General features: G+C 47.5%; 113 protein-coding genes, 7 tRNA genes, 1 rRNA gene and 1 other RNA gene (1 of these 122 running past the window's edge). 40 read left to right on the top strand and 82 right to left on the bottom strand.

The features are described 5' to 3' along the window. The 6 genes in view from FB479_RS10375 to FB479_RS10350 are tightly spaced (at most 49 nt apart) and all read right to left on the bottom strand, a layout consistent with a single transcriptional unit that may run on beyond the window. Positions 1-785, bottom strand: partial view of a thiolase family protein gene (locus FB479_RS10375; protein ID WP_142064852.1) — the 5' portion only. 397 nt of this gene lie to the left of the window's left edge; 785 of the gene's 1,182 nt are visible here — the first part of the coding sequence; the start codon lies at positions 783-785; the stop codon falls past the left edge of the window. Positions 786-813: 28 nt separating this feature from the next. Further along, positions 814-1,554 (bottom strand): amino acid ABC transporter ATP-binding protein, encoded by a 741-nt coding sequence (locus tag FB479_RS10370; protein WP_142064849.1) that lies wholly within the window; start codon positions 1,552-1,554, stop codon positions 814-816. Positions 1,555-1,571: 17 nt separating this feature from the next. Continuing rightward, positions 1,572-2,237 (bottom strand): amino acid ABC transporter permease, encoded by a 666-nt coding sequence (locus FB479_RS10365; RefSeq protein ID WP_106652805.1) that lies wholly within the window; start codon positions 2,235-2,237, stop codon positions 1,572-1,574. Positions 2,238-2,286: 49 nt separating this feature from the next. Beyond that, positions 2,287-3,105 (bottom strand): ABC transporter substrate-binding protein, encoded by an 819-nt coding sequence (locus FB479_RS10360; protein ID WP_106652804.1) that lies wholly within the window; start codon positions 3,103-3,105, stop codon positions 2,287-2,289. A gap of 44 nt (positions 3,106-3,149) precedes the next feature. Beyond that, positions 3,150-3,812 carry a 3-oxoacid CoA-transferase subunit B gene (locus FB479_RS10355; protein WP_142064844.1) on the bottom strand — a complete coding sequence of 221 codons (663 nt, stop codon included), beginning with the start codon at positions 3,810-3,812 and terminating at the stop codon, positions 3,150-3,152. Continuing rightward, positions 3,812-4,477: a CoA transferase subunit A gene (locus tag FB479_RS10350; RefSeq protein WP_142064841.1), complete on the bottom strand. Its 666-nt coding sequence runs from the start codon at positions 4,475-4,477 to the stop codon at positions 3,812-3,814. Before FB479_RS10350 ends, FB479_RS10355 begins: the two co-directional genes overlap by 1 nt. Positions 4,478-4,761: 284 nt before the next feature. On the opposite strand from FB479_RS10350, the gene FB479_RS10345 reads away from it, so the two are divergent. Continuing rightward, positions 4,762-6,183 carry a sigma-54 interaction domain-containing protein gene (locus FB479_RS10345; RefSeq protein ID WP_142064838.1) on the top strand — a complete coding sequence of 474 codons (1,422 nt, stop codon included), beginning with the start codon at positions 4,762-4,764 and terminating at the stop codon, positions 6,181-6,183. 336 nt (positions 6,184-6,519) lie between these two features. Here the strand turns inward: FB479_RS10345 and FB479_RS10335 are convergent, their stop codons facing one another. Together FB479_RS10335 and FB479_RS10330 are read right to left on the bottom strand one after the other, a co-directional pair. Beyond that, positions 6,520-6,921 (bottom strand): hypothetical protein, encoded by a 402-nt coding sequence (locus FB479_RS10335; protein WP_017247868.1) that lies wholly within the window; start codon positions 6,919-6,921, stop codon positions 6,520-6,522. Between the two features lie 51 nt (positions 6,922-6,972). Next, the gene (locus FB479_RS10330) at positions 6,973-7,815 is read right to left on the bottom strand and encodes a deoxyribonuclease IV (RefSeq protein ID WP_142064830.1); all 843 of its coding nucleotides are present in this window, start codon (positions 7,813-7,815) and stop codon (positions 6,973-6,975) included. Between the two features lie 138 nt (positions 7,816-7,953). On the opposite strand from FB479_RS10330, the gene FB479_RS10325 reads away from it, so the two are divergent. Then, entirely contained in the window at positions 7,954-8,547 is a 594-nt protein-coding gene (locus tag FB479_RS10325; protein ID WP_142064827.1) for a TetR/AcrR family transcriptional regulator, read from the top strand. 63 nt (positions 8,548-8,610) lie between these two features. Then, positions 8,611-9,858, top strand: a complete 1,248-nt coding sequence (locus tag FB479_RS10320; RefSeq protein WP_106652798.1) for an MFS transporter — start codon at positions 8,611-8,613, stop codon at positions 9,856-9,858. A gap of 57 nt (positions 9,859-9,915) precedes the next feature. Here the strand turns inward: FB479_RS10320 and FB479_RS10315 are convergent, their stop codons facing one another. From FB479_RS10315 to FB479_RS10275, 9 genes are all read right to left on the bottom strand, one after another. Continuing rightward, the gene (locus FB479_RS10315; protein ID WP_106653143.1) at positions 9,916-10,782 is read right to left on the bottom strand and encodes a universal stress protein; all 867 of its coding nucleotides are present in this window, start codon (positions 10,780-10,782) and stop codon (positions 9,916-9,918) included. Positions 10,783-10,945: 163 nt separating this feature from the next. Continuing rightward, entirely contained in the window at positions 10,946-12,007 is a 1,062-nt protein-coding gene (locus FB479_RS10310; protein WP_142064824.1) for an HD-GYP domain-containing protein, read from the bottom strand. A 120-nt stretch (positions 12,008-12,127) separates the two neighbouring features. Continuing rightward, positions 12,128-12,580, bottom strand: coding sequence for a DUF6363 domain-containing protein (locus tag FB479_RS10305; RefSeq protein ID WP_255438351.1), 453 nt, complete (start codon positions 12,578-12,580; stop codon positions 12,128-12,130). A gap of 223 nt (positions 12,581-12,803) precedes the next feature. Continuing rightward, positions 12,804-13,115, bottom strand: coding sequence for a hypothetical protein (locus tag FB479_RS10300; protein ID WP_142064821.1), 312 nt, complete (start codon positions 13,113-13,115; stop codon positions 12,804-12,806). Between the two features lie 47 nt (positions 13,116-13,162). Further along, positions 13,163-14,725, bottom strand: a complete 1,563-nt coding sequence (locus FB479_RS10295) for a solute symporter family protein (protein ID WP_370511682.1) — start codon at positions 14,723-14,725, stop codon at positions 13,163-13,165. An 89-nt stretch (positions 14,726-14,814) separates the two neighbouring features. Beyond that, a complete protein-coding gene (locus tag FB479_RS10290; protein WP_142064815.1) occupies positions 14,815-16,341 on the bottom strand; it encodes a solute symporter family protein in 1,527 nt (508 codons plus the stop codon). After that, positions 16,341-16,688 (bottom strand): DUF485 domain-containing protein, encoded by a 348-nt coding sequence (locus FB479_RS10285; RefSeq protein WP_017247858.1) that lies wholly within the window; start codon positions 16,686-16,688, stop codon positions 16,341-16,343. Before FB479_RS10285 ends, FB479_RS10290 begins: the two co-directional genes overlap by 1 nt. Before the next feature lie 150 nt (positions 16,689-16,838). Beyond that, on the bottom strand, positions 16,839-17,567 hold the full coding sequence (locus tag FB479_RS10280) for a LytR/AlgR family response regulator transcription factor (protein ID WP_106652792.1): 729 nt from the start codon (positions 17,565-17,567) through the stop codon (positions 16,839-16,841). After that, positions 17,567-19,318 carry a LytS/YhcK type 5TM receptor domain-containing protein gene (locus tag FB479_RS10275; protein WP_142064813.1) on the bottom strand — a complete coding sequence of 584 codons (1,752 nt, stop codon included), beginning with the start codon at positions 19,316-19,318 and terminating at the stop codon, positions 17,567-17,569. The genes FB479_RS10280 and FB479_RS10275 overlap by 1 nt, the downstream gene beginning before the upstream one ends. A gap of 131 nt (positions 19,319-19,449) precedes the next feature. Between FB479_RS10275 and asnB the strand changes: the two genes are divergently transcribed. Further along, the gene (gene asnB, locus FB479_RS10270; RefSeq protein WP_142064810.1) at positions 19,450-21,297 is read left to right on the top strand and encodes an asparagine synthase (glutamine-hydrolyzing); all 1,848 of its coding nucleotides are present in this window, start codon (positions 19,450-19,452) and stop codon (positions 21,295-21,297) included. A gap of 56 nt (positions 21,298-21,353) precedes the next feature. On the opposite strand, the gene FB479_RS10265 is transcribed toward asnB, so the two are convergent. After that, the gene (locus tag FB479_RS10265; RefSeq protein ID WP_142064807.1) at positions 21,354-21,890 is read right to left on the bottom strand and encodes a DL-endopeptidase inhibitor IseA family protein; all 537 of its coding nucleotides are present in this window, start codon (positions 21,888-21,890) and stop codon (positions 21,354-21,356) included. A 207-nt stretch (positions 21,891-22,097) separates the two neighbouring features. Between FB479_RS10265 and FB479_RS10260 the strand changes: the two genes are divergently transcribed. Then, positions 22,098-23,279: a NupC/NupG family nucleoside CNT transporter gene (locus tag FB479_RS10260; RefSeq protein ID WP_106652788.1), complete on the top strand. Its 1,182-nt coding sequence runs from the start codon at positions 22,098-22,100 to the stop codon at positions 23,277-23,279. Positions 23,280-23,439: 160 nt separating this feature from the next. Beyond that, on the top strand, positions 23,440-24,198 hold the full coding sequence (locus FB479_RS10255; protein ID WP_106652787.1) for an alpha/beta fold hydrolase: 759 nt from the start codon (positions 23,440-23,442) through the stop codon (positions 24,196-24,198). A gap of 124 nt (positions 24,199-24,322) precedes the next feature. On the opposite strand, the gene FB479_RS10250 is transcribed toward FB479_RS10255, so the two are convergent. From FB479_RS10250 to rnpB, 7 genes are all read right to left on the bottom strand, one after another. Next, positions 24,323-26,365: a molybdopterin-containing oxidoreductase family protein gene (locus FB479_RS10250; protein ID WP_142064804.1), complete on the bottom strand. Its 2,043-nt coding sequence runs from the start codon at positions 26,363-26,365 to the stop codon at positions 24,323-24,325. A 93-nt stretch (positions 26,366-26,458) separates the two neighbouring features. Then, the gene (locus FB479_RS10245) at positions 26,459-27,634 is read right to left on the bottom strand and encodes a DUF418 domain-containing protein (RefSeq protein WP_142064801.1); all 1,176 of its coding nucleotides are present in this window, start codon (positions 27,632-27,634) and stop codon (positions 26,459-26,461) included. A 43-nt stretch (positions 27,635-27,677) separates the two neighbouring features. After that, positions 27,678-28,271, bottom strand: a complete 594-nt coding sequence (locus tag FB479_RS10240; protein WP_142064798.1) for a TetR/AcrR family transcriptional regulator — start codon at positions 28,269-28,271, stop codon at positions 27,678-27,680. A gap of 151 nt (positions 28,272-28,422) precedes the next feature. Continuing rightward, positions 28,423-28,908 (bottom strand): MarR family transcriptional regulator, encoded by a 486-nt coding sequence (locus FB479_RS10235; RefSeq protein ID WP_106652784.1) that lies wholly within the window; start codon positions 28,906-28,908, stop codon positions 28,423-28,425. Positions 28,909-29,004: 96 nt separating this feature from the next. Continuing rightward, the gene (locus tag FB479_RS10230; protein ID WP_142064795.1) at positions 29,005-30,516 is read right to left on the bottom strand and encodes a monooxygenase; all 1,512 of its coding nucleotides are present in this window, start codon (positions 30,514-30,516) and stop codon (positions 29,005-29,007) included. Positions 30,517-30,679: 163 nt separating this feature from the next. After that, a complete protein-coding gene (locus FB479_RS10225) occupies positions 30,680-33,016 on the bottom strand; it encodes an S-layer homology domain-containing protein (protein WP_106652782.1) in 2,337 nt (778 codons plus the stop codon). Between the two features lie 278 nt (positions 33,017-33,294). Beyond that, an RNA gene (gene rnpB, locus FB479_RS10220) (RNase P RNA component class B) lies at positions 33,295-33,684 on the bottom strand. Between the two features lie 147 nt (positions 33,685-33,831). On the opposite strand from rnpB, the gene FB479_RS10215 reads away from it, so the two are divergent. From FB479_RS10215 to FB479_RS10200, 4 genes are all read left to right on the top strand, one after another. Further along, positions 33,832-34,134, top strand: a complete 303-nt coding sequence (locus FB479_RS10215; RefSeq protein WP_047069466.1) for an ArsR/SmtB family transcription factor — start codon at positions 33,832-33,834, stop codon at positions 34,132-34,134. A 152-nt stretch (positions 34,135-34,286) separates the two neighbouring features. Next, on the top strand, positions 34,287-35,486 hold the full coding sequence (locus tag FB479_RS10210; protein WP_185746352.1) for an MFS transporter: 1,200 nt from the start codon (positions 34,287-34,289) through the stop codon (positions 35,484-35,486). A gap of 206 nt (positions 35,487-35,692) precedes the next feature. Further along, a complete protein-coding gene (locus FB479_RS10205) occupies positions 35,693-36,001 on the top strand; it encodes an iron-sulfur cluster biosynthesis family protein (protein ID WP_106652781.1) in 309 nt (102 codons plus the stop codon). A gap of 13 nt (positions 36,002-36,014) precedes the next feature. After that, positions 36,015-36,548 carry a gamma carbonic anhydrase gene (locus FB479_RS10200; protein WP_007724325.1) on the top strand — a complete coding sequence of 178 codons (534 nt, stop codon included), beginning with the start codon at positions 36,015-36,017 and terminating at the stop codon, positions 36,546-36,548. 81 nt (positions 36,549-36,629) lie between these two features. On the opposite strand, the gene FB479_RS10195 is transcribed toward FB479_RS10200, so the two are convergent. Beyond that, entirely contained in the window at positions 36,630-37,313 is a 684-nt protein-coding gene (locus FB479_RS10195; RefSeq protein WP_142064792.1) for a DUF1385 domain-containing protein, read from the bottom strand. A gap of 78 nt (positions 37,314-37,391) precedes the next feature. Here FB479_RS10195 and yfkAB point away from each other — a divergent pair, with 78 nt between their 5' ends. Both yfkAB and FB479_RS10185 read left to right on the top strand, forming a co-directional pair. Further along, the gene (gene yfkAB / locus FB479_RS10190; RefSeq protein ID WP_106652779.1) at positions 37,392-38,507 is read left to right on the top strand and encodes a radical SAM/CxCxxxxC motif protein YfkAB; all 1,116 of its coding nucleotides are present in this window, start codon (positions 37,392-37,394) and stop codon (positions 38,505-38,507) included. A 31-nt stretch (positions 38,508-38,538) separates the two neighbouring features. Further along, positions 38,539-38,793, top strand: a complete 255-nt coding sequence (locus FB479_RS10185) for an alpha/beta-type small acid-soluble spore protein (RefSeq protein ID WP_106652778.1) — start codon at positions 38,539-38,541, stop codon at positions 38,791-38,793. Between the two features lie 2 nt (positions 38,794-38,795). Here the strand turns inward: FB479_RS10185 and FB479_RS10180 are convergent, their stop codons facing one another. The 5 genes from FB479_RS10180 to FB479_RS10160 form a co-directional block, all read right to left on the bottom strand. Then, complete coding sequence (locus FB479_RS10180) at positions 38,796-40,205, bottom strand: MDR family MFS transporter (protein WP_142064789.1); 1,410 nt, start codon at positions 40,203-40,205, stop codon at positions 38,796-38,798. 192 nt (positions 40,206-40,397) lie between these two features. Continuing rightward, positions 40,398-40,586, bottom strand: coding sequence for a hypothetical protein (locus FB479_RS10175; protein ID WP_047068706.1), 189 nt, complete (start codon positions 40,584-40,586; stop codon positions 40,398-40,400). Positions 40,587-40,686: 100 nt separating this feature from the next. Next, on the bottom strand, positions 40,687-41,028 hold the full coding sequence (locus FB479_RS10170; protein WP_106652776.1) for a LysM peptidoglycan-binding domain-containing protein: 342 nt from the start codon (positions 41,026-41,028) through the stop codon (positions 40,687-40,689). A gap of 150 nt (positions 41,029-41,178) precedes the next feature. Then, positions 41,179-42,399 (bottom strand): metal-dependent hydrolase family protein, encoded by a 1,221-nt coding sequence (locus tag FB479_RS10165; RefSeq protein ID WP_142064786.1) that lies wholly within the window; start codon positions 42,397-42,399, stop codon positions 41,179-41,181. 165 nt (positions 42,400-42,564) lie between these two features. After that, entirely contained in the window at positions 42,565-44,100 is a 1,536-nt protein-coding gene (locus FB479_RS10160) for a fumarate hydratase (protein ID WP_142064783.1), read from the bottom strand. 182 nt (positions 44,101-44,282) lie between these two features. Between FB479_RS10160 and FB479_RS10155 the strand changes: the two genes are divergently transcribed. From FB479_RS10155 to FB479_RS10145, 3 genes are all read left to right on the top strand, one after another. Beyond that, a complete protein-coding gene (locus FB479_RS10155; RefSeq protein ID WP_142064780.1) occupies positions 44,283-46,241 on the top strand; it encodes a beta-propeller domain-containing protein in 1,959 nt (652 codons plus the stop codon). Positions 46,242-46,321: 80 nt separating this feature from the next. Next, on the top strand, positions 46,322-47,008 hold the full coding sequence (locus FB479_RS10150; RefSeq protein ID WP_142064777.1) for a tetratricopeptide repeat protein: 687 nt from the start codon (positions 46,322-46,324) through the stop codon (positions 47,006-47,008). Positions 47,009-47,115: 107 nt separating this feature from the next. After that, complete coding sequence (locus tag FB479_RS10145) at positions 47,116-47,769, top strand: SurA N-terminal domain-containing protein (protein ID WP_106652772.1); 654 nt, start codon at positions 47,116-47,118, stop codon at positions 47,767-47,769. A 59-nt stretch (positions 47,770-47,828) separates the two neighbouring features. Here FB479_RS10145 and FB479_RS10140 read toward each other — a convergent pair whose 3' ends face one another. From FB479_RS10140 to FB479_RS10110, 8 genes are all read right to left on the bottom strand, one after another. Further along, positions 47,829-48,518: an MBL fold metallo-hydrolase gene (locus FB479_RS10140; protein WP_106652771.1), complete on the bottom strand. Its 690-nt coding sequence runs from the start codon at positions 48,516-48,518 to the stop codon at positions 47,829-47,831. A 99-nt stretch (positions 48,519-48,617) separates the two neighbouring features. Next, positions 48,618-49,406 carry an ABC transporter ATP-binding protein gene (locus FB479_RS10135; RefSeq protein ID WP_106652770.1) on the bottom strand — a complete coding sequence of 263 codons (789 nt, stop codon included), beginning with the start codon at positions 49,404-49,406 and terminating at the stop codon, positions 48,618-48,620. Between the two features lie 93 nt (positions 49,407-49,499). Continuing rightward, the gene (locus FB479_RS10130; protein ID WP_106652769.1) at positions 49,500-49,937 is read right to left on the bottom strand and encodes a hypothetical protein; all 438 of its coding nucleotides are present in this window, start codon (positions 49,935-49,937) and stop codon (positions 49,500-49,502) included. Continuing rightward, positions 49,934-50,764 (bottom strand): DUF3100 domain-containing protein, encoded by an 831-nt coding sequence (locus FB479_RS10125; protein WP_142064774.1) that lies wholly within the window; start codon positions 50,762-50,764, stop codon positions 49,934-49,936. Before FB479_RS10125 ends, FB479_RS10130 begins: the two co-directional genes overlap by 4 nt. A gap of 27 nt (positions 50,765-50,791) precedes the next feature. Continuing rightward, positions 50,792-51,967 (bottom strand): amidohydrolase, encoded by a 1,176-nt coding sequence (locus tag FB479_RS10120; RefSeq protein ID WP_106652767.1) that lies wholly within the window; start codon positions 51,965-51,967, stop codon positions 50,792-50,794. A 332-nt stretch (positions 51,968-52,299) separates the two neighbouring features. Continuing rightward, positions 52,300-53,832 carry an amino acid permease gene (locus tag FB479_RS10115; protein ID WP_142064771.1) on the bottom strand — a complete coding sequence of 511 codons (1,533 nt, stop codon included), beginning with the start codon at positions 53,830-53,832 and terminating at the stop codon, positions 52,300-52,302. 4 nt (positions 53,833-53,836) lie between these two features. Next, positions 53,837-53,986, bottom strand: coding sequence for a hypothetical protein (locus FB479_RS30465; RefSeq protein WP_185746351.1), 150 nt, complete (start codon positions 53,984-53,986; stop codon positions 53,837-53,839). 145 nt (positions 53,987-54,131) lie between these two features. Then, on the bottom strand, positions 54,132-56,549 hold the full coding sequence (locus tag FB479_RS10110) for an EAL domain-containing protein (RefSeq protein ID WP_142064768.1): 2,418 nt from the start codon (positions 56,547-56,549) through the stop codon (positions 54,132-54,134). 189 nt (positions 56,550-56,738) lie between these two features. Between FB479_RS10110 and uvsE the strand changes: the two genes are divergently transcribed. The 6 genes from uvsE to FB479_RS10080 all read left to right on the top strand — a co-directional run bounded on the left by uvsE (position 56,739) and on the right by FB479_RS10080 (position 61,065). Continuing rightward, entirely contained in the window at positions 56,739-57,665 is a 927-nt protein-coding gene (uvsE, locus tag FB479_RS10105) for a UV DNA damage repair endonuclease UvsE (RefSeq protein WP_142064765.1), read from the top strand. A gap of 222 nt (positions 57,666-57,887) precedes the next feature. Further along, positions 57,888-58,091 carry a hypothetical protein gene (locus FB479_RS30460; RefSeq protein ID WP_185746373.1) on the top strand — a complete coding sequence of 68 codons (204 nt, stop codon included), beginning with the start codon at positions 57,888-57,890 and terminating at the stop codon, positions 58,089-58,091. A 10-nt stretch (positions 58,092-58,101) separates the two neighbouring features. Further along, the gene (locus FB479_RS10095; protein WP_232029935.1) at positions 58,102-58,506 is read left to right on the top strand and encodes a hypothetical protein; all 405 of its coding nucleotides are present in this window, start codon (positions 58,102-58,104) and stop codon (positions 58,504-58,506) included. A 6-nt stretch (positions 58,507-58,512) separates the two neighbouring features. Further along, positions 58,513-58,719 carry a hypothetical protein gene (locus FB479_RS10090; RefSeq protein WP_244944342.1) on the top strand — a complete coding sequence of 69 codons (207 nt, stop codon included), beginning with the start codon at positions 58,513-58,515 and terminating at the stop codon, positions 58,717-58,719. 311 nt (positions 58,720-59,030) lie between these two features. Continuing rightward, entirely contained in the window at positions 59,031-60,545 is a 1,515-nt protein-coding gene (gene hutH, locus FB479_RS10085; protein ID WP_106652762.1) for a histidine ammonia-lyase, read from the top strand. A gap of 79 nt (positions 60,546-60,624) precedes the next feature. Next, positions 60,625-61,065 (top strand): thiol-disulfide oxidoreductase DCC family protein, encoded by a 441-nt coding sequence (locus FB479_RS10080; RefSeq protein WP_106652761.1) that lies wholly within the window; start codon positions 60,625-60,627, stop codon positions 61,063-61,065. 60 nt (positions 61,066-61,125) lie between these two features. Here FB479_RS10080 and FB479_RS10075 read toward each other — a convergent pair whose 3' ends face one another. From FB479_RS10075 to FB479_RS10045, 7 genes are all read right to left on the bottom strand, one after another. Further along, positions 61,126-61,422: an RNA polymerase alpha subunit C-terminal domain-containing protein gene (locus tag FB479_RS10075; RefSeq protein ID WP_142064762.1), complete on the bottom strand. Its 297-nt coding sequence runs from the start codon at positions 61,420-61,422 to the stop codon at positions 61,126-61,128. 14 nt (positions 61,423-61,436) lie between these two features. Further along, complete coding sequence (locus FB479_RS10070) at positions 61,437-62,357, bottom strand: aldo/keto reductase (protein WP_142064758.1); 921 nt, start codon at positions 62,355-62,357, stop codon at positions 61,437-61,439. 76 nt (positions 62,358-62,433) lie between these two features. After that, a complete protein-coding gene (locus tag FB479_RS10065; RefSeq protein ID WP_142064754.1) occupies positions 62,434-62,943 on the bottom strand; it encodes an acyl-CoA thioesterase in 510 nt (169 codons plus the stop codon). A 56-nt stretch (positions 62,944-62,999) separates the two neighbouring features. Continuing rightward, positions 63,000-63,764: a DUF3109 family protein gene (locus FB479_RS10060; RefSeq protein WP_106652757.1), complete on the bottom strand. Its 765-nt coding sequence runs from the start codon at positions 63,762-63,764 to the stop codon at positions 63,000-63,002. Beyond that, positions 63,761-64,081 carry a hypothetical protein gene (locus FB479_RS10055; RefSeq protein ID WP_106652756.1) on the bottom strand — a complete coding sequence of 107 codons (321 nt, stop codon included), beginning with the start codon at positions 64,079-64,081 and terminating at the stop codon, positions 63,761-63,763. Before FB479_RS10055 ends, FB479_RS10060 begins: the two co-directional genes overlap by 4 nt. A gap of 111 nt (positions 64,082-64,192) precedes the next feature. Continuing rightward, positions 64,193-64,477: a 4a-hydroxytetrahydrobiopterin dehydratase gene (locus FB479_RS10050; RefSeq protein ID WP_007724250.1), complete on the bottom strand. Its 285-nt coding sequence runs from the start codon at positions 64,475-64,477 to the stop codon at positions 64,193-64,195. Positions 64,478-64,553: 76 nt separating this feature from the next. Beyond that, positions 64,554-65,291: a class I SAM-dependent methyltransferase gene (locus tag FB479_RS10045; protein WP_106652755.1), complete on the bottom strand. Its 738-nt coding sequence runs from the start codon at positions 65,289-65,291 to the stop codon at positions 64,554-64,556. Positions 65,292-65,469: 178 nt separating this feature from the next. Here FB479_RS10045 and FB479_RS10040 point away from each other — a divergent pair, with 178 nt between their 5' ends. Together FB479_RS10040 and FB479_RS10035 are read left to right on the top strand one after the other, a co-directional pair. Beyond that, entirely contained in the window at positions 65,470-65,910 is a 441-nt protein-coding gene (locus FB479_RS10040) for a VOC family protein (RefSeq protein WP_142064752.1), read from the top strand. An 18-nt stretch (positions 65,911-65,928) separates the two neighbouring features. Continuing rightward, positions 65,929-66,519 carry a TetR/AcrR family transcriptional regulator gene (locus tag FB479_RS10035; RefSeq protein ID WP_142064749.1) on the top strand — a complete coding sequence of 197 codons (591 nt, stop codon included), beginning with the start codon at positions 65,929-65,931 and terminating at the stop codon, positions 66,517-66,519. Between the two features lie 72 nt (positions 66,520-66,591). On the opposite strand, the gene FB479_RS10030 is transcribed toward FB479_RS10035, so the two are convergent. The 4 genes from FB479_RS10030 to FB479_RS10015 form a co-directional block, all read right to left on the bottom strand. Beyond that, a complete protein-coding gene (locus tag FB479_RS10030) occupies positions 66,592-67,284 on the bottom strand; it encodes a deoxynucleoside kinase (RefSeq protein ID WP_142064746.1) in 693 nt (230 codons plus the stop codon). Between the two features lie 42 nt (positions 67,285-67,326). Then, a complete protein-coding gene (locus FB479_RS10025) occupies positions 67,327-67,968 on the bottom strand; it encodes a deoxynucleoside kinase (protein ID WP_142064742.1) in 642 nt (213 codons plus the stop codon). Between the two features lie 154 nt (positions 67,969-68,122). Continuing rightward, positions 68,123-69,196 carry a spore photoproduct lyase gene (gene splB, locus FB479_RS10020; protein WP_142065679.1) on the bottom strand — a complete coding sequence of 358 codons (1,074 nt, stop codon included), beginning with the start codon at positions 69,194-69,196 and terminating at the stop codon, positions 68,123-68,125. Positions 69,197-69,269: 73 nt separating this feature from the next. Beyond that, complete coding sequence (locus FB479_RS10015) at positions 69,270-69,497, bottom strand: hypothetical protein (RefSeq protein ID WP_142064739.1); 228 nt, start codon at positions 69,495-69,497, stop codon at positions 69,270-69,272. Between the two features lie 108 nt (positions 69,498-69,605). Here FB479_RS10015 and FB479_RS10010 point away from each other — a divergent pair, with 108 nt between their 5' ends. Both FB479_RS10010 and FB479_RS10005 read left to right on the top strand, forming a co-directional pair. Then, positions 69,606-70,151: a sigma-70 family RNA polymerase sigma factor gene (locus FB479_RS10010; RefSeq protein ID WP_142064736.1), complete on the top strand. Its 546-nt coding sequence runs from the start codon at positions 69,606-69,608 to the stop codon at positions 70,149-70,151. A gap of 5 nt (positions 70,152-70,156) precedes the next feature. Then, positions 70,157-71,488, top strand: a complete 1,332-nt coding sequence (locus FB479_RS10005) for a DUF4179 domain-containing protein (protein WP_142064733.1) — start codon at positions 70,157-70,159, stop codon at positions 71,486-71,488. Between the two features lie 65 nt (positions 71,489-71,553). Here FB479_RS10005 and thiD read toward each other — a convergent pair whose 3' ends face one another. After that, positions 71,554-72,348, bottom strand: coding sequence for a bifunctional hydroxymethylpyrimidine kinase/phosphomethylpyrimidine kinase (gene thiD / locus FB479_RS10000; protein ID WP_142064730.1), 795 nt, complete (start codon positions 72,346-72,348; stop codon positions 71,554-71,556). Between the two features lie 108 nt (positions 72,349-72,456). On the opposite strand from thiD, the gene FB479_RS09995 reads away from it, so the two are divergent. The 3 genes from FB479_RS09995 to FB479_RS09985 all read left to right on the top strand — a co-directional run bounded on the left by FB479_RS09995 (position 72,457) and on the right by FB479_RS09985 (position 74,398). Beyond that, on the top strand, positions 72,457-73,263 hold the full coding sequence (locus FB479_RS09995; protein ID WP_142064727.1) for a sensor histidine kinase: 807 nt from the start codon (positions 72,457-72,459) through the stop codon (positions 73,261-73,263). Continuing rightward, on the top strand, positions 73,260-73,907 hold the full coding sequence (locus FB479_RS09990; protein WP_106652746.1) for a response regulator: 648 nt from the start codon (positions 73,260-73,262) through the stop codon (positions 73,905-73,907). Before FB479_RS09995 ends, FB479_RS09990 begins: the two co-directional genes overlap by 4 nt. An 86-nt stretch (positions 73,908-73,993) precedes the next feature. Next, a complete protein-coding gene (locus FB479_RS09985; protein WP_142064725.1) occupies positions 73,994-74,398 on the top strand; it encodes an SET domain-containing protein in 405 nt (134 codons plus the stop codon). Positions 74,399-74,611: 213 nt separating this feature from the next. Here the strand turns inward: FB479_RS09985 and FB479_RS09980 are convergent, their stop codons facing one another. The 6 genes from FB479_RS09980 to FB479_RS09955 form a co-directional block, all read right to left on the bottom strand. Next, entirely contained in the window at positions 74,612-74,791 is a 180-nt protein-coding gene (locus FB479_RS09980) for a hypothetical protein (RefSeq protein ID WP_106652745.1), read from the bottom strand. A gap of 299 nt (positions 74,792-75,090) precedes the next feature. Continuing rightward, the gene (locus FB479_RS09975; RefSeq protein WP_142064722.1) at positions 75,091-75,960 is read right to left on the bottom strand and encodes an alpha/beta hydrolase; all 870 of its coding nucleotides are present in this window, start codon (positions 75,958-75,960) and stop codon (positions 75,091-75,093) included. Positions 75,961-76,041: 81 nt separating this feature from the next. Next, entirely contained in the window at positions 76,042-76,482 is a 441-nt protein-coding gene (locus tag FB479_RS09970) for an Rrf2 family transcriptional regulator (RefSeq protein WP_142064719.1), read from the bottom strand. Between the two features lie 80 nt (positions 76,483-76,562). After that, entirely contained in the window at positions 76,563-77,012 is a 450-nt protein-coding gene (locus FB479_RS09965; RefSeq protein ID WP_106652742.1) for a GNAT family N-acetyltransferase, read from the bottom strand. Between the two features lie 18 nt (positions 77,013-77,030). Beyond that, positions 77,031-78,029, bottom strand: coding sequence for a TIGR03943 family putative permease subunit (locus tag FB479_RS09960; protein WP_142064716.1), 999 nt, complete (start codon positions 78,027-78,029; stop codon positions 77,031-77,033). Positions 78,030-78,039: 10 nt separating this feature from the next. Next, on the bottom strand, positions 78,040-78,966 hold the full coding sequence (locus FB479_RS09955; protein WP_185746366.1) for a permease: 927 nt from the start codon (positions 78,964-78,966) through the stop codon (positions 78,040-78,042). A 253-nt stretch (positions 78,967-79,219) separates the two neighbouring features. On the opposite strand from FB479_RS09955, the gene FB479_RS09950 reads away from it, so the two are divergent. From FB479_RS09950 to FB479_RS09940, 3 genes are all read left to right on the top strand, one after another. Next, the gene (locus FB479_RS09950) at positions 79,220-79,609 is read left to right on the top strand and encodes an ArsR/SmtB family transcription factor (protein WP_255438344.1); all 390 of its coding nucleotides are present in this window, start codon (positions 79,220-79,222) and stop codon (positions 79,607-79,609) included. 143 nt (positions 79,610-79,752) lie between these two features. Continuing rightward, positions 79,753-80,793, top strand: a complete 1,041-nt coding sequence (locus FB479_RS09945; protein ID WP_142064707.1) for a flavin-containing monooxygenase — start codon at positions 79,753-79,755, stop codon at positions 80,791-80,793. A 30-nt stretch (positions 80,794-80,823) separates the two neighbouring features. Then, positions 80,824-81,831: a cation diffusion facilitator family transporter gene (locus FB479_RS09940; RefSeq protein ID WP_142064704.1), complete on the top strand. Its 1,008-nt coding sequence runs from the start codon at positions 80,824-80,826 to the stop codon at positions 81,829-81,831. A gap of 50 nt (positions 81,832-81,881) precedes the next feature. Here the strand turns inward: FB479_RS09940 and acsA are convergent, their stop codons facing one another. Further along, positions 81,882-83,597, bottom strand: a complete 1,716-nt coding sequence (gene acsA / locus FB479_RS09935) for an acetate--CoA ligase (RefSeq protein WP_142064701.1) — start codon at positions 83,595-83,597, stop codon at positions 81,882-81,884. 161 nt (positions 83,598-83,758) lie between these two features. Here acsA and FB479_RS09930 point away from each other — a divergent pair, with 161 nt between their 5' ends. The 5 genes from FB479_RS09930 (at position 83,759) to FB479_RS09910 (ending at position 89,305) form a co-directional block, all read left to right on the top strand. Continuing rightward, positions 83,759-84,658, top strand: a complete 900-nt coding sequence (locus tag FB479_RS09930) for a metallophosphoesterase (protein ID WP_106653138.1) — start codon at positions 83,759-83,761, stop codon at positions 84,656-84,658. A 42-nt stretch (positions 84,659-84,700) separates the two neighbouring features. Continuing rightward, positions 84,701-85,708 carry a PucR family transcriptional regulator gene (locus FB479_RS09925; protein ID WP_142064698.1) on the top strand — a complete coding sequence of 336 codons (1,008 nt, stop codon included), beginning with the start codon at positions 84,701-84,703 and terminating at the stop codon, positions 85,706-85,708. 112 nt (positions 85,709-85,820) lie between these two features. Further along, positions 85,821-86,936 carry an ABC transporter ATP-binding protein gene (locus FB479_RS09920; protein ID WP_142064695.1) on the top strand — a complete coding sequence of 372 codons (1,116 nt, stop codon included), beginning with the start codon at positions 85,821-85,823 and terminating at the stop codon, positions 86,934-86,936. Between the two features lie 112 nt (positions 86,937-87,048). Beyond that, positions 87,049-87,819: a Cof-type HAD-IIB family hydrolase gene (locus FB479_RS09915; protein ID WP_142064692.1), complete on the top strand. Its 771-nt coding sequence runs from the start codon at positions 87,049-87,051 to the stop codon at positions 87,817-87,819. Positions 87,820-87,904: 85 nt separating this feature from the next. After that, positions 87,905-89,305, top strand: coding sequence for a S8 family peptidase (locus FB479_RS09910; RefSeq protein WP_106652733.1), 1,401 nt, complete (start codon positions 87,905-87,907; stop codon positions 89,303-89,305). 124 nt (positions 89,306-89,429) lie between these two features. On the opposite strand, the gene FB479_RS09905 is transcribed toward FB479_RS09910, so the two are convergent. The 7 genes from FB479_RS09905 to FB479_RS09875 all read right to left on the bottom strand — a co-directional run bounded on the left by FB479_RS09905 (position 89,430) and on the right by FB479_RS09875 (position 98,076). Then, positions 89,430-89,942 (bottom strand): DUF3907 family protein, encoded by a 513-nt coding sequence (locus FB479_RS09905; RefSeq protein WP_142064689.1) that lies wholly within the window; start codon positions 89,940-89,942, stop codon positions 89,430-89,432. Between the two features lie 185 nt (positions 89,943-90,127). Further along, positions 90,128-91,306: an ABC transporter permease gene (locus FB479_RS09900; RefSeq protein ID WP_106652731.1), complete on the bottom strand. Its 1,179-nt coding sequence runs from the start codon at positions 91,304-91,306 to the stop codon at positions 90,128-90,130. Beyond that, a complete protein-coding gene (locus tag FB479_RS09895) occupies positions 91,296-92,486 on the bottom strand; it encodes an HlyD family secretion protein (protein WP_106652730.1) in 1,191 nt (396 codons plus the stop codon). Before FB479_RS09895 ends, FB479_RS09900 begins: the two co-directional genes overlap by 11 nt. A gap of 35 nt (positions 92,487-92,521) precedes the next feature. Further along, positions 92,522-93,100, bottom strand: a complete 579-nt coding sequence (locus FB479_RS09890) for a TetR/AcrR family transcriptional regulator (protein ID WP_142064686.1) — start codon at positions 93,098-93,100, stop codon at positions 92,522-92,524. A 129-nt stretch (positions 93,101-93,229) separates the two neighbouring features. Further along, positions 93,230-96,436 carry an AfsR/SARP family transcriptional regulator gene (locus tag FB479_RS09885; RefSeq protein ID WP_142064683.1) on the bottom strand — a complete coding sequence of 1,069 codons (3,207 nt, stop codon included), beginning with the start codon at positions 96,434-96,436 and terminating at the stop codon, positions 93,230-93,232. 122 nt (positions 96,437-96,558) lie between these two features. Continuing rightward, positions 96,559-97,173 carry a YhcN/YlaJ family sporulation lipoprotein gene (locus FB479_RS09880; RefSeq protein ID WP_255438388.1) on the bottom strand — a complete coding sequence of 205 codons (615 nt, stop codon included), beginning with the start codon at positions 97,171-97,173 and terminating at the stop codon, positions 96,559-96,561. A gap of 75 nt (positions 97,174-97,248) precedes the next feature. Then, positions 97,249-98,076 (bottom strand): copper amine oxidase N-terminal domain-containing protein, encoded by an 828-nt coding sequence (locus FB479_RS09875; protein WP_142064678.1) that lies wholly within the window; start codon positions 98,074-98,076, stop codon positions 97,249-97,251. A 223-nt stretch (positions 98,077-98,299) separates the two neighbouring features. On the opposite strand from FB479_RS09875, the gene FB479_RS09870 reads away from it, so the two are divergent. Next, complete coding sequence (locus tag FB479_RS09870) at positions 98,300-100,339, top strand: exo-beta-N-acetylmuramidase NamZ domain-containing protein (RefSeq protein WP_142065678.1); 2,040 nt, start codon at positions 98,300-98,302, stop codon at positions 100,337-100,339. A gap of 66 nt (positions 100,340-100,405) precedes the next feature. On the opposite strand, the gene FB479_RS09865 is transcribed toward FB479_RS09870, so the two are convergent. The 7 genes from FB479_RS09865 to FB479_RS09835 form a co-directional block, all read right to left on the bottom strand. After that, positions 100,406-101,971: an acyl-CoA synthetase gene (locus FB479_RS09865; protein ID WP_106652726.1), complete on the bottom strand. Its 1,566-nt coding sequence runs from the start codon at positions 101,969-101,971 to the stop codon at positions 100,406-100,408. A gap of 157 nt (positions 101,972-102,128) precedes the next feature. Next, positions 102,129-102,217: transfer RNA gene (locus FB479_RS09860), tRNA-Ser, on the bottom strand. A gap of 66 nt (positions 102,218-102,283) precedes the next feature. Beyond that, positions 102,284-103,702: an aldehyde dehydrogenase family protein gene (locus FB479_RS09855; protein WP_185746350.1), complete on the bottom strand. Its 1,419-nt coding sequence runs from the start codon at positions 103,700-103,702 to the stop codon at positions 102,284-102,286. Positions 103,703-103,801: 99 nt separating this feature from the next. Then, positions 103,802-105,082: a peptidase gene (locus FB479_RS09850; RefSeq protein ID WP_142064673.1), complete on the bottom strand. Its 1,281-nt coding sequence runs from the start codon at positions 105,080-105,082 to the stop codon at positions 103,802-103,804. Between the two features lie 32 nt (positions 105,083-105,114). After that, positions 105,115-105,792: a 3-oxoacid CoA-transferase subunit B gene (locus FB479_RS09845; RefSeq protein ID WP_142064670.1), complete on the bottom strand. Its 678-nt coding sequence runs from the start codon at positions 105,790-105,792 to the stop codon at positions 105,115-105,117. Beyond that, entirely contained in the window at positions 105,774-106,466 is a 693-nt protein-coding gene (locus tag FB479_RS09840; RefSeq protein ID WP_048032315.1) for a 3-oxoacid CoA-transferase subunit A, read from the bottom strand. The genes FB479_RS09845 and FB479_RS09840 overlap by 19 nt, the downstream gene beginning before the upstream one ends. 16 nt (positions 106,467-106,482) lie before the next feature. Beyond that, on the bottom strand, positions 106,483-107,835 hold the full coding sequence (locus FB479_RS09835; RefSeq protein WP_142064667.1) for an aspartate aminotransferase family protein: 1,353 nt from the start codon (positions 107,833-107,835) through the stop codon (positions 106,483-106,485). Positions 107,836-107,991: 156 nt separating this feature from the next. Here FB479_RS09835 and FB479_RS09830 point away from each other — a divergent pair, with 156 nt between their 5' ends. Beyond that, positions 107,992-109,536 (top strand): PucR family transcriptional regulator, encoded by a 1,545-nt coding sequence (locus FB479_RS09830; RefSeq protein WP_142064664.1) that lies wholly within the window; start codon positions 107,992-107,994, stop codon positions 109,534-109,536. 4 nt (positions 109,537-109,540) lie between these two features. On the opposite strand, the gene ablB is transcribed toward FB479_RS09830, so the two are convergent. Continuing rightward, the gene (ablB, locus tag FB479_RS09825) at positions 109,541-110,395 is read right to left on the bottom strand and encodes a putative beta-lysine N-acetyltransferase (protein WP_142064661.1); all 855 of its coding nucleotides are present in this window, start codon (positions 110,393-110,395) and stop codon (positions 109,541-109,543) included. Here ablB and yjcZ point away from each other — a divergent pair. Both yjcZ and FB479_RS09815 read left to right on the top strand, forming a co-directional pair. After that, the gene (yjcZ, locus tag FB479_RS31260) at positions 110,343-110,657 is read left to right on the top strand and encodes a sporulation protein YjcZ (protein ID WP_115984427.1); all 315 of its coding nucleotides are present in this window, start codon (positions 110,343-110,345) and stop codon (positions 110,655-110,657) included. The genes ablB and yjcZ overlap by 53 nt on opposite strands. Positions 110,658-110,753: 96 nt before the next feature. Further along, positions 110,754-111,482: a glycerophosphodiester phosphodiesterase gene (locus tag FB479_RS09815; RefSeq protein WP_142064658.1), complete on the top strand. Its 729-nt coding sequence runs from the start codon at positions 110,754-110,756 to the stop codon at positions 111,480-111,482. A gap of 46 nt (positions 111,483-111,528) precedes the next feature. Here the strand turns inward: FB479_RS09815 and mnmL are convergent, their stop codons facing one another. The 9 genes from mnmL to FB479_RS09770 all read right to left on the bottom strand — a co-directional run. Further along, positions 111,529-112,497, bottom strand: a complete 969-nt coding sequence (gene mnmL, locus FB479_RS09810; RefSeq protein WP_047068639.1) for a tRNA modification radical SAM protein MnmL/YtqA — start codon at positions 112,495-112,497, stop codon at positions 111,529-111,531. Between the two features lie 175 nt (positions 112,498-112,672). Further along, a complete protein-coding gene (locus tag FB479_RS09805; RefSeq protein ID WP_142064655.1) occupies positions 112,673-113,911 on the bottom strand; it encodes a glycosyltransferase family 2 protein in 1,239 nt (412 codons plus the stop codon). 298 nt (positions 113,912-114,209) lie between these two features. Next, positions 114,210-114,294 (bottom strand) — tRNA-Leu (locus FB479_RS09800). Positions 114,295-114,767: 473 nt separating this feature from the next. Further along, positions 114,768-114,844, bottom strand: a tRNA-Arg gene (locus tag FB479_RS09795). Positions 114,845-114,849: 5 nt separating this feature from the next. Next, positions 114,850-114,923, bottom strand: a tRNA-Cys gene (locus FB479_RS09790). 9 nt (positions 114,924-114,932) lie between these two features. Then, positions 114,933-115,008: transfer RNA gene (locus FB479_RS09785), tRNA-His, on the bottom strand. Positions 115,009-115,026: 18 nt separating this feature from the next. Then, positions 115,027-115,103: transfer RNA gene (locus FB479_RS09780), tRNA-Met, on the bottom strand. Positions 115,104-115,113: 10 nt separating this feature from the next. After that, positions 115,114-115,204, bottom strand: a tRNA-Ser gene (locus tag FB479_RS09775). A gap of 49 nt (positions 115,205-115,253) precedes the next feature. Beyond that, positions 115,254-115,343, bottom strand: a 23S ribosomal RNA gene (locus FB479_RS09770); the annotation flags it as partial.

Raw genomic sequence — 115,343 nt, 5'->3', positions numbered from 1 at the left:
TTTTCACGAGACATCATCAATACAGCGGCTGCGCCGTCATTCATCGGACACGCATTTCCGGCAGTGATGGTCCCTTCTTTTTGAAAAACACTTTTCAGCTTGGCGAGTTCCTCCAGCTTGATATCGTGGCGCACGGATTCATCCTGCGCAAAAACGCGGGTACCTTTACGATCCTTGATTTCAATCGGTACGATCTCACTCTCGAATGTGCCCGCTTCCATTGCTGCTGCTGCTCTTACGTGGCTCTCGTAGGCAAAATGATCCTGCTCCTCACGGGAAATACCGTACTGTACAGCCAGCCGTTCTGCGGTCATCCCCATATGCTCACCCGTCAGCGAGCAGATCAAGCCATCGGACAAGAGCGCGTCCTCCATGGACAAATTGCCGAATTTGCTGCCCCAGCGGTTCTTCACGAGGTAGGGAACACTGCTCATGGACTCCACTCCCCCCGCAATCACCACGTCTTCTTGACCTGCTGCTATGGCTAGCGCACCGTTGCCAATCGCCTTCAATCCTGAACCACACGCTTTGATGACGATGTGACCATAGACATTGCGTGGAAATCCCGCCAGCTGCGAGCTGATTCGAGCAGCATTGAGTCCTCCCCCATGTACGTACCCATTGCCAAAAATCACTTCATTGACTTGCTCCTTCGGCAAATCAACCTTATTCATCAAGCCTTCCAATACTTGCCGTCCCAGCTCTGTTGCCGGTACGTCACGCAGGCTTTTTCCAAATGCACCCACTGCACTGCGCACACCCGCGACAATGACCACGTCTCTCATGCCCCAGCTCCCTTTCGTTTTTACGCCATTACAGTACACGGTTCAAAAATTCTCTCGTGCGCTCTTCTTTCGGGTTGTTGAAAATTTCTTGGGGTCTAGCCATCTCGATAATCTTGCCTTGATTCATAAACGCCACCCAATCCGCCACTTCCTTGGCAAACCCCATTTCGTGCGTCACGATAATCATCGTCATTCCTTCTTGCGCAAGCTGCTTCATTGTCTCCAGCACTTCCCCTACCAGCTCTGGGTCAAGCGCTGAGGTTGGCTCGTCGAAGAGCATGATCTCCGGTTTCATCGCCAATGAACGAGCAATTGCCACACGTTGCTTTTGTCCACCGGAGAGGCTGGACGGATAGGCGTCCGCTTTTTCAGAAAGACCTACCTTTTGCAGCAGCCGGAGCGCTTCCTGCTTCGTTTCTTCCTTGTCCGCTTTCTTCGCAATCAGCGGTGCCTCCATGATGTTTTCCAGTACCGTTTTATGCGGAAACAGATTGAAGTGCTGGAACACCATGCCTACCTTTTGCCGTACTTTGGTCAAGTCATCCTTTTTCGGGTCGATGCTTTTCCCTTCGATATAGATCTCTCCGCCGTCCTTGATCTCCAGAAAATTAATGCATCGGATCAGTGTGCTTTTCCCCGATCCACTGGCACCGATCAAGACGACAACCTCGCCCTTTCCGACTTGCAGGGTAACATCCTTGAGAACTTCCACTTTTCCGAAGCTTTTCTTCAAATTTTGCACGCGTATCATTTCTCTTTGCTTATCCATCGTCTTTCCCCTCCGCTTTACGCCTCTCCTTTGGCCAGACGCTTCTCCATGATGTGGACCACATACGTAAACGCCATGACAATCACCAAGTAATAGAGCGCCACAATCAAAAAGTACGTCATTTCATCAAAGGTTTCCGCAGACAAGCGGCGGGCCAGTGAGAACAACTCATCCATGGCAATGAAAGCGGCCAAAGACGATTCCTTCAAGGACAAAATAAACTGGTTGCCAAGCGGCGGGATCGATCGTTTCATCGCTTGCGGCAAAATGATCCGACGCATGGTCTGACGGGCGGACATGCCCAAAGACAGCCCTGCCTCCATTTGTCCTTTATCAATCGACTGAATAGCGCCCCGGAAAATCTCTGCGATATAGGCTCCGCTGTGAATTGCCAGAGCGAGCGCTGCCGACCAAAATTGACCGAGGTCAATGATTTTGTAAAAGCCGAAATACAAGACGAAAATCTGCACGATCAACGGCGTACCGCGAATGATCATGATGTAGGCATTGGCTACGAAACGTGCAATGGGAAGCTTGGATACCTTTAACAAGGCAACAAACAATCCGATAATTGATCCTACGATAACGGAAGCAACCGTCAGCTGAAACGTCAGCAGCAACGGCTTCCAAAAAAACGGCAATGTCCGGAAAAACTCTTCTGTCAGATGGGCAAAACTGGGCACTTGATGCCACCCCTCACTCGTAATGGAATTTATCTGTCAAACCAACTCACTATTCAGCTTTGCTAATGTCGCGATTAAAGTACTTTTCGCTCAATTTCACGTAGGTTCCATCTTCCATCATTTGCTTGAGGACTTCGTTGATCTTGTTCAGCAATTCCGTATTTCCTTTGCGCACTGCGATTCCATGCTTGACTTCCGAGAGTGGCGACCCGCTTTTCTTGAGCTTCAAGCCTTGCGCAATGGCAATCTCCCCTACGACGCTGTCTGTAATCACGACATCGTGTTTTCCCTGCTCCAAGGCACGCAGAGCCGTTACATCGCTGTCATACGTTTTGATGTTATCCGTATACTCCCGTGCCATCTTTTCGTGTGTAGTGCCGAGTGCGACTGCCACTTCCTTGCCTTTTAATCCTTCCAGCGTGCTAATAGTCCCATCCGGGCGAACGAAGAGCTGACCACCGGACAAGTAGTACGGGTCGGCGAAGTCAACCTGCTGCTTCCGCTCTTCTGTAATCGCATGGCTGGCAATCGCCGCATCGTAGCGTCCTTCCTTTACCCCTGCGATAATGCCGGAAAAAGGCGACGTGACTGGCTTTGGCTCAAGCCCCAAGCGCTTGGCGATCTCATTGCCGATCTCGACATCAAATCCGGTCAATTGACCATCCTTGAAGTAGCTGAATGGCTGATATTCACCGGAAGCCGCGTATACAAATACGCCTGCCTCTTTTGTCATGGACGATGCATTTCCAGCAGTAGCCCCACCCGCTTGACCTCCCGCACTGTTATTAGAAGCGCCTTGGCTACATCCGCTTACTAGTAGTGACAACGAAAATACGACTCCTGCGATTGTTTGGATTGTTTTTTTCATGTGTTCCATCCCCCAATTCTCTATGTTCGCGCTTACATTTTTCATTACTCTACGATTTGTAAATTTTCTGAAATCATCAGAGGTGCCCCGGTATTCGTAATGACATTTTCCAAGGTGTATGGGTACATTACCTCTGTCAAAAGCAAGCCTCTTTGTGTGACCTCGATAACGGCCCTCTCGGTGATAATGAGATCGACGCAGCCCTTCGCCGTCAGCGGCAATGTACACTCCCTGCGAATTTTTGGCTCGCCTGCCTGATTGACATGACTCATGAGCACGATTACTTTCTTGGCGTAATAAGCCAGCTCCGCTCCTCCGCCAATTCCATGAACACGTGAGCCAGGAACAATCCAGTTTGCCAGATCTCCTCGGCGATTCACCTGCAAAGCCCCGATAAACGCTGCATCCAGCTTTCTTCTTCGGATCATGCCATACGCTATGCTGCTGTCGAAGTACGATGCCCCCGGTACAACGGTAACAGGTGCTCCACCTGCATTGGAAATATGCTGGTCCTCTTCTCCCTTTAACGGCGTAGGTCCGACTCCCAGGATTCCATTCACCGAGTGAAACATGACTTGCCATTCATGCGGGATAAAATCAGCGACGAGCTCAGGTATCCCGATGCCCAAGTTCACCGCCATTCCGGGAGCGACCTCTTTGGCTGCACGCCACGCAACCATATTTCGCTGATCCATTTCCAACCCCATTAGCTGTTTCCTCCGCCACGAACCACGATATAATCCACAAAAATGCCAGGCGTCACGATTTTATCCGGGTCCAGCTCTCCTGCGGGAACGATCTCCTCCACCTCAGCGATCGTGATATCTGCGGCCATCGCTACGAGCGGATTCAGATTTCTTGCCGCCTTGTCATAAATGAGATTCCCGTAGGTGTCCGCCTGTTTCGCATAGACGATCCCTACCTCCGCTGTAAGGGCGGCTTCAATCTGACAAGTTCTTCCGGCAAAGGCAAACGGCTCTGCTCCTTCCATTCGCTCTCCTCCCACATGCGCGTCCACAACGATTCCTGGAATACCAACACCTCCTGCCCGAATCTTTTCTGCGAAAATTCCTTGTGGACAGAATGTCACTTCCAGCTTTCCGTCCATCATCTGTTGACCGGCATCGGGATTGGAGCCAATATGTGTAGTAATCAGCTGCCTCACCCGTCCATGACTGATCAGCTTTCCGATTCCGATTTCCGGATACCCCGCATCAATTCCGATGAGTGTCAAGCTTTGCACGCCTTTGTGCAAGATCGCATCAATCAAGTGTGCCGGGGAGCCAATCGTGCCGAATCCGCCATACATCAGCCGGGTGCCATCCAGAACATGCTCCACTGCTTGTTCGTGCGTCACCAGTTTTGATAACATCGCATGCATTTCCTTATCTCTTATTCTTGGGTAAATCGCTTACGTCCAACTATGTAGTAATAGCAACTCTTGTGCCAAGCCTCAAAACGGCAAGAATACGCAATCAAGCGAAAAGCAATTCCTTATTGCTGAGTCGAAGTAGACTCACATTTGAATCGAAAAGTAGGAAAAGTCTAACTTTTCGCTTGAATCTATTTCGACTCAACTATTTTTAATTTCGATTCACTATACAACGATCAATTTGATCTTGTACAATCAGTTGAAAAACCGGGGAGCTACTCAACATGGAAAAAGCTGCGGAGATACTAGCACTGTCTTCTGTTGATCGTTTTATTGACATCCTGAACACACTTGCAGATGGCATATTCATTGCTGATGCGCAGGGAACTACTTTATGGTTAAACAATGCCAGTGAAAACCTGTGTGGTCTACCAAAAGCCGAACTCATCGGTCAAAACGTATCCGACCTCGAAGAAATGGGGATTTTCAGTCCTTCTGTCACCCGCTTGGTTTTGGAAACGGGAAAACCGACCACAACCATTCAGCTCGTCAATAATAAGGGGAAATTTCTGGTGACCGGACATATCATCCCGGATGAGGATGGGAGACCAGAGCTGATCGTTTCCCACTCACGGGATATTACGGAGGCAGCCCGTGCCAGTTCGCAACTGGAAGAGACGGTCGCTTTGCTAAAGCGGTACAGCGAAGAAATCCAGCTCATGAAGTGGGAAGCGAGCCAGAGCTCCTCCCAAACCTTGATTGGCAACAGCCGTTCCTATCTCGCCCTGTTGGAGTTAATGAAAAAAGCAGCACCTGTCGACACGACCGTGTTTATTACAGGTGAAACAGGCGTAGGAAAAAGCTATCTTGCGGAGCAAATCCACCAATTGAGCGAACGAAGCAGCGGGCCGTTCGTCCACGTCAACTGTAGCGCCATTCCCGAAACCTTGATCGAGTCAGAGCTGTTCGGCTACCACAAAGGGGCCTTTACGGGGGCGAGTCACTCGGGGAAAATCGGATTAGTGAAAATGGCGGACAAAGGGACGCTTTTCTTGGATGAAATCAGCGAGCTTCCCTATCACTTGCAATCGAAATTATTGCTGCTCCTGCAAAACAAAACGTTTATGCCGATCGGCGGCACGAAAACATACACAGCTGACATTCGCATCATTACGGCAACCAATGCCAACCTCCAGGAGCTCGTACGGTTGGGCAAATTCAGACACGACCTGTACTATCGCCTTAATATTTTACCAATCAATGTTCCGCCATTGCGGGAGAGAAAGGACGATATTTTCCCGTTACTGCACCACAATCTACAACGATTCAATAGCAAGCATAACCAGAAACGACGTTTTTCCCCGGAAGCGCTGGATGTTTTGCATCAATACGAATGGCCTGGAAATGTGCGGGAGTTGGAAAATTTGGTAGAGAGGATTGTCATCACGTCGAAGCTGGATGAAATCCAAGTCAGTGATTTGCCAGAAGAGCTGCGGAGTATTCGTGAGCTGGAGGACGGTATTCTCTCGCTTGGTTCTCTTTCTCTTACAGAGCGGATGGAGAAAATCGAGATGGAATTTATTTTGCAAGCATTGCGCACGCATAAAACGACTCGCAAAACAGCAGCGGCCCTCGGCATAACCCAGTCCCTGCTTATGCGGCGGATTAAAAAGTATGGGATTCAGCTGGATTCTGAGGACGAGTGAGTCGGCATAGTGGAGGAGAAGAAAAAGCGCAGTTCTCTTCGACTCTGACACGCCCGCAAGAGGTATTGGCTGTCCGTCTCCACTTCAAAAAGGGGACCGTCGAGCCAAAGCCACCCTACGGGCGGATGCTTCTCAGGGAAGAAGTGTTCGACAAGCGTGGTCCCCTTTTTGAAGTTCCGACTGGGTAGGCGTTGTCAAGGTCTACGAGTCCTGCGCTTTTTCTTCTCACCAGCTTTTTTTGTTCATCGGTACCTTTTAAAAAGATCATCCTAATCTATTCAGATTGGTATATCAAAAAAGGAGCGCTACCTCGCAGCGCTCCTTTTCTTTCTTGAATTATTCCTCAATTTTTTTCGCTTTTTTGCCAAACCACGTATTTGCAACCAGCTCGACTACTTGCTTCGGCAATGATTGCGGTGCTTGTATTTCCGTTCCAGCCTTGTCCACTGTGCGATACAGCAAAGCCTTGTCATCTGCTGGGTCAGACATGGTTTGCAGTGTCCATTCGCCGATTTGTCCGGCGTTTGTCCACTCCTCGATCATCAGCTGATATTCCCCCGGAGCCAGCTCGATGTAATCCTCGTCTGTCACATCCACAATCGCATATCCATCATGCTCGATTTCAGCATCGTATGTATTTCCGTTCGCCGCTTCGTACAGAGCGAGCTCCTCCGGGTTATTCAAGTTTTCTGTAAGATGAGTAAAATCCGCAATTGTCACCTTAATACGCTTTTTCATAGGTACCCCTCCCGTGTTGAACACATCATTTCACACTCTACCACAACATGGTCAGCCCTGCCAATTGTCTCGAAGCAGACGAACATGTTTGATCTCTTCGCTATGTCCCCCTTCTGAGCCTCTCGCCGTTTCCAGAACGATGGGAAGTCCTTGCAATTCAGGTGTTTGCAAAAAAGCGGCAATGGCTGCATCACCGATCATCCCTTTTCCGATGGAGGCATGCCGGTCTCGAAAGGAACCACTCGGATAAACGGAATCGTTCAGATGAACGGCACGCAAGCTCGTAAAATAATCGAGCTCTCGCATCCGATCGGCTACTTCTCCCCAATCATTCCCTTTCCACAATCCGCTGGCAAATGCATGACACGTATCCAGGCAAAAGCCTACCTTCTGTGGCTCAGCAAATAATTGTCGAACCTGCGTAAGCTCTTCGAGTGTCGTGCCCATGCGGTTGCCTTGTCCGGCATTGTTTTCGATTAACAGCTGGGCTTTTCCATTCCAGCCATCCAATATTTGATTGACCATCTGGATCATGATTTTGTAACCGGTAAGGACATCAGCACCTTTATACTGGCCAAAATGAACGACCACGCCCAACGCTCCACAAGCTTCGGCAATTTCGAGGTCATTTCGTACGGAGCCCACTGTGACGGCGAATAGCTCCTGCTCCTCGACGCAAAGATTCACCGGGTATGGCGTATGAGCGATCGACAGCATGCCGTTTTGCTGACAAAAAGCGCGACACCGTTCTGCATCCCGGGCATCGAATTGCTTAACACCTAAGCTTCGCGGGTTTTTCGGGAAAAATTGAAAGGATAACGCTCCTTCTTTGTATGCAGTTCTCGCCGCCTCCTCGTATCCATGACGAATACTGACATGACAGCCGATATGCAAAGTAATCCCTCCCTTCCTCGCTTCCTATTACTTTTCCCTCTGTCCCTTCTTCTCAATCGAACACTTGCGCTTCTCTGTCAGATCGAATAAACTAAAACCAAACCGAACGTTCAGTCTAGAAGAAGGAGCATTTATCAAATGTCAAAGCGTCGTCTCGATGGGGAGAAAACCAAACAACATATCGTAGAGAAAGCCACCGAGTTATTTTCTCAGAAAGGCTATTCAGCCACTTCCATTGAGGACATTTGCCAAGCAACTGGAGCGAGTAAGGGCAGCCTCTATTACCACTTCAAAAACAAGGAGCAGTTGTTCCTGTATTTGCTTGAAAAGCAGTACAACGAATGGGTAGATCTGTGGCAGGAAAAAGAAAAAGAATACGAGACATCCATCGATAAACTGTACGGCTTAGCTGCTTTTTTCTTGGAGGATTTTTTGTCCCACCCTCTAAAAAAAGCAGGCGAAGAGTTCTCCGGCAGCCAGCTCGCCGATCCAGTCATTTTGGAACAAGTGCTGGAAATGCTCGGCTCCACCTATACCCTCTATACTTCGCTCTTCCAAGAAGGAATCGACCGAGGCGAATTCGCCCCATGCGATCCCGAAGAAATGGCGATGATACTGGAAGGTCTTATGAACGGAATCATTAACGTAGGTTATCAGATGGAAGACGAGCGTCTTCATGCTCTGTTGAAAAGGAGCATTGACGTTTTGCTGCATGGCATTATTGCCAAGTAGCATTTTTTTCACCTTTAATTAGACCGGACGTTCGGTACAAATTTTTCGGGAGTGAAATGACCTATGAAAGGTCTTTGGGGAAACAAAGTTTTTCTCACCGTTTTTATTACGGATACATTAGAAAATATCGGTATATGGATTCGTAACATGGCCTTGCTCTACTATGTGATGGAGACGAGCGGCAACAATCCGACCGCCGTATCGCTCTTGACTGCTATCGAACTTGCGCCGATCTTGGTTTTTTCAATCATTGGCGGGGCGCTGGCTGATCGCTGGAATCCGAAGCGAACGATGATAGCCGGGAACCTGTTAAGCGCTCTCTCTGTTCTGGTTATCGTGTATTTGCTCTGGCAAGGGATGTGGGTCGCTGTATTCTTTGCGACATTTATCTCAGCTGTCGTGTCGCAGTTCTCCCAGCCTTCGTCTGCCAAGATGATGAAGCGTCATGTTCCTGATGAGCATGTTGCAGCAGCTGTGTCTATTTCACAAAGTACGGGTTCTATTTTTCTACTGGTTGGCCCGATTGTCGGTACTTTCTTCTTTGAACATTGGGGCATCTACCCTTCCCTGTTAACGATGGCCGGCCTGTTCTTCGTCTCGGCACTGATTCTCTTGACACTTCCCCCTTCAACTGCCAGTACAACAGAAGAAGGCGGAACTCTCCTTTCTGAGATTAAAGCAGGCTTCTCCTATGTAAAAAAGCGACCTGCCTTGAGCGGAGTAGCGATTACCTTTGCATGTTTGGGGTTATCCTCGGGGTTTATTAATTCGCTAGAGGTATTCGTCGTCACGGATCGTCTTTTACTCTCCAAAGAAGCCATTCAATGGTTTACTGCTTTAGACGGATTGGGGATGCTGTTAGGCGGCATTTTGGCTTCCATTTACCTCGATCGCCTGAATGGTCGCTGGGTTATTACAGGTGGATTAATCTTCTTCGCTCTCTCCGTCGCCGTAGAAGTTCTCTCTGTATGGGTATACGTAACCGCAGCGATGCGCTTTTTCACCGGAATTGGAATGGCATTTTTACAGATCGTGATCAGTACGTTCATGATCAAGCTCGTTGATGAAGCGTTCATCGGACGGGTGAATGGAACGATTTCACCGCTCATGATCGGACTCATGATGGTCGGTTCTTTTTTGGCAGGTCCACTCATGCAGATAACTTCGTTGATCACGGTTTTTCTGATAGCATCCGTAATCATTTTGCTCGCTGCATGGGGATGTGCACGAATCAAGTGGGATTCGCCAGAGGTTGCACAAGTTGGGGCTAACCATCTGCTCGAACACAAACAAGCGCAACCTTTATCTTGAGGGAGCTCAATCAAGAAAAAGCTGTCCACCAAGCGGACAGCTTTTTCTGGCAAAATGCTATGTTTTCACAATCAGGAGTGGTGTTTTCGTACGATGAATCGTTTTAAATGTAACACTGCCAAGCAGCGTGCCTGCAACTGCACCTTGGCCATGATGACCGAGCACAACCAGTCCAGCATCGATTTCTTCAGCCGTCTGGCGGATCACAGTAGCTGGATCTCCAACCACGACCTTGCTCTCAAAAGGAAGCGATGCAGCTTCAAGCATCTCCTCGCAAGGTTTTAACGTTTCACGTCCCCAACCTTCGAGTGTATTCATGTTATCCCAGCCTACGCCATATACACCTGCGTATGTGACTGGTGGGATGACAACGGACAGCAGCGTATACGATACATCCGGGAGGTGTTGACCCATCTCGATGGCTTTTTTCGCAGCTTCCATCGAATGGTCGGAGCCATCTACTGCAATGAGTACTTTATTCCAAGGGAAGCGGCTCTCATCTGTCTCCTCCGCAATGAGGAATACTGGGACTTTGACATCGTGGAGTGTCGGATAGCTGACGCTCTGCAACAGGAAGCCTGTGATGCGACCGTAGCCATGTGTTCCCATTACGATGGCGGCATAGTCATTCGCCGCGTGCTTCGCAATGACTTCATGCGGCTCTCCGAACTCAATCTCCAGTTCATACGTGATACCGGCTTCTTCAACGATCGACAGGAATTTTTTCAGGTCTTCTCTTGCTTCATCCAATTGATAATCTTCTACGACATCTCGTCCCAACCTTCTGACAACATTGCGTGAAGGGAACGGCGAAATGGCATGAAGCAATGTGATATCATGCTTATTTTTGGCGTAGGCCAGCGCGAAGCGGACCGCCTGAATGGACTGCGCGGAGAAATCAACAGGGACTAGAATACGGGACATAATGACACGTCCTTCCTCTTTTTCATCTGGCAAATGTGGTAAAGCTCTATGTATCCATCTGCCTTGAGTCCATTGTAGCCCTGTGAGCCCTACGTGTATGTAGGGGTTTTCCCTGATCTTGGTAGGGATATTCCCTGATAGGGAGTCTTATTCTTTCAATGCCCTAGTCCATGACAGCTGTGATAAAAATAGTAGGCTTTTCACTCAAATCAATGTCCGTGATCTCATGATCATCCACCATCCGCCGATTCGCCTGCTGGTCTCTTCGAATGACCCGAACGACTGGACGCGAAGGCAAGCCTCTGTTTTGATCAATGATCACACCGATTTCTCCTGTCGAGAGTTTCAGCGAGGTTCCTGTCGGGTACATGGCAATCGAGCGCAAAAAATGAATGACCATTTTATGATCAAAGCGTTTCTCCGCGAGTCCCATAACTTTTTCGCAAGCCTCATACGCAGGCAACGTCTCTTCTTCCTCTGAAAAAGGCGAGATGAGATTATCATAGTAGTTACAAATCGCAACAATCTTGGCGAAATCATGAATCTCATCGCCAGTCAGTCCTCGTGGCTGCCCACTGCCATCCACCCATTCATGATGCTGCAAAGGAACGTGTGCGGAGACAATGCTCATCTCATGTTTTTTTCGCAACAGATCAAAGCCCAGCCACGTATGATGATTGGTTTTGCTGTTCTTTTTGTAGGCTGGTGCTTCCTTGTCGACTGACAGCTTTCCAATGTCATGCAAAAGGGCTCCGATGGCGAGCTCTTTTAATTGAGCCGTATTATAGCCTAATCCTACGCCCATTACTGTCGCCATCATGCACACATTCAAAGAATGAATGTACATCGCGTTGTCGCTCGTGCGAATTTCTCCCAGATTCAAGAGCACGCGACGATTTTTCAAGGTTTCGTCGATGATACTTCCCACTGATTTTTGAATGCCGCGGACATCAAAATTTTTTCCAGACTGCACACACGAAATCGCTTGTGACAGATTGCGGATTGCGTCCTTCCGTGTGGTATCCGTGACGACCTCCTGCTCTTTCACTTCATCGAGCAGCGGGTCTTTGATGCTTAACATCGTGACGCCAAACCGACGCAATTTATTAATCATTCCGACAGTCAGCTGGACACCTGCATGCAAGAGCGTCAAGCCCTCACTTGTATAAATGCTTCGAGCCAAAACGTCTCCTGGCTCTACTAGGTCTACATTCACATATTTCATGGGGTCTTTCCTCCTGATTCCATCCTCCCCTGATGCTTCTTCCCTATCTTCGCTTTGGAAAAACCTGTTTCACATGTTTTTGCCGAAAAAACATCCGCGGGACAGATGTCTCCTCAATTTTCAGCTGTTGCTGCCAAGACCAAGCCATGTACAAAGCCCAGAAAATTGGGTACGAGCATCCTGGTAGCCTTGTCTGTAATAATGCTCGAGCTTCTCTTCCTGTCGTTCAAAACCTCGTAGAAAGGTATCTACTGGAGGTGCGATGACAAACGCTCTGCCTTCCTTCTGCATCTCTTTGACCTGCTCGATAGCCTCGTAATAGATGCGAAAATGACGAATGAATGCTTGGCACAGGCGCGTACTTCTGCAAAAAAGACGCTCGACACGCGAAAGCTTGCGCATCCACTCACCAGGAGGACAAGAAGAAGTAAGCACAATAATATGCTTTTGATTGTCATCAAGCATGGACTTCATGAAAGGTACCGGGTGTGCGATTCCTCCATCCCATAGCTTACGTCCGTTGATCGTAACCTTCGGTGATAGAAACGGCAGACTGCACGAAGCCCGAATCACTTGAAAAATATCCTCACAGTCGTCTTTCTCAAAGTAAACGGCTTCCCCTGTCGCGCAATCCGTCGTGACGACGAGCTACCTCCTCCCTGCAAAACGAGCCCGACCTTTTCCATACCAAATCACCCATTTTGATGTCGTTTATCCGTAGTATGAATGGTATCCCAATGAATCATGCAAGGCAGGATCGCGTCAATCAAAAAACGACCCTCAACGGGGTCGCCACTCAATCGTCTTTTTTCATCATGCTGTACTGATCACGGACCATCGTTACGTTTTCCTCTTGCTGTGTCAACTCCAGCTTATAGAGGATATCGGCTAGGACCGCTGCATAAATCAAGGTTAATTCCCCGGTATTGACCGGCTCACGAAAGTAGCTTCCGATCATCTCATAGCCTTTTCGCTTATAGGATTCGGTATCTTCCTCTTCCAGTGCTTCACATAGCTCTCCAATCAGATCATCCAGTGCCAGCCTTGCGCGCTCATAAACATCCGGCTGGTCATGTGATAATACGTCTGACTCTTTGGTCGTACCCAATTGCCCTCTCCTCCTTCTACTCCTAGAGTGGGGCACGCAGCGAGGCTTTATGCAGATTCTTGTTCCGTTTTCTTCGCAGGCGGAACTCGGATTCCCGTCAACGCCTGAAACAGTACGCGTTGGTATTTCATCTCGGCATCCGGATCAGGCCGATCCAATAGTGTTCCGAGAACTGCCCCTAAAAAGCCGAGTGGTATAGAGACCAACCCAGGATTCGTCAGTGGAAAGAGTGGCTCCGCACGAATAAGACCGGTTAGGGGATGCATAACAGTCGGTCCTAAAATGACAAGGACTACAGATGCCGTTAACCCTGTCAGGACGCCGCAAATCGCTCCTCGGACGGTAAACCGCTTCCAATACAACGTAAACAACAGTAGTGGCAAATTGGATGATGCTGCTACCGCAAACGTCAGCGCAACGAGAATCGCCACGTTCATTTTTTCTGCACCGATCGCCAGCCAAATGGAGATCACGCCCACCGCAACTGACGAAAGCTTTGCCATGGTGACCTGTTCTTTTTCCGAAGCCACCCCTCGTCTGATCAGATGACTGTAGACATCATGCGCGAACGCAGAAGAGGCGGAGAGCACGAGACCTGTCACGACAGCCAATATCGTCGCGAAGGCGACAGCAGCAATATACGCCATCAAAAACTCTCCACCGAGAGCATCTGCCAAGAGCGTGACGGTCAGATTCCCCCCGAAGCCCACATTTTTCAATGCCTCGTAGCCTACAAACGTACTCGCCCCGAATCCGAGAAAAATCGTCATCAGATAAAAGGCACCGATGACCCACGTAGCGGTGTAAATCGAATTACGAGTCGTCTTTGCGTCCTTGACTGTGAATAACCGGGAGATAATATGGGGGAGTCCGGCTGTACCAAGAATCAAAGCCAAATGCAGGGAAATCGTTTCCAGCGGATCATGAAGTTGATTTCCCGGCTGCAAGAACTGTTCCTGAAGAGGTGTAATCGTACTCACATGGGAAAACATTTCGGAGAAGCTCCAATCAAAACGAGCAAACACGATCAGGCTTAAGATCAATGTCCCTGTCAGGAGCAAAATCGCTTTAATAATCTGAACCCAGGAGGTCGCCACCATCCCGCCGAACACGACGTAAAATGTCATCAGGCTCCCGACAATCAAGACCGCCGTATCGTAACGCACTCCCAATAAATAATGAATGAGGGCACCTGCCCCAACTAATTGCGCCAGCATGTAAAAAATCGTAATTAATAGCGTCGTACAGGCAACAACGCCACGCAGCCAAAGGCTGTCAAATCGGACGGCAATCGCGTCTGCCAACGTATAGCGCCCCAAATTATGCAACGGCTCCGCAACTAAAAACAAAATAATCAGATAAGAGACAAAAAAGCCAATCGCATACACGAACCCGTCAAAGCCGTACATCGCAATCGTTCCCGCAATCCCTAAAAACGAGGCAGCACTCATGTAATCGCCTGCAATGGCAATGCCATTTTGTAACCCATTCAAGCGATTGCCTGCTGCATAAAAGTCTTTCGTCGTACCCGTCTGTTTGGCAGCCGAATAAGTGATGGCCATCGTTCCGATAATGACGGCAAGGAAAAAGATGATCGTCGTCACGGACAATACCTCTCCCTTCTTGCAAAAATGAAAAAAAGACCAGGGGTTAACCCTAGCCTTCTCTTCGTGGCATGAGCTTCCTACATTTACTGTTTCTACGCTGAATCTTTCATTCCTGTATTCGCTTTCACCAAAATTTCCTCATACTTCTTATCATCACGGGAGCTGGACAACAAGGTTCCGATCCATGCTGCCAAAAACCCTAACGGGATCGAGACAATGCCCGGATTCGGCAACGGGAACAACGCTTCGCCGACCAAAATGGCTTTTCCAGCTACCGGATTCCAAACGTTCGGACTCATCGCAACCAGAATGAGAGAGCTGAACAGACCGACGAGCATCCCGGTGATTGCTCCTGCTGTATTGAACCTTTTCCAGAAGATCGTGAACAAAATCACTGGTAGATTTGCACTCGCCGCTACTGCGAAAGCCAGCGCAACAAGGAAAGCCACGTTCAGATTTTGCGCAAACAAGGCGAGCAAGATAGAGACAATCGAGACACCGACAGACGCCCATTTGGCCATCTTCATTTGCTCATTTTCAGTTGCTTTTCCTTGTCGCAATACGTGTCCGTAAAAGTCGTGCGCAAAGGCAGAAGCCGCTGTCAACACCAGCCCAGCCACTACCGCGAGAATGGTAGCGAAGGCAACCGCAGATACAAAAGCGAACAAGAAGTTACCGCCTAGTGCTTGGGCAAGCAGTGGAGCTCCCATGTTGCCTGCTGGGTCCATATTCCCCGCTCCTACAAACGCTGCCGCCCCGAAGCCGAGGAAGATCGTCATGACATAGAAGGCCCCAATGATCCATGTCGCATACACAACCGATTTGCGAGCAGTCGTGGCATCTTTTACGGTGAAGAAACGAATCAAAATATGCGGCAATCCCGCTGTTCCGAGCACAAGCGCGAGATTCAGCGAAATGGTATCAAGCCCTACTTTAAACTTGTTGCCAGGATTGAGGAATTGCTCTCCCAATGGTGTCGCTGTCTTCATTTGCTCGAACATTTTCAAGAGATTAAAATCGAATTTGGCAAAAACCATCATGGAGATGATGAATGTACCGACCATCAACAAAACCGCTTTGACGATCTGCACCCACGAGGTTGCCGTCATCCCGCCAAAGACGACGTAAATTGTCATCAATGCCCCTACGATCAATACGGAGGTCGTGTAGTCCAGCCCCAAGAGCAGCTTGATCAAGGCCCCTGCTCCGACCAATTGCGCGATCATGTAAAAAATCGAGATGGCAATCGAATTGAGAGCGGCGACACCACGCACCTTTTTATTGTCAAAACGCGCGGCTATCATATCTGCCATCGTGTATTTTCCTAAATTACGCAAAGGTTCTGCCACCAAGTAGAGTACAACGAGATACGCGACAAGAAAGCCGATACTGTAGAAGAAGCCATCAAACCCGCTCAGCGCAATCATCCCGGCAATCCCCAGGAAGGAAGCTGCCGACATGTAATCTCCCGCAATCGCGAGGCCGTTTTGCCAACCCGTCAGGCCTCCTCCAGCGGTATAAAACTCACTGGTCGTGTTCGTCTTTTTCGAGGCGTAAAAGGTAATGACAAGTGTCAACAATACAATGACGAGAAAGAGTAAAAATGCAGTAACGTTCATTAGCCCCTTCCACCTGCCTCTTGTTTGATTTTCTCAACGAGTTGATCAAACTGCTCTGCCCGCCTGGTGTACAGGATACAGAGACCCCATGTCATGACGAACTGAGCAAAGGCAAATACCCACGCCCACGAAATGGCTCCAAACGCCGGTTGATTCAGTACGGTGAAGTAGGAGGTTAAAATCGGAAGGGTAAAGTAAAACACGAAGAAAAAAATAGAAGATGGCAAAATAAACGCTTTTTTTCTTCTCAAAAGCTCTTTGAAAGTGGCTGACTGAATCACTTTTGCATAATCAACAGCATCCTTTTTCTGATCCTCGGCTTTTTTTGCCGAAGCGGATTTGCCCATGGGAACCTCCCCCTCATCTCCAGAAATGTAAGCGCTTCCTATATTGTAGAGAATGCTTTTTTATCCGTGTATTTTTCTGCGTAAGATGTCGGGGAGAGCGTGTCAGTGGCAGATTTTTAACCACGATCTGCAAACGATGGATCACCAGGCTTACTCCTCGAGACGTTTGAGCAAATCCTTGGCAGAGGTCCGAGATACGGGAATACGCGGTCTTCCTTCTCCCTTCAGAATCAGATTGTAGGCACCGTTGAACCATGGTTCGAGCTCGCTCACGAATTGAAGATTGACCAAATAGCTTTTGTGCGTACGGAAAAAATCATATGCGAAAAGCTTATCCGCCAGTTGTGTCAGGGTCATCCGCGTCGAATAGGTAGCCGTTTGGGTGACGATTTGCACATATCGCTCCTCCCGCACCGCATAGACAATCGTCGTTGGATCGATGACCACTAATCTGCTGTTGTCTTCTACCAACAGCTTGGTTCGTTTTGTCTGGACAGGCTCTGCTTTCGGCTTGACCAGACGCTCACGTATCCGTTGCATCGTTTCTACCAGCCGCTTTGGCTCCACAGGCTTCAACAAATAATCGACGGCGTACAGCTTAAACGCATCGATGGCAAATTCCTCATACGCGGTACAAAACACGATGAGGGGGTGCTGTTTGCGTGATGCGAGCATTCTCGCTGCCTGCGCTCCTTCCAGTTCAGGCATTTTCATATCCAGGAAGACGACATCCGGTTCGTGCACATCGACCATTTCCAACAGCTCTCGTCCATTGGTGGCATAGGGCAGCAGTTCTACGTCTCCTTCTTGTAGCAGTAAATAGCTCAGTTCTTCGCGTGCTAGTCGCTCGTCTTCTGCAATCATGACGCGTATCGGCATCAGGCACTCACCTCTTTTATAATGGGAATGGTAAAGGTAATCGAACTGCCGCCTTCTTCTTTATTGGCAAAATGAAGTTGGGCATCTTGTCCGCACAAGCTGATCAGACGTTGGTTGACATTATGAATGCCAATTCCGTTGCCCTCCTTACTCTCCATAGGCACCTTTCCCAGAACTGGCAGCAAGTTGTCGGGAAAGCCCTGGCCATTATCTTCGATTTGAAAAACAACGTGCAGATTCTCTCGTTTCACATGGAGGACGATCTCACCGCCGTTCGTGATGTCCCGAACACCATGCTGAATGCAATTCTCAAATAACGGCTGCAACGTGCCAGGAGGAATAAGAGCTTCCTCAACACCCGTATCAATGCTCGTGCGAACGACGAATTGCTCGGAAAATCTGATTTTGATAATTTCCAAATAAGCATGCAGATGATCTAACTCCTGTCTCACGGTGACAAGCGGACTCGCTGTGAGCTTCAGGTTGAATCGCATGAACACGCCAAGCTGAATGGTCATATGCCGGGCCAACTGCGGATCAATTCGTATCAAGGTCACAATGGAATTCAACGTGTTGAACAAAAAGTGAGGATGAATCTGTGCCTGCAGCATTCGCAACTCTGCATCCTTCATTAACCCTTTCATTTGCTCCGTGAGCGATAGGGTCAATTGATTGGAGATCAGGTTGCCAAGTCCTTTGGCTAGTGCTTCCTGTACTTTTCCTATTTGTTGCGGCCTCCGATAATAGAGTTTGATCAGACCGACGACGCTGTCCCCTTCTTTAATCGGCACGAGAATCGCTGCATGCAGGCTACAACTTTTGCGCTTGCACCCGATGCTCTCTCGCGTCAATCCCTTGTCGATTCCACCGCTATACAAAGCCCGCTTATCGAGCTCACTATGGAGCGCTTCTCCCGGATGATGATGATCTGCCCCCACTCCCACGTGCGCAAGAAGCCGTTCTCGATCGGTTACCGCGACAGCTGCTGCTTTCGTTTCTTTTTGCAAGACGAGGGCTGCTGACTGAGCCGTTTGCGGTGTAAGCCCCCTTTTCAGGTGTGGCAAAATTCTTTCCGCTATCGTAAAGGATCGCTCCGCCTCAATGGCTGCCGAACGTTCTGCCTCTTGCAAGGCAACCCGTATCATCGTCGTAAAAATGGCAATCGAAACACTGTTCGTCAGCACCATGGGAATCCCAATCACGTTGACCATGGTTCGCGCCAGCTCGGGCGGAGCTGCCATGATCAATAAAAGCGACATCTGAATAATGGGCGCGAACATGCCGATGAACATGGCTTTGGACGGAGAAATAACCCGCTCCTGTGAGAAAAAACGCGCTACGTATCCTGCCAGCAACCCCGTGATCGGGATTGACAAGCCCATCGATGCTGCGGCGAATCCTCCCAATTGGAAGACATGAAGCCCAGCAATGACACCTGCCCCCAGGCCAACGAGAGGCCCTCCGAGCAAACCTCCAATAACGACCCCTACCAACGTAGAATTGGCGATAATTTCGTCATTCGACAAACGAAAAATCCAAAACGCAGGAAGATAGCTCTCCCCTTGCACGACCACGCCTGCATATGTACCTGCAATCCCAAACAACCCGAACATCACGGAAAATGCGATTGACGTCCCTACGTGCAATTCGCGGTCTAAAAGCTGGCGAAACAACGGTGTTCTTGTCAAAATAAATGCCAGCGTCAAAAGAATGCCCATTCTTTCAATGAGCAATAACGTGAGATTGTCCACCGCAGCCTCCCTTAGTTTAAATCTTCTATAAATTCCGCATATTGCCCTCAATTCCCTGCTGGACAGACAACCTCGCTAGGCTGATTGCATACGCTGTGTGTGCAATGCTTCAGGAGAAGGGTGATCATACCATGTGTGGAATTGTAGGATGGATTGATTGGGAAAAGGACTTATCTGGTGAACGTAATGTGCTGCAAAAAATGACCCAATGCCTCAAGGATCGAGGCCCTGATGCAGAAGGCTTTTGGCTGACTCCGCGCGCGGCCCTCGGTCATCGCCGCCTTGTGGTCGTAGACCCTGCTGGTGGACAGCAGCCTATGTCGGCTCTCAAAAACGAACATGCCTGCACCATGATCTACAATGGTGAATTGTATAATACCGAGGATTTGCGAGCAGAACTGCTGGCCTGCGGACATACCTTTCAATCTCACTCGGATACGGAGGTGCTTTTGCACACGTATTTGGAGTGGGGGCCAGATTGTCTGTCAAAGTTAAACGGCATCTTTGCTTTTGCGATCTGGGACGAACGCGAACAAAGATTGTTTGTTGGTCGTGACCGTATGGGGGTTAAGCCGCTGTTTTATGCGCAAAGAGGCAGTTCTTTTCTTCTGGCCTCCGAGCTAAAAGCCTTGCTCGCTCACCCCGAAGTCAAACCAGAGCTCTCTCGTGAAGGCTTGGCGGAGGTTTTCGGGATCAGTCCCGCTCGCACGCCTGGCCATGGTGTTTTTCATAACGTACACGAGGTTCGGCCCGGCTCCTATCTGTTGGTGACGCGTGATAGCGTCAAGCAAAAACGATACTGGCAGCTCGAAAGCCACCCACATACGGATGACCTAGAGACAACTGCAGAACGTGTCAGAGAGTTAGTCACGGATTCGATTGAACGCCAATTGGTTGCGGATGTTCCCGTTTCGACCCTATTGTCAGGCGGGTTAGACTCGAGCATTATAACAGCCGTAGCGGCAGATCATTTTCAAAAAACAGGCCGTGGAACTCTGCACAGCTACTCCATCGATTACGTCGACAACCGAAAGCATTTCAAGGCGAGTGCTTTTCAACCGAATGAGGATGAACCTTATGTGCAACTTGTTACAAAATTTCTCGGAACCCAGCACCACACGATTGAATTCGACACAGACGATTTGATTGCATCCCTGAAAACAGCGACACTCGCCCGCGACTTGCCGGGGATGGCTGATGTGGATGCGTCCCTTTACCTGTTTTGCCGCGAAATAAAAAAAGAGACGACCGTCGTCCTCTCTGGAGAATGCGCAGATGAAGTATTTGGCGGGTATCCGTGGTTTCATCGCGAGGAACTGCTGAATGCCGGAACGTTCCCTTGGTCGAGAGCGACGAAAGAACGTGCCTCCTGGCTATCCCCTGATCTTCGCGATTGGGTCAAACCCGAGGAATACATTGCCATGCGGTATGAGGAATCTCTCGATGAAGTCCCACATCTTCCAGGCGAAGATCCACTTGAAGCTCGCCGACGGGAAATGTTTTATTTGAATATAACGTGGTTCATGAACACGCTGTTGGATCGCAAAGACCGAATGAGTATGGCGGCCAGTCTGGAAGCGCGCGTCCCGTTCTGTGACCACCGCATCGTGGAATACGTCTGGAACATCCCATGGGATATGAAGACGTACGGGAATCGGGAAAAAGGCATTTTACGAAAAGCCATGGAAGGAATCTTGCCGGATGAGGTTCTGTATCGCAAGAAAAGCCCGTACCCGAAAACACATAATCCCGCCTATACGGAAGCCGTTCGCTCTTGGCTGCTGGATATTTTAAACGACCCTTCCTCTCCACTGCTTCAACTGGTAGATGTTCCAACGATTCGAAAAATTGCCGAGTCAGATGCACAGGCTTCGAGCATTCCGTTTTTCGGTCAGCTCATGAGTACACCCCAGTTGTTCGCCTATCTCGGCCAGCTGGATTATTGGCTGCGGGAATACCGTGTTTCCATTCGTGCCTAACGAAATATCAAAAGCTCCTCGCCCCTTATGTTTCGGGGGAATTGAGGAGCTTTTCGTTACTTTCTGGTCTTTCCCCGTTTCTTGGTTCTACGTACGGGTTGTGCCTTCGGGTTGAGGGGAATGGTGGGAAGAGATTGATATCTCAGATCAAACTGCTCGCCTGAGCGTTTCATGATCGTGAACGTTTTGGTTGCACCTACTCGGATCAAACGGTAGTCGACTCGTGTTTTTTTCCCTCCCCCGCTCAGTATCGCAGCCACGGTCCGATGATCCGGCAGATTCACTTTTATCTGCAACGACAGCACGGTTGCAGGAAAAGGTGGGATATCACGATAAGGAACACAGAGCTTACCTTTTAGCATCCGTAAATGGAGATTCCGAATCATCACTTCCGTCAATTGCTTTCCCCAATACCGACGGAAAATACGGGAGATTTTTCGTTTGGTGTTGTATTTTTCGGGCAATGGCGTGTAATCCACACCGTTTACGGTATACACAGGCTTTCCTCTCGGCGAATTCGCGATCTGAGTCCAGACATGCTCTGCTGAAGTGATTAACTGCTTGAGCCTCTGCAACTCATCCAAGGATTTCACCTCCTCCATAAACCGTATGGTGGTGGGCTTATGCTAGTACGCCCGATTTCAGCTTTCCAAGCGTAATGGATAAGAATTCTGAACATACATATAAATTGCAATCATATTATCGAGATGATAGAATATAAACCGCTTTCACTTCTCTTGTCGGGAAGTGCGTTTTTTTGCCTGTCAAGTTTAGCATTATTAAATTTCTCGGAGGTTGTAATGAATTACATCATTCCCATCGTTGGCTTACTCATCGTGATCGGGTTAGCATTGTTAGGGAGCAATGGACGTAAAAAGGTCAAATACAAACCGATCTTCGTCATGATTGCTCTGCAATTTTTGCTTGCCTTTCTTCTTTTGCATACCAAGTTTGGGTTTATATTCGTTTCAGCCATTTCCAAATCGTTTGAAAAACTTCTTGCCTTTGCTGCGGAAGGGATCAATTTCGTTTTTGGCAATCTGGCAAACGACGGACAAATGTCCTTTTTCCTTGGAGTATTGCTCCCCATCGTCTTCATTTCCGTCCTGATCGGTATTTTGCGTCACTTCAAGATTTTGCCAATTGTTATGAAAGCAATTGGCTTTGTTCTGAGCAAAATTAACGGCATGGGTAAGCTGGAGTCTTACAACGCTGTCGCTTCCGCTATTGTCGGCCAAAATGAAGTCTTCATCACTGTGAAAAAACAGCTCGGTTCGTTGCCAGAGCACCGTCTGTATACGCTATGCGCGTCAGCCATGTCGACTGTTTCGATGTCGATTGTCGGTGCATACATGACGATGATTGAGCCAAAATACGTCGTCACAGCACTGTTCCTGAATCTGTTTGGCGGCTTTATTATCGCTTCCATCATCAACCCTTATACAGTGAACGAAGAAGAAGATTTACTGGAGATTCAAAGCAATGAGAAGCAGTCCTTTTTCGAAATGCTCGTCGAGTACATCATGGACGGCTTCAAGGTTGCCGTAGTCGTGGGCGCAATGCTGCTCGGTTTTGTTGCCTTGATCGCAGCTGTGAACAGCTTGTTCGGCATGATTTTCGGCTGGACGTTCCAAGAAATGCTCGGCTTCGTCTTCGCTCCTTTTGCCATCTTGATGGGCATTCCTTTTGCGGAGGCGATGACGGCTGGCAGTATCATGGCGACGAAGCTCGTAACGAACGAGTTTGTGGCGATGATCGAGCTGGGCAAAGTCGTATCTGAACTAAGCCCACGTACAGTAGGAATTCTCTCTGTCTTCCTCGTTTCGTTCGCGAACTTCTCCTCTATCGGCATCATCGCTGGTGCGGTGAAAGGTCTGAATGAGAAACAATCCAATGTGGTCGCTCGCTTTGGGTTGAAGCTGCTGTTCGGTGCCACGCTGGTTAGTCTTTTGTCTGGTGTCGTCGTCAGCTTCGTCCTGTAAGTGACATAAGAAAGTGTCCCACTGCCATGTGCAGTAGGGACACTTTTTTGTATGCAAAGCTCCTAATTTCTTATGGTTCACCCAATCCAACTTGAAAAAAAAGGATGATTGCGTAGTTTGTGGAAATGAACCGAATGAAAAAATATACGGAGGAGATAAAATGAGTGACATTGGAATAAATGAAACGAGTCAAAAGCTCGACATCGGTGGAGTTAGACTATGTTTTAAATATTTTGGTGAAATAAGTGATTTTCCGACGGTGGTTTTTGATTCTGGTTATGGGTGTACATTGAACTACTGGAGTTCGATTGGCGGTGACATTTCAAAGCATACTAGGATGTTCATTTATGACCGAGCAGGCATAGGGGAAAGTGAAAGTGATGAAAGACCTCGTCATAGTCAGCAAATCATCGAGAATCTTAGAAGCTTGCTTCAAAAAGCAAACGTGTCCCCCCCTTACGTTTTGGTCGGGCACTCTTTTGGGGGATTGAATGTCCGACTATATGCAAGTACATTCCCAGAAGAGGTTGCCGGAGTGATTTTATTAGATCCATGTCATGAAGATCAAAATAAAGTCATGGTTCCATTGTTCTCTGAAGAAATTCAGGCAGCGTACTATAGTCAGTTTGTTCTTGAAGGTTCTATTCAAGAGATGGAAGAAAGCTTTGAACAAGCTCGAAATTCTAAATCACTTGGCAACAAGCCACTCATTGTCGTATCGGGTACATTACAATCTCATCATAATCCTGAATCTATGGCTGCTTGGGTCCACTTACATAAAGAGCTTACGAAATTATCAACCCGCAGCAAACATATCATCGTTGAAAATGCTGGACATGCCATTCATATTGATCAGCCAGATGTTGTCGTAGATATCATTAAGGACATGCTGCTTTCGTGTAAAGCTCAGAATAATTAAGGTGAATTGGTTCTACAGCAACTATGATCATTGGACAACTCCCTCACAATAACCCTTCCTATCCTTTCGGGTAATAAAAGTAACCAGCGAGTGTCCGGCTACAATCGAGACACTCGCTGATATTTTATCGTATGACCTTCTCCACATCGACACGTCCGGAAAAAAAGGTAGCTCCTCCCCCCATGTCCGCGATGCGATCCGGGGTCAGCGCATTTACATAATGCTTTGAGTGAGGAGCATCAGCCCACAAGCCTTGACTGACCACCACTCCCGGTAAAACATTTTCTCCTATCGATACAACCAGCTCGCATTCTCCCCGCTTATTCCATATGCGGACCGTATCTCCGTCACTTATGCCTGATGCAGACGCATCTGCCACATTCATATGCAAACGAGGTATTTTCTCCATTTTCTTATGCTTCTCATTATTCGAGAACGTGGAGTTCAAATAATTGTGATTGGGCCCCGGGACAAATAAATACGGGAAATCCCCATCATTCACCAATGGCGTGTACGTCGGTAATGGGGGCAACCCTCGTTTTGCCATTGCTTGCGAGTAAAGCTCAATTTTGCCACTTGGGGTTGGAAGGTGTTCCAAAAAGAAAGGTTCCCTATTTGCTTTGGCATATTGTTTTTCGACCAAAGTTTCATACGTGATTCCTTCCAGATGAGGATTGCCGTGTCCCTCCAACGCCTGTCTTACCATCTCTGCATCACTGTCTTGAAAAACAGGTTCGTCATATCCCATCGCAGCAGCCAGCAAGCGGAAAACCTCCGTGTTGGATTTGCTCTCTCCAAATGGGGCGATCACCGGTTGCTGAAGCTGAATGTAATGATGCCAATACGACGTGTAAAAATCCGTATTTTCATAAGAAGACGTCGCTGGCAAAACGATATCGGCATAGAGAGCCGTCTCTGTCAAAAACAAGTCATGCACGACCGTGAACAGGTCCTCTCTCGCCAAGCCTTGCCGTACTTTGTTTCCTTCCGGTGCGACAATGGCTGGATTGCTCGTATAGACGAATAGCGACTTCACCGGCGGTTCTGTATCGAGCAACGCTTTTCCAAGTTCATTCATGTTGATGACTCTCGTCTGTTTATTGGCCAGCAAATCTGGTCGCTGCACGGCAAGCTTGTTGTGCTCCAGAAAGCCTTTATTCCCTTTATTGGCCCCACCACCTTTGACGAGCCACTGCCCTGTCAGGGCCGGAAGACAAGCAATCGTTCTTACACACATTCCACCATTGTCGTGATGCTGAATGCCGTTTCCGATGCGAATAAAGGACGGGGAAGTGGTGCCATACATTCTCGCCAATTTGTAAATATCGTCGACAGGGACACCCGTTATGGCTGATACGGTAGCAGGATCGTAGGTACGTACATGCTCCCTGAGCTCTTCATGTCCGACCGTATACTTTTCCATAAAGGCTGAATCCACCAAGTTTTCTGCAAAAAGCACATGCATGATGCCCAAAGCCAAAGCCGTATCTGTTCCGGGTAAAATCGGGATAAACCAATCAGCCCATCGACCTGTCTGATTTTTATGGACATCAATCACGATGATCTTCGCCCCGTTTTTTCGAGCCTGTTCTGCAAACACCACTTGATGCATGTTGGTGCTAACCGTATTGATCCCCCACATGATGAACAGCTTGGAATGAACGGTGTCTTCCGGATCTGTTCCAAAGGCTCCGCCCATCGTGTAGCTGTACCCTACAGCCCCTGCACTGTTGCAAATCGTCCGGTCAAGTTGACTGGCCCCCATACGATGGAAAAAACGGCGATCCATGCCTTCCACACTAATCCGCCCCATGTTTCCGTAAAAGCTGTAAGGCAAAATGCTCTCGGGACCGTCTGAGTCGATTAAGGCACGCCAGCGTTCGGTAATGGTCGCAATCGCTTCCTCCCAACTGATTCGGACAAATTCCCCGCTTCCTTTTTTGCCAGTGCGTTTCAGCGGATGCGTGAGTCGCTTGGGATCGTAAATGCGTTCTGTCATGTTTCGGACTTTGTTGCAAATATTTCCCTTCGTCACCGGATGGTTGGGGTCCCCTTCAATTTTGATGATTTTCCCCTCTTTTTTATGAAGGAGCAATCCACATTGGTCCGGGCAGTCAAGTGAACAGACTGCTGGAAAAACACCGTTTTCCTGCGTGGTATAAGTCATGGAGTTCCCCTCTTTCTCCTAACCATAACTGGCTTTTATACGCTATTATAATCGATTGAAAAAAGAAGGCACTACCCCTGCGCGAATGAGAAGTTAATGAATTTTCTTTTTATATACGAATCGTCTCATTACGATTTCTAATGGTCCGTTCAGATTATGTTTTTCTAAAATCGTGGCCAATAGGAGAGACAAACCCCAAATACCAACGGCAATCAAAGTAGCGATTCCGTTACTAACGCGTCCCCCTAAATCAAATGCTACTGGTGAAAACAATAAAACCAGCATCGCCTCATTCCATACATAGAATGTTAAGGAACGTTTTCCTAAAGCCATAAACGACTGGAGTAAAGGCCCCGCTTTTTTTAACTTTGCCCCCATGATTCCAAAGAAAGCCGCATAAGCTAATCCTCCAGCAATTCCGGTTAAAATGTGGAATCCGTACACGAAACCAGCGAGAAAAAAACTCGGGTTCCATATGTTCCCTATAAAGGTTAAAGGCAATGCTCCTAGTATAGAAACAGCTAAGCCGATAGTTGTTATGAAAGTAAGCGTTCGTATCTGTTGCTCCGGCTTGGTTAATAATTGATAGTTGGCAATCCACATTCCCAGCAAAACGGAAGGAAGAATCGGGAACATGCCATGAATAAAAATAGGAATAAACGGGAAATAAGTCAAACTAAGTAGCAGTGTGCTAAGATAGGTGTCTGTAGCTAACACCTCTGGAGGAAACCCATAATCTCCGATGGATTCCATCGTGAAGCCCCACATTATCGGATTTGCGATGATATAGAATACCGTGATAACAATAAAGGTTCGGATCAGCGTCTTTATTTCACGTGTTAACAGCCAACTGACGAGAAGACCAGCTACCCCATAGGCCATTAAAATATCTTGACCGCCAATGATCACCACTAAAACTGCTCCAAATACTATCAAATACCAGGAACGCCTCCGGACCGCCTTTACAGCATCTTTTTCTCTTTTTCCTTTCGCCATTTGACTATTAAAAGCCAGTACCAAACCATAACCGAATAAAACGGCAAACATCGCTCTTGCTCTGTTATCAATGATGAACATGCCAAAAAGATTGACAACTTGATCAAAGAAATTCTGACTTTCCATTCTGTGAACGATCCCGGGTTCCAAAGCGTACAGATACAGCGGGGCATGTGCGAGTGCAATAAGTAGTAACATAGCGCCTCTGGCCAGATCTAATGAAACGGCACGTTTTTTTGTCTCCGCCGTTATCATATGAAGTAAAACGGACATACGATCCACTCCTTTGTTTGTTGCCAAAAGTTCAACGGTATCGTTAGACAATGAGCTTCATCACCATTTTTACGAGCTCAACGGCGTATTGCTCCATGGGTATAGATGAATTCGGCTTAAGCATTCTTTCTTCGATCGCCCCGATAATAAAGGATGCTACTATTTCTGTTTGAAAGGATGGAGTAAATTCCCCATTCTGTTGGCCTTCCTTGAGAATATCCACTACCATCTTTCTAAGTCCGTCCTCTTCAGGTTCGTCTTCCATTCTGTAATATGGCACCCCATTTTCATTCCGAGCATTAAAAACAATCTCAATCAAGGCAATTGTATGTTTATAATGGGTTTCTTGATAAGTCAGATGTGCCTCTATAAAAGCTTCCAGTTGTTTCATTGCAGAATGTGATAACACAACGTTCCCACGAATAAAATCAAGTTGCTTCGCTATCAAAAACAGTAAGGTATGATTCATAAGATCAAGCTTGTCACGAAAATGATAAGAAATAAGCCCTGTGCTAATCCTGGCTTTTTTTGCTACCTTCGTTAAGCTTAAATTGTGATAGCCAACCTCTTCCAATGTATCAATACAAGCAAGAACAATTTGCTCTCTTCTAGCCTCGGCAATAAAAGAATCAGTCATTGCTATTCCACTCCTGATGGATAGTTTTTGGTCGATTAATCAAAAAATTGATTGGTCATTCAAATTTTATGCAGGCGGATTTTAATTGTCAAGAGGACCCAGAGCCAAAAAAGGACACCATCTGTGTGATGGTGTCCCTTTTTCTACGATTTCAGAAATCCCAATCCAGCAAGTCCTCCAGCAGTTCGCGGGAAAATGCTAATTGCTCCGGTGTGTATTTATCCAGAAAACCCATAAATCGCTGTTCAATGTCCTGATGCACCTGGTGATGAATCTTATACAGCTTTTGTCCTTTTGCGGTTAGCCGATAGTACACTTCTTTCTTATTATCAACCAGCTGTTGCCTTTTAATTAAATCAAGCTTCCATAACTTTTTACTGATCCGTGTTATGGACCCTTTCGTTAAGTTGACTTTTTCCGAAATCGTGGTGACGTTAATGGGACCATGATCTCCGATACAGGCAATGAAATGAATTTCGGATAGCGTAAGGTTTAGCTTCATTCCCATCTCGGATTCCAGCTTCTGCATCTCTTCCGCCATTCGTGTAGTTAAATTGCTTTCTCGCTGCTCTTGCTGCGTAACGAGCTGTATGTAAAGCTGCATAATCCGCTGCTTGGAAAGCTCTGTGTTTTGCATATCATGTCTCCTAAATAACCATCTCCTCTCCATTATATACTGATTGTTTCGAGAAAAACAATTTATTTTGTTTCGCACAAAACAATTCTGCAACAATTAAACTTGCCCGCACCAGTGAGTAATTCCTTTCCGAATGGCTTCCATAGGATTAGACTCTGACTGGGAAACAGCCCAAGCGACATATCCATCCGGTCGAATCAGCGCTGTATGCACGTCATGCCAATCAGTAGCTCCCTCAGCAAGCGAAGCGCGAAGCACATGGACATGCTTGTATTTCGACCAATCGAAAGCATTGTCCAATCGTTCATCCGATCCTAAATGTAGCAAAAGGAATGAACCGGAATGAAAAAGCTCGTATGCATTCTGGCACTCACCGTTCTCCAGACGCAGATTCAACTCTGTAAAACGTCGACCATTCAATACATGCGGCTGCATCTCCCCATCCGGTTCATATTGGATATTGAACGCAGAGATTTGGGTAGCCAGCAGATAATTTGCCTCGGGTATTTGCAGCAGGTCGGACACCATATTCCTCAAAGCGATAACGGATGGGGAGAATTCCATACTACCGAACAGCAACGACTGCACCTGAGTATTCGTTAGCAATGCGGTATTGATGGGGAAACGCTCCGTATGATAGCTGTCCAACAGCCAATCCGGTGCCCAACCTTTTAATTGGGCCGCCAGCTTCCACCCTAGGTTGATTGCCTCTTGCAGGCCAACGTTCATCCCCTGTCCTCCGGCTGGAAAATGAATATGCGCCGCATCTCCCGCCAGGAAAATCCGTCTCTCCCGATAACGCTGAGCTTGCAAGGTCGCATTTCCAAAACGAGTCATCCAAAACGGGTCGGAAATCCCCAAATCGTCGCCAAGAATACGCAGTAAACTAGTGCGCAATTCCTCCAACGAAACTGGTTCTTCCTTTGGCACTGCCATTCGCTCCGGATCGATCAGCACCACCCGATGCATCCCTTTTGGCAAGGGTACAATCATGACCAAACCATGCTCATTAAAGTGTGAAGCAGCTCCTGATTCTGGGGGATTTTTCAAAACAACATCCCCCTGCATAGCTGTAAAAGTAGCATTTTTGCCGATAAACGGAATGCCTGCCTCCTTGCGGACAATGCTGGCAGCTCCATCTGCACCGACCACATAGCGTGCCGTAAGCACAGCCTTTCCATTCGGCCCGGAAGCCTCAACCTCAACCCCGTGCTGATCTTGGTGTACGGCCATTACCTCCACTTCTCTGCGTATTTCCACCCCTAGACTTTTTGCCCACTCCTCTAGTATCTTCTCCGTGTCATGTTGGGGAATAATCAGTGTGTAGTTAGAGGAAGAATCCAAGACAGAAAAATCCAAGCGTGTATCAAGCGCAGCAAAATGCCCCGTCGAAATCGGCTTTCCTCTATCAAGTAATTTCGCTTTCAACCCGCGCAAATCCAGGATTTCAAGTGTGCGCGGATGTACAGTGAGTGCCCGTGAATACGGAGTCGTTTCCTTTAACCGCTCAAGTACGCACACCTTCATTTTAGCCAACGCCAGCTCTCCAGCCACCATCATGCCAACTGGTCCACCACCAACAATAATCACGTCATAATCAACCTGCATTGAAACCACTCCTCTTTTTTGTTTTGCACGAAACAATATGAATATATCACATCTTTTTTTAATTGAAAACCATTTTCAATTAAAAACTTTTTAAAGACGATGCCAGCAAATGAAAAGGCGACCCCTTCTCGAATGGAGGAAGAGATCGCCTTTTTCTATTTTCTTATCGTTTTGCTACAACAATGGCATAGACATGACCTTGGTCATTTGTCCACAAATCCACTTTGTCTTTGGTGGAAAGATCGCTTTCTTTCAAGTCATTACCGTTGTAGTATTTGATCTTTGCGTCTTCCGTCATCTTCAAGCTCGTCGATACGTCACCGAAGAATACGTATTTGTCTTTGTTCACACGGGATTCGATTCCGACGAAACTCACGTTTTCTTTCGCAAGTTTTCCACTGATGGAAGCAGCAATGACATCGCCGTCACGATCAAGAGTCAATGTCACGTACTCAAATTGATCAACGTCTTCAATCGCGTCCTCATCCGTTACATCGTACGTCTTGCCGTTAACCTCTACTTTCGCGGAAGTCACCTTGCCGTCATCGTTACGAACCTCAACAGAGTCAACCACGCCGCTTACTTTCCTAGGCGCACCTGTAACGGCTTTTACTTTGCCAGCGTTGTTGAGTGTCAGCGTGTACTCTTTGTCGTTGGATGCTGCATCGCTGTCAATTGTGACGCCGGACAAGAGCTCATACACTTTCCCGTTCACGGTAATTTTGGAACCGGATTTTTTCGTCACGTATCCTTTTACGGTTTGCTTTTCCAAAGTCAGTTCCACAATGTCATTCGTGCCGACATTGTATTTCCACGTAAGGATACGGTGGTCATTAAACTGATCGGTTTTAACCATGGTTGGTGATACGGAGTCACCATCGACTGTCAGCTTCGCGTTGGTCAAGATATCGTAGGTTTTCCCGTCGATTTTCACAGTTGCCAGCTTTCCTGCTGCATACGCGGTTGTGTCGGAGACCAGCTTGTTCGTAGCTGCTCCTACACCCTGCTCTACTTTCACCAGATTTCCATTCTTGTCAAACGTAAGCACTGCAATTTGGCCGCTCGTCAACTCATCCAGCTCATCTACTTCGTCTTCGTCTACGAACAACTCAGTATCTTCATGCACCTCGTAATTGACGCCAGCAACGCGAATCAGGTTTTTGTTTGTATCAACGGTGATCGTATCCGTGAAGCTCAGCTTCGTGTAAACAAGCTCGGATACTTTGCCGTCTACATTGAGTGTCAGCTCGACCAAGTCGTCTTTTTCGATGTCAGAGAACGATGCACTTGTTGCTTTCGCCTCTGGATGCGCCTTGCCTTTGATCGTTGCTTTGGAATCCAGAACATAAGTCGTGCCGTCTACCCTCAGCTCTTTCTTCGAGTTGGAACCGCTCACGGAAGATACTTTTTCCACAATTCCTTTTGTCGTGTTGTCGCTAATCGTGATGGACTTGATCTTGCCATTGTCGCCAACGACTGCCACAAACTTTTGGCCGATGTGAGAACGGCTTACATTTACACCATCTTCTACTTCCAAAACGACTTCTCTTCCATTGACGATTGCCTTGAATTTCTTCTCATCGCCTACAGCCGTTGTAAAATTAAGGCCAGTCTTCACGATCCCTTCGACGATTTCGGAGTCAGAAGTAACAACGGTGAGGAAAGCCACTCGGCCGTTTTTCGTGATGTATTCTACTTGCGCGCCTACGACCAGATTGCCGTATACTTGCGCGGAATCAGCAATTTCGATTTCTTTGTTTTGTCCGACTAGTTTCAGCTTTTTGCCAGACTTGTCATACGAAGCGACTGCTCCCTTTACTACTGGCAGCTTTTGAATGGTTCCTTTTGCATTGCCATCTTTGTCGTAGTATGCGCCGTTTGCGTATACAGGCGTTTCCATGAACTTATCTGTATACTTCGCGACGATATCACGCGGAGCTGCTGCTGTCGGTGTTTCTTTTGCATCGTAGATACCTGCTCTGTCCGCTTCCAGCAAGTACGGGATGTACCACTCGCTTGATGCTGATGGACGAACGTCGATCTTCAAGCCTTGAACGTAAACAGTCAACGCTTCCGCAATTTTTACATTGTGATTCGGTTTGAAGGTGCCATCTGGATAGCCCTTGATAATGCCTTGCGATACAGCGAGATTGATATAACCTGTCGCCCAGTGATCTGCAGGCAGATCTTTAAAGACTGTTTTTCCTTGCAAGAGCTTTGCTTGCGCATCTGTGTACCCGAGTGCCAGCACCGCAACTTTGGCGAACTCCGCTCTCGTCACTTCTTTATTCGGCTTGAACGTGCCATCGGTATATCCTTTTAACACACCTGCATAATTCAATTTCAGAATCGCGTCTTTATTAACGTTTCCTCCGATGTCGGAGAATGGCAGTGCCGTAGCAGCCAATCCGGTCCCCGGCAATGCAAGCGAACCTGCCAGAACCGCTGTCGCCAATAATTTTTTGAAATCCTTGCTTGCCCGATTCTTTGCTTTTTGCAAAATAAACCCCTCCGTTAATGTAACAGTTTCATCAGTTTTTTCTCTCCAGCAGACACTCCCATTTGAAGAGATGATAGATAAGTCCACAGTAGAACTGTTTTCTTCTGCCGAATGCTCTTTTTAGACGACAAGATTTCCGAAAAAGTTTCAAGGCTTGTTCACGGTAATTCATTCCACTGTTCTTAAACATTGATAGGTAGCGGGTTCACGATATTTCGCTGAACGTAAAAAAACCACCTGAGATCTCAGGTGGTTTTACGTTTCATTCCAGCAGGAAATGCTATAAGCCAGGTTCTGTCTCTCCCGTGCTTCAAGCGGGGCAATCCCTCGCACCAAGAGCGGTAGCCATCTATCTATGGCATCCGAAGATACCATCCGTCCTTTCCGTTTGATTCCTTCAGGACGGTTCCCCTACCTAATTTGGGTTTCTCGCTCGCAGGGTTTACCGCGTTCCATCTTTTCTGTCGCCAGAAAAGCTACGTTTCTGTGGCACTTTCAGCGTACTCGGGCCTCAGAGAGAGCCCTTTCCACGCCGTCAGCAAGGCTTGACGCCTCACTGCCCTGGCTTGCACCAGGTACGAACACTCCAGGCATCTCAGCCTGGGCGAGCCTGGACTTTCCTCTACCGCCAATCGTCGAAACGATTGCGGCAGCGACTACCCACATTTCCTGCACATCAGAATCAGTAACATTTACTCTATCACATGGCTCATACATGGTCAACAAGCAGGATTTGGAAGGTTAGTGAGTATGGTTATTCGTTATTTTCGATCGGAGGTCTTTACATATCGATAATTCTCGATATAATTATGCGTATGGATCCAATTGAAATTTTTAAAGCGCTGTCCAACGAGTCTAGACTTCAAATTTTGTATTGGTTAAAAGAGCCTGAAAAACATTTTACGCCCCATGAAGGAGTTGATATGAGGAAAATCGGGGTATGCGTCAGCCAGATAACTGAGAAATTGAATATGACCCAATCAACCGCATCCCAATATTTGTCCATTCTCCAACGAGCCGGCCTTATCAAGACGGAGCGTATTGGCAAATACACGTATTATACCAGGGACGAAGAAAAAATACGTGAAATTGGAGCCTTTTTTAGTAGTCAAATATGATCGAAATAAAGCTGAATGCTTCATGGAGTATTCAGTTTTATTTCAAAAGCACATTTCGATATATCTCGATATATTAATATTTTGCGGTTTGAATCAGTATTATTGGACAACATCTTATGAAAGATGCAAATATTTTAACAGGAGTGAAATACATGTCGAATACATGGAAGGTTTACTTTTTGGCATTGGTCAGTTTTTTAGTTGGGACATCCGAGTACGTGATTTCAGGCATCCTTGATAAACTCTCCAGTACCATGGGCATCTCAATTACAGCGGCGGGTCAGCTTGTTACTATTTTTTCATTTGTTTATGCCATTTTCACCCCGATCATGATGGCACTAACTGCGAAAATGGATAGAAAGAGGCTTCTCGTTAGTGCACTAGGTATTTTCGTGTTAGCCAATATACTGTCATTCGCTATGCCGAAATTTGAATTGTTTGTTCTAGCCCGTGTGATCATGGCTTTAGGAGCAGGGATGGTTGTTGTGACTGCGTTAGATATCGCGTCCAAGATCGCTCCTGCAGGTAAACAGGCAAGTGCGATTGCAACCGTCATTATGGGATTTACCGCATCATTAATCATTGGTGTTCCCCTCGGACGCGCAGCCGCCGCTACATTTGGATGGCAATCCGTTTTCGGTATCATTGCGCTGGCAGGACTTCTGGCGATGTTTGTCCTGTCCCGGACGATCCCGCAAGTGCAAGGGGATGAGCCGGTACCTCTGTCTAAGCAGTTAGCATTATTGAAAAACCCGAAGGTCGCACTTGGCTTATCGATTACGTTCTTTTGGCTGGGTGGGTATTCCCTCGCATATACCTACATTTCACCCTATCTTCTCGAAGTCGCAGGCATGAATGAGAATTTGTTGAGCGGCGCCTTATTGGCGTTCGGCGTAGCTAGTCTGATCGGTTCCAAATTGGGTGGTTTCAGCACTGACAAATGGGGAGTATCCCCCACTTTACTTGGTGGAATGATCCTGCACGTTGTTGCTCTCATTTTGCTTTCAGTTACTGTTGCTATCTCGCCTCAACCGTTTACAGTTATCGCCATTTTGGTATTATGGTCTTTCGCTGCATGGTCTTCCGGGCCTACGCAACAGTTTAATTTGGTACGGATTGCACCGAATAATTCAGGGATCATGCTTGGTCTTAATCAATCCATGATGCAGCTCTCGATGGCCGCAGGGGCAGGTTTCGGAGGCATTGCGGTTGAGCAAGTTTCCCTGTCTTCGATTACATGGTTGGGTACGATTAGCGTGGCGATCGCCATCCTTGCTTCCCTATTTTTAATTGTTATGTTAAAAGAAAAGGTTGCACAACAGAACACAAACTTACGAAATTACCCCTCATAAAGCGAGCTTATCATGTCGGGGAAATTGTACGGTAACATTTATAATGGACACAGAGTTGCTTGAGCTTACAATGTGGTGGCCTGTACCTTAGTGGTACGGGCTTTACGCTCGAATAAAGCATTACCTTGCCGATGAGGCAAATATATGGTTTCAGTCACAAAGGTTCCATTTGTAGTACAATAGATAGGCGATAAGGAGGTAGGACGATGATCACCATTACTCCAACTGCGGCAGTACGTCTTGCACAAATGATCGCGGAAGAAGCGGATGCTGAGCAGCTCGGAATCAGACTCGTTCCGACTACGACGGGTTGTGGCAGCTATACATATAGCATCGCCATTACGGAAGCGGAAAAACATGATCTCGAACAAGAAATAAGTGGAATTCGTTTCTTTTATCAAACGCATGAGATAGACAAGCTCTCCGGGACAGTCATCGACTGCGATCCTGCAACTGGCCGCTTCTCCATTTTCCATCCGCGCCCGATGCAAACAGATTGCTCGCTTACTCATTGATTAGGAGGTTACTATGCTGCTCTTATCATTTGAAAACATCAAACCGAAGATTCACCCTACTGTTTTCCTGGCAAAAGGCTCCGTCGTTTCTGGCGATGTCGAAATCGGCGAGGATTCTTCTATTTGGTACAACACTGTGATCCGCGGGGACATTGCTCCGACCGTCATCGGAAAACGCGTCAGCGTGCAAGACAACAGCACCCTGCATCAAAGCCCGAACAATCCGTTGATCCTCGAAGACGAGGTGACCGTTGGACATAATGCCGTTTTACATAGCTGCGTGGTACGTCGCGGCGCATTGATCGGAATGGGCGCAATTGTATTGGATCGGGCGGAAATCGGGGAAGAAGCGATGGTTGCTGCGGGTGCACTCGTTCCTCCAGGCATGAAAGTGCCACCTCGCTCGCTTGTTGTCGGCAATCCAGCGAAAGTAAAACGCGAACTTAACGAGGCAGACTTGAAAGAATTCGTACGCATTCGCCAATCGTATGTGGATAAAGGAAAGATGTATCGTCAACTGGAAGAAAGCCCGCTAGAACGGGAGTAGGAAAATGAATTCAATGACGTTACAGACCTGTGCTTGGAACAAAAAAAGCGGCGTATCCTTAGTGGAAACACCGCTTTTTCCTTACGAAGCATTCTGCAATCGATCCACTTCGCGAATGTGTTCAAAAAGCATATACGAGCGAATCGCTGTCTCTAAATGAAGCCGATCCGGTTCTTTGGTCGTGCTGTATTTTTGAAAGAACGCCGACAGCTTGTAAAGAAAACCGAAATATTTACGCACGTAACGATCCCCGAGCATGCCGACAAGCAGCCCTGCTACCCCGCATGCGACGCTCCATTCTAAGGGTAAAAAGAATACGGACAAAAGGAACCCCGTAAAAAACCACACGACCAGATTCGTCGAGCAACCGTCATTTACGATATTTGCCCGTTGAATCTCTTTCAGTGCTGCTAGCGACTTCTTCCCTCCATAGCTAAACACCTTATGCTCCGCACCGTGAAATTTTTTCATCTTTTTCGGAAAAACGAAGTGAAAGCCTGCGATGTATACAGCTACCCACATCGGATCGATGATGGCCCAGTCTGGCTTCAAAATCGCTGCCAGTACATAACAAGCAAGCATGAGGTGAAACAATTGATAGTACCACGGAAAGGAGAAAAATATTCGATACCAGAGCTTCCCTATTGTTTTCAATGTGATTTTTTCCGCCCACATATGAATGACTCCGTCTTTTACTTCCGCGCAAGCCAGCACATTTCGATCATGAAAAAGCACACCGCGTCCAAAAGACATCCCCATAATCATCTCGTTAGCTATTCTCCTTCCGCCCCAATGTCGTTATAATAGGTTGAGTTGTACGCAGAATGAAGGAGGTTTCCACAATTGATCCGCATGGTTCCAACTACACCATTAACACCTTTACACGATCCATGGGAGCCGTTGTTCAATGCGACACCCCCCGCCTATAAACTTACCAGCGTCGAGTTTACTGTAACGAATCTGTGCAATCTCCGCTGTGAGCATTGCGCGGTTGGTGATACATTGCGATACAAAGACGATCCCGCTCTCCCTGTCGATCTTATACTCCGTCGTCTCGATGAAGCAAAAGATCTGCTTACTATCAGTATAACAGGCGGAGAACCGATGTACAGCGAGCGCACCGTGAAAACTGTGATCGCACCTATTCTACAATATGCAGCAGATCGTGGGCTGCGGACGCAAATCAACTCCAACATGTCCATGCCTTTTTCTCGGTATGAGTTGATCCTGCCTTACATCGATGTCATGCATATTTCGTGGAACTGGTCTACTCCCGAGGAATTCCATGATATTGTTTACGCAAAAGCACGGCAGCCGGTTTCAATCAAAAGAGCGGAAGCACAATTTCATGAGATGATGGAAAATGCTCGCAAACTCTCGGAAGCAGGTGTATTTGTCTCAGCCGAAACGATGCTGAATCATCGCACATGGACAAAGCTCGATACCCTCCACCGTCAGATTCAGGAGATGGGAAGCAAGCGACATGAAGTACACCCGATGTACGCGAGTGATTTTGCCCGTGATCTGGATGTACTTTCACTCGATGAGCTTCGTCAAGCCATTCATCGGATGCTCGATGTACGTAATGAAGATTTGTGGATGCTTTTCGGGACGCTTCCGTTTTTCGCTTGTAGTCCTGAAGCAGCAGACAGGGAATTGATCAGCAGACTGCGCTCTGCGAAAAATGTGACGACTCGCAATGATCCAGATGGTCGCAATCGTCTTAACATCAACATTTTCACCGGCGATGTCATCGTGACCGATTTCGGAGACGTAGAGCCATTGGGCAATATTCAAACCGATCAGCTCCAGTCGATGTTTGAAAAATGGCAAGAACACACGCTGAATCAGAAGATCAATTGCTTCTGCCCTGCTGCTGCATGTGCAGGACCGAACCTGCTCGTTGCCAATACTTACTATCAGGAGACTGATTTCACTCTACGCAAAGCACTCGTCTAATTGGGCATGCTAGGGCGTGAGGTGATCTACCATGAGCAGACGCAAACGCCCTCTCGTCCCCGAGGCGAGAAAAGGACTGGACGCCCTAAAAGCGCAGGTTGCACACGTTGATGATCCCGCGCAGGCAAAATTCGAAGTCGCAGAAGAAATTCATGTTCCTTTGCAGCCGGGCTACAATGGACAGTTAACCTCTCACGATGCCGGTCGAATCGGAGGACGCTTGGGCGGCAGTATGGTCAGAGAGATGGTTCGGATGGCAATGGAAGGCATGAATAAAAATCCGTGATCCTATTGTTTGGGAACCCCGCTATTTGATGTATGCGAATGGCGGGGTTCTTTGTCCAGCAATCGAATATTGCCGAGTAGGACACTGGCTACCAAACTGATTCCAATCAGAATCAAACCAGTGATAAAGACGCCGTGCAAAGCTTCACTAAACACCAATCCTGCCCGCATCCGCCCTTCTACGATGCTCCCAAACACACTGATTCCAATCGTCCCCCCAATAGAACGAAATAATTGCGATGTCGACATGGCAACGCCCCGATCTTGCGGTTTTACAGCGCTGTGTGCTGCTGTACCGAGTGCAGGATAGATTGCCCCCATGCCTAGACCTGTGACAATCATATAGATGACGAGCTGTGTGTTGGTTGTCCCTACATCAATCGTGCTCAGAAGGTAAAAGCCTGTCGCCATAATGATTAAGCTGGGAATCAGAATCGCCCGAAATGTAGCTTTTGCCATCCATCTTCCCCCAATCGTCGAAGAAATCGCTGCGGACAACATGAGTGGCACTAAAAGGTATCCAGCCTCTGAGGGAGTCGCACCGCGTACCCCTTGGACGAACAGAGGGATGTATGCGATTGCACCGAACAAAGCGGCACTCACAAGGAATCCTACGAGATTGCCATATCCAATGGCCGGGATGCGAAATAGGGAAAGCGGAAGCAGGGGTTCCTTTGCTTTGGTTTCAATCCAAATGAACATGCCGAGAAGCAAGATACCCGCTCCCCCTAACCCGATTTTGTATTCCCTCCCCTCCATGACAAGGGACAGCAGGATGAGAATGATAGCTGCACTCAAGCTAATCGCCCCATACCAATCAATGACAGGCTTCTTATCGTAGTGCCGCTGATCACTCCAGGCTAGGGCAATGATCAAAAAGGCAGCGATACCGATAGGAAGGTTTATAAAGAAGATCCATCCCCACGGCAGATGCTCCACGAGAATTCCTCCCAACGAGGGTCCGAGTATACTCGTCATGGCAAAGACTGCTCCGAAAAGACCTTGAAATTTGCCTCTCTTTTCGGGTGGATACAGTTCACCCACAATAATGAATGCAACCGGCATTAATGCCCCAGCGCCCAAGCCTTGGACTCCTCTCGCTGCAATAAGACCCGTCATAGAATTAGCCATGCCGCACAAAAGAGATCCTACCAGAAACAGAAGCAAACCGATCAAATACATTTTTCTTGGCCCAAACAAGTCTGCCATTTTCCCATAGATGGGCATGCTCGTGGTCGATGCGAGCATATAAATGGCGAACACCCAGCTATAAAACGATAAACCTCCGAGCTCTTTCGTGATTGTCGGCATGGCTGTTGATACAATCGTCTGATCCAACGATGACAAGACTAGCCCCATCAGCACTCCACCCGTAACCAATCCAACCCGACGCTTTTCCTTTTCCATCTCCATCACTCCCCTTTTTGAAGTCAGTTGATAACAGCTCCAAAAATATAAGGGAAATTCCAAAAAAAGAATAGACTTTTTCTTTCAAATGAGTTATTCTGATGATAGATTCTGCCCCTAGTAACTATGAACGAACCATAAATAAAAACCGCCTCCATTACGGACGCGGTTTTTTTGTTATGCAATTCCTTTCGCCATTCATCTCAGCTTGTCGAGCTTTTTGGCACTTGCCTTCCGAGGTCCAAGCATCGCCTTTCCAATGTCGCCCACTTTGTTTACAGAGTCAAAAACTTGATCGATGACATCCACCAGTTCCCGAATCTGCACCACTTTTCCATAGACGCCCATGAAATGGTGTCGGATGTTTTTTCCATTTAACCCTAGCATGGCCGCACCTCCTCTTAATCCTCTCGTATCACTTTATGCAGGTTCGGGCGAAGAGGAAATGGCGAAGTGTGGAAAATTATTCGACCCTCTATCCAGCTGCTTAGCGTGGACGAGGCGTAACGGTCGGACGTGGGCGCGGAGGTGGTGTCGGCGTAATGGCTCGCTCCACTCGAGTGACACGGTTCTCCAATCGATCTACGCGGTTATCCAGTCTGCGATAATCTTCTCGCAGCGCATCTACTCGCCTTTCCAGACGATCCAAGCGCCGATTGACTTCCACTCCAGGTGCTGGTGTCGCTGTGGTCGGGATGTACAAATTTTGACCGACGTAAATGTAGTAAGGATAGGCGATATTATTCACGCGGATCAATTCCTGAACGGATACACCAAAACGAGCCGCAATGCTGTTCAGCGTATCTCCGGCACGGACTACATAGTTCACGAATCTCACTCCTTTTATCTGTGATCATTCGTTATTAACCTATGCCCGCCTTGATACACGCGCAATAAACCAATACCCATTTTGGCAAAGAATAGTCAAACACCCAGTACAAACGCCGTTACAAACCTGAAATGGCAAGGCTCTGCCCCATTAACACTTGGAAAACACAGTCACACCCTCAAGATACACTTCTTCTACTTGCTTCAATACCTCTATCTCTTGTAGCGGATCACCTTTTACCACAAGCAAATCTGCAAAATAACCTGGCGCTAACGTTCCGATCTTGCTTCCTTGGTCCAGCACCTCTGCAGCGTTTTGGGTAGCAGCCTGGATCGCCCGAATTGGCTCCATCCCCAGTTCCACCATCAGCTTGATCTCTTCTGCCACAGGTGTAATCGGATAGCCTTCCAATACGATATCCGTACCCGTAGCGATCTTTACGCCTGTATTCATCAATCGTGCGAAGTTCTCGCGGTACGCCTTTTCCGATTCGAGGAAAAAGGCTCCTTGCTCGATAATCCCTTCGCTCAATATGCCTTGATTCGCCTGTTGTTGCTCATTCCAAATATGCTTGTAATAATCAGCAATCTGAAAAAAGGTGATCATGGTCGGTACCCACACGAGTCCTTTTTCTTTCATATGCTCTGCCTGTTCGACGGTCATAAACGTCGCGTGCTCGATCGTATCAAATCCCGCATCAATCGCCATCTGGATCGCCGGCTGGAGTGAGGCATGCACACAGCATTTCCGTCCCAAGCGATGAGATTCATCAACCGCCGCATCCAGCTCCTCTTGTGTGAACTCCGGCGTTGGTGTACGATGGCTCGTCATGAGCTTGATCCAGTCTGCTCCTGCTCTCACTTGTTCACGCACGGCTGTCCGCACTTCCCACGGGCCATTTGCTTCTCGCAGGGCACCCTCTAATTGCCAGCCGTGCCCCCCGGTCATAATAATCCCTTGGTTTACTTGAAAAAGACGAGGAGAAACAATGAACTTGTTCTTGGCTGCCAGCTTCAGCGTACTGCACAATCCATCCGGTGCTGCTACATCGCGGATCGTCGTGACCCCCAAGGAAAGTGCCTCTTTCAAGTTCGCTGTCGCAAGTAAAGCCACGAGTCCATCGTTGTTGCGATACTCAGCCGAGTCTGGTTTGCTCCACCAATACCCGATGTGAACATGTAAATCGATCAAGCCTGGCAAAATGGAGCATCCGCTGTACCGCTTTACCTCTCCTTCCGAAATGGAATCCGTAAGCTCCGATTCTGTCCCTACTGCTACAATCTTTCCTCGTTCATCAATCCCAACAGCGCCTTGTTCGATTACATGCTCTCCATCTCCGATAATGACACGATCAGCAATCAACCATTTCATTCCTGTCCCCCCTGTCAAAAATGAAAATCCATCTGTCCGCAATCCTGGTTAGTCCCTCGAAAGTTCATCATCTATCCAACGATTTCCTTCCCCTCTCCCGCCTAGTTTGAAAAAAAAGCCTCCGGCAGCACGTGAAGTGCGCCAGAGGCTTTCGTGTTACATTCCTTATTTAAATACAGGTGCCGCAAACTGAGCCAATTTCTCTGCAGAAGACTTTTCCACATCCGCGTGCAAGCTGTTGCCATGAGAATCCATGGTGACAATTGCTGCGAAGCCTTTTACGCGCAGGTGCCACATCGCTTCTGGAATACCAAATTCCATGAAGTCGACACCTTCTACTTTTTCCAAGCATTCTGCATAATACTGGGCCGCTCCGCCAATCGCATTCAAGTACACAGCGCCATGCTCGTTCAATGCTTTCAGGGTTTTCGCACCCATTCCGCCTTTTCCGATAACGGCACGGATTCCGAATTTCTTGATGATTTCGCCTTGGTACGGCTCCTCGCGAATAGAGGTAGTCGGGCCAGCCGCTTTTACATGCCACTCGCCTGCTTCGTCCTTCAGCATAACTGGACCGCAATGGTAAATGATCCCTCCATTGAGGTCTACTGGACAGTCATGATCCATCAGGTAGCTGTGCAGGGCGTCGCGTCCTGTGTGCATTTCTCCATTGATAATGACCACATCGCCCACTCGCAGGCTGCGGATTTGTTCTTCAGAGATTGGCGCTTCCAGAACAACCTCTCGGCGCTTTTCGCCCGCATCGTCCTTAGCTGCTACTGGGGACAAGTCCATCGCCACTTCTTCGTCTTTATAGAGGTAACGGAGGATTTCGCCAGTCTCCGGGTTCAGGCGAACACCTTGACGGCGGAATGCCCAGCAGTTGTACGCAACGGATACGAAAAAGCTTGCTGGCAGGCGGTTTTCCACGCCGATTTTACAGCCGAGCAGAGTCGAGTTGCCACCGAAGCCCATGGTTCCGATTCCGAGCTGGTTCGCTGTTTCCATGATGTAGTCTTCCAATGCAGCCAAATCAGCGATTGGATTGACATCATCTACTTTGCGGAACAATTGATGCTTCGCCAGTGCATAACCGGAAGTGCGATCGCCACCGATTCCTACGCCGATGAAGCCGGCACTACAGCCTTGTCCCTGCGCTTGGTAAACTGCGTGCAGGATGCACTTGCGAATGCCATCCAGGTTACGGCCCACTTTACCCAGGCCTTCGAGCTCACAGGGCAGGGAATATTGGATGTTCTTGTTCTCACAGCCGCCGCCTTTGAGAATCAGCTTGATTTCGATTTCATTCTCTTCCCATTGCTCGAAGTGAATCACAGGCGTACCTGGTCCGAGGTTGTCCCCTGTGTTTGCACCCGTCAAGGAATCTACGGAGTTGGAACGCAGCTTGCCTGTTTTGGTTGCTTCTGCAATCATTTCCTTGATTGCTTGTTTAATGATCAGCTGGTTGACTCCAACCGGAGTTTTTACTTCGAAAGTTGGCATCCCCGTATCTTGACAGATCGGAGAAACATTTTCTTCTGCCATGACGACGTTTTGCGCAATCGTAGACAAAGACAGCGCTGCACGCGTGCCAAGATCCTCTTTCACTTTAGCTGCATTGACGGCACGACGCACGTCTGGTGGTAGATTCGTAGAAGTATCCGTGATCAGTTCCAGAATGCTTTGCTTCAAGTTTTCCATCTATGACGCCCCTTTTGACGTAGTGGTGTAAATGGTAGCATAAACCGCCTATTATTATAGCACACGCTCCCCCACCTGTCCGTAGATTGCTGCCCAAAGAGTGTGTGAAACATTCCGTAAACGTGCGTCGTCTAATTACCGACAACAAATTTTGGCAAGAAGCACATATGAGGGGGATCAAAATGAAAAAAACAATTGCCGGGCTTCTCGCCTCCGTACTGGTGGTGACCGCTATACCCTTCCTGTTCTCGACGGGTACAGTCGCGGAGCCAGCCGTTCAAGCCGCATCTACAGAGGATTTGCCAGTAGTCGGTTCCTATGCGGAGCTAAAAAAGCTCATCCAATCATCAAACCTGGACAGCTACCATTACGCCACCCTGGAAACGAGTTCCGCTTTGCCTGCATCCGCACCTAGCACTGCCAACAAAGTAGCTGACACTTCCAGCGGCGCTGTTCGGGGTGATTTTTCCACAACGAACACACAAGTGCAGGGCGTCGATGAAGCAGATATCGTAAAATCAGACGGAACTTATCTTTATCAATCCACGCAAAATGAAGTGCGCATCGTCAAAGCGTATCCTGCCACCGAGATGAAAGTCGCAAGCCGTATCAGCTATGACAATGGAAAATTCGTACCGCAAGAAATGTACGTAGACGATCGTAGACTCATTGTAATCGGGCAAGCGGATGAGACTATCTCCTATCCTCCTGGTCCTGCTTCCAAAAGAGGCATCCCCCATTACCAAGGCATGCAGTCAGTGAAAACCATGATCTACGATATTACGGACAAAAAACAGCCTAGGCTCATTCGTCAACTGGAGCTGGAAGGCCAGTACATGTCGTCCCGCAAAATCGGCGCGAGCTTGTACGTGACAGCCAACCATTACATGGATGCTTATCGTATTCTGCAAGAGAAAGCAGAAGTGCCCGGCCCAACGTATAAAGACAGCGTCCATCATAACCAATACCAAACCATTCCCTACAGCGAGATTCGTTACTTCCCGGATCATTTTCGTCCAGAGTATTTGATCGTCGCTGGCGTGAATCTGGATGATACGAAACAAGAGATGTCACTGAATACGTATCTTGGTGCTGGGGAGAACATCTATGCATCCACCAAAAATCTGTATGTAGCCGTCACCCAGAACAATGTCCAGCCAGTAGCTGTTAAGCAAAAAGGAGCGACAACTCCCTTGATTGCCCCTCCCATGGAGTCAGATACAACCATTTACCGCTTTGCCATGAACAAGGGAGACATTCGGTATACGGGAAAAGGGTCGGTGCCTGGACGCATTCTGAACCAGTTTTCCATGGATGAAAACGATGGTTATTTCCGAATCGCCACCACGAGCGGAAACATGTGGCGAGATGATGAGCATACGTCGAAAAACAACTTGTATGTACTGGACAACAAACTTGAGGTATTTGGCAAGCTGGAAGGCATCGCACCAGGAGAACGCATTTACTCTGTCCGCTTCATGGGAGATCGTGCCTACATGGTCACCTTCAAAAAAGTCGACCCGCTGTTCGTTCTCGATCTGAAGAAGCCTTCTGCTCCAAGCGTACTAGGTGCCCTCAAAATTCCAGGTTACAGCGACTATTTACACCCGTATGATGAAAACCATATCATCGGTTTTGGCAAAGAAGCAGAAGCAGATAAAGACTGGGCGTACTACCAAGGGATGAAAATTGCCCTCTTTGACGTCAGTGATGTAACGAAACCGAAGGAAAAGTTCAAGACTGTTATCGGGGACAGAGGAACGGACTCCGAGCTGTTGCGCAATCACAAGGCTCTGCTGTTCTCGAAAGAAAAAAATCTGCTAGCCTTTCCTGTCACAGTTCACGAACGAACATCTGAACAAAAAGCCAAAAACGATATGCGCGAGTACGGCCACTTTACTTTCCAGGGTGCCTATGTATATCAGCTCGATCTGCAAAAAGGCTTTCAACTGACAGATCAGATCACTCATCTGGCGAAGGAAGATATCGCGAGAGCAGGCGAAGGCTGGTACGACAGCTCCAGTAACATTAAGCGGATACTCACGATTGGCGACACGCTCTATACCGTTTCCGACGATTTCGTCAAAACGCAGCAGCTCTCTACCCCCAAAAAAGAGAATATCTTGCCATTGACGAAATAGCGGTAATGCTCTGTCATGCGGACAGGTTCTGTGCTAAGATGGGGTAATAGATGCAGCGTAAATAGAGAGGGTGTCACTACGTGGAGTATTTGAGTTTTAATTTGACATCAACGCTGGCAGGGATTGCGGCTGTGCTGTTGGTTATGTTTATTCGCCTGCACTGGCCCTTCCGCTTTCAGTACATCGCCAATCTTTTCAAACGCCGTTTGAATATTCGATTGCGCTGGCTGGAGGCTTCCTATCGGAAGAACCGTTCCCGTGCTGTCGCTATGCTGGATAAATCAACACATGAGATCATGCTTGGCAATTATGAAATGGCCGAAAAATATATCGTTCAAGGAATCAACGTCTGCAAAGAACGACCAACGTTATTCAATCAAGCGATGATTCACTACTTGTTTTACAACCTGGCGATCGTTTACTATTCATCCGAACGATACAACGAATCCTTGGAAGTGGCGTTTCGTATTTACCAGCGTGATCAGGGAATGACTGATTCCTTAGCTCTTATTGCCTGCTCTCACGCCCGCTTGGGTGAAGTCGAGAGTGCCATAGAAGCTTACCAGCTGATCGCAAGCAAACGATCGGCAAAAGACTGGAAGCTCTTCTGCTTGGCAGAGATTGAAGCTGCCAAAGGAAATTACGAGCGAGCTCTTTCCCATCTCAAGCAATTGATGGACAAATCAGCCAGTCTTTTGCATCTGAATCACACCGTACTGGAAAAACGCTTGGAAGAGTGGAAAAAAGCCTCTACACAAGCCAGCTAAATGATTGACGACCGCACATTGCTTTATGTGTGCGGTTTTTATTTTCGGTCCCCGTAACGCTGCTCTATGCACAGTCGTATTACTATCAAGAAAGTGAGGTATTTTTAATGAAAAAATTCAATGTATCTATACTTGCTGCCTCAGCACTTGTACTCGGTCTCGCTGTAGCGGGCTGTACATCTGGCAAAGAATCTGCTTCTTCCTCTACAGAAACACTGGCTAAAGTGGGGAATGTCTCTATTTCCAAAGATCAAGCATACGAGGCTATGAAAAAAGAAGCTGGGAAACGCGTGATGTCTGATCTCATCATCAAGGAAGTGTATAAACAAGAAGCGAATGCACAGGGAATCACGGTAAGTGATCAGGAACTGGACGCAAAGATTAACCCAATCAAAGAAAAAATGGGGCCAGAGAAATTCCAAGAGTATTTGACTGAAGAAGAAATTACCGAGGATGAATTGCGTGAGAGATCACGTTTGATTATGCTAAGGGACAAGATGTTTGAGAAAGCTTACCCGATCACGGAAGAGCAAATCAAGGAATACTATGAGAAAAACAAAGAAAAGCTCAAGGGTACGCTAGAAGAAGTACGTCCAAAGGTAACGGAGAAAGTAAAAGATAAAAACAAACGTTCCAACATGAGTACGTGGATCAAGGAATTGAAGCAAAAGCATAATGTTCAAATTTTGGACAAGGCATTTGAAAAAGTAGAGGATCAAGAGAAAGAAGCGGACAAAGCAGAACTTCCTGCGTCAAAATAATTCGCACAAAAAAGACTTGTGGTCAGCCAGTTGAGGCGCACAAGTCTTTTTTGTATATATTACGTACGTGCAATCGCAATGAGTTCCTGCAAAAACGGCGCAATTTCTCCTTGCAGAATCGGACCATGACCAGTGGCTAAATACTCAATAGGCCAATCCAGCAAAATCTCCAAGCCCTCCGTAAACTCCACCGCTCGCTCTGGTTCACGAGCTACCCATTGCTTCAATTGTTCTTGATAAGCAGTCCGACAATCCACTTCTCCGCCAACAATTTGACCGAGTTCTGTGTTTTCAAAACACAAATGATCGCCAACAAAGCATATTTTCGTCTGGGGATCAAAGAAGGCAACAGAGCCTTCTGTATGAAAAGAAAGCTGTCGGAAACGCAGGGAAGGCAGATCTCCCCCACTCCCTGTAAACGTATGGCCGAATAGCGTCTGTGAAAAATCGTCCAGTTCGTAATAATCGTCGAGGTGAATCCAATTGTTTCGAGAAGGGAACATATCGGCATTTCCAATATGATCAGCATGTCGATGAGTGAAGTAGACATATTCCGTTCGCTCTGGCTTGACCCCGATCTCTTCCAACGCCTGTTGAAAATATGAACGTTGCTTGCGCTGGTGAGAATCAATCAATACAAAGGCATTCCCTTGTTTGATCACATAGCTGTTCACGTAGCTATTCCACGCTTCCTCGTAGGTGATGATCGCCCAGGTGGAGTCTGTGATTGGTGCAATCACATTGTTCATGCCTCCATCTCTCCTCTCCTCCCAGATACAGTTTCTTATAGCTATTATACACAATCATACACAACCGTGCTGACTCGTGCCCAAACTTATCCTACACGATCAAACAGTCGCCTCTTCCCCTAAGCTTACCCAAGATCTTCCTTGCGATCGTTGAATGTGAACAGGTACACCGAAAAAGCTTGTCAGACGCTCAGCCGTTAGGACCTCATCTGTTTTTCCAGCTTGGTCGACTTCCCCCGCTTTTAGCAGCAAGGTATGCGTGAAGCAAGGCAAAATTTCTTCGATATGATGGGTGACATAAAGGAGAGTGGGCCCGTTCGGCTGTTTGGCGATTTGTTCAATCATGGCCAACAGCTGTTCTCTTGAAAGCAAGTCCAGTCCGGTACAAGGCTCGTCTAGGATGAGCAATCGAGGGGAAGCCATCAACGCACGAGCAATCAGTATTTTTTGTCTCTCCCCTTGTGATAAAGCGGCAAAACGCCTGTTTTTTAATGCACGGCATCCAAACGTATCGAGTAAATCCGACGCTTTCTCTACGTCCGCCTCCTCTGGAACAGAATACAAGCCGATGGTTGCCTCCCGTCCACTCAAGACGACACGGAGTGCGGTTTCATGCTCGTGAAGCTGGGCCATCAGTGCCGTGCTTACCCAGCCGATTGATTTACGCACCTCGCGCAAGTCGACTGTTCCGTAAAGATTGCCTAATACACTGACTTCCCCCTTTGTCGGCCATACATAGCCACAAATAATATTCAACAAACTGGTTTTACCTGAGCCGTTTAAACCGACTAAACACCAATGCTCCTTGTCTTGCACTTGCCAGGCAATGTCTTGCAAAATGGTTGTTTCATCTCTTTGCCAGGTAACCTTTCTCACATCAATGATCATGCTCTCTCCACTCCTGACTCTCACAGTTGTATGTGAAAAGAACCTCCATGGCATATGAAAGCACACGGAGGCCCAAACACAAAAACAGTTTCGTTAAAATTCGCCTTGAAACTTGAATACAATCTCCGCAAACAACGTAGCAAACAGGAACGTACCGGTAAAGACGACGAGAGACACCACTACGATACGCCAGCTAAGCTGTTTGAACAGATGAACGTCTTTTCCGAGTGACAAACCTGCATAGGCAAGAATCGGTGTGGCCAATGCGAGCAGATTGATCTTGGCAATCGCAGCAGCCGTATATTCGTTCCCTGGAAAAAACGGGGATGTCGCAAGCATCGCAAACAAAGAGATCCATACAATGACGGGGGATTTGAACGGAAGAATGCGAGTGAAGCCCATTCCGATCAACGTAATAACCGCCAAGAGCAAAATACCTGGCAAAGATTCCATGATTGGTACCTTATAACCGATCCAGTTACCGATGAGAGCAATGAAGCCAATGATAAAAATCGTCAAGATTTGATTCATGCGCTTTTTCTCCCCCCCTCTGCTGCAGAAGAAGCGCTTTTGCGTCCAATGATAGGCTCAAGCCATGCGTACAGCTTTTGTGTGACCGGCAAAGAGAAGAAGATGCATATGTACGTACCGACGATACTCATCATCAAGTTTGCCGCTCCGGAATAAAAGGCAATGTCTTTTTGTGCTTCCGGGAAAATAACAGCCAATGAGCCTGTTGCTGCTGCCATCATACTACCGGAACCAACTGCGGCTCCCATCGCTAGAGAAATTGGGTGGAACAACCCGCTGCTTCCTAAAATACTTGCAAGAATCGACATATAAATGGCACCAAACAAGGTTCCGCAAACATATACACCCAGCGCGCCGCGAGCTTCGGCAGAGTTTGCTCCAAACTTATCTACAATGATTGCCAAGTTTGGCTCACGGTCGAGAGAATATGTAGCCCCAATGGCTTCACGCTTCAGACCCAGCCACAATGCGACTGGCAAACCAAGTGCAATTGTCCCTACAATGTGTCCCATCTCTTGGACAATTAAGGATACACCAGAGCCGAGTAGCTTAGGCAGCTCAGGACCAATATTGGCTCCCAGCTTCGCAATAAAGATCAAAAACGAAACACCCAAAATATTGGCTGCGACGTTCATTTCTTTTTCGCTCAAAAATTTAAACTTAGGCCAGCTGATTGCCCCGCCTAAAACGAGCGCGTAGAGCATCGGAAACAGAGCGATAACCCCGATGCCAATACTGATTTTTTTTGTCCCGATAAATTCTGTCAATGCGACGAGAATAAGTACGATAAAATGCAGCTTGTACTCATTGACGCGTGGCTCTGCCATACAACATCCCCCTCATTCTATCTCGCTCTACTCCATGACGACCTTTTGAGCTGCACGAACAAACAATTCCACCCCACGTACCATTGCATCCTCATCAAAATCAAAGCGTGGATGATGATGCGGGTATGTAAAGCCTTTGTCTGGATTGCCAGCACCCAATTGAATAAAACAGCCTGGAGCTTTTTTCAAATACTCAGAGAAATCTTCACCCGGCATCAAAGGATCAATGTAAATAATCTCTTCTTCTCCCCAACGCTCGCGGATCGTATCCTCCATCAGCTTGGTCACCTGCTTGTCATTGACAACCGATGTGTAGCCATGTGAGAACGTGAATTCATAACTTGCGCCATGCGCTTCCGTAATTCCTTTGACAATTCGTTCAATCCACATCGGAATATTTTTGCGAATCTCCGCATCGAAGCAGCGTGTGGAGCCCGTCAGTGTCATCGAATCCGGAATAATGTTATACGCTGTCCCTGCATTCAGCATCGTCACCGAAATAACGACCTTGTCCAACGCACTCACATTGCGGGATACAATTTGTTGTAATCCAGTAATAACCTGTGCCCCAATAACGATCGGATCAACGGATGCTTCCGGTTGCGAGGAATGCCCGCCTTTTCCTTGAATCTTGATATCGAAGCGATCTGTCGATGAAGTAAGTGCCCCGTAAAGAACACCGAATTTCCCGACAGGCATGTACGATGCCAAATGAATGCCAATGATCGAATCCAGTCCGTCCGCTGCACCAGCTCTTACGATTTCGGCAGCCCCACCCGGCGGGAGCTCCTCGGCATGCTGGAAGAAGAAACGAACCTCACCTTTGATTTGATCCTTGTACTGGGACAAAATTTTTGCGGCTCCCAACAGCATCGCTGTGTGACCGTCATGTCCGCATGCGTGCATCACGCCAGCTTTTCCAGATGCGTATGGCACATCATTTTCTTCATGAATGGGGAGAGCATCAATGTCAGCGCGAATGCCAAGAACTTTTCCTGGCTGTGATCCGATCAGTCGAGCGACCACACTCGTTTTGGTTGGCCGCGAAAGCTCTAAATTCCCGAAAGATTCCAACGTTTCGTAAATAAATTGGGATGTCTTCTCCTCTTCAAACGACAATTCTGGATGCTGATGGAGATATCGTCGCCATGAGACTACCTGCTCAGCTACTTCATCCGCCCATTTCTTCGTTTCCAAACTCACACAATCACTCCTTTTTTTGTTTTTCTCCTCAAAATTTTCCGAGTCAGTTAAGTTTAGCTAAAAAAAATATCGTTTTGTGAATTCTATCACGGAACGATGAAAATAACAAATGTCCATTCCACGAGGACAAAGCTGTCGAATCTGCATCCGTATGTGTCTATTTATTTGTTATTTTAGAATTTTCTATCGATAATGTCCATGTAAAATATACTATTTGGAACAATAAAAACATTTACTCTGCTAGATTGGAAGCTTTTCTAGAAAAAAGCCCCTATGCCAATACTGACATAAGGGAGGCTCTTCACATTTCATGAAGCGGAACTTCTTTTCAATTAGGAGTCCCGAAATTTTGCTTCCTGACGTTTAATGTCTTCCTCCGAATTTCCCAGCGCAGCTTGCGGGCCCTTGAAATGCTTCCGGTAATAAGCCAAATCCATGATCAGAAGCACAAAAAACATGGCAATCAAGGCATACCCAGCAGTTTGATTGGGTGGAATCACCATCATGATCGAGATGAAGACGATCCAAGTCAGACTCAACACGTTGATGGGTTTACTCCAGTTTCCTAAATGCCATGGACCGTAATGTTTCCGCTGAAATAGTCCTCGCGACTCTGCCCGGAGCTTGAGATACAAGGGAATCCCGTAGGCGACATATAGCCCAACGACACTTACCGCTGTAAGAAATGCCAAAGTGGTATACGACGTATTAGGATTGATGCTTTTCACGATGTAATCGAACAAGGCAAGCGCAAAGGAAAGAATGATAACCAGCCAAATTGCTTTTGCCGGCGTTCTGTACTTGGTCGATATTTCTGCCCATTGGTGGCTCCACGGCATTCCTTTGTCACGTGAAAACGCATACAACATTCGCGAAAAGGAAGTAATCGACGCCAAGCCACAGAACCACATCGCAAAGGTGACCAGCCACAGCACAACCGAACCAAATGTGCCGCCTAATGCCTCGCTAATCACATAAATAAATGCATTTTCCGCTTCACTCGCAGCCGCTGCGTTTTTGATGGATAAGGTGACAAAAGCAAGCATGATAAATCCAAAAATAAAGGAAAAGGCCACAGACGTATAAATCCCCCAAGCAGCACGAACCCGCGGGTTAATGGTTTCTTCAATCGTATGCGCCGATGCGTCGTAGCCAGTAAACGTCCACTGGGCTTGTAACAACCCAATTAAAAAAGCAATTGCGTACGGTTTGTCTGAGAAGGTTTGACCAACTTGAAAGAGGTAATCAAGCGGTTGCAAATCATGACGGGAGAAAAAGACGAGGCTTCCGACGAGTATGACGACGACGCCAATATGATACCAAGCGGAGAAGTCATTTAACCGGGCAACGAGTCGAATTCCAATGTGGTTAAACGTGCCGTGCAAAAGGAGTGTGATCCCGAACAGGATTAACGTGGTCGTTTCTGTTGAGGTATAGCCAAACGCGCTCGCGAGCAGCGGATCTGCAAACAAAGAGAACGAATAGTCAATGCCTGCGACAATCCCGATCTGGCCTATGAGATTGATCCACGCTGTGTACCAGCCCCACCGTTTGCTTCCTAAAATAGCTGCCCAGTGATACAAGGCTCCGGCTGTAGGGATCGCAGATGCGAGTTCAGACATCGATGCTGCAATCAGGATGACGAATAACGCTACCAAGGTCCATCCGAAGCCCATCATGCCAGACCCGCCATACAGTAAACCGTGCCCGTACAAGGATACGGCACCTGTCAAAATAGAGATAATCGAAAATGAGATCGCAAAGTTCGAAAAGCCACCCATATCCCTCAGTAATTCCTGCGCATAACCAAACTTGTTCAGGTCTCTCTTGTCCTCGAGTAATTGCTGTTCTTTTTCCTGCCGCACTTTATTATCCCTCCCTTCCCTTCTCAGCTTGGGAACCGATAAAGCTCTCATGCGTGCTTTCATCAAATTGCCGGACGCTTTCGTTTGCCCGATACCCGATGGCAATCGCAACTCCAATGGTAAACAGCAATAAGATGACACCTAGAGCCAGCATTCTCCCCCTCCTTTCGTCCTAGATGCAATTCCTTGACAAGATAGCAGGAATAGTACATTTTACGTGCCAATTTGACAGCTATACCACCTCATTTGGCTGGCAGATGCAAAACAAAAGAGCAACTCATGAGAGCTGCTCCTCTTGTTTAACTAGCGCCTTTTTGGGCCTGCAAATAAAACGCTACATCTTCACTCGGTAACGGTCTGCTGAATAAATAGCCTTGAACTTCTTCACACAGATGCTCCTGCAAAAATGCAAGCTCCTCCTTTGTCTCTACCCCTTCCGCAATCACATGCAGTTGCAAATGATGCGCCATGGAAATAATCGTGGACACGATGGCCTGATTGGAAGGCTGTTCGATCATGTCGCGCACAAACGAGCGATCTATTTTCAAACGATTCAGCGGAAATTCTTTCAGATAATAGAGAGAACTGTAGCCCGTTCCAAAATCGTCAATCGCAACGTGCACCCCTAATTGCTTCAGTTCCTTAAGTGCCTGGGTGGCGCGTTGGACGTCGATCATGCTGCTTTCTGTAATTTCTAGCTCCAAGTATTCCGGTGCCAACCCTGTCTGGTCCAGAATCTCAGCGACCATCTGGGTAAAGTCTTGTTTGAGGAATTGACGCGCAGAAAAATTAACGGCCACCCGAAGCGGCTTGAGTCCTTGTTCTTGCCATTGCTTGTTCTGTTTGCAGGCCGTCCGCAGCACCCACTCTCCAATCGGTACGATTAACCCGGTTTCTTCTGCTACAGAGATGAACTGGTCTGGCAAAAGCAAGCCTCGTTCAGGATGATTCCAACGAATCAACGCTTCTACACCAACAATTGCGCCTGATTTGGCACTTACCTGTGGCTGGTAATGCAATAAAAATTCTTGCCTGGCCAAAGCGCGATTCAATTCATTTTGAATATTCATTTTGTCATTCACTGCTTGCTCCAGATTCGGTATATACAGGTGGAAACTGTTCTTCCCTTTGTCTTTGGCTGCATACATCGCCGCATCTGCGTTACGCATCAAGACACTTCTGTCTTGCCCATCCGCTGGATAGCGAGAAATCCCGATACTCGTCGTTATGTACAGCTCTTGCCCATGGATAAAAAAGGCCTGTTCAATCCTTTGGTTGATTTCATTCGCCATAGAAAATACTTCTTTTTCCGTGACATCCGTAAGAATCACCATGAATTCGTCTCCGCCAAGCCTGCTCACCGATCCTTTTTCACCCACACAATCCTGCAAACGCAAGGAGGCTTCCTGAAGTAATAGGTCACCAAAATCATGCCCCAAGGAATCGTTTACCAGTTTGAAATGGTCGAGATCCAGAAACAGTACGTAAACTTGCTGATCCGTTCTTTGTGCCTCCATGATCACCTGATCCAGTTGCTGTTCGACAAAACGGCGATTCGGCAAACCAGTCAACGAATCGTGAAAAGCGAGATAATTGATTTTTGCCTCGTATTCTTTCTTATTGGTAATGTCTCGTACAATCATAAATACGCCCGTAATCTGCTGATCGACAAATACGGGGGTATGGGTCATGTTCAGATGAAGCTGACGCCCCTCGCTCGTGGTCAAGGTAATCTCGTAGTTGCGCGCCTCACCTTGCACTGCATTTATAAAATGTGTCGATATGAGCTCGGCATCTCTAGAAGTACACATCGCCATTAACTTTTCGAGAGGCAAGCTCTGCTCCTTTGTCAATCGCATCGCCGCAGGATTCATGACGCTTTGGCTACCATCGATCGAGTAAAAGATCACCCCATCGTAATTGTGCTCAAATAGCGATTTATAGCGTTGATCACTTTCCAGCACGCGCAAGGTCTTCCCTGCGAATTGCTTGTCCACGTAGACAGAAGCCAAGGTCACGACCAGAATCAACACGATCACAATACCAATCATGGTAGCGATCAGCCCCGAGTCATCATCCGAGATCACTGCGATTGTCAGGTGCTCGTGAGCGACGAATGTGATGGCGTACATACCGGTGTAATGCATACCGGTAATGGCTGCCCCCATCAACAGCCCTGCTAAAATTTTACGCCAGAGACCTTTTACTGGATCCACCGAACGCAATTGAAACGTAAGAATCAACGCAACCATTGAAACCAGGATGGCAACGAAAATGGATACGGTAAACCATAGCCAATCGTACAGAATAATGGCGTTCATCATCATCGCTGCCATCCCTGTATAATGCATTCCAGCGATACCAGACCCAATAACAACCGATCCTGTTATTACCCTCGTTTTGGACATGGATTGCTCGCTTACAATCCATAATGTAAGCGCTGATGATAGAACGGCCAAAACAATCGAGAAAAATACAATCAGGTTATCATAATGGACGTCAATCGGCAGATGCAAGGCAAGCATGGCAACAAAATGCATAGCCCAAATACCCAGCCCCATGGAGACGGCTCCAGCACATAACCAAAACACACGTCCCCTGCCTTTTGCATAATGGAGACGTGCGCCCAGATCTAATGCTGTGTATGACGCCATTGCTGAAATAAAATAGGAGAGAAAAACCAGAGTCATACTATAGGATTGGTCAAGACTATTCATTGCATTCTCCTTCAAAAACCTCTACCGAAGTCTACTCACGAGGAACGTCCGCGCTTTCACGGAAAGGTTGTAGGCGTGCCTGTGACATTCTCCCATCTTATCCGTTTTATAATTCCCTGGCAAGAAGCCGCGACGTTCCCGTTTTGGAGATACTACAAAGGAATGCTGCTGCAAAGGAGGGGGATTTCCTTGATCCGTATGGGCTATGCCTGCATCAGTGTAAAGACGAAAAACAATCCAAACAAAAAAACGACAGTTGCCCAAGTAAATAAATTAGACCCACAAGCCCGATTAAAAAAACTGCGGCAAGTTATGCAGGTAAACTTTTTCAATTTAATGGATTTGCTTGCTTATAATGTTGAAAACAACATCTTTTTGTATCGACTTCCTTCCGAATTTGTTCCGCTTGCTACTCATCCAGTAGCAGCTGAATGGGATTGGGCAAAAGAATTCGCATGGGACTTCCAAAAGGCAGGGAATTATATCCGCAATTATGGTATTCGTTTGACAGCTCATCCCGGACATTACAGTATATTGAACAGCGACAAGCCTTCTGTGCTGGAATCGACGATTGCCGATTTTTCCTACCATGCAAAAGTGTTTGATTTACTGGGACTCGACGACAATTCCGTCCTGGTGACTCATGTGGGAGGGGTATACGAAGACAAAGCCTCTTCTCTCGATCGTTTTGCATCCAACTTCGAGCGGCTTCCCGAAAACGTCAAGCGACGTTTAGTCGTGGAAAACGATGACACGTCTTTTACCATGCGCGAGGTACTGGAGCTGTGCGAACGGATCGGTGTGCCGATGGTGCTCGATATTCACCACCACAACTGCCATTCTGATGGCGAGGATTGGACGGAATACCTTCCACGCATTATTCAAACGTGGGGAGAGCGAACACCAAAGATGCATATGTCCTCACCTAAGTCAGCGAATGACTTTCGGGCTCATGCAGACGATATTGACCCAGAAGCGTTCCTTACATTTGTCAGTGCGCTTGCGGATTACAATGTGGACATCATATTGGAATGCAAAAACAAAGATGATGCTCTATTTACTTTAAGACGCGAGTTAAAGAAAAAAGGAGTCGCTGTTGAAGCATTTACGAAATGAGTATGAAAAGGACGCCGCTTAATTAGCTGGCGTCCTTCCTCATGCGTTTCAAAATGAACATCCGCAGTCACACCCACGCCCTCGTCTATGACCCCGTCTATGTCGATAAGTGTATCCGGAGGAAGAACTACTGCCACCCGAAGATGATGAACCTCTCCCAAAGGAACTGCTACCGTCATTCCATAATTGGCAACGGTCATGATAATGATGCATTCTCCGTTCATGATGCTTGAAATGTCTGCGGTATTCCATGTATTTGCGGCGATTTTCACGATGCTCATCGCACTTGTGGCGGAAGTACTGCATCCGGTCCATATGAAACTGGAATTTGAACAGGTACAGCTCCAGTTCCCTTCCAATGTTCTCATTCGGTCGCGCATTCGGCCTGACATTTGGTCTGATATTTGGCCTGATATTCGGTCTTAGATTTGGCATCATGTTTGGACTTTCATTCGGCCGCACATTTGGTCTGACATTTGGTCTGACATTCGGTCCGACATTTGGCCTCATATTTGGACTTTCGTTTGGTCTTACGTTCGGTCTAACATTCGGTCTCATGTTTGGACTCTCATTCGGCCGCACGTTTGGTCTGACATTGGGTCTTACATTTGGCCTCAAGTTCGGGCTCTCATTTGGCCTTACATTTGGTGAAGCGTTAGGCATAGGGTTTGCTGGCATCCGGTTCGGTGGCATTGGCATTGGATTCGACGGCATGAGATTGGGTGGGATTGGATTCGCTGGCATCCGATTTGGCGGCATTACGTTTGGCACGTTCGGGTTAGCCAGATTGGGAGCAGGCATGATCGGTTTTTGCGGCATTGGGCGCGCAGGAATGGAATGATTCGGATTGATTGGACTTTCCGACCTGGGCTTTTCAGGAGAAGGCTTCATAGGTGACGGCATCGATGGAGACGGCAATGGCATCGCTGAAGAAGGCGGCTTCGGCATTTCTTTAGGACGCCTTGGGAGTGCGGTAGGCATAGGCGGCATCTTACGTCGCTTTTCCACGGATCTACACGTCCTTTCGGATGAAATAACACAGTACATGGTATGACATTTATCCAACTCGAGAGACGACTCTCGCCCAGTTTGAAAAAATGGACTAAGCCCTTTTTTTCCTCTCTAGGGAAGCCGCCGTGACAAGATCATCTTGACTGCACGTAGGCATTTGATACAATGATAGCAATAGCTAAAATAATCAGACAGTTGCACATGAACGAAAGTGAGGAAGAACGTATGCCGCGACGAATGCAGGCTTACACGTTTTCATCCAATCACATACATGCTCTCGAGCGAGGGGTTAGGATATATATCCTAACCCCTCGCTCTTTTCGTTCTCTGCTCTGCTAAAGGAGGAAATTACAGATGAATCAGCAAGCAAACGTTGTAAAAGTAGATGGGGATCAACTGCGTATTGAAGATGTTGTTTCCATTGCAAGAAGAGCCACTCACATCCAATTGACCGAAGAAGCATTGAATCGTGTTCGTGCTTCACGTGCCATGGTAGAGAAAATGGTATCGCAGCAGGAAGTCGTATACGGAATCACCACTGGCTTCGGAAAATTCTCTGATGTCATGATCCACGATGAAGACGTAAGCAAGCTGCAAGAAAATTTGATTATGAGTCATGCTTGCGGGATGGGAGACCCTTATGCCGATGAAGTTGTCCGTGCAATGATGGCTTTGCGCATTAATGCATTGGCAAAGGGGTATTCGGGCATTCGGGAAGAAACATTGCTTCAGCTTGTAGAACTATGCAATCGAGGGGTTCATCCGATTATTCCTCAACAAGGATCCCTTGGTGCCAGTGGCGACCTAGCCCCTCTCGCTCATATGGTACTGGTCATGCTCGGCAAAGGTGAAGCGCTCGTCAATGGCAAGCGGCTATCCGGCAAAGAAGCACTGAGTGAAGTGGGTCTTTCTCCAATTCGACTGGAGGCAAAAGAAGGTCTGGCTCTGATTAACGGTACACAGGCGATGACTGCACAGCTTTGCCTCGCTTTGTATGATTCGCGAGTTCTGCTTGAAAGCGCTGAATTGATTGCGGCGATGACGATTGAAGCGCTGCGTGGAATTCCAAAAGCGTTTGATCCCCAGCTTCATCTCGTCCGCCCGCATCCAGGACAGCAGGAATCAGCAAAGCGCTTGCTCCAGCACTTATCCGGCAGCAAGCGAACGACTGCGCAGGGTGAGCTACGTGTCCAAGATCCTTACAGCCTTCGTTGCCTCCCGCAAGTGCACGGTGCAACTCGTGATACGCTGGAGTATGTATGGACCACAGTGACTCGTGAATGCAATAGCGTCACCGATAACCCTATCCTTTTTACAGAAACAGGCGATGTCATCTCCGGCGGGAATTTCCATGGTCAGCCAATGGCATTCGCAGCTGATTTTCTTGCCATTGCCATCGCCGAGCTGGCAAATATTTCCGAAAGACGCACCGAACGTCTCGTCAATCCACAGCTAAGTGGGCTTCCCGGATTCTTAACCGAAAATGGCGGGCTCCATTCTGGATTTATGATCACGCAATATGTAGCCGCTTCCATTGTTTCTGAAAACAAAGTGCTCTGCCATCCCGCATCGGTCGATTCGATTCCATCATCTGCCAATCAGGAGGACCATGTCAGCATGGGAACGACTTCTGCTCGCAAGCTTCGCACGATCGTATCGAATGTCACCAAGGTGCTTGCCATTGAATATTTGGCAGCAGCACAAGCTATCGATTTTGGTTCGGGAGATCTCGGGACCGGCACAGCGAGAGCCTATCAGCAATTGCGCCGAGTGATTCCCCGCCTGCATGAAGACCGCGAAATGCATCCTGATCTCGTAAAGGCTGAAGAGCTGATCCAGCAAGGGACACTCGCGTTTGTCACGGAATAATCGTTCGTGTATAGGAACCATTGTCTTTCTCTGCTATGATGGAGCTAAGGATAAGCATGTAGACCAAACCACTTGACGTATGGAGGGCTGTCTCATGAAAGCAGGCAGAGAACTGGACCATCCTGACTACCTGTTGCTGTTTGATGGGGTTTGTCATCTGTGCCACGGTGCTGTGCAGTTTATTTTGAAGCGTGATCCGCATGGGCACATTCACTTTGCTTCCTTGCAATCACAGAGAGCACAGGAAATTTTGTCTCATTACAGCTATCAGGAAAAAGACATGTCCTCCGTGGTTTTTATTGCCAACGGACAGCTATATACAAAGTCTGATGCGATCTTGCACGTTGGCCGCAAGCTTCAAGGTGTATGGCCTCTGTTGTCAAACGCAGCTCGGCTCATCCCTAGACCTATCCGCGATCCGATTTATGATTGGGTGGCGAGAAATCGTTATCGGTGGATGGGCAAAGCAGAACAATGCATGCTTCCTACCCCGCAGATCAGATCCCGCTTTTTAGATTAAAAGAAAAAGGAGAAGCCGCTATCCTATCGCGACTCCTCCTTTTTTATTTGCTATGCCCAATCATTCATTCTTGAATGACAATCCCTTTTCGTTTAATGCTGTCCTAAGTTTCGGCATAGATGCTGGCCCCATCCCATGAAATTTCAGGATCTCTTTTTCGCTGTAACTAGCGAGGTGTTCCAAGGAAGTGATGCCATTGTGTTTCAATGCCCTTCTTGCTGGTGCCGAGAGCAGAGAAAGAAATCCCATATCCGGTTTGCGTTCTTGCTCACAGATTGGGCAAGTCGGACAATCACTACTTTTCTTGTATGAATGACCATTCGCGCAAGTTCTTACCGTTTTTTTGGAAGTTGTCATAGCACGATTCCTTTTTATTTCGACGTCGCTTGTGGATGCTCATCGCTCACATAGTCAGCTGCTTTGGCATTTGCCTCTACCTGTGCTGGGCTCTTGCTGCCTGGAATCACGGTAGTGACAGCCGGATGCTTGAGGCACCACGCCAATGCCCACTGCGCCATATCCATACCTTCTGGAACTTCATTTTTCTTGATTTCTTCTACTTGGAGCAGCAGCTTGTTGACATGCTCCTGATCGTGTCGATGCCGCACATCGTTGCCACCGAATACAGAACCTGGCTTATACTTTCCGCTCAAATAACCACTCGCCAACGGAACGCGAGCCAACACACCCAGGTCTTGCTGCTGGCAGGAAGCAAAAACACCTTCTTCCGGCTTTTGATCCAGACGATTGTACACCACTTGGATTGCCTTTGCATTCACCGAGGTAGCGGCAGATGTTTGATGCATGTTGTCATTTTTCGCAATCGAGAGGCCGAGATGACGGATCGTTCCTGCCTGCACCTGTTTGTCGAGGTAGGTCCACAAGTCATCATTGTCAAAAGCCTCGTCTGGTCCCGAGTGGAATTGGTACAAGTCAATATAGTCGGTCTGCAAGGCTTGCAGCGATTTTTCCAATTGTTGCTGAACTTCAGCTGCTCCGTAATGATTGGTTCGCGAAAATTTGTCATGAAAATGATGTCCGAATTTCGTCGCCACAATCCAGTCTTCGCGGCGGTTTTTTTTCAAATATCCCCCGATAAGCTGTTCAGACAGATGATCTCCGTAGCATTCTGCTGTATCAATCAAGTTGATGCCGAGATCTTTTGCTTTGTCGAGAATCTGGTCAACAGCTTCTTGGGAGAAATCCATTCCCCACTCCCCGCCAAATTGCCAGGTACCTACACCGATTACGGATACGTTCAGGTCGGTTTTTCCTAATCTGCGGAACTTCATTGCCCGATTCCTCCTCATTATGGATAAACGCGAATCCCCTGAACGAATGTTCGCTCAGGGTGAAGACTAAAAAAAATTATATGTTTTTCTCGATGTTCAATTGGCTCACAAAATCTTGCAGATTCCCTTTTCGTTCCTTGCGCATTTTCTTGCGCTCTTCCGCAGTGGCCATCAATCTCTCTTCTTCCTCTGTTTCAGGGGCAATGGCTGGCACCTCAGTCGGGTTCCCTTCCTCATCCAGTGCAACAAAGGTGAGAAAAGATGTCGCGGTCAAAATGCGCTTGCCAGTCTGGAGATTTTCCGAGATAACTTTTACGAAAACCTCCATAGACGTTCTGCCTGTTGACGAAACATACGCTTCCAGGCAGATGGAATGTCCCATTTTCACGGGAGCAAGAAAGTCAATCGAGTCAATCGATGCTGTCACAACAGGGCGACGCGAATGTCGCATCGCAGCGATTGCAGCTACCTCATCTATATAAGCCATCATCGTACCACCAAAAATAGTCCCATGGTAATTCGTATCAGATGGCTGAACCAGTGATGCCTGAATTGTACGAGATTCTTGAGTTGTCTTGACGTTCATCGCTGTTGCTCCTTTATCAATCTACTTGATGCATACATCATCATATCACAAGGCATTCAACGTTCCAATTGATAGCTGCTCGCAAGCATGCCTTCTATTCTCTCTGCCTCTTCTTGCAAAATGTAACGTAACAAAGGGAGATTCCACTCATAGGCTGGGCGATAGCCGTCTAAAGCAAACAGCTTGTCATCTATGTGCGTAGCAAGCTCTCGGCGAGCCGGGCTGGCACAGTAAAACTGCTCCAAATAATCCGTACCCCATCTGGAAAAGGACGAAGTTTCATTAGTAACTGCCGTTAACAGAATCCCCTCCCCTGTATCAATCAAATCAATTGGATACAGTTGACAGCTAAATGGCTTGAGAGGCTCAACTTCACGACCAGCCTGCTCGGCATAAGCATGGATCGCACAGCCGTAACGCCCATTGTTTTCTTGATAAAAAAGACAATTGCCATGCCGCATGCGAATGGTTCCTGGACGCTCATTGCGATCCCATACCCCATGCGTAAGCCAATGATTGCGTTCGGACTCATCCTGAAGTCCAGCAGAGATAGAGGGGATTTCCCCCTCCATGATCGGAATCTGCCATTCTTCTACAGCGTACGGTTGTCCACCCTCACAGCAGGTCTCGCGATGGACCGTCCTGCAATTCCAACAGTCCAAGTGAAACAAGGCATGGAGGGCTGTTACATCAACCAAATATTGTCCTGCTCTCACCAAGGAATGCTTGTTTTTCTTTATATATTTTTCGCAGTGGTACGCCTCTTTATCAGACATGGAATCGGGCGTGCCTACATAACGAAAAGCTCGCTTCGTTTTCATTTTTGCAAAACAATCTCCGCTTCTGTTCCAAAAATGCGCAAATGGCCTTCCTCATAGCTAGCCAAATCTACTTCATCACCCGGAATCTCCATCAGGATTTCCATTTCTTCGCCCTGTTCTGTCGTAAACACGAGCAGGAGATCTTTTTCCTCAAATTCATTGTCAGTCAGCTTGGTTTCGAGGAGTTGAGCTTGAAACTGTGTTACCTCTTCCTCTTCTTCACTCTCGGTATCCCATTGGGTAAAAGTCACGGAAGTCTTTTGATTTTTATACTCCGCCAACAGTTGAATCAATTGCTCGTGTTGTTGAATGTCCATCTTGTAATCCCTCCGAAATGGTTCATACTGCCCATCATAACAAAGTAGCTCTTAAAAAGCCAAAAAGAAATACCGCTTCGCTGTGGGAAGCGGCTCTTTCTCTTCTGCCTGTTAGCTCACTTTGCTGATGGTCTGGGCTAACGCAAAATCTTTGCCAGTTAAACCTTTTGCCTCGCGGGTGGCTAACGTAAATGTGACCGTTCCCCCTGCCAAATGAATTTCCACGTGCTGATTGTCATGCTCAAGCATCTCTGCCACCCGGTTGACGAAACTGATCGCAGTGGAAAAGTCACGACAGTGGTACGTGCGTGATAGTGCCATTCGGTCTTCTACCAGCTTCCAGCCAGGCACCTTGCTCAGATACAATTTGACCTGTTCCAAAGACAGCTTGCTCATTGTAGCAATGCCCCCTTTTACCCGATGAACGGTTGTTACACCATCATATTCACGAGACGTACAGGTTATCCGCACCCTATTGCTTCACGGCATAAAAAATCATTCGAGGTGATTCATGGGCCACATATTCGTCAAACTGATAATTTCCAAATACTTGAATTTGTTCGAATCCCGCCTCTGCAAGCATCGCCATCATTTGCTGGGCAGAAAACAAGCGAACCTGCTCCATATACTCACGCGGTTCGTTCGATGACTCGTCAGAAATCAGTATCCGCTTTTTCACAAATCCATCCTGGATCCAGCGTTCTTCTTTAATCAACAGCCCACTGACTTCCTTCGTAGAGTGCGGCACGAGATTATCGATAACGTACGCTGCATTTAAGAAATCGATGACCACTTCACCTTTTGTTTTGAGCGCTTGTGCCATGTTACGAATAACGTTAGCATTTTCTTCATCGGTGGAGAAATAACCAAAGCTGGTAAACAAATTCACCACGATATCAAATTCTTCGTGAAACGGAATGTCGCGCATGTCACAGCGGGCAAAACTTAGCTGTGGATAGGTGTTTTGTTCCTCAGCCAACTGTAAAAGAACAGGCGACAAATCCACACCAACTACTTCATACCCCCGGCGAGCCAGCGCACGCGAATGACGCCCGCTCCCGCAGCAAAGATCAAGTACGCGTCCTGTGTCCTTTACCGGCAATCTTTCCAACAGATTAGCGATCTCTCCATCTGCTGCCGAATCGTCCCTATGACGATACACAAGCACATAATCTTCGCGAAAGCTGCGTTCAAACCATTCTTCTGCCATGTCTGAGCCCCTTTAATTCCAAGATGTTCTTATTATACCACAGCGGGGTTTATCCGGAGCCGATTTGCATGTGGCAAAGTGTAGGTAAGCTTTGTTGAAAAATAGAGAAATCACTTTACATACATACTGTATGTATGTTAAATTAACCTCATCCAATCGTGAGGGAGAGAGATCCATAATGAAAGTGAACAGCTTTTATCCTGTTATCTTGACAGAACAAGTTGAGGCTAGCTCGAAGTTTTATCAACAGCACTTTGGATTTGAAATGGTTTTCGAAGCAGACTGGTATGTGAGCCTGCAAAATCAGAGCAGCACTCCGCCATTTGAGCTAGCCATCTTGGCTCTTTCTCACAACACGATTCCTCAAGGGTTCCGAAAGCCCGTAGATGGCGGTCTTATCCTTAATTTCGAAGTCGATGATGTTGACGCTGAATACGAGAGACTTATTGTGAAAGCAGGTCTTCCTCTCCATCTCGACATTAGAGACGAGGATTTCGGTCAGCGGCATTTTATTACATCCGATCCGAATGGCATTTTGCTTGATATCATAAAGGTAATCCCGCCTACTGAAGCATTTGCTGACAGTTATGTTGATCCTGTTTCATCTGGCATGAAATAAGTAAGGAGATCGTACAACATGAAGATGTCCAAAGCAGAGCAAAAACAGCAGACGATGCAAAAACTGATCGAAGTGGCAAGAGAGATGTTCTCCAGACAAGGCTACGCGGATGCCGCCATGGAAGACATCGTGAAACAAGCCGGGGTGACCCGTGGCGCACTGTACCATAACTTTGGGAGCAAAGAAGGATTATTTCAGGCAGTACTGGCTTCTGTCCAACAAGAAATCGGAGAGCGCGTAGAAGCTGAAGCTGCGAAAAGTGATGATCCTTGGCAACAATTGATCTTGGGTTGCTTGGCCTTTGTCTCCTCGGCCGTCGAACATCGCAACAAGCGGATATTGCTTATCGATGGCCCTTCTGTCATCGGGTGGGAAACGTGGCGACGAATGGACGAGGAAAACTCCATGCGGCATCTCAAGGAGCAGCTTCAAACGATGCAGGAGCAAGGGTGCCTACGACCCGTTTCCATCGATGCTCTGACGCATTTGCTGTCTGGTGCGATGAATGAAGCGGTGCTATGGATTTCGGAGACGCCTGATCATGAGAAGTCGCTTGAGGAAATTTCAGCAGCGATGACCCTTCTCTTGGAAGGATATCGCGCAAAATAAAAGCAAAGCACCCCTGCTTCCGCCTCTTGCCGGCAAAATGCAGGGGTGCTTTTTTGTCATTGCAAAGGGTTTTTATGATGAAAAGCGGGTAGCTCGTCCAATCCGAATTTTTTCAGCAGCCCGAGCAATAATGCTCTCTACCGAAGATGGGTCCTCCACAACATCGTATTCGTTGATATTGACTCGCAAAATCGGACAGGAAGTAAAGGAGGCAATCCAGCTATCATAGCGGCCAAACAAATCCTGCCAGTAATCCACCGGCGTTTGTTGCTCCATCGGACGCCCGCGCTCTTTTACGCGGCCAATAATATCATCGAAGCTTCCCTCTAAATAGATTAAAATATCCGGGTGCGGGAAGTAAGGCGTCATGACCATCGCTTCAAAAAGTTCTGTATAAGTGCGGTAATCTTCTTCTGTCATGTTGCCTTGCTCGTACAGCATGCGGGCAAAAATCCCGGTATCCTCATAGATGGAGCGATCTTGAACAAAACCGCCGCCATAATCAAACATCCGTTTTTGTTCCTTAAAGCGTTCTGCCAAAAAGAAAATTTGCAAATGGAAGCCCCAACGCGATAAATCGTTATAGTAACGGCCCAAATACGGGTTATTGTCAACCTTTTCTACGGACACACGAAATCCGAGCTGATCTGCTAAGGCATGTGTAAAGGTGGATTTTCCTACCCCTACTGTCCCCCCGATCGTAATCACTGCGTTGTTTGGTATCCCGTATTTTTCACAAAGCGTGCTGCTTTGAAACCTCGACATGTACGCAACTCCTTATCCCCATGCTTACTTTTCCTTCGTTCCCTATCCTTCTTGTCCCATCAACTCTTGAATTCGTGGCACAATTCGATCCAGTACAACCTTCAAATCTTCTGGTCTATGTACGAAATCCAAATCGTCACAATCGAATTTGATGACAGGCGTATCCGGATGATGCTTTTCAAACGCTTCCATAAACTCGTTGTAGTCAGCAATCAGGTTCTCCATATAGGTGACATCCATACTACGCTCCATTTCACGATCTCGCATCGCAATCCGCTTCATCACGGTCTCAATCGAAGCTGTCATGTAGATCACCAAATGGGCCTGAGGCAAATCCTCTGTCAGGATATCATAAATTTTGAGGTACTTTGGCAGGTTATCACCTTGTAACGTCCGTTTAGCAAAAATCGTATTTTTGAAAATATTGTAATCAGAAACAACGGAAATACCTTGATTCAGGAACTGTGAATGTATATCCTGCAACTGCTTGTAACGATTGCAGAGGAAAAACATCTCGAGCTGAAAGCTCCATTCGGCAATATTTTCATAAAATTTGCCTAGGAACGGGTTTTCGTAGACGATTTCTTCCAGTAGCTGCAAGTTGCATGCACGGCTTAGTTCCCGCGATAAAGAGGTTTTCCCAATACCAATAGGTCCCTCAACGGTAATCAATATGGACTTCATGTATGCTTCGATTCCTTTCAAGAAAATGAGAGCACTCCATATTCTAGCACGTATGTAAGCGTTTGTCGAAAACATTCGCATTGTGTCGTTTAGTATCATTTGGTACTCATTTTTCAAAAAGAAAAACTGCTCTTCATCAAGAGCAGTCTGGTACTTACGTAAAATATTCCACGCGAGCTTGCGGAAACAGTCTGGCAATTTCACTTTCCAAATGGGCCTGCAACGCCTTTGCTTGGATGTCGGGGTAGACATACTTCCCTTTCCCGTATTTTCCCCATTTGTACTTGCGTTCTTCTTCCTTCATCTCCAGCTTCGTTTTCGGATAGCGCTGGAGGATCAAGCTTTTGGCGATCTTGGTAAAACGGTGCTGGATCAGCTCGAACGTCAAATCCTCCATCGCTTCGGGAACCAACTGCGAACGCAGCCTTTCGAGCAAATCGGTATACCCTGCTTCCCATCCGTCAAACCAATACAAAGGCGCTAAAATAAAGCCGAGTGGATAACCGGCCTTGGCTACCTTCCCTGCGGCCTCCAGTCGCTGATGAAAGCTGGAGGTGCCTGGTTCGAAATTTTTGATGACGTAGTCTGCATTCATGCTGAAACGAAATCGGGTATGCTTGTTGTGCTTGGCATCCAGCAAGGAATCCACGTGGTGAAACTTGGTCACGAAGCGCAACCGCCCAAACTCCTGCTGGCCCATAAACTCAATTGCTCTTTTCAGATTGCCCGTAAGATGCTCAATGCTAACTGGATCGGATGTACAGGCTGCCTCAAAACGAGTGATCTCACCTGGGCGATCTTGGATATACTTCTCGGCCTGCGCAAGAATCTCATCTGTATTGACGTACACCCGAACATACGGCTTTGTCCCGATATTTGTGTTCAAATAGCAATAGTGACAGTGGGCAGCACATCCGGTTGCCAGTGGAATGGCATATTCTGCGGAAGGCTTGGAGGTCTCGAACTTCAATGTTTTGCGTACACCAATGACCAATGTCCGCTTCGCATTGCGATATTTCTCCACTTCCGTATCCCCAGGGATGCCACGGACCTGATTATGACTGGTCGTCATCTGCATCGGAATCCCTTCCTTTTGAAAATGGCGATACAGCTCTTGACCAAGTGGATAATTCAGTGCATTTGGCTCGACGAAAATATAATCTGGAACAAACAGCTTGCTGCCTTTCTGCTCCGTCTTTTCAGGTCTTTCCAAAAGGGTCGTTCCCATATCCATCATCCCCCCTTCACCTAGTATGCCCGTGCCATTCGACTGGACGTAAGGGGAAGTATGGCTGTGCCCGTTATTTCAGAGTGTTCTTAAAATCGCGTAGCAGCGCCATTGCTTGCTCCTGTTGAGCGAGCGGTACTTGCAGTGTATAGACATGTCCTGCTTTTTTGGTCTGTCTGGACAAAAGCCTGACACGAATCCCCTTCATTTCCAAATAACGCCGACATTCCTGAGCAATCCGCGGGAGGCCATACGATTCATGAATCGTAACCCATTTGATCCACATGCACCTGCACCCCATCCTTACACACTTCTTTCTTTTACAGTAAGCAGTGGACGGGCGATTGGTTCAAAAAAAAGCGCCTTGGCAGACATTTTATGAAAACCGTTTTGGCACCTGCGCCGTCTAATGCTAGAGGAGGGGGAAAAAGTGAATCTGGAACAGCTCGTTTCACGCGCAAAAGATGGAGATGATGATGTCTTTTTTCAACTCGTCAGCCTTCATAAAGAACAATTATATAAAATCGCCTTCGCCTTTCTTCGTAACGAGACGGATGCATTGGAAGCCATTCAAGAAGCGACGTGCCGTTCCTATCTCAAGCTGGCACGATTGAAACAGCCTGCGTATTTTCGCACATGGCTGATCCGCATCCTTATTCATATTTGTCTGGATGAGCAAAAGCGGCGAAAACGGATCATCTTGGATCCGATGGAAGATGACGTCGAATTTCGTACAAGTATTCCTATGGATGACCAGAATGTCGAGCGTATTCAAATCGAAGAGGCTCTCGCTCGTCTCAGTCCGAATTATCGCCACATCATTATTTTGAAATATTTTGAAGATCGGACGATACGCGATATTGCAGAAGTACTCGGTCATCCGGAAGGTACCATCAAAACTTGGCTGCATAAGGCTTTGGGTGCACTCCGCAAAGATCTCGGGAAAGGCTGGTGAGCTTAATGAGTGAAAATGAAAAGAAGAATGCGAGTCCATTCATGGTTCCCGCTGAGATTGACCAATACATTCGAAGAGGGATGGAACAAGCAAAAGAGCTGCGTAAAAATCGGAACCGCAATCGGTGGATACGCGTTGGTTCTAGTCTGGTTGCTTGTTTGTTCATTTTCGTGTTTATTTTTTCCGTTCGCCTTTCACCTGCTGTTGCTGCTTATGTCAGCTCGATTCCTGGAATGGAAAGGATCGTTGAGTTTCTTCGGGATGATAAAGGCTTGCAAAAGGCAGCAGAACACAATCTTGTCCAAAATATTGGCGCCAGTGGTTCACTTGAGGGTGTCACTTTTACGATCGATCAGGTATTGGCAGATGAAAAACGGATGCTCCTCTTCTATACAATGAAGAATGTTCTCCCCGATAAAGAAGTAGCACTTCACAAAATCGAGTTGTTCGATCAATCAGGAAAGGAGTGGGAGCACGGTGTTTCCTGGTCCGGCATGGGCAGCGAAGACCCTGTGATCCGAAACCGCATTGATATTACCATCAATGAAGCTACCGAAATACCTGATGTAATGACAGCAAAGGTTACGCTGGAAATCGATCATATCAAACAAGAGACTCCCCTATCGATTGACTTTGCGGTCGACAAAAGCAAGTACAAGACCCTTGAGAAAAAAGTGTATCCGGTGATGAAGGAAGTCACAGTTGACGGACAACGTTTTACGATTGAACAAATTGCAGTCTTTCCTACACAAACAGAAGTGAGTATCCGATTTAACCCAGCCAATAAAAAACATGTATTTGACTTTGATAAACTAAGACTTGAGGATGAAAAAGGACAGATGTTCGCTTTTTGGGGGAATGGGGTTCCTGTTCGTGACAACGGAGGAAACGGAAGGATATACCATCTGGAGAGCATCTATTTTGTGGAACCCGAAAAGCTGTACCTGAAAGCAGATGGCATTCGTGCTTTGGACAAAGATCAATTGCAAATCGTGATTGATGCGAAGACAGGTACACTCACAAAAGTCCCGAATGATCGCCTGACACTAACGGCGCTGCGTCAAGTCGATGATGTGGTGGGTATGGACTTTTCTTTGAAGGTTCCGCCTCAAGATAAACACTCTCATATATCCTTAGGGTATGACCTGACTGACGACCTAGGAAATGAATATGATTATGTGCAAGGAAGCAACTACTCCACAAAAGATGAATCCATTCAAAACTATTCCATTCTGTTCAAACGAAAAACAAACAAAGGTACGCCTACTTCCTATTCCTTTCCTCTGTCCAGCTATCCTGAACGACTTCAAGGTACTTTTTCTATTGAAGTCAAATAAAAAATGCCCCAACAGTGATTGCGTGACCTGCATCACTGTGGGGCATTCATTTTTTGTTCGTCGAATTAATCTATAACCGCCCAGTGATTGGTCGGCCCATGCCCGCCACCCAATTGCGGAGCTGTCTTAATCGCTTCGAAGATAAAGCGATTTGCTTTTTCAACCGCAGTGATGAGCGGTGTATTTTTTGCTAACTCTGCTGTAAGAGCCGCTGAAAACGTACAACCTGTTCCGTGCGTATGGCGTGTATGGATACGCTCATGGGATATTTCATGGAATGCGGTACCATCGAACAAAATATCAACGACAACGTCCCCTTGCATATGTCCACCCTTCATCAGGACATTGCGGGCGCCTAACGCATGCATCGCTTTTGCCCCTTCGCGCATATCGTCTGTCGTCTCAATTCTCATGCCAGTCAAGCATTCTGCTTCCGGCAAGTTAGGTGTGACGACTTCCGCCAAAGGCAACAACTCTTTTTTCAGGGCAACGATCGCCTCATCCAGAAGTAGCTTTGATCCTCCCTTGGCAATCATCACCGGGTCTACCACCAGCTTTTTCAGGCCAAATGCTTTGACCTCTTCCGCAACAGCATGAATAATATCAGCGTTAAACAGCATTCCCGTTTTCGCCGCGTCAGCGCCAAGATCACGCAGCACCTCATGCATTTGCTGGGCAACCGCCTCTGTCGGCAACGGATAAACGCCTGCTACGCCCAATGTATTTTGTGCAGTGATTGCGGTGATTGCACTCATCCCGTACACACCGAGTTGATGAAAGGTTTTCAGATCTGCCTGAATCCCAGCTCCCCCACCGCTATCTGAACCCGCTATCGTCAATGCTTTCGCAATCGTGCTCATGACATTCCCTCCTGCTTTCCACCTTTTCTCACCTGAGTATACCATCCGCTCGTCCCATTCGGTATACTAAAGGAATGTTTGCCAACAGTCATGCAAGGAGGCATCTGCATGTCCTATCGGATCTTTTATTGGTTGACCTTTTTGATTCCAACCATCATCATCGGGGGTTTTGAATTCATCCGTCACGACTTTCTGCTGCCTTATATGTCTATGGAAGCCGGAAATGTGTACATTACCCTCTTGACGCTCTTTCTCTCTTTTTTATTCGCTACGTGGATGTTTCACACCCTGAAACAAATGAATGCACGAATTGTCGAGGAACAAGCTCGTCGCGCTGTTTATGAAGAACGGGAACGCCTTGCCCGCGAATTACACGATGGAATTGCGCAGTCTCTGTTCTTCCTCAACGTAAAGCTGAAGCAGGGGCACTTGGACGATGCGCGGGTCGCTGTTTCTGCTATCGACAATCATGTACGCCAAGCCATCTTTAACTTGCGCTCATTGCCAGAAGAAGGCAGTCTGGATCAACGCCTTGAGAAATGGCTGGCGCAATGGAGCGCTTTATCTGGAATTGATGTCGTAAGTGAATTGCATGTCAAAGACGGCTTTTTTACTCCTACCGCAGAAGTACAACTGTTTGGGATCATCCAAGAAGCTTTTGCAAACATTCGCAAGCATTCTCAAGCCAAGCATTCTTGGATTCACCTGACGACAGATGAAGCAACAGGCTGGGTTCTCGCCGTTGAGGACGATGGCATTGGGATTTCCAACCCTTCTCCCGATACGAAAAAATACGGTTTGTCCATGATGCGCGAGCGAGCACGCCAGTTGAACGCATCCATCGATATTCAGTTGCGACCGGCAGGCGGTACGATCATCCGCTTATCTTCTCATTCAGGAGGAAAAATACAATGAACGCTTACCGTGTATTGATCGCCGACGACCACCCGATGGCTCGTATGGCCATTCGCAGCCTGCTTGATCCCGATCCCTCTTTTGAAGTCATCGGAGAAGCGCAAAATGGCGAGGAAGCCTTTCTCTTATGCGGACAAATACAACCGGATCTTGTGCTCATGGACATCAACATGCCGAAATGGAGCGGACTCGAAGCGACCCGCGAGGTCAAGAAAGCATACCCGCACATCAAGGTCGTCATTCTCAGCGTCTCCGATGACGTTGCTGACCTGATCACGGCCATTCAGTTCGGCGCCCAAGGTTACTTACTGAAAAATTTAGAGCCAGACGACTGGATAAACTACTTGCATGCCTTGCTCGGCGAGGACAGTGAGTTGACTCGCGAAATGGCAACCCGGCTCATGTACCGGTTCCGCCAAGAAGAGGCGACGGATGAAATGGTTCCAGATGTTCTAACCCCACGAGAACGAGAGATTGTCATGTATGTGGGAGCTGGAAAAACGAATCGAGAAATAAGCGAGGCGCTGATCATCGCAGAAAACACTGTGAAAAACCACCTAAAAAACATTCTTGAAAAGCTGCAATTGGCTAATCGCGTCCAGCTCGCTGCTTATGCGGTTCGCCATCATTTGGTCAAAAAATAAAACAAAAAGCATTGCTTTCTGCTCGATCAACTGTCATCCTTAGAAAGATACGTTTTCCACAGACATAAGAAATGCAGGTGATCCGCATGATCGAAGTCAAGACCTCCAAACTAAGCAATGGAGAATTAAATAGAGGTGTATTTGCAACGCAAGATATCCGAAAAGGCGACCTGATTCATGAAGCGCCCGTGCTGCCCTATTTGAACGAAGAGCATGAGCATATTGAGAAAACCTTACTCGCGGATTATGCATTTGAGTACGGTGCTAATCACACAGCCTTCTTGTTAGGCTATGGCATGCTATTTAATCATTCCTACACGCCAAATGCCACGTATGAGATTAACTTCGACAACCACACTTTTGATTTTTATGCGTATACGGATATTCAAGCGGGTGAAGAAATCTTAATCAACTACAATGGTGCTGAGGATTGCGATGATCCTCTCTGGTTTTATGAAGACCAACAGAAAGAAACAGATGATACCAAATAAGCGTATGCTGTAAAAAGAAAGAAAACCCGGAAACAGACACTTGAAAAAGTGCCCGTCCTCCGGGTTGTTTTGTGCAACTCTATCCGTCCCAAGCACTTTGGGCGGGCTTTCGCCTTATCGTGGAAAGGTATCACAGTAATCTTTATCCAGTCCAATCACCATCTTAACCTTTAAAAACTGTCTACGGAATGAGTCCGGAAAATGTTGACAGGATCACATCTTTGTTTCCTTTTTGGGAGAATCGCCCGAAACCAGGAACCCTCCCAACAGGCAGAGAATCACCCCTAGCCCTATTAAAATATAGTTATATTCAAAGGTCTGAAAATAATATTGCAGAACAAACAGCACCATCCCTAATACAATAGCGATTTTGCCAACCCATTGTTTTCTCACAATTTAATCCTCCGTGTACAAGATCTTTGGCTGTAAAACAAGAAATCCTTCATGATACCTTTTACGTTGACCCCTACCTGATCGTTTCATTTTTCTTAAAACAATACTACCTCATCAACTCCGCCAAAACGAAATGACTGGAATTTTGGCCCCTTTTTAGCCACGAGAAAAACTCCCCCTAAAATATTCATCGGTTTTAACACCAGAGTGTTTTTCCAATGTCTACTTTAAGGGGTGCACGTTAATTTTAGACGGGACTTCCTTTTTTATGAGATGCTACTCTATTAGGTCACTAGCGTTTATTTTAAATGTTCGTCGAAAAAAGCTTTAACAACATCCATTGTTTGCTGTTGTGTGAAACCGTTGTGCCCTGCTCCCTTAATTTTATACATATATGCATTGTTTCCAGCTCTGCGTAATGCATTAAAAAATTCAACGCTTTGTTCATAGGGCACTACATCATCTGCGTCACCATGCATAATCAATATGGGCGGAGCATCTGGACGAACATACTCGATGGGACTCGCTTCTCTAGCTCTCGCCTGATTTTCTTGAATGGCTCCTCCCACTAGCTTGGACTCAGGAGAATGTGGAGAATCATGGTCAAAAACAGAAGGGTATTTGCTCATGGACAGTAATTCGGTTGGCCCAAACCAATCCACAACTGCTTGAACCACACATTGATTTTCCTCTGATCCCAAAGCATCTAACCCTGCTAGTAAAGCTAAGTGTGCACCAGAGGAATCTCCCCATAGACCTACTTTGCTTGGATCTATGTTGTACATCGCAGCATTTGATTTTAGAAATTGTATCGCGTCCTTCACATCATCGAGTTGAGCAGGAAAAATAGCCTCTGAACTAAGGCGGTATTGCACGCTTGCAACGACAAACCCGCGTTTGGCAAATTCAGATAGCTGCGGGATAAAGGCGAACAAATCTTGGTCGCTCCATCCCCATCCACAACCTTGCAAATAAATAATCAATGGATAAACCTCTTTGTTACCCTCTCGATGAAATAAGGCATCCATCGGATTTCTATATACCAATAAGTTTAGCTTTAAAGGGTTGTTCCCTTTGTCGGAATAAATGATGTTTGGAATGAGTTGAACAAATGAATTTACATCTTGATCCCAGTGAAGTTCTTTAATCTCAGATTCATAACTAACCATTCCTAAATCCTCCTTGTGTAATCATTTCTTTGAGAAGGCGGGCTCGTTGTTAGTAAAACACTTACAACGAAGTCGAAAAAATTATGCTCCCGAAGAAGCATTTTTTTTTCTAATCATGATCTCAGTAATTTCATGGATGGAGACTGCTCGCAAGACCTCTTCCATAGCTTGCTGTGCCTTCAATAAATAGATTTCCAAAACATCATGGATATTTGATCCAACCCAACAATTTGGATTGGGATTTTCATGCCAATGGAAGAGTTCACCCTCGATGACAACATCGACGGCTTGATAAACGTCGTATAAAGAAATAGAACCTGGTTCTTTTAACAAGTAAGCTCCACCCGATCCACGCTTCACTCCGATTAATCCGGCTTTTTTCAAAAGCCCACTGATTTGCCGAATATATCCCGCATTAATATTCACGCTATCTGCTATTTGCTCTGAGGTCATATTATCGGTACGGACGCTGATAAGCGACAGGATATGTACTGCGATGGTGAATCTGTTACTGATTTTCATTGTACCACCCCTCGTTGTAACTAATATACTAACAACGAAAGTTGGTGTCAAGCAATCGATAGCAGTGGATGTGCGGAGACTTACTTCATCCCTTTCTCGAAAAAAGATAGCCACAGACCGGGCTTCACTTCTTTTTGATCCGCCAGAGTGAATCCATGTCTTCCATACAATCGAACGGCCGGTTCATTCAAGGAACCAGTCGCGACGACTATCTTGCTGCAGCCATGCTCGTGGACAGAGGCAAGCAATTGACTCGCGATTCCCTTTCGAAAATGAACAGGGTCCACGATCATCCGATGTATATCTAACGTTTCTCCTTCAATCACAAAAGAAACAGCCCCTGCAAGCTCACCTTCCGCTAAGTAGCCAAAAAACGTTTCTCCACATGTTCTCAGTTGTTCTACTGATTCTCGCAGGGGAGGAATATCTTCCGTTCCAATTAGCTCCGCCTCTACACGATATGCTCTTTGCTGCATGTTCCAAAGTTTTTGTACCGTTTGTTCATCCTGTAAATCTAGTCGTACGATCATTTCATTTTCCCCCGTATTTTAACTGTCTGGTGCTGCTTCAAAGCTATAGTACACATAAGGATCTTTCGGGGCGGAGACAGCTTCAACGTGAGAGGCTTTGAGAACGAGCATGTCGTATCCGTCTACCTGACGCAGCTCGAGCTTTCCGCGAACTTTTACCCAACTGTCTTTTGCCCATTTGTTCGCGTCCTCCTTTTCCACCAGTACGCCATAAACACTGGAATCTGCTGTACAGCAGGTGACGGAAAAACGCGCTACGACAAACTGCTGCTTCGTAAAATCAGGCTGCCGATATACAAATCCCATCGTCTCAAGTTCTTTTCCAGCAAATTCTTTTGCATATAGCTCCATCGTGGTGAGACCGTCCAGGAACACTTTGTCATCCAGCTCAATCACTGGCTGTTTATGTAAAAAGACGGCGATATCCGTGTAAAAGTCACCAAATCCCCCGTTCGAGAATCGCTGCCGCAATTGTTCGTCGTTTGTCGCTTGTACCGGGGGCGATGCTGCTTGCTTGGTAGCCTCTGGCTGTGTTTCTACGTTTGGCTCGGCATCTTCTTTTACCTCTGCGTTCTGCTTCTCATTCTCTGTTGCATTTGCATTTGCATTCGCGTTCGCAGTAACATCCGCCAGCTTTCGTACATCATTGCTGAGTAGCGTGATCCCCCGCTTCTCGGCTACATCACTGCCAAGAATTTTATCCGGCATGACAAACCCCATCACGATAGGAAGCACAAACAATCCATAAACCAAAAGGGAGCCCATAGGTGTACGCGGTACTTTGTGCTGCTCCTCACAATCGCAATCGTAAACACTGCTGCCTACAAAAATTTGCCGTATGCTGACAATTGTCAACAGGGCCAAAATGACGAGCGTGACATAGCTGAACATGTGCAATCGCGGTGCGAGATAATGACTGAGCGTTTCCGACAGGATCAAATAGGCCAACAACGCTGTAATGCCCGCCAAAATCAGACTGCGCATAATATGATGACGCTTCAATTTGTTCTGATCCATATTTTCCTCCTTATATCGGTATGAGCATAGTGACGCAAATCACCAAAAGCGTAATAGCCACGACAAGCTTGACAACAAAGCCAAAACGAAACGTTCCAAATAACATCAACGTCGTTTTTAAATCGAGCATGGGACCGAAAACCAGAAAGGCAAGCAACGAGCTGCTTGAAAACGTATTGGCAAAGGAAGCAGCGATAAACGCATCTGCCTCTGAACAAAGCGAAAACAAGTACGCCAACCCCATCATGACCAAATTGGAGGTGAGCGGCGTTTGTCCGATGTCCATGAGCGTATCCCGGCTGATGAAAACCTGTAAAAGCGCGCTGATAAACGCACCAAACAACAAATATTTTCCCATGTCAAAAAATTCGTCCACCGCGTGGGCAAATGTCGAGGACAGCTTTCCACTCGTCCCTTTCACATGGTCGGCTTCATGACTGATTTGCGATTCCATGCCGAGCCGTATCGGATTTTTTTTGACAAACAGGAAGACAAGCATGCCTACAATAAGCGCAACAACGAATCCCGCAATGCCCCGGTAGAGAGCCATTTCCGGCTGACGGGCGAAAGCCACATAGGTCGACGACAAAACAACAGGATTCACAATCGGTCCAGCCAATAAGAAAACAATCCCGACTGACAGCGGCATCCCTTTTTGAATCAAGCGACGAACCACTGGGATAATCGCACATTCACATACGGGGAACAAAAACCCGAGCAACCCGGCAAACGGCAGGGCCACGAGTGGATGCTTCGGTGTCCAGCGCCTCACCTGTTCTTCTGTCACAAACGTCTGGATAAACGCAGAAAAGAATACACCCAAGAGAACAAACGGGATTGCTTCCAGCCAAATACTAAGGAAAAAGGTTTTCACATCAAGCCACAAAGGAGACCACTCTATGCTCCAACCGGAAAACCAGCTGCTGTCTCTGCCCATTGTTAACCAAACGACACTTAGTCCAAGCAGGAGCGCCCCGATTATTTCAAACAGGAATTGGCGAATCTTCAGAATCAAGTGGGAGTTCTCTCCTCTCTTTTTACAAATAAGTATCATTCCTATTTATATACAGACATTTAAATTTCCTTCTTGTCCTTATACTTTTTTTCAAGATGAACAGGTTGTACAGCCTTCCCTTCCCCCTTTTTCCGTCTTATAATGGTGAAAAATGGAACGGTTCGGGGTGAATGAAGTGAGTGAAGACATTCAGCGCATTCCCACTGATCTAGAGGTTTGTGAAGTACAAACGATCGATGAAGATAAAGTAAACAGGCTTCGGCCCAGAATGATGGAAACGGAAGGTGTCGCCCCTCTCTTCAAGGCTCTCGCAGACGATACGCGAGCAAAAATCATTTACGCGCTTGCACTTGAAGGAGAGCTATGCGTTTGTGATGTCGCAGCAACCATCAATAGTTCGATCCCCAATACCTCTCACCATCTGCGCTTGCTAAAAAACATGGGCCTCGCCCGGTACCGCAAAAACGGCAAGCTCGTCTATTACTCACTCGATGATGATCATGTCCGTCATTTAATCATGTGTGGAATTGAGCATGCTTCCGAATTGAAGCAATCAAAACCGTAAATCCACTGGCTTTTATACTGGTCCGTCACTATGAGTGACGGCCTTTTTTTGCTGATGCTCAAAAAACATTCAAATAATTACTTGAACATAATAATGAATGTGGTATGATTTAGTTAACCCTTACTGGAAAGAAGGCCCAAATCATGAACGACTATGACGTCATCATAATTGGCGGAGGACAGGCAGGACTTGCTCTCGGATATGCACTCAAGCGTAAAAATCGCCGCTTTGTCATCTTGGAGCAAAACAAACGGATTGGTGATAGTTGGCGGCAGCGGTACGATTCACTCGTACTTTTCACACCACGTAAATATAATCATCTACCTGGTCTCGCTTTCCCAGGAGAGCCGCATACACTCCCAAACAAAGACGATGCAGCAGACTATCTGGAATTGTACGCAAAACATTTCGAATTGCCAGTCATGCTGGGTACAACCGTTTTGGAACTAAGCCATACCGGATCTAGATTTCAGGTTCGGACACCAGACAGCATGCTCTTTGCGAACCAGGTAGTGATAGCTACGGGTCCCTTTCATATACCCTATATCCCGGCTATCGCAAACAGCTTGGACCCTACCATTCGTCAATGGCACACCGCACAGTATAAAAATGAAAGCCAACTCATTGACGGTCCTGTCCTCGTCGTGGGCAGCGGCAATTCTGGGGCACAAATTGCAGTAGAGCTCGCCGCTCATCGCCCCGTTGTTTTTTCACAGGGAGAATCACGTTCTTACTTGCCGCTCTTTATTTTTGGAAAACCTATATTTGATTACATGAAGGCACTCGGGTTACTCGATGCCCCCCGCTCAAGCTGGCTTGGACAAAAAATGAGTCAAGCACCCGATCCGATATTCGGTTACAAAAAGCAGGTCCGCGAACTGTCCAGAACCGGAGCATTGCGATTGGTTTCCCGAGCAGTACAGGTGAACGGAAATACCGCTACTTTTGCAGATGGAACACAAGCAACGGTCAACAACATATTGTGGGCTACCGGTTTTCGACCGAACTACGATTGGCTAAATGTTCCCAATGTGCTCGATTCCCATGGCCGACCGATTCATCATCGAGGGATAACAAAAGTTTCTGGCCTATCCTTTCTCGGGCTGCCCTGGCAGCATACACGAGGATCAGCACTTATGGGCGGTGTAGGGAATGACGCGCTTTATTTAGCAGAGCATCTATAAATATGATTCTTTTATTAGGAGGACACAATCATGGGCTTTCACCATCACGATCATGGAGATGGTCACGATCATCATCACCATGGAAAAGGAGCCAGCAAACGAGCTCTTCTCATTTCTTTCCTCATTATTGCTGTATTTTTGGTTGTAGAAACCATCGGGGGCTTCCTCACCAATAGTTTGGCATTGCTCTCTGATGCTGGGCATATGTTAAGCGATGCATTAGCGCTACTGTTGAGCTTGATCGCTGTTCATTTCGCTGCACGGCCACCTTCGGCAAAGAGAACATTCGGGATGAAACGCTTTGAAATATTGGCTGCACTGACCAATGGTGTGACACTTGTTTTGATTTCCTTGTTCATTTTCTGGGAAGGATTCCAACGCATGTGGAATCCGCCTGAGGTTGCCAGTGGCTCCATGATCCTCATCGCCAGTGTAGGTCTCTTGGCAAATATTGCTGCAGCCTTTGTACTCATGCGTGGTGATACCAAAAATAACGTTAATGTACGCAGTGCCTATCTTCACGTTCTCGGCGATCTTCTCGGTTCCGTAGGTGCAATCGCGGGTGGTATCTTGATGTGGGCATTTGGCTGGTACATTGCCGACCCGATCATCAGTATCGTCGTAGCGATCCTGATCATGCTGAGCGCATGGCGCGTAACGAAAGAATCCGTCAATATTTTGCTGGAAGGCGCTCCTTCACGGCTGGATACAACAAAAGTGGAAGAGCGACTCAGTCAGCTATCGGGAGTTATCAAAGTGCATGACCTCCACATTTGGACGGTTACTTCCGGATTTGATTCTCTGACATGCCACCTCGTTGTTGAGGACGATTTGCCCAGCTACCCTGTGTTAAATGACGCGCTGGCCCTTTTGGAAAAAGAATTCGGCATTACACACGCTACCATCCAAATTGAGAACTCGTCTACTACACACAGTGACTTACATTGCCAGGCAACTTCCGATTCCCATGATCACGATCACGACCACAACCATGACCATGACCATCCGCATGATCATAAGCAACATAGCCAATCCTAACAAAAGAAAACCATCTCCCGGTATTTTCGAGAGATGGTTTTACTTTGTGATTAATCTTCCATGGTAGACAGGTCACCAGTCGGAAGACCTAATTCCCACGCTTTCAAGACGCGGCGCATGATTTTTCCGGAACGTGTTTTTGGCAGCTTGTCGCGGAATTCGATTTCACGAGGAGCAGCATGTGCAGCCAGTCCTTCTTTCACAAACTTGCGGATTTCCTCCATCAACGCCTCACTTGGCTCATAACCTGCTCGCAGCGAGATGAATGCTTTGATAATTTCGCCACGAACCGGATCTGGTTTGCCGATGACACCTGCTTCTGCTACTGCTGGATGCTCCACGAGCTTGCTCTCTACTTCAAACGGACCGACTCGCTCACCGGAAGTATTGATCACATCATCAATACGGCCTTGGAACCAGAAGTAGCCTTCTTCATCCTTGTATGCTGAATCTCCGGATACGTACCAGCCTGGGATGCTGAAATATTCTTCGTACTTCGCTGGGTTGTTCCAGATTTGTCTCATCATGGCCGGCCAGCCCTTACGAATTGCCAGGTTACCCATACGATTCGGCGGCAGTTCGTTACCACGGTCATCGATAATCGCTGCATAAATACCTGGGAACGGCTTGCCCATCGATCCAGGCTTGATTGCCATACAGCGATAGTTGGAAATCAGCTGAGCACCTGTTTCCGTCATCCACCAGTTGTCGTGAATGCGTTGATTAAACACGCGCATGCCCCAGTGAACGACTTCTGGATTGAGTGGTTCGCCAACGCTCAGGACATGACGCAGACTGGATAAGTCAAACTGCTTAACGAGTTCATCCCCTGCCCCCATGAACATGCGGAACGTAGTCGGAGCACTGAACCATATCGATACTTTGTTTTTCTCAATGACTTTATACCAGTCTTCGGGAGTGAAACGTCCACCACGTACGACGATAGTCGCTCCATTCAACCACGGTGAAAAAATGCCATAAGAAGTACCTGTTACCCAGCCTGGGTCTGCTGTGCACCAATAAACGTCATCCTCTTTTAAATCGAGAATCCACTTCCCAGTCTGGTAATGCTGGATCATGGCATTGTGAACATGCAGAACACCCTTTGGCTTGCCCGTCGAGCCTGAGGTGTAATGGAGGATCATTCCATCCTCACGATCAACCCATTCGATTTCCAGCTCGGAGGAGGCTTCTTCCATCGCTTTTTCAAAGCTGATGTGACCTTCTTTTAGCTCCTCTTCTGCTCCTACAACAATTACGTGTTTTAGCGCAGGCAGGTCATTTACGGGAATGCGTGGCAAGAGTGCTGGTGTCGTTACGATCGCAATTGCTTCGCTATTTTCCAAGCGATCACGCACTGCCGCTTCCATGAACGCTTCGAACAGAGGTCCTACGATTGCGCCAACCTTGATCGTTCCTAAAACGCTTACATAAAGCTCCGGCGAACGCGGCATAAAGACGAAAACGCGGTCCCCTTTTCCAATACCCAAATTCCGCAAAACATTTCCGAATTTATTGGATAGCTCGCTTAATTGCGCGAAGGTATAGGTCTCGTCTCTCGTCGCATTGCTGTACATCAAAGCGATTTTGTCTTTCCGATCAGTAGCGAGATGTCGATCAATGGCTTCATATACCATGTTTACTTTCCCGGTCTCATACCAAGAAAACTGTTTCTCTACATCTGCCCAATCAAAATTCGCATATGCTTCGTCATAATTTTCCAAATTAAAAGGGCCTTCCGTTGCTGGAATTTTCTCCACGTTCATGTCTTCACTCTCCCACTCTAGATCATTTTTCTCACTACGCAACATTCATAATATTTCTACATTTTTTGCATAATTCCTCCTGCCAGAACCTACTTATTCGATTGCGAACATTTTCTTGTATAATGATTGTATTCTTATCGCGAAGGAGATGGCTTACCATGATGATCTGGCTTATTTTGCTTGGGGCTATCGCCTTGTTGCTTTTTCGAGCCTATCGCAATACATTTGATGTTCAAATAAAGGATGTAACCGTTGCTTTGCAAAAGTCTTTGCGCATTCAAAATCCTCATGATTTTGAGCCGATTTCGATACTGCATTTGTCTGATTTGCACATGGAAAATTTGTCGGTAAAACCCGAACAAGTTGTCGCTGATTTCTCGGATCGTCAGGTGGACCTGATAGCAATTACTGGAGACTTGCTGGATCGACAAAAAAACATTCCGAAGGCTGTTTCTTTTGTGCAAACCGTTCAGCAGCTAAATCCAGCACTAGGAACTTTTGTTGTTTTTGGCAACCATGATTATGTCCTCTCGCCTCAAAAGCTCGCGCAGCTAAAATCTGAGCTTGAGCGAATTGGCTGTCGTGTTTTGATCAACCAAAATGAAACGGTCTATCACAAGGGACAACCGTTGCACATTATTGGTGTGGATGATTTCAGTACCCGTCACAGCCACTTGACCAAGTCGTTTTCAGGTGTACCCGAAACGGGAGCAAGGCTCGTCTTGACTCATGATCCTAATATAGTTTTGCATATGAAAGAGTATGCTTACGATTATTTGCTGTCAGGACATTTTCACGGAGGACAGATCCATTGGCCTCGCCCCTTTCATCTTGCAACGATGGGGAAACTGCCGAAGCTGAACATGGTAAAAGGTCTTCACGAGATGGATGGTCGTCTCTTTTATATCAGTGAGGGTCTGGGACAAACAGGAGTAAACATCCGTCTGCGTTCCCGTCCTGAGATAACTTTGCATGTACTGGGCAGTGATGCTCCATGTAACGAGATGGCCGTTCCAGCCCCGGCTCTACAAGAAACAGCTGCCACGCTCGCCCTCGACTAAGGTATAATGGCCTTACTTTCGTGTCGAGATGGGGGTCACCTTGTGGAAAAATGGAAGAGAGATGTCGAGCACATCCGACAAGCGACAAATTTACCTATCGAATATGTACAAGTCTCACAAACAAAAGCAGCACAAGCCCTGCAGGATTGGGTAGAAAAAGGCTGGGAGCAAGTTGCCCTCCATTCGAGCAACAGTGTGATGACATTGATCCTTATCGAAACGGCATCGTGGCATTCTTCAGCCCGAGCGTTGTTGGATCTGATTTTTCCTCATGTGGATGATCCAGCAACGCTTCCTCTCCCCAAACAGATATCCAATTGGCTTTCGGGCATTGTCTCTGGCTCCCCTGTAGCGATCCCTGCTCAGCTGGAAGCAAAATGGCCGTGGAAAGAAGCGCGCGTCTCCTTTTTATTGGAGCGATGCAGATCAGATCGCCCGGGAGAATGGGATTCCTTGCAGCCCTTGTTGCAAGATTTTTTTGAAGGAGTACCCGATTTCATTCCGTTGACACAAACACATGCCCTTCTCATCGTCCCTGTCTCCATGCTCGATCACCAAAAAACGGCTTCAGAGCTTTTGGAGTGGGCATCTGGCCTGCATGATCTGATTTCGATGGAATGGATGGAACCCGTTCGCCTTATTGTCGGGTCGCCAATCACGAGTCCACTTGCATTGGGTGACACTCTTGTACGTCAATTATCACTTGCCCGTGCCCTTCAATCTTATCGACCACAAATGATGGTCGCTGGAGATTGGTCTTATCCATTAGAACGATGGGCAGCTTCTCTCCCCAAAGAAATAGCAGCTGCAATCGCCAACGAGCTTGCCGCTGTCATAACCGTTCCGCACATGACAGAGGAACAGCTGGAAACATTAGATACGTTGTTCGCCAGACAATTGAATGTAAGCGATACAGCCCGGCAGCTTTTCCTTCACCGGAATACACTGTTGTATCGATTGGACAAGCTGACGGAACAAACTGGATTAGACCCGCGATTGTTTCCTGATGCCGTCATGCTGCAGCTATACCTTCTCTTTCGTCAAAATTAACAAAACATTTCGTATATACTGTCCGTATCCATCTTGCAAGTGAATTGGTACCCTACCATTACAGTCATCCAAGAATATGCTCTCTTCACAAACCCGAGGAGGTGCCTTTTTCATGGCAAAGGTAAGTCTTTCCCACATTTATAAACGATATGGAAACAACGTTACGGCAGTTGACGATTTTCACTTGGAAATTCAAGATCGCGAATTCCTCGTTCTAGTCGGACCATCTGGTTGTGGAAAATCTACCACGCTGCGCATGATTGCAGGTCTGGAAGAGATTTCGGAGGGTGATTTATACATAGGCGATCGCCGAGTCAACGATGTGGCTCCCAAAGATCGCGACATCGCCATGGTTTTTCAAAGCTATGCTCTCTATCCACACATGAATGTGTACGAAAATATGGCTTTCGGCCTGAAATTGCGCAAATTCTCCAAATCCGATATTGATAAGCGAATTCAAGATGCAGCTCGAATCCTCGATATTTCGCATTTGCTAGACCGCAAGCCAAAAGCGCTGTCGGGGGGACAAAGACAGCGTGTCGCATTGGGCCGTGCGATTGTTCGTGAGCCGCAAGTATTTTTGATGGATGAACCGTTGTCCAACCTCGATGCGAAGCTGCGTGTACAAATGCGTACGGAAATTTTGAAACTGCATCAACGCTTGAATACGACGATCATTTATGTGACGCACGATCAAACGGAAGCCATGACCATGGGAGATCGGATCGTCGTCATGAAGGACGGCCTCATCCAACAGGTGGCAACCCCGACTGAAATCTACAATCATCCAGTCAATCTGTTTGTAGCGAGCTTCATTGGCTCCCCCGCGATGAACTTTGTAAAAGGGAATCTTTCCGAGAAAGACGGGGCACTCTATTTTGATGCGCAAAATATTCATGTACGCTTCCCGGAAGATAAAGCCAAGACTTTACGGGAAAAAGGTTATGTAAATAGGCAGGTTATTTTTGGTATTCGCCCTGAGGATATTTACAGTGACGCCTCTTTTATGGAAGCAAATCCATTTGAGAGCCTGCTGGAAGCAGAAGTGGAAGTCGTAGAAAATATGGGCTCCGAATTGTACGTCTATTTCCACAATATCGGGGATACCCAGATGGTAGCGCGTGTAGATTCTCGTGAAGCCCTAAAACCAAAGATGAAGGTAAAACTAGCGATGGATCTTGCCAAATGTCATGTATTTGACAGCGAGACAGATGTAGCTGTATTCTAATAGCGACGTGAGAAGGAGTGTCCCATCCGGCATTCCTTTTCCTATTTTTTTGTGCCAAAACCTTTATAGAGAGAACACCTAGAGAGATAGCGTGGAGAGGAGCGGATATGAAGTGGCTTATCAAATCGTCTTTTTTGACATTGACGGAACCTTACTGAACACCGATCACATCATTCCACAAACAACGGTGGACGCCGTACAAACATTAAAACAAAACGGTGTCCATGTCGCGATCGCAACCGGCCGAGCTCCTTATCATTTGATGCCAATCGCTGAGCAACTGGGCATTGAGACATTCGTGGGCTTTAACGGGTCGTATGTGAAGAGCGAAGGGAAGATCATCCATCACACGCCAATTGCTACAGATACATTGGCAAAGCTCGAACAAATGGCTGAGGGTCATTCCCATCCCATGGTATTTTTGAGTGCAGATCACTTCTATGCCAATGCGATGGACCACCCCCATATCATCGAGTCTTTTGATTGGTTAGGACTGGAATACCCAGCATATCGCCATCGCTACTGGGAGGAAACGCCGATTTATCAAGCATTTCTCTACTGTGGCGCTGATGAATCGAGATACACGGGTGAATTCCATGACGTCTCTTACATTCGTTGGCATGAACACTGCATGGATATTTTGCCCCCAAACGGCTCCAAGGCAAAAGGAATTGAAGCCGTCTTGAAACATTTTGGACTATCTCCTGCGGATGCTGTTGCCTTTGGAGACGGATTGAACGACAAAGAGATGCTTTCCTATGTTGGCATGGGGGTAGCGATGGGTAATGCTCATGATGAATTGAAGCCGTACGCCAACATGATTACGCGCCACGTAAACGACAGTGGCATCCAACATGGCTTAGCTACGCTTGGTTTAATCTAGTCACGTTAACTGTAAGCTATTTCCTTCATAATCACTCCCTTCATGTGCACGATATAGACAACAGCACTGGAGGGAGTGAGTTTTTTTGCGCGTCTGGCCTTTTGTTGCCGCGATTGCCTTGGTCGGTCTCGTAGCTGTCCCGTATCGGATGAATCAGAATGCAGAGCAGGAAATGCGCGAACCTCATCCTCACGTGACATCGCTTCAGGCGAGAATTCCCCGGATTAACTACATTGAACAGGTGAAAGACATTCGTCGTGACCTGGAGAAAAAAAGCCATATTCAAACGCTTCATCATAACCAGCGTGATCGCAGTCATTATGTAGAAAATGAAGTCGTCGTGCGCTTTTCACCACGCCCCAAGCAAGAAAAAATTAATCAGCTCGTTTCTTCGTTGGATGCCAAGATCAAACGAGATTTTGACAAATTTCTCATTATCAAATCAAAGAGCTTAACCACCAAGCAGCTCATGAAAAAACTGGCTGAACACCCTGACTCGGTATATGCCGAACCGAATTATCTCCTACTCCCCAATGTGAAGCCTAACGATACGTACTATAATGATTACCAGTGGAATCTTTCTCTGATCGGCATGGAACAAAGCTGGGACGTCAGTGAAGGCAGCAGTGATGTTACCGTTGCCGTCGTCGATACAGGTATTGATATGAAGCATCCAGAATTTGCTGGTAAGCTGGTCAAAGGCTACAACGTTTTAGATGGCAGTAACACCCCTCAGGATGATAATGGTCATGGAACGCACGTATCGGGTGTCATTGCCGCGAAAACGAACAACGCTGATGGTATTGCCGGGATGTCCTGGAATAGCAAGCTCATGCCGATCAAAGCCATTGGCGCAGACGGTTCAGGATCAGCCGTGGACATTGCACAAGGCATTTATTGGGCGACAGATAACGGAGCGGATGTCATCAACTTGAGTGTGGGCAATTATACCTCCTCTGCTGCTCTGCGGGAAGCTTGTCGCTATGCCTTTGATAAAAATGTCGTCTTAGTCGCGGCTTCCGGAAACGATGCGAGTGATCAGCCTAGCTATCCTGCTGCCTATGATGAAGTCATTGCTGTTGCTGCTGTTGATCACCGTAAGGAACGCGCCGATTTTTCCAACTTTGGTGATTATGTGGATGTATCTGCTCCCGGGGTCGATATTCCGAGCACGTACATTTATAGCGACTACGCCTCTCTATCAGGCACTTCAATGGCGTGCCCTCATGTCGCTGCACTCGCTTCGCTCATCCGTTCCATTCATCCCAATATGAATACCAAAGACGTGATGAATCTTATTAGACAATCCTCGACTGACCTCGGTGCTCCTGGTCACGATCGGTTATATGGGTACGGTATAATCAATGTGAACCAGGCCCTTCGCCAAGCCAAGCCGGCCGAGCAACTTAAAACGGAACAACCGCCACAAACAATAGGCGGTTTGCTCAATAAGTTCTTTCAACGGCTTCGCTTCGGTGGGCAATGAGTTCAGTGAACTAAAAGGCGTACGAACTGATTCTGGGTTCGTACGCTAATCGAGAAAAAAGCACAAAAAGAAAAAAGGTGGTCGATTCCACCTTTTTTTCGCTTTATATAGGAGCACGAATCTTTTAAGCTCGTGTTTTTTCTTGTTGCATCTGTTTTTTCGCAATATAGTCTGTCTCGTAATACTGCAAATCATTACGCATCGGTTCGAACACTCTGGACAGGGACAAGGTCAACTGCTGCAATTCAGGGATGACCTGCTTGCGGAAAATGATACAGTCCTGACCTGTATAGGCCAACCGCCCATCTTCTTCGTAAACCTCACCTTTGGGATAATAGAAGTTATTTATACAGGTATGGTATACCTGATACAATACTTCCTCGGCAAACTCCTCATGAAATCGTGCACGCCGGAGGGATACTCCCAGCCTTTCGTATGCATTTTCGCAGTAGACCAAAAGGTGGCGCAAGTCGGAAAGATAGTTACGGTAATACGTTTCAAATTCTTCAGGATCACCTGACGCGGATACAAGACCAGCTAGGGTAACCTGATTCAAAAAACGTTCCACTTCCATGCTGATCTTTTTCAACTTGGTGTACGTCTCTTCGCACAATTGCTTTAGATGAGTCGCTGACATAAAGTCCCCCTAATGTTGAAGAATCTGCCTTTTTTATAATAAGTATAAAGGAAAGATTATTTATTACACAAGGGTTATTTTTATACAACCAAATTGCATGACAAGATGATAGGGAACATCGTATAAGCGCAAATAAGGCTACGCCAAAGCTTTGGCGCAGCCCAGTTATCCGATGCAATCGCTATTTATACCGCCGTTTGCTCACTAACTTTCCCCTTCATTTTCCTTATCTGCAACAAATAAATGAGATAGGCTGCGAACAAGCCGATGAGTGTCATGAAGCCGAGAACGACAAAGTCGTTCCTGACAGCTGACAGACCATGTCCCTTCGTCAAGATTTCTCTGACACCATTCAAGAAATACGTCAGCGGCAAAGATTTTGCAATCGCGACAATCCCGGTCGGCATCGACATGAGTGGCCAAGTATAGCCAGATAACATGAACGAAGGTACTGCAATCATCATCCCGATCTGAGTAGCCTGGAGCTGGCTGCTGGACACAAAGGAGATGGCATAACCGATAGCCAACACCGCCAAGTTAAACATAGTAGCCAGTAGCATCAGGTCAAACGTGCTTCCGTAATAAGGGATAGCAAAACCTTTTAACATCAGTGTAAACGCCAGGAACATGTTGAGGGTTCCTGCCAGAAAGTACGGCAACAATTTGCTCGCCGTAATCGCGAAGAAGCTATGGCGAGAGAGTGTATCCCTCCAGGTACCCTCTTCTTTTTGTTGGGCAACCGACAATACGATTCCGAGGAACAGCACTTGCTGAAGCACTGTACCTGCAAGTCCGAATACCATGAAGGACAGATAGCTGAAGGTCGGGTTATACAACACTCTGTATCGATAGTCGATACCCGTAAACATGTTTTTCCCTTCTTCTCCCCAGCCGCCAAGTGCTTCCATCTTCTTCAGCGTAGTTCCTGCCGAAACAGACTTAATGGCTGTATTCGCTGCTCGTACTGCCGTATTCGAAATCATGATGTTACTGCCGTCGATAACAGTCAGTACCTCTGCCTCTCTCCCAGCCTTCACATCCTTTTCTAAGCCAGCAGGAATGATCAGGGCGATATTCGCTTCGCCCTTGTCAACCAGTTTCATTGCTTCTTCTTCTGTTCCTACAATAGACGTGATCCGAAATGTATGATCGACCTCAAAGGCGCGATAGAGCTCACGACTCAATTCGGTTTGATCGGCATCCACCATCACAGTAGGGATCTCCATCACTTTTTTCTCACTGTACAGAAAGCCGAACATCGTCAAATAAATCAACGGAACCAGGAAGAGAATATTACGAATGGTCTTGTTTGCAAAAAGATTTTTCCATTCGCTCCAGAACAGGTGAGAGAAACTATTCACCATTACCAGCTCCTTCAAGTTGCCACTCAACCGTCAGGCCTGGACGCAATTCCGGATCGGACACCAGCAGCTTCACCTGGAAGGATCGAATGTCACGATCACCGAGTTCTTGTGTCGCTTTTTTTACGGCAAAGTCAGCAGCAGGAGCTACGGTAACCACTTTGGCGTCTACTTCTCTGTTCAGGGCTGGGACAAACAATTTCACTTGATCGCCTGTTTTCACATTCGCAAGCATGTATTCATTCACATAAAATTTGACATAGTTGTCTGATTTCGTTTGGATCGTCAAAACGGTAAAGCCTTGCGAAACCAGCTCGCCCTTTTGAACGGCAACTGATTTTACAATACCGTCTACTGGAGCTGTCAGCTTGGTGTTGTTCACATAGGCTTCCATTTCTGCCAGCGCACCTTTTGCCTGCATGACGTTCGCTTCTGCGGATTTAACATCCAACTCCTTCAAGCCTACTTGACCTCTCCCTGCGACAGCTTGGTTGTATGCAGCTTTTGCTTGATCCAATTGTGCTTGTGCGGCATCGACCTGCTCTTTGCGCGATCCAGTTTGAGCCATTTTCAACTGCTCTTCTGCTGCTTTAAACTCCGCTTGCGCCTTATCTGCTTGCATCTGCGCCTCTTCCACTTTCACTTGTGGAACGGCACCTTCTGCCATTAATTTTTTCATGCGTTCCAAATTCGTCGCAGCAATTTGATTCGAAGTTTGTGCTGCTTGTAATTTCGCTTTGAGCTGCGTAATTTCTTCTGAACGCGCTCCATTTTTGTTCGCGTCAAGCTGGGCTTGCGCCGAGTTGACTGCTGCTTTTGCTTGGTCGACTTGGGCATTGCTGGAGTTATCCGTCACTGATACTCCTTTTTTCGCCTGATCAAGTTTGACGAGTGAGAGCCTGTAAGCAGCTTCAGCCTGTTCTTTCTTCGCAAGGATTTCCGCGCTGTTTAGCGTGGCAACTACTTGCCCTGCTTTTACTTCGTCTCCTTCTTTTAGTGAGAGCTGTTCGATGGAACCGCCCATTTTAAAAGAGAGGTCTACCTCTGTTCCCTCGATTACACCTGCTAATTTTGTTGTATTCTGACCAGCCATGCTACTTACATTTGAACCAAACAATACGGTTCCAAGTACTGCAATGCTGACTACAAAGCTACCTACACCGATCCATGCACGTTTATTCATCTGTCTTCTCCTCTTGTTTTACGTTTCTCTAGACGTTATTTGGTTTGAAACATTCCTGAAAGCATATAACGAAGCGTCTGTTTATCTGCGGCACTGTTCACTGGCTCTTTGCGAAATTGCTTGCGAAGCACAGTAAAACCAACCATGCCAAACAGGGCGGAAGCAAGTGTGCGAATATCGATATCCGCCCGGATATACCCTTGCTGCTGCAGTTCCAGCATGTGTGACTCCATCGTGCTGAAATAGCCGCCTAACAGATTGCCAACCATCCTGTCGCGCTGTCCATCTCCTGAGAACGCACTCAGCAACAGGAAACACAAATCTTGATTCTCGGAAAAGAAGCGAAGATGCTCATCCAGCACATTCAGAATGCGATCCTCCAAGGAAAGCTCTTCATTTTGCATTACATTATCTACATGGTAAATCAGCATCTTCACGCCTTTTTCTATCACGTACAAAAACAGCTCTTCCTTTGTGGAAAAGTGATAATAGAGTGTTCCTTTTGCCACCTGCGCCATTTCCGCGATTGCATCCATGGTCGTTTCGCTATATCCCAATTGGGCAAATGCGGTTAAAGCTCCATTCGCAATTTGATCTTTTTTTGCTGGTGCCATCACTCCTGTCCCCTTTCGATTTTTTGAACTGACTGGTCAGTACAAAGATTATATTACGAATACTTCCTAGTTTTGTCAAGCGGCCATTCCTTCTATGTACAAAAAAAAGATCGCTTTGTGGGCGATCTTTTACTTCTCTATAATTTGAAGGTAAGTCTCTATGGTTGCAGGCATTGGTGCGACCCCGAGGTTCTCGCTCAGTTTTGCTACACATTTTTCGTACCAGCGAATGGCCTGTGTCCGATTATTTTGCTGATAATACGCAGTCATAAGTAAACGGTACGACTCCTCCCAGCAATCGTCCACCCGCAGAATGGCTTCACACCAGCGGATTGTTTTTTCCAATTGCCCATTCTCAAGCATGATTTTGGCTAACCTCTCTGCTCCGCGTAAAAACAGCGACTGCACTCTCTCACGCTCTTCTACACACCAATCCTCATAACGGCATTCCGGCATGTAATCGCCCAAGTAATACGCAAGCCCTTTTTCCAAAAGAATGGCGCCCTGACGCCGATCTGATTCTGCCAAGCCCAGGGTTACGAGCTTCTCGAACTCCTCGACGTCCATATGGTAGCCCGATGCCAGGTTAAAACCGTAAGAGCTGCCATGGCGTTGAATGAAGAATGTATCTGTTCTGGCAGCACGATCTGGCTCAAGGGCTTTGTTCAACGCATTCAGTGACACTTTAAAATCGCGGATTGCCGCTTCCTCGATACTTTCTGGCCAAAGTCGGTTCATGATTTCTTCCCGGGCTAACAAATGATGTCTCTTCGTCAATAAAAGCTGAAACAACAGCTTGGCCGTCCCACGCTGCCATGCCTTTTCGCTCAGCTCCCGCTCTCCCAGCCATACACGGAATGCGCCCAGCGTCTGAATACGAAGGGTATAGCCGGGGTGGAATGTCACGTTTTGCAAGCCCAAATCATTTAACAGCTGGGAGACGTAATCCGGCGATACCTTTCGGCGCTCTGCCTCAATCAGAATCGGCATAAGCTGCTGGACATCATGTGGTGTAAGCAGGGTTGGTCGCTGCAGAAGGAATTGATATTCACCGGACTTCATCAAGGACAGAGCTTGTGTCACCGCAGGAACGAACAAATCCCATTGTTTTTTACGATAAGCCAAGAAGCTCAGCCATAATTGGCAAATAACGACACTGTAGCTATCCCCGCAGTGACTAAGTCGGTCGGCACAATCGATAAAGGTAGCCCACGCTTCCTCTTCTTTCCCGTATTTGGCATAAGCAATCCCAATCGCCATGCGTACCAGACTGCCTAACCAGTCATCGCGCATTGCCTCAGTCTCTTGGATCCCCCTGTTGCCATATAAAAGGGCTTGGTCGAGTGCCTTTTCTCTTGCGTGTAGCAGGGTTAGTCCCAGAAGCGTTTCTGACTTTCCGCGTGTCGACTGGAGCTCCTCCATGATGTGCAAACCTTTTTCATAAAGCTGGCGAATCTCGTCCGTAGATAATGTTTGACTGATGAGGGCCGCATGGGCTTTTCTAACATAGCCATTTGCCTCTACAAAAGGGGAATGCGCTGCTCGTCCGAGTTGTATGGCAGTTTCTGCGGATTCCCACCCTCGCTCCCATTCGCCATTCAATGCATACACAAAAGATAGCAGCAATGAGGTTTCCCGATACGATCTGGTCAGCGGAGGATGCTTCATCTGCTCTACCTGCCACTTACTCTCCAAGAGCTGAATGGAGGACTGCAATCGGCCAGTACGAAACAACAAGCGTGATTCCAGCTCAACCTCCGTCTGCTGCTCTAATTCCTGACTCCGTTCGTACCAAGCTGCCGCCTGTTTGGCATCTCCGCGATTCGTATAAATTTCTGCCAGCAAGCGGTACAGCCTCGGCGCCATTTCATTCTCTTGCTCAAATGGGGGCAAAAGTTGAATCGCCCTCTTGAGCAGTTCTTCTGCCCGGACGCCTTGTACGCTGTCGAGATGAACGCGTGCTTGCCCTTCCAACCCGCGGCACAACCCGATTTGATCTTGCTTGTGTTCACATTGTTTCAAAAATTGCTCATAAGAAGAAAAGGCCTTCGCATATAGACAGCGATAGCGTTCCACTTCGCCCTGATAAAACAACAGCCAATGCTGTTCGCTCTTGATGTGCTCCGGTAACAGCGTTATCCACTCATATAAAAAGTCCAGCTTCCCTGCTTGCAGCAACCTTTCCGATGCTTGGCACAGCCATTCACCCAGCACCTCCCACTGCTCGACGAGACGCAACCGTCCAAAAGCTTTTGCCTCGTCTCCTTTACGTCTGTACCATCCTGCGGCCTTTTGATTGACATGCACGTACGTCGCTTGATTCGAAGCCAGCTTGCTAGACAGGAGACGCTGGAAAAGCGGGTGAAAGGAATAATGAGATCCTGCATGGACGTGAAGAAAAAGATTACAGCGCTGTGCTTCCAGCAGATAGTCCATGCATCCTTCCCCGAGTATTTGCTTGCAATCCTCCAGATCGAATTGTTCCAGAACCGCTGCCTCCATCAAAAAGCGCTGCATACCTGCATCCAACTGTGTCCAGACTTCCACTTCCAGCAAATGCAGCAATCGCGATAGCTCACGCAGACTGTCAGAAACCGTCTGCCCCCTCGTTACCATTTCACCAAAGGTGCGCAGCGCCATTACCCAGCCTTGTGCCACCTCTTCGACACGACCCCAATCGTCGTCGGACAGTGTGATGTCGTATTGATCGGAATAAAAGGCTTCACTCTCCTCCAGCGTAAAAGAAAGGTCATTTGTTGTAAGTTCCAGACACTCTCCTCTTGCGGACAACAAGTCGAGATTGGACCATTTCGGTCGAGAGCGTGTTAAGATGACCAGCTTAACCTTTTGTGGAAGAGCCTCGGCTAACCGTTGAACAAATCGATCGACGTCACTCCCGTTACCAATTCGTTGGTAATGATCCAAAACAAGTATGTGGTCCGCCTGAAGCTGTACGCATTCTCCGACGAACCAGTCGACCAGTACCTTGTTGTCTATGGGGGGCACTGGACTTTGCTCTGTGATACGTATAAGCTGCTCTCGCAATACCTGTCCAAAATCGGAATGAGCCTGACGAACGCTTTCGACGAGACAGATGACAAACGTAAGAAGGGCATCGTCTCCATCCTGGATGGTATACCAGGACGCAGCCAGTGCTTCATCATGTAGAAATGTACCCAAAGAAGTCGTTTTGCCATAGCCTGTTCCTGCATGAATGAGACAAAGCTGCGTATATTTCAACAGGCGTAATTTTTTTGCCAATGCAGGTCGCCGTAAGACATATGGCTTCTGTCCTGGAGGAGTTATTTTGGATATAGGGATGTGGATTGGAATCATAACATGTGCACTCCTTGCCGTTCTCCTGCTCTTCTTTGACTATTTCCCCATTTCTAACTATTCTCCTGCCATTTAACCCTTTATCGACAAAAAGCCCACCCGGGAGTCCAGGTGGCGCTCTGTCAATCCACTAAATTATAGCCAATGACTGTATAGCCAATATCATTTAACAGGACTTGGAATTCTTCGTCACTGATGTGCTCTCCGTTCGTAATTCGAGAATGCAAATCTGCAACTCGGTCATAAACAGCCCGATTGGTAGTCACGTACAAAATGTTGAAGCGTGTTTCCGCCTGCAAGCGCGACCTCATCCGATCCACAACACGTCTATGCAGCGAATCCGGATGTCCATTATCGACTCGCACAATTTTACCAGGCGTATACGGGATCGATGTCCGTGGATTGACTTCGTCAGGTTTTGGTGTATCGACTGGAAGCACACCTACGATCAAGTTATCCTTGTACGCTAACACCTTGATATCAGCTACACCTGGCAGCTTTTCCGCATGCCCTTCCAAGTGCGTCACGAGCTGCGGCTCTCGCTGATGAACCATCTTTTGGCTAATCATGGCTGCCGGTCCTTTGTCCCTAGCGACGTTATCGTTCTGGAAGTTAATCCCGAGAGATTCAAATTTGGCCTTATTTCCGTTCTGATCTTCGGTGCCCTGTTCTTTGTTAGGCGAACACCCTGTCAGCAAGCCGGCAAACAGGAGTACAGCTATGATACTCCCACTCATTCGTCTCACAACAAAAACACCTCCTTGCACTTAGTGTGATGTGCAGGAGGTGTTCTTACTCAGGAAGTAGCTGCCTTAATTCGTCTTTTTGAAGTCACCTTCAAATGTATCTTTTTTGCCGTCTTTTTCAGCATGGAGAGTGTAGCTTCTGATTCCATCATTCGTGGATTGATAAAATTCAAAAGTACCTTCAGCCGTTACTTCAACTTCGTATGTTTTGTCTTCCAACGTAACGGTAACTTCTGTTCCAGGTTCTACTTTACCGACGATTTGGTACACTCCTAAATTGGCTAAAGAAAAGGTCTTACCTTCAACACTTTCCTTGTCAATATATGCAACCTGCTCAGGCTTTTTCTCGTCTGTTGCTGGTTTCGTCGGATCTTTTGGTTTTTCCTGTTGTCCGACTTGATTAGGGTTCACATCTGCAATCAAAACGGTTTGAGTTTTTGGATCCCAATCTACTTTGTAGCTCAGCGCTTCCGCAATAAAACGAACAGGTACTACAGTACGTTTGTTCACAATCTGTGCAGGCACGTCCAGGTTGATCGTTTGTCCATTTTTCTTGGCAATTTTTTGTGTAACGACCAGTCTGATGTTATCTTTCCCTTTATTAATCGTTACGGTACGAGTAAGTTCGTTCCACTGCACTTCAAAACCAAGACTCTCTGCAATCGGACGAATCGGAACCAGTGTACGCCCCTGGCTGATAATAGGTGCTTGGTCAGGAAACGCAATTTGTTTTTTATTGTACTCCACTTTAACAGCAGTCTGTGCTGCTTTAGGCGCTACAGTTGCAGGCGCTGCCGCTGCAGAAAATGCTGCCATTGGTACTAGGGCGATCGCTAGCAGTAATGCGGTTACTTTTTTTAGCAAAACATTCACTCCATTTCCAAAAAGGTTCACACGATTCTTAATCTACTATAGGCTGAAGGCTGTTTCAAGAATTTCCTGCAATCTCCCTTTCAAAAGATCGTTCTTTCCTAGTACCTCTCCTCTTTCTCGTTATTTTTTCCTCCTACTTTTGACCTAATTTCAAATTGTTACAAAAATGCAACCATCTTGCTTTCCAAAACCGTTACAATAGACAAGAAGCGACAGTATTTTATCTTGAAAGAGGCAATGAATGATGAACAAATTTCTCCCTTTCCTCATCCTGGCACTTATCTTAACCTTAATTCCCCCAGTAGGTAGCTCCGCCAATACGACTGCCATCCAATTGGGAAGTGATGTACTGTTCAATCAGTTCCACCATCTCATTGAAGGCAAAAAAGTCGGGTTGATTACGAATCAAACAGGTCTGAACAGTCAAATGGTTAGCACGATCGACATGTTACGACGTGATCGCTCCGTCCATTTAACCGCTCTCTATGCACCTGAACACGGCCTCGACGGAAAAACGGTCGCCGGAAAACAAGTAACGAGCTTTGTTCATCCCGTCTACGCAATACCGGTCTACGGCTTATCTGGATCAACTCGCAAGCCGACACCAGAAATGCTGAAAGACATTGATATTTTTCTCGTCGATTTGCAGGATATCGGATCGAGAACCTACACATACATATCTACCTTGCAATACGCCATGACAGCTGCAAAGGAACAAGGAAAAGAAGTAATAGTACTGGATCGACCGAATCCACTCGGCGGAGCAATTGTCGAGGGGCCTGTAGTTGAACTGCCTTACCGCTCCTTTTTCGGAGTGGATACCCTCCCGCTTGCACATGGAATGACCATCGGAGAGCTGGCATTGTTTTTCAACCGTACCATTGGTGTAGATCTTACCGTCGTACCGATGCAAGGGTATACACGCAACATGATTTATCAACAGACAGGCTTGGCTTGGATTCCGAGTTCACCGCACATCCCTAGCTTGACCTCGGTTTTTGGGTATATGGCAACTGGTTTGGGTGAGGGTACACCCATTCGTCAAGGCGACCATTTCACCTGGATCGGGGCAGAAGGTCTAGATTCGCACAAGTATGCCGATCTGTTAAATGGAAGTCTTCTACCTGGCGTCATCTTTATTCCTGAGAATAAAGGCACTGCTGGGGGCGTACGCCTTCAGATCAACGATCTACATCAGTTTAACCCGGCAAAAACAGGTATTTACGCGCTGGCTTATGCCAAGCAATTGCAGCCATTCCCTGTGCCAAAAAGTACGAGTAAGCAAATCGCCATGTTCGACAAGGTGATGGGTACCAACAAAATCGGCCTGCTTCTCGAACAAGGCAAATCCCCGCAGGAGATTGTTTCCTCCTATCAAGCGGATCTTAAGAAATTTGTAGAGCTGCGGCAAAAATATTTGATCTATGGCGATGAACCGTTTATCCCGATGCAGCCTATTCAACAGAAACACCCAGAACAACCAAAGCAACCAGTACAACCAAAACCATCCAAACCAGGAAAGCCAGAGACACCGACTCCACCGAAGCCTGGCAATAATAATGGAACGACCAATCAAACGAAGAACCCTGAACCAGCTACAAAACCGATCCCTCAGACACCGAAGTCTTCTGAGAAGATCGCTTATTTAACCTTTGACGATGGACCATCTTCTGTAACTCCACGCGTTTTGGATACGCTGAAAGCGCATCAGGTCAAAGCCACCTTCTTTATTGTAGGCCGTGAGGTAGCTGGTCATGAGGCCATTCTCAAAAGGATTGTAGCTGAAGGGCACGCGTTGGGAGGACATTCGTATTCCCATAATTATCAGCTGGTTTACAAAAATATGGAGAGCTTTTTTGCAGACCTGGAAAAAGGCAGTCAAATGATCGAAAAAGCAACCGGCGTAAAACCAGCCGTTTTCCGCTATCCAGGTGGCAGTACGAATACCGTTAGCTTGAAATATCAAGATCCCAAACGTTATAACAAGCAGCATACAGTCATGCAGGCGATCAAAGCAGAGGCGAAACAACGTGGCTATACGTTTATCGACTGGAATGTAACAAACGGCGATGCAAGAAGCAACAAATATACAGCCGCTCAAACACTAGCCAATATAAAGCAGCAAGTAAAGTCACAAAAAGAAATCGTCGTCTTGATGCATGATTCCAGCACCAAGTCGCCAACGGTTGAAGCTCTCCCCGAAATCATTTCGTACTTGAAAGAAAAAGGCTATCGTTTTGAAGTCATTCAAGCCGATCGTCCGACTGTTTCCAATGTAAAATAATTGCAGCAGCAAAAAACCCGCTCCGTAATAGAGCGGGTTTTTCTGTGCTTTGGACCTTGTGACTAGCTAAGTCGTCAGTGTTTCGTATCGGAGGCGCAGCTCTCTTTTCAAAATTTTGCCGCTAGGGTTTCTTGGAAGATTATCGGCAATCACTACATACTTGGGTGCTTTGAAGGAGGAAAGACGGTCTTTGCAAAAAGCAAGCATCTCGTCAGCAGTCAGTAACTCACCTGCTTTTGGCACAACGACAGCCGTCACTGCTTCGATCCAATACGGATGGGGAACTCCGATCACTGCGACCTCAGACACTTTCGGATGTTGATAAATAAGCTCCTCAACCTCCCTGCTTGCTACGTTCTCTCCCCCCGATTTAATCATATCCTTTTTCCGATCAACGACCGTGATATAGCCTTCTTCATCCATAATGCCCAAATCCCCGCTGTGAAACCACCCTCCCTGGAAGGCAGCCTGTGTCTTTTCCTCATCTCGGAAATAACCCAGCATCGCATGACTGGTCCTGTGTACAATCTCACCAACACTTCCACGAGGGACTTCATTTCCATCATCATCGACGATTTTTGTTTCCACATTTAACGCTGGCTTGCCTGCAGAGCCTGCTTTTCTCATCTGATCCTTCGGTGGCAAAACAGTTGCTAATGGCGCCACTTCCGTCTGCCCGTAAAAATTGTAAAACTGTGCGTTCGGGAGGCGTTGACCGAGCTCTTTTAACACTTCTACTGGCATGATTGCTGCACCATAGTAGCACTTTTGCAAAGAACTCAAATTACGCACGGCAAAATCAGGAGAACGGAGTAAAGCAATCCACACGGTTGGCGGGCAAAACAACTGAGTAGCCTTGTACGCCTCTACCGTTTGCAGCATCAACGCAGGTGTTGCCTGTTCCAAAATAATTCCGCTCCCACCCAGGTACACGTACGGTCCCAAAAAACAATGAAGCTGCGCACTATGGAACAAAGGAAGTGCGTGAACAGCCACATCATCCTGCGTCATCCCGCCTTCGATAATCGTGCTGACATATTCGGAGATGATGCTTTTATGAGTGAGCATAACGCCCTTTGGCTTTGATTCTGTTCCACTCGTATACAAAATTTGCACAACATCTTCGTCCACTATGTCTACTTCAGGCTCATGATTGTCTGCCGCTTCAATCAGCGTGCGAAAAGGCAACCATTCCCCTGCTTGTACTGCTGGTTTGGACATGAGGGAAAGCAGCTTGGGGGAAATTCCAGCTAATTGGAGTCCATCTTGAGCGAGCTGCAGGAATTCGGGAGCAACGAAGCACGCACTCACTTCCGCATGCCCGAAAATATAGGCGACATCTTCCTTATTCAACATGAAGTTGATCGGTACCATGATGACTCCTGCTTTCGCTAGTCCAAAGTTCAGAATCGCAAAATCCATCGAGTTGCGTGACAGGACTGCTACCCGCTCCCCTTTTTGCAAGCCTATTGAAAGAAGCGTATGAGCCGTCTTATTTGCAAGCTGATCAAGCTGCGTGTAGGTCAATACTTCTTCCTCAAAGTACAGGGCAGGCTTATCAGGATTTCGCCCACGACTTCTTCGCAAAATATCGCCAAGTGCATTTCTACGAACCCTTTGCGCTTCGAGCATGCAAACTCCCCCATCACTTATAGTCTCATCTCCATTATATAATAGTTTTCTTTATTTTCTGATATTTTTACAAAAAAGAAACGACAACTTACTCTCAAAGCTCTCAACCATAAAAAAGACCCCAGCTTCTCAACTGGAGTCGGTTCATTTGTAGTTATGGCGGAGGGAGCAGGATTCGAACCCGCGTGAGCTTGCACTCTAACGGTTTTCAAGACCGCCCCGTTATGACCACTTCGGTATCCCTCCGTATTTCAACAATATATACTATATCACAGCTCTACTATCCTTTGCAAGAGCCTATATCCTTTTCCTTTATCGCTTAATGGCAACGAATTTCAATTCCGTCATTTCTTCTATCGCGTATCTGACACCTTCCCGACCAAGTCCGCTTTCCTTTACGCCACCATAGGGCATATGGTCCACGCGAAAAGTCGGAATATCATTCACCATCACACCGCCCACGCGCAGCTCTTCTGCCGCTTCCAGAGCCAACGACAGATTATTGGTATAGACACCAGCCTGTAATCCATAGCGGGAATCGTTGACCATCGTAATGCCTTGCCGAACGGATTCCACTGGATTAATCAGAACAACAGGGCCGAATACTTCCTGACAAGATACTTTTGCATCTGCCGGAACACCCGTCAACACGGTAGGCTGGAGCATCCGATCCACGACCTGTCCCCCACACTCCAGACGTGCCCCCTGTTGGAGCGCCTCATGAATCCACTCCATCGCACGTTCTGTTTCGCGAGGATTGATCATGGCGGAATAGTCCGCGTCCTCAGAGAGCGAATCACCACCGCGAAGTGCTCGTGTTTGTTCAACAAAACGTTGGATGAAATCTTGATAGATTTCTTTGGCCACATAAATTCTTTGCACAGAGATACATACCTGCCCAGAGTAAGCGAAGGCACCAAAAACGCATCGGGGAATCACTTCATTCAGCTGCACATCACGATCAACGATCACGGCCGAATTCGATCCCAGCTCGAGCGTGACTCTTTTCATGCCCGCTCGATTGCGTATGTCCAGCCCAACACTTGGGCTCCCTGTAAACGTCACCGCCCTGACTCTCGGGTCAGTCACGATTTTATCGCCAACACTCGCCCCACTGCCCGTGATCACATTTAGAGCGCCAGCGGGCAAACCAGCTTGCTCTGCGAGCTCTGCCAGAAACAATGCGCTAAGCGGTGTCTGTGATGCAGGCTTGAGAACAACGGTATTGCCAGCAGCGAGAGCAGGTCCGACCTTATGAGCGACGAGATTCATGGGAAAGTTAAAGGGTGTAATCGCCCCGATGACTCCCAATGGTTCACGCACGGTATAAGCCAAGCGTCCCTCTCCCCCGATAGCTGCATCGAGTGGTACGGTTTCTCCGTGGAGGCGTTTGGCTTCCTCTGCCGCAAACTTATACGTCTGAATAGTTCGAATCACTTCACCGCGGGCTGTTCTGATGGGTTTCCCCGCTTCTATTGCGATGATCCGTGCCGCTTCCTCCAAACGTTCATTCATCAGAATCGAGATTTTTTCAAGCAGGAAGGCGCGTTGATAAGCAGGAAGGCGCCGCATGACGGCTGTCGCTTCGTGGGCCTGAGCAATTGCTTTTTCAACCAATGATGAGTCTGCTTGCGAAATTTGGGCAATTTCTAGACCTGTACATGGAGAGAGTAGCGGTGCATGAGCAGTGGCTGGCACCCATTCTCCCCCGATAAAGCACGTTTTTTTCATCGGCATATCCCCACTCTCAATGATTGGCGTTCACCTTCCAATCATTCTCCCTCCTACGCGTACCTTCCTGTCTTGATTTTGTAATATTTGGATATCTTTTTACTCTTTCACACTTTCAGCCACACCGCACCATTCCAGTAACGTAAGCGCAAAGATCTCAGCACAACGGAATACCTCATCCAAAACGATGTATTCATTCGGGTAGTGTGCAACCTGTGTGACTCCAGGCCCGACAACAATCGCTGGCGTATTGGCCAAAGCAGTCAACAAACCGCCATCTGTTCCCCAAGGCGATGCTTCCACAATGGCTCGATCTCCCGTCACAGCTTCAAACTGCGCTTGCAGAATGTCCATCAACGGATGATCGAGCTCCACTGCTCCCGGAACCCAGCGAGCGCCGAACCACTCCAGCTCGACAGGCTGTTCAGCAAACCACGGGTCGACCTCTGCCAGCTTTTTGAGTGCTGCTGCCATTTCCGCTTTGGCATCGTCCATCTGCTCTCCTGGGGCAACCCCCATCCTTCCTTCCAGCTTGACGAGATCAGCTACAGACGATGGCCACTTGCCCCCCTCAATCACCCCGAGATTAATCGGGATCGGAATGGGCAGCTTGGCGTAGAGCGGATCGTCGAGTCGATCGTTACGCTCTTTTTCCAATTGGCCAATGGCTTGAACGACGAGCATGCTTTTTTCGATGGCACTGACTCCCTCGTAGCGGGTCCCTCCGTGAGCAGAACGACCTTTGACGGTCAATCTAAACCACATGGAGCCTTGCTGCTTCGGGAAAATTTTCATGTTGGTCGGCTCTGGAATCAGGGCAGCATCCGCTTTGTACCCGCGAATGATCGTCGCCAATGTTCCTGCACCACCGCTTTCTTCTTCTACGACGCTCTGAAAAATGACGTCGCCTTTCAGTTGCACACCCAACTTCTGTAGAACCTGGATCGCCAACAGCGAAGATAAGTTTCCACCCTTCATGTCCGTTGCTCCGCGTCCGTAAAGCTTGCCGTCTTCAATCTTCCCGCTAAACGGATCATCGCTCCACTGTGCCAGATCGCCTGCGGGCACTACATCTACGTGTCCGTTTAGAATGATGGAACGCCCATCTCCTTGCCCCTTCCACACACCGACGACATTCGGGCTGCCTTCAAACGTCGTACGCGGGGAGACAAAATACGGATGTGACACCAACTCTTCTCCTTCCATGACCCACAAGTCAACGTCCAGCCCCATCTGCCCCAAAAGCTTCGCAATACTTTGCTGGATGGATTGCTCTTCCCCTTGTACGCTCGGGCTTTTTACCCATTGCTGCAGCAGTTGAACCGCAGCCTCACGATCTTTTTCCAATTGCTCCCGTATAAGCGCCTGCCAGTTTGCCATGTTTATCCCCCGTTCCATGGTTTTGTCTTTGCTTAGCGGAAAACGCCAACCTCTCCGTCCATCTTGAGTTCGGCTTCCGTTGCTCCAATCACGTCAGCGACACTGTATGGATACATGACCTCTCGTAGATACAAACCGTCTGGCATGACCTCCATGACTGCCATGTCGGTGATAATCAAGTCCGCAGCTTTTGTCGCGGTTAACGGCAGCGAGCATTCCCGAACGATTTTCGAACGTCCGTTTTTATCCAGATGCGTAGTCACAACCATGACCTTCTTAGCCTTTTGTGCCAGCTCCATAGCTCCTCCCATGCCAGGGACACGTTTGCCTGGGACGATCCAGTTGGCAATGTCGCCATTTTGGCTTACTTCCAGGACTCCTAAAATCGTCATGTCCAATAGTCCACGGCGAATGATGGCAAAAGCAGTCGCACTGTCAAAAAAGGATGCCCCTGTGGCGAGCGTGACAGGAAAACCACCCGCATTGCAAAGCATGGCGTTCTCCTCCCCTTTCGCAGGGCTCGGTCCTGTACCGAGAATGCCGTTCTCCGCGTGAAACATGACCCGTTTGTCAGCTGGGATAAAATCCGCAACCAACGTTGGAATGCCGATTCCCAGGTTAATGATCATGCCGTCTTCTACTTCCATTGCTGCGCGGCGGGCAATACGTTCACGATAGCTCTCGGTTTCATTTACTTCTCCCATGCCCATTGCCAGTTCACCCCTTCACTTTGGACGATAAAGTTCACGAAAACGCCCGGGGTGACGATTTCTTCCGGGTCGATCATGCCTACCTCGACAATCTCATCCGCTTCCACGATCGTAATGTCTCCGGCCATTGCCACCAACGGATTGAAATTGCGTGCACTAGTATCAAACACCAAATTGCCAAAACGATCCGCTTTTTTCGCATGCACGATAGCCACTTCGGCAGTGAGCGGTGTCTCCAATAGATATTCCTTTCCATCCAGAACGACCTTCTGCTTCCCTTTTTCCGCGATCGTCCCGATGCCGACATCCGATAGAATGCCTCCCAGACCGACTCCACCTGCCCGTACACGCTCTGCAAGTATCCCCTGCGGGCAGAACTCTACTTCCAGCTCTCCAGCCGTCATTTGGGCCCCTGCGTTCGGATTTGAGCCAATATGGGAAGCTATCACTTTTTTGACGCGCTTTTCGGTCACTAGCTTGCCAATTCCAATATGCGGGAAAGCAGTATCGTTACTGATCAGCGTCAGATCACGCACGCCCCTATCCAAAATCCCCTGAATCAATGTAGGCGGGTTGCCTACCCCACCGAATCCCCCTGCCAACAGCGTCATCCCATCGCGAAAATGGGTGAGCGCTTCGGACAGGGAGACGACCTTTTCAAATCGGTTTGTCATTCTCGTTCCTCCTTCTCTATCCGATCAGTGCCTTGTCTTGGAGCTCTTGCTGAACAGCTATCACCGCTTCTTTCAGCAGAGATATCAGTTCATCGATTTGCTCCGTAGTAATGGTTAGTGGAGGTGAGATGATGACAGCGTCTCCTGCCATCCCTTCGATTCCGCCTATTGCCGGATAAATAAGCAAGCCTTTTTCAAATGCTTTTTCAATGACCTTCACGCCTACACCTTGAGAAAGAGCAAACGGTTCTTTTGTCTGCTTGTTTTTCACAAATTCCAGCGCGCACAGCATGCCAAGACCACGTGCATCTCCAATCAACGGGAGCTCGTCGGCTAGTTCTTTTAGGCGGGCAAGCAAATAGACACCTTGTTCTGCTGCTTTGTCGACTAGCTGATGCTTCTCCACATAGTCAAGGACAGCCAGAGAAACAGCAGCAGATTGTGGATTGGCGCTATACGTATGTCCTGCCATAATCGAGCCGCTGCCTTTTGTAATGGTCTCAATGATTGCGTCCGAGACAATCGTAGCAGCCATAGGCGTGTAACCGGCACTCATGCCTTTGCCCAATGCCATCAGGTCAGGTACGACGCCCCAATGGTCGATTCCAAACGCTTTCCCCGTGCGACCTACCCCTGTCATCACTTCGTCTGCGATAAACAAAACCTCATACTTATCACAAATCTCGCGAATGCGTTGGAAGTAACCGTCTGGTGGCACGACCGCTCCACCAGAAGCCCCGATGACAGGCTCTGCGATGAATGCCGCTACCTGCTCAGGTCCGACGCGCAAAATCGCTGTCTCCAGCTCGTTTGCACACGCAAGCGCATACGATTCGAGGGACATGTCTTCTGGCTTGCGATACGGATATGGGCCTGTGATTGCCGGATAGTCAGCCAATAATGGAGTGAACCGCTTTCTCCGCAAGACGTGTCCAGACATCGAAAGTGCACCCATCGTAATCCCGTGATAGCTCATCCAGCGGGAGATAATCCGGTTTTTCGTTGGTCTTCCTTTTTCCTGCCAGTACTGAATCGCGATTTTTTGTGCAGTCTCCGTTGCTTCCGAGCCGCTGCTGACAAAGAACGTCCAGTTCAATGAGCCTGGTGCCCACTCAGCCAGCTTCGCAGCCAGCTTCTCCACAGCATCGCTGCTAAAATGCGACCGGTATACGAAGGAAACCTCCTTGGCTTGCGCATACATCGCCTCAGCCACTTCTTCTACACCGTGACCAATGCTTGCCGTCACCGCTCCACTGGAACCGTCGATGTAACGATTCCCCTCTTTATCGTAAAGATAGATGCCTTTTCCGTGAGAAATAACTGGATACTGTTTGCCCAATTCAGGCTTGATTACATAGCTTTTCGTCATTTTCCTCGCCACCTCGCTTATTCTCTACCTCTATCCTAGCTGACCAGCACGCAAGAGCCATCCTACGTGCTGGCAAAAAAACATGGAAAAGAGACAAAATCTTTTGTACATTTTGTATAAGAGAACCTTTACCGAGGCTTTTGGAGGAGATACCTGATGACCATCACGATAAGAGAAGCGCTGCAACTGCCGGACATGGTTCACACCAGGCTGATCGCAGGAGCAGGCGGACTGGACAATCCGATTCGTTGGGTGACAATTGTCGAGGTGCTGGAGGATACGAGTCGCTTGCAGGAAGGCGAATTTTTGATTACAACCGGCTTTGGGCTGGCTGAACATACGGAAAAGCTCGCTTCTTTTATTCCTTCGTTGGCGAAGCAAAAGCTGAGTGGCGTGGCGATTCATACGGGCTTTTATTTACGAGAAATTCCCGAGACCTTTTTGGCTTTGGCGGATCACTATCAGCTTCCATTGATTGAAATTCCCACGGAAATTAACTTTTCGACCATAACCAAAGCCATCTTGCAGCCGATCATGAATCGGCAATTTGAGACGCTGGCCTATTCCTCGGCGATTCATAACCGAATGATTGACGCTGCCCTGTCCAAAGGAGGCCTTCCCGCCATCGCTGGCGAGCTCGCTGCACTTACGGGAGGCGTCGTATCGCTCATCGATGCATTAGGCTTTGAAGTCACACAGCATGGCAGTTCGGAAGCACAGTCGCATGATCAGTCCCAGGAGATCGCACATCGTGTGCCGATTCGCGCCAATCGTGAGCATTTTGGCACGTTGACCTTAACAAAGCCCGAGCACGCCTGGAAAGAGCTCGATGACGTCGCTCTACAGCATGCCTCTACCTTGTGTGCACTTGAATATGTAAAGGAAAGGGCCGTAGCTGCAACGGAATGGCGGTTAAAAGGGGATTTTGTGGAGGAGTTGCTGAACGGGCAGCAGATGACCCATACGGAGCTGGAGAGCCGTTGTCGCATGCTGGGGTACCCGCTTGCTGGACATCATCTCTGTGTCGCTGTTCGCGTAGAGGTCGCCGATCAGACGATGCTCGGAGACATGCATCAAAGTGTCATTACGTTGATGCGGAGGCTTAGCGACCGTCATCAGCGCTCTTATTTGCTTCGCGAGCGGCCACATTGCCTCTTGTTTATTTTGCCGGATGATCAGACGAGCCTACGCTTGTTGGAACAGCTCACATCCCGCTGGAGAGGGCTGCACCCTTCACTTGACCTACAAATCGCACTGAGCAATCCCTGTGAGCAATTGCCAAACGTCGTCAGTGCCTCCGAAGAAGCGATGTTTGCTCTACAAGCGTATCCGCTGTTGGCCGAATCCCCGCAAATTTTGCGATACCGGGATATGCAGGGCTATCAGTTTTTGTTTCCGTATCATCGTGAAAAAGAAAGCTTGCTCCGCCTGTGGAACCCATTGCTGGACCCATTAATCCGCTATGATACGAAATACAATCAACAGCTTCTCGAAACACTTGAGGTTTATTTGGCCCAGAATGGAAACGGTCTACAGACCTCGCAAGCCTTGTATATCCATCGACATACGCTCAAGTACCGGTTAACCCAAATTGAAGAAAAAACAGGCTACCGCCTGGAGGATGCTCATCAACGCTGGCAGCTTCAGTTGGCCTTGATGGCCCGTCGTCTGCAACAGCAGTTGTATCCTACAAACAGGTAGCCTGTTATTCCCTCGTCGGGCGAAGTGGCTTTACCCATATATTCATGTCTTCATAGCCGGAAAAAATCGTACAGTTATTAATCAGCCGTCCGCGGTATGAATAGCCCATCTTGGCAGCCGTCACATTCATTCCTGCAGATTGTGCCCGGGTCAAGGTGTACAAAAAGTAAATCCCCGTCTCCTCCATCCTTTGTTCCAACGCGATAAACAGTGGCTGGAGGAGACCTTTCCCCGCATGGTCTGGATGGGTCGCGCAATCCGTCATTTCCGCTGAACCAAATCGTTCGGATACTTCAGCTGACGCAGCACATGCAATCTTGCCGTCAAAATCAACGACGTAGTAAATGGTACCCTCTTGCATGGTTTTGCGAATGTAGGACGGATCGTTCATCGGTGTAGGATACGTCGCGAATACCAGTCCATACAAACACGCCAATTCCTTCGCATCTGCCTCGGTTGCTTCGCGCAAGTTGTATCCCTCGGGTAGCGATTTCTCTATCGTACTCCCCGCTCGCGACAGGCTTAGCGCAAGAATTTCCTCGGCAAGTTTTTCTGCGCCAGAGGTAGCCCGCTCATTTGTCAGATAGTAGGTGAGCATCTGTGCGTTTTCCCCTTGAAAAAACCCATCGATGGTTCCCTCCAGCTCATAACCCAAGGATTTCCATTGCGGAACATCTTGTTTCTTCCCGTACACAATGACTTTTGTTGCCTCTGACTCTTCGGCCAGTTCCTTCATGACTCGATCCCACTGCTCGATTTGTGATGGTTCATACACGTGCAGCTTTACCCGGCGATTTTGTCGATCAATGATCAGGTCGCCAGCGTCCTGTGCGCCTACAACATTTATCACGGTCTTCACCCTCCCCTACAGTACTCCTATTCTCATTGTAGCAAAACAAGTAAGGCCGTCATCTGCCAATCTGTATAAAAAAGCCTTTCTCATGCACAAAAAAACGCAAGGTGGGCATTCTGTTGGGTCATATTTACTCGTTCTTCATACCATAAAAGTAGATGCTTCATGTGCGAGAAGGAGGGTGTTTTTGGTGAGCTGCAATAACAATTTTGCCCTGATCCTTGTCCTCTTTGTTCTTTTGGTCATCGTACTCGTCGTAATCGGATAGACTTCTGGAGATGCCTCTCATGTCAGGTCGTATCGAGGGGCCCTTTACATATCATGGTAATAGGTAATTACACGCTCGAGAAGGGAGGAAGCCCTCGTGCCCCCACTTGTCTATGCCCATCGTGGCGCTTCCGGCCTGTTTCCGGAAAATACGATGGAATCGTTTCAAGCAGCCGTCCGACGAAAAGCCAATGGGATCGAATTGGATGTTCAGCTTAGCAGTGACAATAAGCTGGTTGTCATTCATGACCACAGCTTGGAGCGTACGACCAATGGTGCCGGATTGGTGCGACATTACACATTGCGCGAACTGCGTCAGCTACGTGCAGATAAAGACTCGTCTACACGCGTACCAAAAGCCCATATTCCAACCTTGCAGGAGGTATTTCAGGCGTTTGTCGGCACACCACTGCGCTTCATCATCGAGATGAAAAATTTTTTCCTGGATCAACCCCTCTTAGAGGAGCTCGTCATCGAGCAAATTAGGCGTTATCAGCTAACAGAGCGAACCATCATTTCAACGTTTAACTTCGACAGCCTTTTACGAGTCAAGCAATTGGATGCCACGCAAACAACGGGACTTTTATATATTGGACCACTCGCCAAGCCTTGGGAAGTAGCCAGTAGCTATCGAGCCGATCAATTGCATGTCCCTTATGATCAATTGACTGAGGATTTGGTCAAACAAGCAAAGCAGCAGCATTTTGAGGTTTTGAGCTGGACGGTGAACAGCAGTCGGCAAATCCAGCGAGCTATTGACTGTGGGGTAGATGGTCTGATCACCAATTACCCGAAACGTGCGAGAAATCTGATTCGAAATCTATAAAAAGAAAGGGAGCCCTGAAAAGGCCCCCTTTTTGTTGCTGTGACATTTACGTGCGTGGCACGAAAAACTTTCCTTGCCAGCTATTCCGCGCTTTCAGTTCTGCATCAATGCCATTCAGAACTTCCCACTTTTTGCGACTCCACATCGGTCCAATCAAGAGATCAGGTGGTCCGTCACCCGTGATTCGATGGACAATCATTTCTGGAGGCAAAATCTCCAATGTATCTACAACGAGCTTTGTGTACTCTTCCTGCGACAGGAATTCCAAGAGTCCTGCTTCATATTGCTTCACCATCGGCGTTTTGCGCAGCAGATGCAACAGATGTATCTTGATCCCCTGCACATCCAGATGTGCCACAGCATCTGCCGTCTGCATCATCTCTTCATGGCTCTCTCCTGGCAATCCGTAGATGATATGAGAGCAAACACGGATGTTATGCTTGCGCAACCTTTCTACAGCATCCACATAGCATTGATAATCGTGCGCTCGATTAATTAACTGGGCCGTGTGCTCATGGACTGTCTGTAGACCGAGCTCCACCCACAAATAAGTGCGCTCATTTAATTCAGCCAAATACTCCACGACGTCGTCTGGCAGGCAGTCAGGACGTGTTGCAATGGATAGTCCGACTACACCTTCTTGTTTGAGGATGACTTCGTACATCTCCCGCAGCTCCTCCACAGGTGCATACGTATTCGTGTATGCTTGGAAGAAGCCCAAATACTTGGCTTGCGGCCATTTCTCGTGCATGCGGTTTTTCACATCATGAAACTGTCTTTCCAGATCCATTCTGCGGTCACCAGCGAAATCTCCAGATCCTCTTGCGCTGCAGAACGTGCAGCCGCCTGTCGCTACTTTCCCATCCCGATTCGGACAGCTAAAGCCGCCATCCAATGGAACCTTGAAAATCTTTTCGTGAAAAGTCCCTCTTAAATGATAATTCCATGTATGGTATCGTTTATCGCCCCACAACAATGGGACGTCGTTGTTGTGAATATCTGTCGCGAGCTTCATTGCTGTTTTCCTCCTATTAGCACCGCTGCGTCTGAAGCTGGTGCCTTAATCCCGTTGGCGAACGCTACTTGCTTGATCACGTCATTATACCAAATTCGGCAACGATCTCGCTACTTTAAGATAATAGGAAAACCACAGGTGAATATTCCCCCTGTGGTTTTGCTTGTTTACGTCACTATTGCTGGATCTCCTCGATACGAATCGCGCGTGTGTGAGAGGTATGACTCCACACTTGGTTTTTCTTCGTAAAGAACGCGTAAAACATAATCGGAAGCCAGGTCAGGAAAAAGAACGGTAGCAAGAGGAGCCCGAAATACCCCTTCCACGGAACTTTATCCAAATAGAGGGCCAAGATCGGCAACAGGTAGAACACGGCAGTAGAACCGTATACCAGCCATGTAGGCAAGATCGTGGATACCGTTGACAGCGTACCGATATCAAAAAATCTTGCCAGGAACAATACCGACATCATCGTCACCATCAGCACATACATCGGTTGGAAGAGGTAGAAGGCTGCATCAAGCATTCCCAGCTTTCTCGACTTCAAACCATTAAACAAGACTGCCCGAATGTAGCGTCCTGCTACATCGTAATGCCCTTGCATCCAACGCAAACGCTGGCGCATAGACGATTTTAAATCAATCGGTTTTTCATCCCAGACCTTGGTGTCATGTGCCCATGTCGGGTAAATACCGCGTTCAATACAACGTGTTGCAAATTCCAGGTCTTCCGTGAGACTGGTTGCTCCCCAGCCCATTTCTTTGAGCAGGTTGCTCTCAATGCACAAGCCAGTTCCGCCCAAAGTGTTCGGCAGCCCCAAATTGTGACGAGCCAGTTGCCACATACGGTTTGTAAACCAGTAGGTAACCGCATAGGACAGCGTAATCCAGGAATCAAACGGGTTCTTGGAGTCGAGGTAACCTTGAATCACACGCGCCCCTTTGCAGAGACGGTCATTCATTACTTTCAGGAAGTTTTTCTCAACCAGGTTGTCAGCATCAAACATGACGACAGCATCATACTGCTTAGGTCTTGCCCAGAGGTTCTCCAGCATCCACTCGATGCCGTAGCCTTTCCCACGCTTGGATGTGTCAAAACGCTCACATGCAATTGCACCATGCGCCCGACTAATCTCTGCCGTGTTATCTGTACAGTTGTCGCAAATGACGAAGATGTCGTACATTTCACGTGGATAGTCGAGTTTCTTCAGGTTTTCAATTAACGGAGCAATTACGGCGCTCTCATTGTGAGCAGCCACGAGCACAGCAAATGTCTTTTGCGGCTCAGTTGTTACTTGCTCTTTTTTGCGGAACAGGCCTGCACAAGAAACCAGTGTTTGGTATGTGCCGATTACGCCCACCGCAGAAGTAAATCCGATGAATAATCCCTCAATGATCTCTCTAATTATACTCATGGGTTCTTCTCCTCGACCTAAACCAGATTGGGTCTGATCTGAATTTAGGTAGTGTTGTTTTTCCAACATTTCTCTATTGTTTTTCTCTCAATTGGCAGTTTACATCAAATGCGATTCATAAGCAATGACCCAAAAGTGGGAAAAAATAAGGCACTGCTATCACCTTTCCCACCTTTTTCTCTTTCTATTCGACAGTGCTTGGCAGTCGGCAGAAAAAAAAGCCCTTGTCGAAAAAGGCTCCGTTTATTTAGAAAAATACAAACACTCGTTTCCATTACTTCCTGATTGTTTCCGGGATTGGTGCGGTCGGCGAGACTCGAACTCGCACGGGTCGCCCCGCCACCCCCTCAAGATGGTGTGTCTGCCAATTCCACCACGACCGCCTATAAACGCTGATTTTACTCGTGTTTTTCTGTTGACACGAAGTACGTTTTTGAGTATACACAATCAATTTTCGCAAGTCAATATCGTTTTTGACTGAATGGAGTCCATATTTTCCCTGTCAAACTATCGTTTTTTGTTCAGTCTTCTAATTAAATACGTTTGTCGAAAAAGAAAGTTACATGTCGCAAAAATTTTGAAAGAAAGCAAGCGTCTCTCTACAAAAATATCATCGTTTCGTCACATATTCCGAATAGAAAGGGAGCCATATTCCGTGATTTTTTTACATAATTTATGACAAATTAGACAAAATATTTCCAGTTATGGTTGGAAGTTTTTTAACTATTTTTTTGAAATAGGCCATTTGACTTATCACTTGCTTCTGTTTACCAACCTGAAAGACTCGTTATCTTCTACGAAAAAAACCCCCTGCGGACGCCACAACGTCCTATGGAGGCTATCTTTTGAAAAGTCGTGGCGTCCCAGGAGAGATTCGAACTCCCGACCGACGGCTTAGAAGGCCGTTGCTCTATCCTGCTGAGCTACTGGGACTAAAATGGAGGGAGTACCCGGATTTGAACCGGGGATAAGGGTTTTGCAGACCCGTGCCTTACCACTTGGCTATACTCCCATGTTGTTATGGGGCGATCGATGGGACTTGAACCCACGAGTGCCGGAGCCACAATCCGGTGCGTTAACCCCTTCGCCACGACCGCCATATTTTTTATATAGTTTGGTAGCGGTGGAGGGAATCGAACCCCCGACCTTTCGGGTATGAACCGAACGCTCTAACCAGCTGAGCTACGCCGCCAAAATAAAAATGGCGGAGAGTGAGGGATTCGAACCCTCGCTACGCTTGCGCATACTAACGGTTTAGCAAACCGTCCCCTTCGGCCTCTTGGGTAACTCTCCGTGATTATATGCACCTTCAAAACTAGATATGCATGATTGCTAAGAGTGTGTGGATAAGTCCTCGACCGATTAGTATTCGTCAGCTCCACGCGTTACCGCGCTTCCACACCGAACCTATCAACCTCATCGTCTATGAGGG

It is taken from the genome of Brevibacillus sp. AG162, from assembly GCF_006715575.1.
Classification (GTDB): domain Bacteria; phylum Bacillota; class Bacilli; order Brevibacillales; family Brevibacillaceae; genus Brevibacillus; species Brevibacillus brevis.
The sequence above is the reverse complement of the archived record's forward strand: the minus strand, read 5'-3'. Positions and strand labels throughout refer to the sequence as shown.

Excerpts from the sequence above, each read along its gene's own strand:
- FB479_RS10370 (WP_142064849.1), bottom strand. The coding sequence starts at position 1,554 with ATGGATAAGCAAAGAGAAATGATACGCGTGCAAAATTTGAAGAAAAGC.
- FB479_RS10360 (WP_106652804.1), bottom strand. The coding sequence starts at position 3,105 with ATGAAAAAAACAATCCAAACAATCGCAGGAGTCGTATTTTCGTTGTCA.
- FB479_RS10355 (WP_142064844.1), bottom strand. The coding sequence starts at position 3,812 with ATGGGGTTGGAAATGGATCAGCGAAATATGGTTGCGTGGCGTGCAGCC.
- FB479_RS10350 (WP_142064841.1), bottom strand. The coding sequence starts at position 4,477 with ATGTTATCAAAACTGGTGACGCACGAACAAGCAGTGGAGCATGTTCTG.
- FB479_RS10345 (WP_142064838.1), top strand. The coding sequence starts at position 4,762 with ATGGAAAAAGCTGCGGAGATACTAGCACTGTCTTCTGTTGATCGTTTT.
- FB479_RS10335 (WP_017247868.1), bottom strand. The coding sequence starts at position 6,921 with ATGAAAAAGCGTATTAAGGTGACAATTGCGGATTTTACTCATCTTACA.
- FB479_RS10325 (WP_142064827.1), top strand. The coding sequence starts at position 7,954 with ATGTCAAAGCGTCGTCTCGATGGGGAGAAAACCAAACAACATATCGTA.
- FB479_RS10320 (WP_106652798.1), top strand. The coding sequence starts at position 8,611 with ATGAAAGGTCTTTGGGGAAACAAAGTTTTTCTCACCGTTTTTATTACG.
- FB479_RS10315 (WP_106653143.1), bottom strand. The coding sequence starts at position 10,782 with ATGTCCCGTATTCTAGTCCCTGTTGATTTCTCCGCGCAGTCCATTCAG.
- FB479_RS10310 (WP_142064824.1), bottom strand. The coding sequence starts at position 12,007 with ATGAAATATGTGAATGTAGACCTAGTAGAGCCAGGAGACGTTTTGGCT.
- FB479_RS10290 (WP_142064815.1), bottom strand. The coding sequence starts at position 16,341 with ATGAACGTTACTGCATTTTTACTCTTTCTCGTCATTGTATTGTTGACA.
- FB479_RS10285 (WP_017247858.1), bottom strand. The coding sequence starts at position 16,688 with ATGGGCAAATCCGCTTCGGCAAAAAAAGCCGAGGATCAGAAAAAGGAT.
- FB479_RS10280 (WP_106652792.1), bottom strand. The coding sequence starts at position 17,567 with ATGCCGATACGCGTCATGATTGCAGAAGACGAGCGACTAGCACGCGAA.
- asnB (WP_142064810.1), top strand. The coding sequence starts at position 19,450 with ATGTGTGGAATTGTAGGATGGATTGATTGGGAAAAGGACTTATCTGGT.
- FB479_RS10260 (WP_106652788.1), top strand. The coding sequence starts at position 22,098 with ATGAATTACATCATTCCCATCGTTGGCTTACTCATCGTGATCGGGTTA.
- FB479_RS10255 (WP_106652787.1), top strand. The coding sequence starts at position 23,440 with ATGAGTGACATTGGAATAAATGAAACGAGTCAAAAGCTCGACATCGGT.
- FB479_RS10250 (WP_142064804.1), bottom strand. The coding sequence starts at position 26,365 with ATGACTTATACCACGCAGGAAAACGGTGTTTTTCCAGCAGTCTGTTCA.
- FB479_RS10245 (WP_142064801.1), bottom strand. The coding sequence starts at position 27,634 with ATGTCCGTTTTACTTCATATGATAACGGCGGAGACAAAAAAACGTGCC.
- FB479_RS10240 (WP_142064798.1), bottom strand. The coding sequence starts at position 28,271 with ATGACTGATTCTTTTATTGCCGAGGCTAGAAGAGAGCAAATTGTTCTT.
- FB479_RS10235 (WP_106652784.1), bottom strand. The coding sequence starts at position 28,908 with ATGCAAAACACAGAGCTTTCCAAGCAGCGGATTATGCAGCTTTACATA.
- FB479_RS10230 (WP_142064795.1), bottom strand. The coding sequence starts at position 30,516 with ATGCAGGTTGATTATGACGTGATTATTGTTGGTGGTGGACCAGTTGGC.
- FB479_RS10215 (WP_047069466.1), top strand. The coding sequence starts at position 33,832 with ATGGATCCAATTGAAATTTTTAAAGCGCTGTCCAACGAGTCTAGACTT.
- FB479_RS10210 (WP_185746352.1), top strand. The coding sequence starts at position 34,287 with ATGTCGAATACATGGAAGGTTTACTTTTTGGCATTGGTCAGTTTTTTA.
- FB479_RS10205 (WP_106652781.1), top strand. The coding sequence starts at position 35,693 with ATGATCACCATTACTCCAACTGCGGCAGTACGTCTTGCACAAATGATC.
- FB479_RS10200 (WP_007724325.1), top strand. The coding sequence starts at position 36,015 with ATGCTGCTCTTATCATTTGAAAACATCAAACCGAAGATTCACCCTACT.
- FB479_RS10195 (WP_142064792.1), bottom strand. The coding sequence starts at position 37,313 with ATGATTATGGGGATGTCTTTTGGACGCGGTGTGCTTTTTCATGATCGA.
- FB479_RS10185 (WP_106652778.1), top strand. The coding sequence starts at position 38,539 with ATGAGCAGACGCAAACGCCCTCTCGTCCCCGAGGCGAGAAAAGGACTG.
- FB479_RS10180 (WP_142064789.1), bottom strand. The coding sequence starts at position 40,205 with ATGGAGATGGAAAAGGAAAAGCGTCGGGTTGGATTGGTTACGGGTGGA.
- FB479_RS10175 (WP_047068706.1), bottom strand. The coding sequence starts at position 40,586 with ATGCTAGGGTTAAATGGAAAAAACATCCGACACCATTTCATGGGCGTC.
- FB479_RS10165 (WP_142064786.1), bottom strand. The coding sequence starts at position 42,399 with ATGAAATGGTTGATTGCTGATCGTGTCATTATCGGAGATGGAGAGCAT.
- FB479_RS10160 (WP_142064783.1), bottom strand. The coding sequence starts at position 44,100 with ATGGAAAACTTGAAGCAAAGCATTCTGGAACTGATCACGGATACTTCT.
- FB479_RS10155 (WP_142064780.1), top strand. The coding sequence starts at position 44,283 with ATGAAAAAAACAATTGCCGGGCTTCTCGCCTCCGTACTGGTGGTGACC.
- FB479_RS10145 (WP_106652772.1), top strand. The coding sequence starts at position 47,116 with ATGAAAAAATTCAATGTATCTATACTTGCTGCCTCAGCACTTGTACTC.
- FB479_RS10140 (WP_106652771.1), bottom strand. The coding sequence starts at position 48,518 with ATGAACAATGTGATTGCACCAATCACAGACTCCACCTGGGCGATCATC.
- FB479_RS10135 (WP_106652770.1), bottom strand. The coding sequence starts at position 49,406 with ATGATCATTGATGTGAGAAAGGTTACCTGGCAAAGAGATGAAACAACC.
- FB479_RS10130 (WP_106652769.1), bottom strand. The coding sequence starts at position 49,937 with ATGAATCAAATCTTGACGATTTTTATCATTGGCTTCATTGCTCTCATC.
- FB479_RS10125 (WP_142064774.1), bottom strand. The coding sequence starts at position 50,764 with ATGGCAGAGCCACGCGTCAATGAGTACAAGCTGCATTTTATCGTACTT.
- FB479_RS30465 (WP_185746351.1), bottom strand. The coding sequence starts at position 53,986 with ATGCTGGCTCTAGGTGTCATCTTATTGCTGTTTACCATTGGAGTTGCG.
- FB479_RS10110 (WP_142064768.1), bottom strand. The coding sequence starts at position 56,549 with ATGAATAGTCTTGACCAATCCTATAGTATGACTCTGGTTTTTCTCTCC.
- FB479_RS30460 (WP_185746373.1), top strand. The coding sequence starts at position 57,888 with ATGATGCTTGAAATGTCTGCGGTATTCCATGTATTTGCGGCGATTTTC.
- FB479_RS10095 (WP_232029935.1), top strand. The coding sequence starts at position 58,102 with ATGTTTGGACTTTCATTCGGCCGCACATTTGGTCTGACATTTGGTCTG.
- hutH (WP_106652762.1), top strand. The coding sequence starts at position 59,031 with ATGAATCAGCAAGCAAACGTTGTAAAAGTAGATGGGGATCAACTGCGT.
- FB479_RS10080 (WP_106652761.1), top strand. The coding sequence starts at position 60,625 with ATGGAGGGCTGTCTCATGAAAGCAGGCAGAGAACTGGACCATCCTGAC.
- FB479_RS10075 (WP_142064762.1), bottom strand. The coding sequence starts at position 61,422 with ATGACAACTTCCAAAAAAACGGTAAGAACTTGCGCGAATGGTCATTCA.
- FB479_RS10070 (WP_142064758.1), bottom strand. The coding sequence starts at position 62,357 with ATGAAGTTCCGCAGATTAGGAAAAACCGACCTGAACGTATCCGTAATC.
- FB479_RS10065 (WP_142064754.1), bottom strand. The coding sequence starts at position 62,943 with ATGAACGTCAAGACAACTCAAGAATCTCGTACAATTCAGGCATCACTG.
- FB479_RS10060 (WP_106652757.1), bottom strand. The coding sequence starts at position 63,764 with ATGAAAACGAAGCGAGCTTTTCGTTATGTAGGCACGCCCGATTCCATG.
- FB479_RS10055 (WP_106652756.1), bottom strand. The coding sequence starts at position 64,081 with ATGGACATTCAACAACACGAGCAATTGATTCAACTGTTGGCGGAGTAT.
- FB479_RS10050 (WP_007724250.1), bottom strand. The coding sequence starts at position 64,477 with ATGAGCAAGCTGTCTTTGGAACAGGTCAAATTGTATCTGAGCAAGGTG.
- FB479_RS10045 (WP_106652755.1), bottom strand. The coding sequence starts at position 65,291 with ATGGCAGAAGAATGGTTTGAACGCAGCTTTCGCGAAGATTATGTGCTT.
- FB479_RS10040 (WP_142064752.1), top strand. The coding sequence starts at position 65,470 with ATGAAAGTGAACAGCTTTTATCCTGTTATCTTGACAGAACAAGTTGAG.
- FB479_RS10035 (WP_142064749.1), top strand. The coding sequence starts at position 65,929 with ATGAAGATGTCCAAAGCAGAGCAAAAACAGCAGACGATGCAAAAACTG.
- FB479_RS10030 (WP_142064746.1), bottom strand. The coding sequence starts at position 67,284 with ATGTCGAGGTTTCAAAGCAGCACGCTTTGTGAAAAATACGGGATACCA.
- FB479_RS10025 (WP_142064742.1), bottom strand. The coding sequence starts at position 67,968 with ATGAAGTCCATATTGATTACCGTTGAGGGACCTATTGGTATTGGGAAA.
- splB (WP_142065679.1), bottom strand. The coding sequence starts at position 69,196 with ATGGGAACGACCCTTTTGGAAAGACCTGAAAAGACGGAGCAGAAAGGC.
- FB479_RS10015 (WP_142064739.1), bottom strand. The coding sequence starts at position 69,497 with ATGGGGTGCAGGTGCATGTGGATCAAATGGGTTACGATTCATGAATCG.
- FB479_RS10010 (WP_142064736.1), top strand. The coding sequence starts at position 69,606 with ATGCTAGAGGAGGGGGAAAAAGTGAATCTGGAACAGCTCGTTTCACGC.
- FB479_RS10005 (WP_142064733.1), top strand. The coding sequence starts at position 70,157 with ATGAGTGAAAATGAAAAGAAGAATGCGAGTCCATTCATGGTTCCCGCT.
- thiD (WP_142064730.1), bottom strand. The coding sequence starts at position 72,348 with ATGAGCACGATTGCGAAAGCATTGACGATAGCGGGTTCAGATAGCGGT.
- FB479_RS09995 (WP_142064727.1), top strand. The coding sequence starts at position 72,457 with ATGTCCTATCGGATCTTTTATTGGTTGACCTTTTTGATTCCAACCATC.
- FB479_RS09990 (WP_106652746.1), top strand. The coding sequence starts at position 73,260 with ATGAACGCTTACCGTGTATTGATCGCCGACGACCACCCGATGGCTCGT.
- FB479_RS09985 (WP_142064725.1), top strand. The coding sequence starts at position 73,994 with ATGATCGAAGTCAAGACCTCCAAACTAAGCAATGGAGAATTAAATAGA.
- FB479_RS09975 (WP_142064722.1), bottom strand. The coding sequence starts at position 75,960 with ATGGTTAGTTATGAATCTGAGATTAAAGAACTTCACTGGGATCAAGAT.
- FB479_RS09970 (WP_142064719.1), bottom strand. The coding sequence starts at position 76,482 with ATGAAAATCAGTAACAGATTCACCATCGCAGTACATATCCTGTCGCTT.
- FB479_RS09965 (WP_106652742.1), bottom strand. The coding sequence starts at position 77,012 with ATGATCGTACGACTAGATTTACAGGATGAACAAACGGTACAAAAACTT.
- FB479_RS09960 (WP_142064716.1), bottom strand. The coding sequence starts at position 78,029 with ATGGATCAGAACAAATTGAAGCGTCATCATATTATGCGCAGTCTGATT.
- FB479_RS09955 (WP_185746366.1), bottom strand. The coding sequence starts at position 78,966 with ATGGGCAGAGACAGCAGCTGGTTTTCCGGTTGGAGCATAGAGTGGTCT.
- FB479_RS09945 (WP_142064707.1), top strand. The coding sequence starts at position 79,753 with ATGAACGACTATGACGTCATCATAATTGGCGGAGGACAGGCAGGACTT.
- FB479_RS09940 (WP_142064704.1), top strand. The coding sequence starts at position 80,824 with ATGGGCTTTCACCATCACGATCATGGAGATGGTCACGATCATCATCAC.
- acsA (WP_142064701.1), bottom strand. The coding sequence starts at position 83,597 with ATGAACGTGGAGAAAATTCCAGCAACGGAAGGCCCTTTTAATTTGGAA.
- FB479_RS09930 (WP_106653138.1), top strand. The coding sequence starts at position 83,759 with ATGATCTGGCTTATTTTGCTTGGGGCTATCGCCTTGTTGCTTTTTCGA.
- FB479_RS09920 (WP_142064695.1), top strand. The coding sequence starts at position 85,821 with ATGGCAAAGGTAAGTCTTTCCCACATTTATAAACGATATGGAAACAAC.
- FB479_RS09905 (WP_142064689.1), bottom strand. The coding sequence starts at position 89,942 with ATGTCAGCGACTCATCTAAAGCAATTGTGCGAAGAGACGTACACCAAG.
- FB479_RS09900 (WP_106652731.1), bottom strand. The coding sequence starts at position 91,306 with ATGGTGAATAGTTTCTCTCACCTGTTCTGGAGCGAATGGAAAAATCTT.
- FB479_RS09895 (WP_106652730.1), bottom strand. The coding sequence starts at position 92,486 with ATGAATAAACGTGCATGGATCGGTGTAGGTAGCTTTGTAGTCAGCATT.
- FB479_RS09890 (WP_142064686.1), bottom strand. The coding sequence starts at position 93,100 with ATGGCACCAGCAAAAAAAGATCAAATTGCGAATGGAGCTTTAACCGCA.
- FB479_RS09885 (WP_142064683.1), bottom strand. The coding sequence starts at position 96,436 with ATGATTCCAATCCACATCCCTATATCCAAAATAACTCCTCCAGGACAG.
- FB479_RS09880 (WP_255438388.1), bottom strand. The coding sequence starts at position 97,173 with ATGAGTGGGAGTATCATAGCTGTACTCCTGTTTGCCGGCTTGCTGACA.
- FB479_RS09870 (WP_142065678.1), top strand. The coding sequence starts at position 98,300 with ATGAACAAATTTCTCCCTTTCCTCATCCTGGCACTTATCTTAACCTTA.
- FB479_RS09865 (WP_106652726.1), bottom strand. The coding sequence starts at position 101,971 with ATGCTCGAAGCGCAAAGGGTTCGTAGAAATGCACTTGGCGATATTTTG.
- FB479_RS09855 (WP_185746350.1), bottom strand. The coding sequence starts at position 103,702 with ATGAAAAAAACGTGCTTTATCGGGGGAGAATGGGTGCCAGCCACTGCT.
- FB479_RS09850 (WP_142064673.1), bottom strand. The coding sequence starts at position 105,082 with ATGGCAAACTGGCAGGCGCTTATACGGGAGCAATTGGAAAAAGATCGT.
- FB479_RS09845 (WP_142064670.1), bottom strand. The coding sequence starts at position 105,792 with ATGGGCATGGGAGAAGTAAATGAAACCGAGAGCTATCGTGAACGTATT.
- FB479_RS09840 (WP_048032315.1), bottom strand. The coding sequence starts at position 106,466 with ATGACAAACCGATTTGAAAAGGTCGTCTCCCTGTCCGAAGCGCTCACC.
- FB479_RS09835 (WP_142064667.1), bottom strand. The coding sequence starts at position 107,835 with ATGACGAAAAGCTATGTAATCAAGCCTGAATTGGGCAAACAGTATCCA.
- FB479_RS09830 (WP_142064664.1), top strand. The coding sequence starts at position 107,992 with ATGACCATCACGATAAGAGAAGCGCTGCAACTGCCGGACATGGTTCAC.
- yjcZ (WP_115984427.1), top strand. The coding sequence starts at position 110,343 with ATGATCAGGTCGCCAGCGTCCTGTGCGCCTACAACATTTATCACGGTC.
- mnmL (WP_047068639.1), bottom strand. The coding sequence starts at position 112,497 with ATGAAGCTCGCGACAGATATTCACAACAACGACGTCCCATTGTTGTGG.
- FB479_RS09805 (WP_142064655.1), bottom strand. The coding sequence starts at position 113,911 with ATGAGTATAATTAGAGAGATCATTGAGGGATTATTCATCGGATTTACT.